This window comes from Paenibacillus pasadenensis DSM 19293, from assembly GCF_000422485.1.
Classification (GTDB): domain Bacteria; phylum Bacillota; class Bacilli; order Paenibacillales; family Paenibacillaceae; genus Paenibacillus_O; species Paenibacillus_O pasadenensis.
Genome location: NZ_KE383851.1, coordinates 27471 through 138837, shown reverse-complemented (window position 1 = coordinate 138837; position 111367 = coordinate 27471). Strand labels below are relative to the sequence as shown.

112 protein-coding genes, 2 tRNA genes and 1 other RNA gene (1 of these 115 running past the window's edge) are annotated in these 111367 nt (G+C 61.7%); 36 read left to right on the top strand and 79 right to left on the bottom strand.

The features are described 5' to 3' along the window. On the bottom strand, positions 1 to 331 hold the start of the coding sequence (locus H582_RS0117605; RefSeq protein ID WP_028599569.1) for a beta-galactosidase. Its footprint begins 1679 nt before the window's first position; 331 of the gene's 2010 nt are visible here — the first part of the coding sequence; it begins with the start codon at positions 329 to 331; its stop codon lies beyond the left edge, outside the window. Between the two features lie 291 nt (positions 332 to 622). On the opposite strand from H582_RS0117605, the gene H582_RS0117600 reads away from it, so the two are divergent. After that, positions 623 to 1537, top strand: a complete 915-nt coding sequence (locus H582_RS0117600; protein WP_028599568.1) for an AraC family transcriptional regulator — start codon at positions 623 to 625, stop codon at positions 1535 to 1537. Positions 1538 to 1646: 109 nt separating this feature from the next. Here the strand turns inward: H582_RS0117600 and H582_RS0117595 are convergent, their stop codons facing one another. Genes H582_RS0117595 through H582_RS0117585 form a run of 3 tightly spaced genes read right to left on the bottom strand, consistent with a single transcriptional unit; the run spans position 1647 to position 3842 of the window. Continuing rightward, positions 1647 to 2663 (bottom strand): Gfo/Idh/MocA family protein, encoded by a 1017-nt coding sequence (locus tag H582_RS0117595; protein ID WP_028599567.1) that lies wholly within the window; start codon positions 2661 to 2663, stop codon positions 1647 to 1649. A 6-nt stretch (positions 2664 to 2669) separates the two neighbouring features. Then, on the bottom strand, positions 2670 to 3431 hold the full coding sequence (locus H582_RS0117590; RefSeq protein WP_028599566.1) for a sugar phosphate isomerase/epimerase family protein: 762 nt from the start codon (positions 3429 to 3431) through the stop codon (positions 2670 to 2672). Positions 3432 to 3485: 54 nt separating this feature from the next. Then, a complete protein-coding gene (locus H582_RS0117585; RefSeq protein ID WP_028599565.1) occupies positions 3486 to 3842 on the bottom strand; it encodes a cupin domain-containing protein in 357 nt (118 codons plus the stop codon). 161 nt (positions 3843 to 4003) lie between these two features. On the opposite strand from H582_RS0117585, the gene H582_RS0117580 reads away from it, so the two are divergent. Then, positions 4004 to 4561: a helix-turn-helix domain-containing protein gene (locus H582_RS0117580; RefSeq protein WP_028599564.1), complete on the top strand. Its 558-nt coding sequence runs from the start codon at positions 4004 to 4006 to the stop codon at positions 4559 to 4561. A gap of 113 nt (positions 4562 to 4674) precedes the next feature. On the opposite strand, the gene H582_RS0117575 is transcribed toward H582_RS0117580, so the two are convergent. The 6 genes from H582_RS0117575 to H582_RS0117550 form a co-directional block, all read right to left on the bottom strand. After that, entirely contained in the window at positions 4675 to 5124 is a 450-nt protein-coding gene (locus H582_RS0117575; RefSeq protein WP_028599563.1) for a DUF1569 domain-containing protein, read from the bottom strand. A 113-nt stretch (positions 5125 to 5237) separates the two neighbouring features. Next, positions 5238 to 5324 (bottom strand) — tRNA-Leu (locus tag H582_RS0117570). Positions 5325 to 5374: 50 nt separating this feature from the next. After that, the gene (locus H582_RS0117565; protein WP_028599562.1) at positions 5375 to 6391 is read right to left on the bottom strand and encodes a zinc-binding alcohol dehydrogenase family protein; all 1017 of its coding nucleotides are present in this window, start codon (positions 6389 to 6391) and stop codon (positions 5375 to 5377) included. Between the two features lie 18 nt (positions 6392 to 6409). Further along, complete coding sequence (locus H582_RS0117560) at positions 6410 to 7354, bottom strand: aldo/keto reductase (protein ID WP_028599561.1); 945 nt, start codon at positions 7352 to 7354, stop codon at positions 6410 to 6412. 36 nt (positions 7355 to 7390) lie between these two features. After that, positions 7391 to 8887: a UxaA family hydrolase gene (locus tag H582_RS0117555; RefSeq protein ID WP_028599560.1), complete on the bottom strand. Its 1497-nt coding sequence runs from the start codon at positions 8885 to 8887 to the stop codon at positions 7391 to 7393. Then, a complete protein-coding gene (locus tag H582_RS0117550; protein WP_028599559.1) occupies positions 8884 to 10365 on the bottom strand; it encodes a tagaturonate reductase in 1482 nt (493 codons plus the stop codon). The genes H582_RS0117555 and H582_RS0117550 overlap by 4 nt, the downstream gene beginning before the upstream one ends. A 135-nt stretch (positions 10366 to 10500) precedes the next feature. Between H582_RS0117550 and H582_RS0117545 the strand changes: the two genes are divergently transcribed. Continuing rightward, positions 10501 to 11376, top strand: coding sequence for an AraC family transcriptional regulator (locus H582_RS0117545; RefSeq protein WP_028599558.1), 876 nt, complete (start codon positions 10501 to 10503; stop codon positions 11374 to 11376). 35 nt (positions 11377 to 11411) lie between these two features. Here the strand turns inward: H582_RS0117545 and H582_RS28270 are convergent, their stop codons facing one another. The 7 genes from H582_RS28270 to H582_RS0117510 form a co-directional block, all read right to left on the bottom strand. After that, positions 11412 to 13796, bottom strand: a complete 2385-nt coding sequence (locus tag H582_RS28270; protein WP_043111528.1) for a glycoside hydrolase family 95 protein — start codon at positions 13794 to 13796, stop codon at positions 11412 to 11414. 237 nt (positions 13797 to 14033) lie between these two features. Beyond that, positions 14034 to 15338 carry an ABC transporter substrate-binding protein gene (locus tag H582_RS28265; RefSeq protein WP_043111559.1) on the bottom strand — a complete coding sequence of 435 codons (1305 nt, stop codon included), beginning with the start codon at positions 15336 to 15338 and terminating at the stop codon, positions 14034 to 14036. Positions 15339 to 15422: 84 nt separating this feature from the next. After that, complete coding sequence (locus tag H582_RS0117530) at positions 15423 to 16253, bottom strand: carbohydrate ABC transporter permease (protein ID WP_028599557.1); 831 nt, start codon at positions 16251 to 16253, stop codon at positions 15423 to 15425. 10 nt (positions 16254 to 16263) lie between these two features. Beyond that, positions 16264 to 17178 carry a carbohydrate ABC transporter permease gene (locus H582_RS0117525; protein WP_028599556.1) on the bottom strand — a complete coding sequence of 305 codons (915 nt, stop codon included), beginning with the start codon at positions 17176 to 17178 and terminating at the stop codon, positions 16264 to 16266. Between the two features lie 77 nt (positions 17179 to 17255). Then, a complete protein-coding gene (locus tag H582_RS0117520) occupies positions 17256 to 18572 on the bottom strand; it encodes an ABC transporter substrate-binding protein (protein WP_028599555.1) in 1317 nt (438 codons plus the stop codon). 175 nt (positions 18573 to 18747) lie between these two features. Further along, positions 18748 to 20346: a response regulator gene (locus tag H582_RS0117515; protein ID WP_028599554.1), complete on the bottom strand. Its 1599-nt coding sequence runs from the start codon at positions 20344 to 20346 to the stop codon at positions 18748 to 18750. Continuing rightward, positions 20340 to 22151 (bottom strand): cache domain-containing sensor histidine kinase, encoded by a 1812-nt coding sequence (locus H582_RS0117510; RefSeq protein ID WP_028599553.1) that lies wholly within the window; start codon positions 22149 to 22151, stop codon positions 20340 to 20342. Before H582_RS0117510 ends, H582_RS0117515 begins: the two co-directional genes overlap by 7 nt. A gap of 133 nt (positions 22152 to 22284) precedes the next feature. On the opposite strand from H582_RS0117510, the gene H582_RS0117505 reads away from it, so the two are divergent. Next, positions 22285 to 23115, top strand: a complete 831-nt coding sequence (locus H582_RS0117505) for an AraC family transcriptional regulator (RefSeq protein WP_052333389.1) — start codon at positions 22285 to 22287, stop codon at positions 23113 to 23115. A 120-nt stretch (positions 23116 to 23235) separates the two neighbouring features. Then, on the top strand, positions 23236 to 24231 hold the full coding sequence (locus tag H582_RS0117500; RefSeq protein ID WP_101808948.1) for an aldo/keto reductase: 996 nt from the start codon (positions 23236 to 23238) through the stop codon (positions 24229 to 24231). A gap of 240 nt (positions 24232 to 24471) precedes the next feature. Here H582_RS0117500 and H582_RS28260 read toward each other — a convergent pair whose 3' ends face one another. The 9 genes from H582_RS28260 to H582_RS0117460 all read right to left on the bottom strand — a co-directional run bounded on the left by H582_RS28260 (position 24472) and on the right by H582_RS0117460 (position 31365). After that, complete coding sequence (locus H582_RS28260) at positions 24472 to 24789, bottom strand: DDE-type integrase/transposase/recombinase (RefSeq protein WP_127464338.1); 318 nt, start codon at positions 24787 to 24789, stop codon at positions 24472 to 24474. A gap of 202 nt (positions 24790 to 24991) precedes the next feature. After that, positions 24992 to 25147 (bottom strand): helix-turn-helix domain-containing protein, encoded by a 156-nt coding sequence (locus H582_RS32970; RefSeq protein ID WP_240479040.1) that lies wholly within the window; start codon positions 25145 to 25147, stop codon positions 24992 to 24994. Between the two features lie 181 nt (positions 25148 to 25328). Beyond that, positions 25329 to 28403, bottom strand: a complete 3075-nt coding sequence (locus H582_RS30280; RefSeq protein ID WP_052333388.1) for a DUF1565 domain-containing protein — start codon at positions 28401 to 28403, stop codon at positions 25329 to 25331. A 552-nt stretch (positions 28404 to 28955) separates the two neighbouring features. Further along, on the bottom strand, positions 28956 to 29186 hold the full coding sequence (locus tag H582_RS33370) for a helix-turn-helix transcriptional regulator (RefSeq protein ID WP_164820102.1): 231 nt from the start codon (positions 29184 to 29186) through the stop codon (positions 28956 to 28958). Positions 29187 to 29528: 342 nt separating this feature from the next. Then, positions 29529 to 29615: transfer RNA gene (locus H582_RS0117480), tRNA-Leu, on the bottom strand. A gap of 69 nt (positions 29616 to 29684) precedes the next feature. Further along, positions 29685 to 30062 carry a TFIIB-type zinc ribbon-containing protein gene (locus tag H582_RS0117475; RefSeq protein WP_127464339.1) on the bottom strand — a complete coding sequence of 126 codons (378 nt, stop codon included), beginning with the start codon at positions 30060 to 30062 and terminating at the stop codon, positions 29685 to 29687. 23 nt (positions 30063 to 30085) lie between these two features. Beyond that, on the bottom strand, positions 30086 to 30304 hold the full coding sequence (locus tag H582_RS0117470) for a hypothetical protein (protein WP_028599548.1): 219 nt from the start codon (positions 30302 to 30304) through the stop codon (positions 30086 to 30088). 75 nt (positions 30305 to 30379) lie between these two features. After that, positions 30380 to 30709: a hypothetical protein gene (locus H582_RS0117465; RefSeq protein WP_028599547.1), complete on the bottom strand. Its 330-nt coding sequence runs from the start codon at positions 30707 to 30709 to the stop codon at positions 30380 to 30382. A gap of 83 nt (positions 30710 to 30792) precedes the next feature. Next, positions 30793 to 31365 (bottom strand): xanthine phosphoribosyltransferase, encoded by a 573-nt coding sequence (locus H582_RS0117460; protein WP_028599546.1) that lies wholly within the window; start codon positions 31363 to 31365, stop codon positions 30793 to 30795. Between the two features lie 151 nt (positions 31366 to 31516). Here H582_RS0117460 and H582_RS0117455 point away from each other — a divergent pair, with 151 nt between their 5' ends. Next, complete coding sequence (locus tag H582_RS0117455) at positions 31517 to 32569, top strand: YkvI family membrane protein (RefSeq protein WP_028599545.1); 1053 nt, start codon at positions 31517 to 31519, stop codon at positions 32567 to 32569. On the opposite strand, the gene H582_RS0117450 is transcribed toward H582_RS0117455, so the two are convergent. Continuing rightward, positions 32566 to 33705, bottom strand: a complete 1140-nt coding sequence (locus H582_RS0117450) for a glycosyltransferase family 4 protein (protein ID WP_028599544.1) — start codon at positions 33703 to 33705, stop codon at positions 32566 to 32568. The genes H582_RS0117455 and H582_RS0117450 overlap by 4 nt on opposite strands. Positions 33706 to 33881: 176 nt before the next feature. On the opposite strand from H582_RS0117450, the gene H582_RS0117445 reads away from it, so the two are divergent. Next, positions 33882 to 35051, top strand: coding sequence for a GGDEF domain-containing protein (locus H582_RS0117445; protein ID WP_028599543.1), 1170 nt, complete (start codon positions 33882 to 33884; stop codon positions 35049 to 35051). 213 nt (positions 35052 to 35264) lie between these two features. On the opposite strand, the gene H582_RS28250 is transcribed toward H582_RS0117445, so the two are convergent. The 4 genes from H582_RS28250 to H582_RS0117425 form a co-directional block, all read right to left on the bottom strand. Then, on the bottom strand, positions 35265 to 35975 hold the full coding sequence (locus H582_RS28250; protein ID WP_052333387.1) for an HAD family hydrolase: 711 nt from the start codon (positions 35973 to 35975) through the stop codon (positions 35265 to 35267). Between the two features lie 25 nt (positions 35976 to 36000). Beyond that, positions 36001 to 36726 (bottom strand): metallophosphoesterase family protein, encoded by a 726-nt coding sequence (locus tag H582_RS0117435; RefSeq protein WP_028599542.1) that lies wholly within the window; start codon positions 36724 to 36726, stop codon positions 36001 to 36003. 106 nt (positions 36727 to 36832) lie between these two features. Next, positions 36833 to 37339, bottom strand: coding sequence for a DUF4178 domain-containing protein (locus H582_RS0117430; protein ID WP_028599541.1), 507 nt, complete (start codon positions 37337 to 37339; stop codon positions 36833 to 36835). Positions 37340 to 37351: 12 nt separating this feature from the next. Then, positions 37352 to 38023: a PspA/IM30 family protein gene (locus H582_RS0117425; protein WP_028599540.1), complete on the bottom strand. Its 672-nt coding sequence runs from the start codon at positions 38021 to 38023 to the stop codon at positions 37352 to 37354. 209 nt (positions 38024 to 38232) lie between these two features. Here H582_RS0117425 and H582_RS0117420 point away from each other — a divergent pair, with 209 nt between their 5' ends. Further along, positions 38233 to 39312: an AI-2E family transporter gene (locus H582_RS0117420; RefSeq protein ID WP_043111527.1), complete on the top strand. Its 1080-nt coding sequence runs from the start codon at positions 38233 to 38235 to the stop codon at positions 39310 to 39312. Positions 39313 to 39322: 10 nt separating this feature from the next. Here H582_RS0117420 and H582_RS0117415 read toward each other — a convergent pair whose 3' ends face one another. Genes H582_RS0117415 through H582_RS0117405 form a run of 3 tightly spaced genes read right to left on the bottom strand, consistent with a single transcriptional unit; the run spans position 39323 to position 41201 of the window. Next, positions 39323 to 40090, bottom strand: coding sequence for a DUF3891 family protein (locus tag H582_RS0117415; protein WP_028599538.1), 768 nt, complete (start codon positions 40088 to 40090; stop codon positions 39323 to 39325). After that, positions 40087 to 40404 (bottom strand): antibiotic biosynthesis monooxygenase family protein, encoded by a 318-nt coding sequence (locus H582_RS0117410; protein WP_028599537.1) that lies wholly within the window; start codon positions 40402 to 40404, stop codon positions 40087 to 40089. The genes H582_RS0117415 and H582_RS0117410 overlap by 4 nt, the downstream gene beginning before the upstream one ends. Before the next feature lie 23 nt (positions 40405 to 40427). After that, positions 40428 to 41201, bottom strand: a complete 774-nt coding sequence (locus tag H582_RS0117405) for a GNAT family N-acetyltransferase (RefSeq protein WP_127464340.1) — start codon at positions 41199 to 41201, stop codon at positions 40428 to 40430. A 351-nt stretch (positions 41202 to 41552) separates the two neighbouring features. Here H582_RS0117405 and H582_RS0117395 point away from each other — a divergent pair, with 351 nt between their 5' ends. The 7 genes from H582_RS0117395 (at position 41553) to H582_RS33260 (ending at position 48735) form a co-directional block, all read left to right on the top strand. Beyond that, positions 41553 to 42566, top strand: a complete 1014-nt coding sequence (locus tag H582_RS0117395; RefSeq protein ID WP_028599534.1) for a LacI family DNA-binding transcriptional regulator — start codon at positions 41553 to 41555, stop codon at positions 42564 to 42566. After that, positions 42563 to 43555 (top strand): N-acetylglucosamine kinase, encoded by a 993-nt coding sequence (locus H582_RS0117390; protein ID WP_028599533.1) that lies wholly within the window; start codon positions 42563 to 42565, stop codon positions 43553 to 43555. The genes H582_RS0117395 and H582_RS0117390 overlap by 4 nt, the downstream gene beginning before the upstream one ends. Before the next feature lie 18 nt (positions 43556 to 43573). Continuing rightward, on the top strand, positions 43574 to 44887 hold the full coding sequence (locus tag H582_RS0117385) for a 6-phospho-beta-glucosidase (protein ID WP_028599532.1): 1314 nt from the start codon (positions 43574 to 43576) through the stop codon (positions 44885 to 44887). A 322-nt stretch (positions 44888 to 45209) separates the two neighbouring features. After that, the gene (locus H582_RS0117375) at positions 45210 to 46865 is read left to right on the top strand and encodes an extracellular solute-binding protein (RefSeq protein ID WP_028599531.1); all 1656 of its coding nucleotides are present in this window, start codon (positions 45210 to 45212) and stop codon (positions 46863 to 46865) included. 76 nt (positions 46866 to 46941) lie between these two features. Continuing rightward, positions 46942 to 47832 carry an ABC transporter permease gene (locus H582_RS0117370; RefSeq protein ID WP_028599530.1) on the top strand — a complete coding sequence of 297 codons (891 nt, stop codon included), beginning with the start codon at positions 46942 to 46944 and terminating at the stop codon, positions 47830 to 47832. A gap of 12 nt (positions 47833 to 47844) precedes the next feature. Continuing rightward, positions 47845 to 48564, top strand: coding sequence for a carbohydrate ABC transporter permease (locus H582_RS28245; RefSeq protein ID WP_307719970.1), 720 nt, complete (start codon positions 47845 to 47847; stop codon positions 48562 to 48564). 6 nt (positions 48565 to 48570) lie between these two features. Further along, entirely contained in the window at positions 48571 to 48735 is a 165-nt protein-coding gene (locus tag H582_RS33260) for a hypothetical protein (protein ID WP_307719971.1), read from the top strand. Between the two features lie 51 nt (positions 48736 to 48786). Here H582_RS33260 and H582_RS0117360 read toward each other — a convergent pair whose 3' ends face one another. The 6 genes from H582_RS0117360 to H582_RS0117335 form a co-directional block, all read right to left on the bottom strand. Further along, positions 48787 to 50526, bottom strand: a complete 1740-nt coding sequence (locus tag H582_RS0117360; RefSeq protein ID WP_028599529.1) for a cache domain-containing sensor histidine kinase — start codon at positions 50524 to 50526, stop codon at positions 48787 to 48789. 23 nt (positions 50527 to 50549) lie between these two features. Next, positions 50550 to 52160, bottom strand: a complete 1611-nt coding sequence (locus H582_RS0117355; RefSeq protein WP_028599528.1) for a helix-turn-helix domain-containing protein — start codon at positions 52158 to 52160, stop codon at positions 50550 to 50552. After that, positions 52148 to 53164 carry an alpha/beta hydrolase gene (locus tag H582_RS28240; RefSeq protein ID WP_052333384.1) on the bottom strand — a complete coding sequence of 339 codons (1017 nt, stop codon included), beginning with the start codon at positions 53162 to 53164 and terminating at the stop codon, positions 52148 to 52150. Before H582_RS28240 ends, H582_RS0117355 begins: the two co-directional genes overlap by 13 nt. 176 nt (positions 53165 to 53340) lie before the next feature. Then, positions 53341 to 53946, bottom strand: a complete 606-nt coding sequence (locus H582_RS0117345) for a nitroreductase family protein (protein ID WP_028599527.1) — start codon at positions 53944 to 53946, stop codon at positions 53341 to 53343. 152 nt (positions 53947 to 54098) lie between these two features. After that, positions 54099 to 54410 carry a hypothetical protein gene (locus H582_RS0117340; protein WP_028599526.1) on the bottom strand — a complete coding sequence of 104 codons (312 nt, stop codon included), beginning with the start codon at positions 54408 to 54410 and terminating at the stop codon, positions 54099 to 54101. Positions 54411 to 54417: 7 nt separating this feature from the next. Next, entirely contained in the window at positions 54418 to 54627 is a 210-nt protein-coding gene (locus tag H582_RS0117335; protein ID WP_028599525.1) for a YwbE family protein, read from the bottom strand. A gap of 222 nt (positions 54628 to 54849) precedes the next feature. On the opposite strand from H582_RS0117335, the gene H582_RS0117330 reads away from it, so the two are divergent. Together H582_RS0117330 and H582_RS32065 are read left to right on the top strand one after the other, a co-directional pair. Next, on the top strand, positions 54850 to 56535 hold the full coding sequence (locus H582_RS0117330; RefSeq protein WP_028599524.1) for a DEAD/DEAH box helicase: 1686 nt from the start codon (positions 54850 to 54852) through the stop codon (positions 56533 to 56535). A 130-nt stretch (positions 56536 to 56665) separates the two neighbouring features. Next, entirely contained in the window at positions 56666 to 56764 is a 99-nt protein-coding gene (locus H582_RS32065; RefSeq protein ID WP_127464540.1) for a YjcZ family sporulation protein, read from the top strand. 112 nt (positions 56765 to 56876) lie between these two features. Here H582_RS32065 and H582_RS28235 read toward each other — a convergent pair whose 3' ends face one another. The 5 genes from H582_RS28235 to H582_RS0117305 form a co-directional block, all read right to left on the bottom strand. Then, a complete protein-coding gene (locus H582_RS28235; RefSeq protein WP_052333383.1) occupies positions 56877 to 57215 on the bottom strand; it encodes a CD3324 family protein in 339 nt (112 codons plus the stop codon). Continuing rightward, a complete protein-coding gene (locus H582_RS32060; protein ID WP_153783323.1) occupies positions 57178 to 57318 on the bottom strand; it encodes a hypothetical protein in 141 nt (46 codons plus the stop codon). Before H582_RS32060 ends, H582_RS28235 begins: the two co-directional genes overlap by 38 nt. Positions 57319 to 57608: 290 nt before the next feature. Further along, positions 57609 to 58409 carry a pseudouridine synthase gene (locus tag H582_RS0117315; protein ID WP_028599523.1) on the bottom strand — a complete coding sequence of 267 codons (801 nt, stop codon included), beginning with the start codon at positions 58407 to 58409 and terminating at the stop codon, positions 57609 to 57611. 99 nt (positions 58410 to 58508) lie between these two features. Continuing rightward, positions 58509 to 59327 (bottom strand): GTP diphosphokinase, encoded by an 819-nt coding sequence (gene yjbM, locus H582_RS0117310; RefSeq protein WP_028599522.1) that lies wholly within the window; start codon positions 59325 to 59327, stop codon positions 58509 to 58511. An 18-nt stretch (positions 59328 to 59345) separates the two neighbouring features. Next, positions 59346 to 60443 carry a quinone-dependent dihydroorotate dehydrogenase gene (locus H582_RS0117305; protein ID WP_028599521.1) on the bottom strand — a complete coding sequence of 366 codons (1098 nt, stop codon included), beginning with the start codon at positions 60441 to 60443 and terminating at the stop codon, positions 59346 to 59348. 206 nt (positions 60444 to 60649) lie between these two features. Here H582_RS0117305 and H582_RS32055 point away from each other — a divergent pair, with 206 nt between their 5' ends. After that, entirely contained in the window at positions 60650 to 60790 is a 141-nt protein-coding gene (locus H582_RS32055) for a hypothetical protein (RefSeq protein WP_153783321.1), read from the top strand. A 17-nt stretch (positions 60791 to 60807) separates the two neighbouring features. Here H582_RS32055 and H582_RS28230 read toward each other — a convergent pair whose 3' ends face one another. The 3 genes from H582_RS28230 to H582_RS0117285 all read right to left on the bottom strand — a co-directional run bounded on the left by H582_RS28230 (position 60808) and on the right by H582_RS0117285 (position 64032). Further along, positions 60808 to 62289 (bottom strand): L,D-transpeptidase, encoded by a 1482-nt coding sequence (locus H582_RS28230; RefSeq protein ID WP_052333382.1) that lies wholly within the window; start codon positions 62287 to 62289, stop codon positions 60808 to 60810. Positions 62290 to 62425: 136 nt separating this feature from the next. Beyond that, positions 62426 to 62662, bottom strand: a complete 237-nt coding sequence (locus H582_RS0117290) for a ferredoxin (protein WP_028599520.1) — start codon at positions 62660 to 62662, stop codon at positions 62426 to 62428. Positions 62663 to 62748: 86 nt separating this feature from the next. Beyond that, positions 62749 to 64032: a DNA polymerase IV gene (locus H582_RS0117285; RefSeq protein WP_028599519.1), complete on the bottom strand. Its 1284-nt coding sequence runs from the start codon at positions 64030 to 64032 to the stop codon at positions 62749 to 62751. Positions 64033 to 64226: 194 nt separating this feature from the next. On the opposite strand from H582_RS0117285, the gene cimA reads away from it, so the two are divergent. Then, complete coding sequence (cimA, locus tag H582_RS0117280; protein WP_028599518.1) at positions 64227 to 65846, top strand: citramalate synthase; 1620 nt, start codon at positions 64227 to 64229, stop codon at positions 65844 to 65846. A 286-nt stretch (positions 65847 to 66132) separates the two neighbouring features. Here cimA and H582_RS0117275 read toward each other — a convergent pair whose 3' ends face one another. Continuing rightward, positions 66133 to 66699, bottom strand: a complete 567-nt coding sequence (locus H582_RS0117275) for a TlpA family protein disulfide reductase (RefSeq protein ID WP_028599517.1) — start codon at positions 66697 to 66699, stop codon at positions 66133 to 66135. A 109-nt stretch (positions 66700 to 66808) separates the two neighbouring features. On the opposite strand from H582_RS0117275, the gene H582_RS28225 reads away from it, so the two are divergent. Then, positions 66809 to 67279 carry a M67 family metallopeptidase gene (locus H582_RS28225; protein WP_043111526.1) on the top strand — a complete coding sequence of 157 codons (471 nt, stop codon included), beginning with the start codon at positions 66809 to 66811 and terminating at the stop codon, positions 67277 to 67279. Here the strand turns inward: H582_RS28225 and H582_RS0117265 are convergent. Together H582_RS0117265 and H582_RS0117260 are read right to left on the bottom strand one after the other, a co-directional pair. Further along, entirely contained in the window at positions 67253 to 67987 is a 735-nt protein-coding gene (locus tag H582_RS0117265) for an exonuclease domain-containing protein (protein WP_028599516.1), read from the bottom strand. The genes H582_RS28225 and H582_RS0117265 overlap by 27 nt on opposite strands. A gap of 19 nt (positions 67988 to 68006) precedes the next feature. Next, positions 68007 to 68981 (bottom strand): DUF294 nucleotidyltransferase-like domain-containing protein, encoded by a 975-nt coding sequence (locus H582_RS0117260; protein ID WP_228551842.1) that lies wholly within the window; start codon positions 68979 to 68981, stop codon positions 68007 to 68009. Here H582_RS0117260 and H582_RS32965 point away from each other — a divergent pair. After that, positions 68883 to 69125, top strand: a complete 243-nt coding sequence (locus H582_RS32965) for a hypothetical protein (RefSeq protein ID WP_228551933.1) — start codon at positions 68883 to 68885, stop codon at positions 69123 to 69125. The genes H582_RS0117260 and H582_RS32965 overlap by 99 nt on opposite strands. A 9-nt stretch (positions 69126 to 69134) precedes the next feature. Here the strand turns inward: H582_RS32965 and H582_RS0117255 are convergent, their stop codons facing one another. After that, positions 69135 to 70469: an ammonium transporter gene (locus H582_RS0117255; protein WP_373864127.1), complete on the bottom strand. Its 1335-nt coding sequence runs from the start codon at positions 70467 to 70469 to the stop codon at positions 69135 to 69137. A 429-nt stretch (positions 70470 to 70898) separates the two neighbouring features. Here H582_RS0117255 and H582_RS0117250 point away from each other — a divergent pair, with 429 nt between their 5' ends. Together H582_RS0117250 and H582_RS0117245 are read left to right on the top strand one after the other, a co-directional pair. Then, positions 70899 to 71336: a MerR family transcriptional regulator gene (locus tag H582_RS0117250; RefSeq protein WP_028599513.1), complete on the top strand. Its 438-nt coding sequence runs from the start codon at positions 70899 to 70901 to the stop codon at positions 71334 to 71336. Positions 71337 to 71378: 42 nt separating this feature from the next. Beyond that, positions 71379 to 72044: a zinc metallopeptidase gene (locus H582_RS0117245; protein WP_043111552.1), complete on the top strand. Its 666-nt coding sequence runs from the start codon at positions 71379 to 71381 to the stop codon at positions 72042 to 72044. 155 nt (positions 72045 to 72199) lie between these two features. Here the strand turns inward: H582_RS0117245 and H582_RS0117240 are convergent, their stop codons facing one another. Beyond that, positions 72200 to 72832: a rhomboid family intramembrane serine protease gene (locus H582_RS0117240; RefSeq protein ID WP_028599511.1), complete on the bottom strand. Its 633-nt coding sequence runs from the start codon at positions 72830 to 72832 to the stop codon at positions 72200 to 72202. Between the two features lie 103 nt (positions 72833 to 72935). Here H582_RS0117240 and tpx point away from each other — a divergent pair, with 103 nt between their 5' ends. Then, on the top strand, positions 72936 to 73448 hold the full coding sequence (gene tpx, locus H582_RS28220) for a thiol peroxidase (protein WP_043111525.1): 513 nt from the start codon (positions 72936 to 72938) through the stop codon (positions 73446 to 73448). 55 nt (positions 73449 to 73503) lie between these two features. Here the strand turns inward: tpx and H582_RS0117225 are convergent, their stop codons facing one another. The 3 genes from H582_RS0117225 to H582_RS0117220 all read right to left on the bottom strand — a co-directional run bounded on the left by H582_RS0117225 (position 73504) and on the right by H582_RS0117220 (position 75018). Then, a complete protein-coding gene (locus H582_RS0117225) occupies positions 73504 to 73893 on the bottom strand; it encodes a DUF1499 domain-containing protein (protein ID WP_028599510.1) in 390 nt (129 codons plus the stop codon). Positions 73894 to 74008: 115 nt separating this feature from the next. Then, positions 74009 to 74194: non-coding RNA, 6S RNA (gene ssrS / locus H582_RS31150), on the bottom strand. Between the two features lie 44 nt (positions 74195 to 74238). Continuing rightward, on the bottom strand, positions 74239 to 75018 hold the full coding sequence (locus H582_RS0117220; protein WP_028599509.1) for a YesL family protein: 780 nt from the start codon (positions 75016 to 75018) through the stop codon (positions 74239 to 74241). A gap of 165 nt (positions 75019 to 75183) precedes the next feature. On the opposite strand from H582_RS0117220, the gene yjcZ reads away from it, so the two are divergent. Continuing rightward, complete coding sequence (gene yjcZ / locus H582_RS31145) at positions 75184 to 75294, top strand: sporulation protein YjcZ (RefSeq protein ID WP_084137398.1); 111 nt, start codon at positions 75184 to 75186, stop codon at positions 75292 to 75294. Positions 75295 to 75483: 189 nt separating this feature from the next. On the opposite strand, the gene cshA is transcribed toward yjcZ, so the two are convergent. Beyond that, positions 75484 to 77121 (bottom strand): degradosome RNA helicase CshA, encoded by a 1638-nt coding sequence (cshA, locus tag H582_RS0117210; protein WP_028599508.1) that lies wholly within the window; start codon positions 77119 to 77121, stop codon positions 75484 to 75486. Positions 77122 to 77291: 170 nt separating this feature from the next. Between cshA and H582_RS0117205 the strand changes: the two genes are divergently transcribed. From H582_RS0117205 to H582_RS0117195, 3 genes are all read left to right on the top strand, one after another. After that, entirely contained in the window at positions 77292 to 78122 is an 831-nt protein-coding gene (locus H582_RS0117205) for a YitT family protein (RefSeq protein ID WP_028599507.1), read from the top strand. A 142-nt stretch (positions 78123 to 78264) separates the two neighbouring features. Continuing rightward, positions 78265 to 78459 (top strand): hypothetical protein, encoded by a 195-nt coding sequence (locus tag H582_RS0117200; RefSeq protein ID WP_028599506.1) that lies wholly within the window; start codon positions 78265 to 78267, stop codon positions 78457 to 78459. Between the two features lie 127 nt (positions 78460 to 78586). Beyond that, the gene (locus H582_RS0117195; RefSeq protein ID WP_028599505.1) at positions 78587 to 79774 is read left to right on the top strand and encodes a putative glycoside hydrolase; all 1188 of its coding nucleotides are present in this window, start codon (positions 78587 to 78589) and stop codon (positions 79772 to 79774) included. A 140-nt stretch (positions 79775 to 79914) separates the two neighbouring features. Here the strand turns inward: H582_RS0117195 and H582_RS0117190 are convergent, their stop codons facing one another. The 6 genes from H582_RS0117190 to H582_RS0117165 form a co-directional block, all read right to left on the bottom strand. Next, positions 79915 to 80118 (bottom strand): DUF3906 family protein, encoded by a 204-nt coding sequence (locus H582_RS0117190; protein WP_028599504.1) that lies wholly within the window; start codon positions 80116 to 80118, stop codon positions 79915 to 79917. 22 nt (positions 80119 to 80140) lie between these two features. Then, positions 80141 to 81109: a 6-phosphofructokinase gene (gene pfkA / locus H582_RS0117185; RefSeq protein ID WP_028599503.1), complete on the bottom strand. Its 969-nt coding sequence runs from the start codon at positions 81107 to 81109 to the stop codon at positions 80141 to 80143. A 64-nt stretch (positions 81110 to 81173) separates the two neighbouring features. After that, positions 81174 to 82256 (bottom strand): tetraprenyl-beta-curcumene synthase family protein, encoded by a 1083-nt coding sequence (locus H582_RS0117180; protein ID WP_028599502.1) that lies wholly within the window; start codon positions 82254 to 82256, stop codon positions 81174 to 81176. 23 nt (positions 82257 to 82279) lie between these two features. Further along, on the bottom strand, positions 82280 to 82597 hold the full coding sequence (locus H582_RS0117175) for a hypothetical protein (protein WP_028599501.1): 318 nt from the start codon (positions 82595 to 82597) through the stop codon (positions 82280 to 82282). Between the two features lie 274 nt (positions 82598 to 82871). After that, positions 82872 to 83069, bottom strand: coding sequence for a cold shock domain-containing protein (locus H582_RS0117170; protein WP_028599500.1), 198 nt, complete (start codon positions 83067 to 83069; stop codon positions 82872 to 82874). 103 nt (positions 83070 to 83172) lie between these two features. Next, the gene (locus H582_RS0117165) at positions 83173 to 83925 is read right to left on the bottom strand and encodes a class I SAM-dependent methyltransferase (RefSeq protein WP_228551392.1); all 753 of its coding nucleotides are present in this window, start codon (positions 83923 to 83925) and stop codon (positions 83173 to 83175) included. Between the two features lie 178 nt (positions 83926 to 84103). Between H582_RS0117165 and H582_RS0117160 the strand changes: the two genes are divergently transcribed. From H582_RS0117160 to pepF, 3 genes are all read left to right on the top strand, one after another. After that, positions 84104 to 84337, top strand: a complete 234-nt coding sequence (locus H582_RS0117160) for a hypothetical protein (protein ID WP_028599498.1) — start codon at positions 84104 to 84106, stop codon at positions 84335 to 84337. Positions 84338 to 84425: 88 nt separating this feature from the next. Continuing rightward, entirely contained in the window at positions 84426 to 84605 is a 180-nt protein-coding gene (locus tag H582_RS0117155) for a hypothetical protein (protein WP_028599497.1), read from the top strand. Between the two features lie 211 nt (positions 84606 to 84816). Next, positions 84817 to 86619, top strand: a complete 1803-nt coding sequence (pepF, locus tag H582_RS0117150; RefSeq protein WP_028599496.1) for an oligoendopeptidase F — start codon at positions 84817 to 84819, stop codon at positions 86617 to 86619. 163 nt (positions 86620 to 86782) lie between these two features. On the opposite strand, the gene H582_RS0117145 is transcribed toward pepF, so the two are convergent. The 6 genes from H582_RS0117145 to hemE all read right to left on the bottom strand — a co-directional run bounded on the left by H582_RS0117145 (position 86783) and on the right by hemE (position 93460). Continuing rightward, positions 86783 to 87652: a DUF92 domain-containing protein gene (locus H582_RS0117145; protein WP_052333381.1), complete on the bottom strand. Its 870-nt coding sequence runs from the start codon at positions 87650 to 87652 to the stop codon at positions 86783 to 86785. A 38-nt stretch (positions 87653 to 87690) separates the two neighbouring features. Next, positions 87691 to 88446 (bottom strand): glycerophosphodiester phosphodiesterase, encoded by a 756-nt coding sequence (locus H582_RS0117140; protein WP_028599494.1) that lies wholly within the window; start codon positions 88444 to 88446, stop codon positions 87691 to 87693. Between the two features lie 55 nt (positions 88447 to 88501). Further along, entirely contained in the window at positions 88502 to 89875 is a 1374-nt protein-coding gene (locus tag H582_RS0117135) for a CapA family protein (protein ID WP_028599493.1), read from the bottom strand. A 120-nt stretch (positions 89876 to 89995) separates the two neighbouring features. Continuing rightward, a complete protein-coding gene (hemG, locus tag H582_RS0117130; RefSeq protein WP_028599492.1) occupies positions 89996 to 91444 on the bottom strand; it encodes a protoporphyrinogen oxidase in 1449 nt (482 codons plus the stop codon). Beyond that, complete coding sequence (gene hemH / locus H582_RS0117125; RefSeq protein ID WP_028599491.1) at positions 91441 to 92379, bottom strand: ferrochelatase; 939 nt, start codon at positions 92377 to 92379, stop codon at positions 91441 to 91443. The genes hemG and hemH overlap by 4 nt, the downstream gene beginning before the upstream one ends. Next, positions 92372 to 93460, bottom strand: coding sequence for a uroporphyrinogen decarboxylase (hemE, locus tag H582_RS0117120; protein ID WP_028599490.1), 1089 nt, complete (start codon positions 93458 to 93460; stop codon positions 92372 to 92374). The genes hemH and hemE overlap by 8 nt, the downstream gene beginning before the upstream one ends. A 245-nt stretch (positions 93461 to 93705) precedes the next feature. On the opposite strand from hemE, the gene H582_RS28215 reads away from it, so the two are divergent. Together H582_RS28215 and H582_RS0117110 are read left to right on the top strand one after the other, a co-directional pair. Then, positions 93706 to 97164, top strand: coding sequence for a PAS domain S-box protein (locus H582_RS28215; RefSeq protein WP_052333380.1), 3459 nt, complete (start codon positions 93706 to 93708; stop codon positions 97162 to 97164). A 100-nt stretch (positions 97165 to 97264) separates the two neighbouring features. Beyond that, positions 97265 to 97600 (top strand): helix-turn-helix domain-containing protein, encoded by a 336-nt coding sequence (locus H582_RS0117110; RefSeq protein WP_028599489.1) that lies wholly within the window; start codon positions 97265 to 97267, stop codon positions 97598 to 97600. Between the two features lie 147 nt (positions 97601 to 97747). Here H582_RS0117110 and H582_RS0117105 read toward each other — a convergent pair whose 3' ends face one another. Continuing rightward, the gene (locus H582_RS0117105) at positions 97748 to 100882 is read right to left on the bottom strand and encodes an alpha-amylase family protein (RefSeq protein WP_028599488.1); all 3135 of its coding nucleotides are present in this window, start codon (positions 100880 to 100882) and stop codon (positions 97748 to 97750) included. Between the two features lie 106 nt (positions 100883 to 100988). Between H582_RS0117105 and H582_RS0117100 the strand changes: the two genes are divergently transcribed. After that, positions 100989 to 102056: a LacI family DNA-binding transcriptional regulator gene (locus tag H582_RS0117100; RefSeq protein WP_028599487.1), complete on the top strand. Its 1068-nt coding sequence runs from the start codon at positions 100989 to 100991 to the stop codon at positions 102054 to 102056. A gap of 3 nt (positions 102057 to 102059) precedes the next feature. On the opposite strand, the gene H582_RS0117095 is transcribed toward H582_RS0117100, so the two are convergent. Further along, positions 102060 to 102713: an O-methyltransferase gene (locus H582_RS0117095; RefSeq protein WP_028599486.1), complete on the bottom strand. Its 654-nt coding sequence runs from the start codon at positions 102711 to 102713 to the stop codon at positions 102060 to 102062. A gap of 116 nt (positions 102714 to 102829) precedes the next feature. On the opposite strand from H582_RS0117095, the gene H582_RS0117090 reads away from it, so the two are divergent. Continuing rightward, entirely contained in the window at positions 102830 to 103966 is a 1137-nt protein-coding gene (locus tag H582_RS0117090) for a THUMP domain-containing class I SAM-dependent RNA methyltransferase (RefSeq protein ID WP_028599485.1), read from the top strand. 67 nt (positions 103967 to 104033) lie between these two features. On the opposite strand, the gene H582_RS0117085 is transcribed toward H582_RS0117090, so the two are convergent. The 8 genes from H582_RS0117085 to melA form a co-directional block, all read right to left on the bottom strand. After that, positions 104034 to 104306 carry a YuzB family protein gene (locus tag H582_RS0117085; protein WP_228551390.1) on the bottom strand — a complete coding sequence of 91 codons (273 nt, stop codon included), beginning with the start codon at positions 104304 to 104306 and terminating at the stop codon, positions 104034 to 104036. Beyond that, positions 104296 to 104598: an iron-sulfur cluster assembly accessory protein gene (locus H582_RS0117080; RefSeq protein ID WP_028599483.1), complete on the bottom strand. Its 303-nt coding sequence runs from the start codon at positions 104596 to 104598 to the stop codon at positions 104296 to 104298. Before H582_RS0117080 ends, H582_RS0117085 begins: the two co-directional genes overlap by 11 nt. A gap of 100 nt (positions 104599 to 104698) precedes the next feature. Beyond that, positions 104699 to 104938 (bottom strand): hypothetical protein, encoded by a 240-nt coding sequence (locus tag H582_RS0117075; RefSeq protein WP_028599482.1) that lies wholly within the window; start codon positions 104936 to 104938, stop codon positions 104699 to 104701. 183 nt (positions 104939 to 105121) lie between these two features. Further along, a complete protein-coding gene (locus H582_RS28210) occupies positions 105122 to 106027 on the bottom strand; it encodes a M14 family metallopeptidase (RefSeq protein ID WP_052333377.1) in 906 nt (301 codons plus the stop codon). Between the two features lie 88 nt (positions 106028 to 106115). Next, positions 106116 to 106925 carry a glutamate racemase gene (racE, locus tag H582_RS0117065; RefSeq protein WP_028599481.1) on the bottom strand — a complete coding sequence of 270 codons (810 nt, stop codon included), beginning with the start codon at positions 106923 to 106925 and terminating at the stop codon, positions 106116 to 106118. Between the two features lie 107 nt (positions 106926 to 107032). Then, complete coding sequence (locus H582_RS28205) at positions 107033 to 108208, bottom strand: sensor histidine kinase (protein WP_228551387.1); 1176 nt, start codon at positions 108206 to 108208, stop codon at positions 107033 to 107035. After that, complete coding sequence (locus H582_RS0117055; protein WP_028599480.1) at positions 108205 to 108879, bottom strand: response regulator transcription factor; 675 nt, start codon at positions 108877 to 108879, stop codon at positions 108205 to 108207. The genes H582_RS28205 and H582_RS0117055 overlap by 4 nt, the downstream gene beginning before the upstream one ends. Before the next feature lie 75 nt (positions 108880 to 108954). Beyond that, on the bottom strand, positions 108955 to 110259 hold the full coding sequence (melA, locus tag H582_RS0117050; RefSeq protein WP_043111524.1) for an alpha-glucosidase/alpha-galactosidase: 1305 nt from the start codon (positions 110257 to 110259) through the stop codon (positions 108955 to 108957). Between the two features lie 276 nt (positions 110260 to 110535). Between melA and H582_RS28200 the strand changes: the two genes are divergently transcribed. Then, positions 110536 to 111367: AraC family transcriptional regulator (locus H582_RS28200; RefSeq protein ID WP_084137397.1), on the top strand; the 832-nt coding region annotated here is incomplete at its 3' end.

Here is a 111367-nt window from a genome sequence, read left to right as displayed (position 1 = left end):
TCAGCGTTCCCGGCGTACGGTTCGTAAAAATGGTTCTATTGTCAAGCAAGTGAAGATCCAAGCAAATCCTGGTCTTGAAGCGCGGCAGCAGACCGAAACGCATAAAAATCCGTTCCTGGTCTTCTCCGGGCAAGAAGCAGCGAAACATCATCGCCACGGAATGATCCTCCAGCACTTCGATGTCGCCGACAAGATATCGTTTGCCCGCTTCTTTGACTTGTCCGATCGTAATCCCGCCACCGTCCGCGCCAAGGACAACCTCGCAGCCATCCGGGCTGCAAGCGGCCATCTTCGCCTCTCTGGCCACGGAATTCGTAAAATTAATTTTCATGGCTCGACCTCCGCATGAAGCATAGTTTGTACGCCTTAATTCTCGAATGAATAGGTATGGAATTCAATGCAAAATCCCAGCCTCTTTGTAAAATAGCGACTTTTTAACGAAAAAGATCCAGGCTCGTCCGTTTTCCCTGTCGAAAAAACAAAAACCGCTCTCTCGAGCGGTTCGCAATTGAAATGGCAGAAGGGATGGGCCATAATGAACCGAGATCGCTTTTACACCATAACGACTATGATGCGGATGCATCCCTAGCCGCATCAAGCGATGCCGGGAGTCGATACAAAAATGAAGACCCTGCTGCATTATCGAATGGACAGCAGCCAGCTGCCGCGAGTGCTCTTTATGGAGAAGGTATCCGTAGCTCCCCCGCATCTTCATATTCGGAGAAAAACCGAGGAATTCATTTTGTACTATGTGCTGGCCGGCGAGATGCATTTGAATGAGGAAGACCGCCGCTTCGTGCTCAAGCCGAATGACTTTCTGCTCCTCGATCCGCAGCGGGAGCATTGGGGGACGAAATCTGCCCCCTGCACCTATTTTTATATCCACTTCCGGCACGGCGACATGGAAGAGCGGACGGAAGCCGTGGATGGGCTCAAGCATGCCTTGATCGCCGATCGCTTGGCCGCGTTGAAAACGCATGAATGCGATGCCGACAAGCCCTCTTCATCGAAGCTCATCCTTCCAAAAACCTTCTCCTCCAAGCCGACCGGCACGGCCGTAAGCCTCCTCCATAAGCTGAGAGAGGTCCATCATAACCGTCTGGAGCATTTTCAGTCGATGTCCGGAATGGTTTTATTGGAGCTGCTGATCACATTGTCCCGGGAGCTGACGGCCAGCTTCCTTTTCAACGAGCATTCCATCGCGAAGACCCGCTCCACTCGAATGATCCATGATCTGCTGGCCTATTTTCAACAGGACTATTCCTTGCCCATCAGCGGAGCGAGCCTCGAGGAACGATACAAGTGCAACTTCGATCATTTGAACCGACTGTTCAAACGGACGACCGGCACGACGATTTTAGCGTATTTAAATGAAGTGCGAATTTCAAAAGCCAAGCAGATGCTTTATGACGGATCGGGCAGCATCACCGAAATAGCCGAAAAATGCGGGTTCAAGGACGTCTACTATTTCTCGAAGGTGTTCAAGAAATATACCGGGCTTGCTCCAGGCTTGTTTGCCCGGAATCGCAGCTGGTAGCGGAAACCTATCCCCATTTTCCTAAAACGGAAAAAGCTCCTGAGCTGCCGCTTGAACGGGTCCAGGAGCTCGTTATTCATAGAGACGGCCATCATGCGCAGGGCAGCCCTTAGCTTAAAAGTCCATCTTGGAAATGAACGATCCGTTTTTCACGGGCAGACAAATAGGCTCCTTCCAGCAATGAAACCGTATGCAAATTATCGTAAGCGCTGTTCGAGGCCTCTTCTCCGGTTTCAATCCATTCCAGCAATTGATTCAATCCATCAAACACCGCTTCTTCAATCGGCATGGCGTACTTCCAGGTTTGAACGGGGGTCGGGTTCCAATTGGGCTGACCGGAAGGATCGGGCTTGAGCAAGTGAATCTCATTCCCCGTAGGCCTTAATGCAGCTTCGCTTCCCAACACCACAAGGTCATCCCGGCAGAACGCGCTGGAAAAGCTTTGGGAGAAATTCGCATTCACGCCGTTGTCGAACACGATTTGCACCGTCGCATCGGTTTCGCCGATGCAATCAATCGCCTCCGAGCTATAGGACGTACAGTAGATGGAGCTTGCATCGGCATCGGCCATTCTTCGTATTCCGTCAAACCAATGAATCGACATCACGGACATCGCATGTCGTTCGGTATGGATTCTCCAGCCTGTATCTTGACGAAAGAATAAGGACGAAAAATGAATTCCCTCCAGCTTCCCTATCGCACCCTCTTTGATCAGTCCCCGGATAAACTCGAATTTGTGGTGCTTTCGGAAGTTTTGGTTGACGGACACGGGAACCTTCAACCGCTTGGCTTGTTCCGCGATCGACTTTGCTTCCTCAAGCGTGTCGGCGAACGGCTTTTCGACAAAAACCGGAATTCCTGCTTCAAGCAGCGGCGTGATGACGCTTTCACGGATCGTCGAAGGCGTGCAGACGACAGCAGCCTCGATGCCTGCTTCCTTGATCATCGTTTCCACATCCGTGTACCGGCCCGGAATGTTAAATTCATCGGCTCGTTCTTGAACATTCGACTCGCTCGGATCGCAAATGGCAACGACCTCAATCCGTTCCGGATGAGCGGAGTAGCCTTTCAAATGCATTCGCGTCACTGCTCCTGCGCCCACAAAACCTATCCTGAACTTCTTCACTCGGGCTCACGCTCCTAATCCAAGTTTCATGAACTTGAGGCATTCTTTCATTCCGGTCGCAATTTCCCCGCCGCTTTCCTCGTCTGCGGAGATCCAACCGGAGTAACGGATATCCTGAATGGCTTGAAACACGGGGGAGAAATCAATCTCTCCGTGCCCTAATATCTCAAAATGACCTTTGGCAAAATCTTTCATATGGAAATTCGTTATAAAGGGAGCAAACGTGCGAATGACCTCCGCGATATCGTCTACACCCGATTTGACTAGATGAGCGGTATCGATCGTCAATCCGACATGAGCGGGATTCTTGATCCTGTCAAAAAAGAGATCAAAGTCCTCCCGATGCATGAGCGGCTGGTCATAATGGTGGTGCAAGGAGAGCCGCAGGTCCTGTTGCTCCGCCTCTTTGCCCATTTCTTCAAAAACGGCGGCGAATGTCGCGATGTTCTCGTTCGTCACTTGCTGCCTCGGCACCGCATGGCAATAAACGATCATCTCTGAATCAACATGCGCAGCAAACTTATACACCTGGCGCAATTGCTCCCTGCTGTCATCGTTTAATAGAGTGCCCCCCGCGATGAGCGCAGCAGCGATGCCGGCGGGTTGTCCCCAACGGCTCCTGAATGATTCAGGCTCAAGCAAATAAGGAGTGTACTGACTCGGCTTCAGCTGCAGCCCGCTATAGCCGGCCTTTTGATAGCCGTGAACGAGCAGCTGTTCCTCCTCGGAGGTTGCCGTAGGCCTTGAAAAGGCAAAGTTGTACGTCATGCGTCCTTTCCTCCCTTCCTGATCGGCTTCATCGGCCTCACAGCCGTGTTCCGTTTACTCTCCGATCGTCTGCCTGTCTACCGACGAATAGGCGATGATCATTTTGCATGGCTCCCAGCTCGTTACTTTGGCGTGATGCGGCACGCCTTGCGGAATCCGAAGCGCCATGCCCGGCTTCAAATGAACGATTTCATCTCCCAACGAATGGTCGCATTCCCCGGACAATACATAAATGATTTCTTCGCAGTTCGGATGGATATGACGTCCATTCTCCTGCCCCGCTTCAATGTACACCACGCCGAACGTCATTTGACCGTCCGGATCAATTTCTTTGCCATACAACCAGGCGATTTTGCCCCATCCCATGTCGAGCACATGCTTCTCTTCGTTCAAATCCGATGGCTGGATCATTCGGCACTCTCCTCTTTTGCAGCTGGCAGGATGTGAAGTTGAATCTGTGTTTATGATAATTCAACATGGTTGAATTATCAACAACTTTATTGAATGAACTTCTCCGGAGTTTAGTTTATGATATGATGATGGAAGCGAACGTCGATAAGGAGAGAGAATCCATGAATATCGGAAGCCGAATCCGGTACATCCGACAGGAACAAAAACGAACTCAAGAGGAAATCGCCAAGTCATGCGGATTTACGAAAAGCCTTTTATCCAAAATTGAAAATGGACAATCCAATCCGCCTGTATCGACGCTGATCAAGATCGCTGCCTCGCTTGGAGTTCGAGTGTCCGATCTGCTGGAGGAACAAAGCGCTCAAACGACAGTATACAATAGCGTCAAGCAATACGAGGACCAGGAGAAATGGGTCGAGACGAATAAAGGCTATTCCTTTTTCGCTTTTGCCGGCGAAAGAAGGGACAAGCTGATTCAGCCCTATTTGATTACCGCCAAAAAAGGGAACGTCAAGCAGCATGGGTTTACGCATGAAGGAGAAGAGTTCATTTATATGATCAAGGGAGAAATGAACTATCAAGTCGGCGCTACTCAATACACCATGCTGCCTGGAGATTCGATCTATTTCAATTCGCTAGAGAAGCATCTGCTGATTCCGATTACCGACGAGGTCACCTATCTCGCGATTTTCACTCAAAAAACGGACGACAAGAAGTAGCCTTTCCTTTCCAAACGGATGGAATATGGGGAGCCTAACTAGGCCAAAAAAAGAGGGGCATTTCTCGGGGTTACGACGCCGCCGAGAAATGCCCCTGCTTCATGACTCTCTGACTAAACGCCAAATTGCCTTAAATGATGGTCCAGATGTTTATAAACCCCTATCCCCCATTGCTCGGGCGTGAATTTCCCAAAGAAAGGATGCGGATGAGAGGAACATTTCTCCGGACCATTCCTTTGGAAAACGACAATCATTTGCTTCAGCTTTTCCTTTTCCGTCTCAAAATCTCTCTCATCTGCAATCCGTATCGTTGGAATGGTCGACATATTGTGCGGTGCCGGCTTGTCATTATAAAAAATACGGTTTACGAACCTGCCAATCACTTTCCCCAGCCAGTATCTCGGGGGAAAGGAATTCCCCATCGGGATGTCTTGGAACGCCGAGCAGTGAGCCAGCATCTGAGCCGCATTCATCGTTCCCCACTGGGGCGCTGCATGCGGGCTTAACTTGTCGATCCGATTCAATATATTCGCTGAATGCACCGGGCTGTAGATGCTTTCCATGATTCCACCTCATTCATTTCTATAGGCTGGTTTACAGTATTTCACATTGTCCCGTATCTTGAAACAAAAAAATAAAAAAATCCCTTCCGAAAGGAAGGGGTCGATTGAAAGGATGGTGCGGTCAAGAGGACTTGAACCTCCACGTCATTGCTGACACTAGAACCTGAATCTAGCGCGTCTGCCAATTCCGCCATGACCGCGTAATCACAAGGAATAATATACCGCGGCCGTATCCTAAAGTCAACAAAAATCAGCGGATTTCCACCATCGCCTTGATGACCTGCGAGGCGGGATCCAGCCATCCCTCGAACCGGTCGACTGTCTCGTCGAAGGCTGCCCGGTGGGTGACGTAGGCGTCGATGTCGAGCGATCCGCCGCGCACGACATCCATCACATGGAGGAAATCCTCCTTGGTCGCGTTGCGGCTGCCCATCAGCGTCATCTCGCGCTTGTGGAATTCGGGATCGTTGAAGGCGATGTCCCCCTTCACCAAGCCCACATAGACGAGCCGGCCGCCATGCGCGACATAGCGGAAGGCGCTTGCCATCGAGCCGGCGTGGCCCGTCGCATCGAATACAGCCGTCGGATAGTCGCCGTCCGTGATGCTCGCCAGCTCGGCCGCGGCTTCCGGCGACGCCTTGACCGTATGATGGACCTTGGCCCACTGGCTGCAAAAAGCAAGCCGCTGCTCGCTCAAGTCCATCACGATGACGCGCGCGCCCCGCTGCTTGGCGAACGCCATCACGCCGAGGCCGATCGGCCCCGCGCCGATGACGAGCGCGGTCTCGCCCGCGCGCAGCTCCGAGCGGCGCACCGCATGGGCGCCGATGCTCAGCGGCTCGACCACGGCCGCCTCGTCGAGAGTGAGGCCGGACGCCTTCAGCAGATGGCTCGTCGGCACGGCGATGCGCTCGCGCATCCCGCCGTCCGCATGGACGCCGAGCACCTTCATCGCCGTGCAGCAGTTCGTCTTGCCGCTGCGGCAGGCGATGCAGCGGCCGCAGTGCAGGTAAGGGATGATGCTGACGGGATCGCCGGCTCGCAGGCCTGAGGCCGGATCGTCGACCCGCTCGATCACGCCGGACAGCTCATGCCCGAGGATGCGCGGATAGTCGAAGAACGGCTGGTTTCCTTTGTAGGCATGCAGGTCGGTGCCGCAGATGCCGATCCGCTTGACCGCCACGATCGCCTCGCCCGGCCCGCATGCCGGCTCCGGCAGCTCGACCAGCGCCAGCTTTTCCGCTTGCTCGCAACGGATTCCTTTCATCGTCCAAGCTCCTCTCGCTTACACATTCAAGCTCCGGTTGTATTCCGGCAGGCCGCTAGGCCAGGTCTGTCCTTGCACGGGCGCCAGGACGTCCAGCACTTCCTGCAGCAGCTCCGTGTCGAGCTCCTCTTCCGCCCAGCCGGCATTGCGGCGGATGTTGTCCGGGTTGGCCGTGCTTACGAGCGTAGTCGGGATGCTCTCGTTGGCGACGGAATACTGGATCGCCAGCTTTGCGATCTCCGTTCCTTTGGAGGCGCACAGCTCGGCGGCGCGCTTGCAGGCCGCCTTCAGCTCGCTGCCGGCCGGATGCCAGTCCGGCGCGCCGCGCGTGCCGAGCAGTCCCATCGAGAGCGGAGAAGCGTTCACCAGCCCGACCTGACGAGCCGAGAGCAGCGGCAGCAGCTCGAGCAGCGTGGAGTCGTTCAGCGAGTAATGGCAGTACGAGATGATCGCATCGACCTCGATCTGCGGCAGCATCTGGCGGAACAGCTCAAGCGGCAGGCCGCAGATGCCGGCATGGCGGATCTTGCCCTCCTGCTTCAGCCGCTGGAGCGTCGGCATCGCTTCTTCAAGGATGACGGCCGGCTCCACGAATTCGATGTCATGCAGGAAGAAGAGGTCCACATGGTCGGTATTCAGCCGCTGCAGGCTTTCCTCCAGGCTGGCGGCGATCCGCTTCGACGAGAAGTCGAATTCGTTCTCGCCGTAGCGGCCGGCTTTGGTCGACAAGTAGAAGCTGTCGCGAGGAACGTCGCGAATCGCTTTGCCGAGCACGGTCTCCGCCTTGGTCAAGCCGTAATAAGGCGATACGTCGATATAATTGATGCCGCAGTCCAGCGCTTCGCGGACGGTGCGGATGCTTTCGCTCTCGTCCGTAGTCCGGAATACCGAGCCCAGCGACGAGGCGCCGAAGCTCAGCACGGAGACGTCGAGTCCGGTGCTGCCGAGTTTCCTGTAGTTCACGTTCGGTTCGCTCCTTGAAAGAAGAGTGGGATGACGCTAGAGGATGACGCCGTCCTTGAAGATCGCGATCTCCCGGAAGTCGTTGCGCTCATTGTTCGTCTGCCGCTCGCCCGAGGCGAGCGCGATCACATAATTCCACAGCTCGTCGGCGAGCTGGTCCATCGTGGCATCCTCAAGCAGGCGGCCCGCATTGAAGTCGATCCAGTTTTTTTTGCGCGCGGCCAGCTCGCTGTTCGAGGAGAGCTTGACGGTCGGCACCGGTCCGCCGAACGGAGTCCCTCGGCCTGTCGTGAACAGGACGATATGGGCGCCGCTCGCCGACAGCGCCGTCACCGAGACGAGATCGTTGCCAGGCGCCTCCAGCAGGGCAAGCCCCGGCCGGCTCGCCCGGCCGCCGTACGGCAAGACGTCGGTGACGGCGACCTGGCCGCCCTTCTGCGTGCATCCGAGCGACTTCTCCTCCAGCGTGCTGATGCCGCCGGCTTTGTTGCCGGGAGAAGGATTCTCATAGACCTCCTGCCCATGCCGGATGAAGTAGTTCTTGAAGTCGTTGACGAGATGTACGATGCCTTGGAAAATCTGCTCGTCGGCCGCCCGGTTCATCAAAATCGTCTCGGCGCCGAACATCTCGGGCACCTCCGTCAGGATCGCCGTTCCGCCCTCCTGCGCCAGCCGATCGGCGACGGCTCCGACGAGCGGGTTGGCGGTAATTCCGGACAGCCCGTCCGACCCTCCGCATTTGAGGCCGAGCTTCAGCTTGGAGACCGGCACCGGCTCGCGCTTGAAGCGCTCGGCGTAGTCGGCCAGCTCGGAGAGCAAGGCCATGCCGGCCTCGAGCTCGTCTTCTTCGTCCTGCAGCTTCATGAATTTGATGCGGTCGGGATCATGCGGCCCGATCGCCTGCTTGAACGAATCGATCTGGTTGTTCTCGCAGCCGAGCCCGGCGACGAGCACGGCCGCCGCATTGGGATGGTTCACGAGCGCGGCCAGCAGCCTTTGCGTATGGACGAGGTCGTCGCCGAGCTGCGAGCAGCCGAACGGATGCGCGAAATGATGCACGCCGTCGATGCGGCCGCCAAAGGCCGCGGTCGCCCGCCGCGCGAGCGTCTCGCAGGTCCGGTTGATGCAGCCGACCGTATTGATGATCCAGATCTCGTTGCGGATGCCGACCTGCCCGTCGGAGCGCAGGTATCCCTGAAACATGCGGCCTGTCGGCCGCTCGGCCGGTGCGATGGCGGCCGCCGGCGCATAGCCGTAATCTTCCTTGATCCCTTGCAGCCCGGTGCGCAGATTATGCGTGTGCACCCACGAGCCCGGCGCGATGTCGCAGACGGCTTTGCCGATCGAATAGCCGTACTTGACGACGTCCTCGCCCGCGCGAGCCGCCCGCGTCAGAATCTTGTGCCCCTTGGGCACGTCGTCCAGCAGCGTCAATGCCGTTCCATCCTCCAAGATGATGGAGTCTCCGGCTTGGAACGGCTGCAGCGCTACGATGGCCGAATCCTTTTCGGCAAGCCTGATCCAGCTGTTCATGCTTCCTTCCGCTCCCATCCCGCCAGATGATCGGCGACGGCTTCCGCCAGGCCCTTCCAGGCCGACAGATCGATTCCCCATACCGTCTCGTCGGCCAGCAGCCGGCGAACCTTCTCCCGCTCCCCGCAGTCGGCCGACCACGCCTGCTCGATCCGGCCCAGCAGCTCGGCATCGTCGGCGACCCGATACGGCTCTCCGGCGAAGCTCCGGCCCTCATAGCCGTCGCCGATCCGTTCTACGCGGTAATACCGCAGCAGGGCGGCGAAGCCTAGGGCCAGTCCAGCCGGCACAGGCTCGCCCTTCTCGGCGTAATAAGCCATCGACGGCAGCAAGCGCGCCTTGGCCTTGCTGATGCTGTTCATGGCGATATCCGAGAGCCGGTGGCGGAGATGCGGATTCAAGTACCTCTCGTAAACTTCCGCCGCATAAGCCTTCATCGCCTCCGCCGGCTCCGGCAGCGACGGAATGATCTCCGCTTCGACCGTATTCCGGACGAAGCTCCCCAGCTCGGGATGCTCCATCAGCTCGCGCACATGCTCCACGCCATGCAGCAGGCCGAGCGGAGTCATGAGCGTATGGGCTCCGTTCAGGATCCGCACCTTGCGCTGCTGGAACGGCTTGAGATCGGGCGTCCAGTGGACGTTGAAGCCGGCCTGGCGCAGGGGAAGCTCCTCATCCAGCTCCGGCTCGGCCTCGATCGCCCACAGATGGTAAGGCTCGCCCGTCGTCAGCAGCTCGTCGCGATAGCCCCAGCGCTCGAACCAGCGCTCCGCCTCCTCGGCATCCGGATATCCGGTCACGATCCGATCGACGAGCGTGCTCAGGAAGCGGTTATGCCGCCGCACCCAGGCTTGAAAAGCCTCCGGCAGGCCCCATTCCTCGGCATGCCGCAGCACGCCTTCCCGCAAACGGTCGCCGTTGCGCTCGAGCAGCTCGCACGGCAGGAAGATCAGCCCCTTGTCCGGCGCCCCCGCGAACGTCTCGTAGCGGCGCAGCAACAGCAGCGTCATCTTGGCCGGGAACGACTCCGGCGGCTCGCCCGGAACCATCGGCTCGGAGCGGTAGGCGAGCCCCGCTTCGGTCGTATTGGATACGACGAACCGGAGCTCGGCGCCATCCGCCAGCGCAAGGAACGACGCCCACTCCTCGTAAGGATCCAGCACGTTGGAGAACACGGAGACGACGCTCCGGCGCTCGATCCGCTCGCCTCCCTCCAGGCCGCGGATGACGAGGGTGAACAGTCCGTCCTGCGCAGCCAGCTTCTCGATCTTGCGCTTTCCCGATCGGCGGGGCTGCACGACCGCGACGCTGCCGGGGAAAAGTCCTTGCTTGCGGCAGCCGTCGAGCATCCAGTCCACAAAACCGCGCAGGAAGTTGCCTTCTCCGACCTGCAGCACCCGCACCGGGTCGGAACCAGCGCTTGTAAAGCGGCCGTCTTCCGCTGCGGCCAACAGCGTTTCGGTAAGTAACGACGCCATCGCATAGCGCCTCCTTTTTGTTCGCTTGCCTTCATTTTATAAGATAAAATGGATTATAAACATAACCTGTAATTGCTTTAACATTCTCTATTTTGATATATTGAACGAACGATGAGGACATGGAGGAGGTTTCCCGTGCAGCCGTTTCGCAAGCCCTTTCAACTGGATCCTGTCTTTCCGTTCGAGCTCGTTCTTCAAGGCGTCCGCCGCTACGAGACCGAGCTTCCCGACCATCTGCACGATCTGTATGAGCTCGTCTATGTCCATGACGGCCAAGGCACCTTTTTCATCGACGGCTCCCTGTACGAAAAAAAAGCCGGGGACTTGTTCCTCATCCCCGGCAACACCGTCCATCGCGCGTTTCCTTCTTCCGGCGACCCGATCGTATCGACGGCTTTGTTTTTCGCTCCCTCCCTCGTCCATGCCGAATCGCTCGACGACGGCCATCATCCGCTCCGCTGCTTCGAACGGGCCCGCAAAAGCAAGCAGCACAAGGCCGAGCTGACGCAGCCGGCGCGGCTGGCCGTCGAAGCGGCCATCGAGGCGATCGCAGGCGAGCTCCAGACGGCAGCCGCCGGCTATCGCCATGCGGTCAAGCTTCATCTGCAGCAGCTTCTGCTTGCGCTCAGCCGGCTGCCGATGCATGAGGAAGCTCCCCGCAGCGATCTCCTGCCCGGTCCGAAATGGGTCCATGACGCGCTGCGGACCATCGACCGCGATCCGATCCGCTGCGGCGGCCTCAAGGAGCTGGCCTCTGCCGCCTGCGTCAGCGCGCCTCACTTTTCACGCGTGTTCAAGCAGATGACCGGCATGAACGTGACGGACTATGTCGGCGCCAAGCGGCTCGTCGCCGCCAAGGAACGGCTGCTCGCCACGGACGACAACGTAGAGGCGATCGCCAATGACTGCGGCTTCCTCGGTCTGCCGCATTTTTACCAGGCGTTCAAGAAGCTGACGGGCATGACCCCGCGCGGCTACCGCCTGCAGAGCCGGCTTGAGCCGAAGGAATGAACGAGCGGTCATCGCGGCTCGTCCCTCCTAGCCGATCATTCCTTAAAGACAAGCCGATAAACCGCTCCCGCCCGCGTCGAAAAGACAACCGCTCCGGCAGCATCCGTCTTCGCTTCGACCTTGCCGCCGTCCTCGTCCCGCACTTCGAACGGCTGGCAGCTGACGATCGCGCAAGCGCTGCCGGCGTCGGAGCGCAGCTCCGCCTCCGTCAAGCGGCCGGCACGCCAGGCCATGCCGACCTCGAAGCCGCCTCTCGCCCGCAAGCCGCGGACCGAGCCTTGCGGCCACGCCTGCGGCAATGCCGGCAGCAGCTCGATCCGTCCTTCATGAGACTGCAGCAGCAGCTCCGCGATGCCGGCCGTAGCCGCGAAATTGCCGTCGATCTGGAACGGCGGATGCGCGTCGAACAGATTCGCATACACGCCGCCGCCCTCGTATTCGGTCGGCTCGTTCGGACGCACCAGCCGCAGCAGGTTCGAGATGAGCCGAAACGCCCGGTCGCCGTCCTTGAACCTTGCCCACAGCCCGATTTTCCAGCCCAGGCTCCATCCTGTGCCGCCGTCGCCCCGGATGTCGAGCGACGTCCTTGCGGCCTCGAACTGCTCCGGAACGCTGCCCTTCGTCACGATCCTGCCCGGATAAACTCCAACGAGATGGGATACATGCCGATGATGCGGGTCCTCGTCCTTATAGTCGCGGCTCCATTCCTGCAAGCGGCCTCGGTCGCCGATCCGGATCGGATGCAGCTTTTTCCGGGCCTGCTCGAGGGTGTGCGCGAACTCCTCGTCCAGCCCCAGCTCCGCCGCCGCGAGCTGGCAATTTTCGAACAGCTCCGCGATCAGCATCAGATCCATCGTCGCCGATTCGGTGACGGCATGCTTTTGCCCCGCGAGCACGAATTTATGCTCCGGCGAGGTGGACGGCGAGGTGATGAGCTGGCCGTGCTCGTTTTCGACGAGCCAGTCGAGCGCGAACAGCGCCGCCTCCTTCATGATCGGGTAGGCGCGCTTCCTCAGGAATTCCGCATCCGAGCTGAAGGCGTAATGCTCCCACAGATGCTGGGTCAGCCACACGCCTCCCATCGGCCACATCGTCCAGACCGGGTCCCCTCGGCCATAGTCGCCGACGGGAGCCGTCTGCGCCCATAGATCCGAGTTGTGATGCGCCACCCAGCCTCGCGCTCCGTAATTGACCTCGGCCGTCTTGGCGCCATTGGCCGCCAGCCGGCCGATATAGTCGAGCAGCGGCTCGTGAAGCTCGGCCAGGTTGCAGCTTTCGGCAGCCCAGTAGTTCATCTCCGCGTTGATGTTGAGCGTGAAGTTGCAGCTCCACGGCGCCCGCGTCTCCTCGTTCCAGATGCCTTGCAGATTGGCCGGCTGGCTGCCCGGACGCGAGCTGGCGATCAGCAGATAGCGTCCATAATGGAACAGCAGCTCGACCAGTCCCGGATCGTCCGCCCCGTAGTCAGCGATCCGCCGATCCGTCGGCAGCGAGTCCGGCGCCTTGCTGCCGCCCAGATGGAGCGAGACGCGGTCGAACAGCCGCGAGTGGTCCTCCGCATGACGCTGCCGCAGCTCCTCGTAGCGGCGGACGCGCGCCTGCCGCAGCGTCTCCAGCGTAATCCGCTCCGGCCGGATCGCCTCGTCCCTCGCTCCCAGGCGCGGATGGAATGAAGTCGCCGCGCTGAACAGCAGCGTAGCCGATGTCGCATCCTGGACATGGAGCCCGTCACCGTCCGCCCGCAGCGTGCCGCCCTCCAGCTCGACCGCCAGGCGGCCGTGGAACGACAGCCCCTTGCTCTTGCCATCAGCGCCGTAGCGGACGGGCTGCTCGGTATCGTGATAGCTCGGCGAGACATGCTCCGGCGCGAAGCCGAACAAAGTGAAATCTCCCTCGTCCGCCGCCGTCGCATGGCGCAGCGGGCTGTCCAGGCGCGCCCGGAAGCTGAGCGCGCCTGCCCGATCGGCAGACAGGCGGACGACAATCGCCTGGTCGGGATGCGAGGCGAACACCTCGCGCTCGTACGTCACCCCTCCGATCGAATACCGCACCGTCGCCATGCCGCGGGCGAGGTCGAGCTTCCGCTCGTAGCTGCCATAGCTGATCTGCCCATGCTCCATGCTGAGCAGCAGATCGCCGAACGGCAAGTACGACTGCGTATACGGTCCCATCAAGCATTGCTGGGCGAGCCGATCCGCCTCCGCATGCCTTTCCTGAGCGATCAAGGCGCGGATTTCCGGCAAGGCTTCCTTCGCTCGCGGGTTGTTCCAGTCCGTCGGATAGCCGGACCAGAGCGTGTCCTCGTTGAGCGCGATCCGTTCCTTCTCGATGCCGCCGAATATCATGGCGCCCAGCCTTCCATTGCCGACGGGCAGCGCCTCGACCCAATGGACGGCGGGGGAATGGAATTGAATGTTCATCGTGGATAAACCCTCCCATGTCATGTCGATTTCGATTGGTGCATCCTCGCCGCGTGTTCAAGCCGATGGCAGGCTGCTCGTCCATCCCGGCGGCAACGCAGGGAACGAGCATGAGAACGCTTGCGGTCAGCAGGATTGCTCCCAGCATAAGGCATCGACCGGGAGATGAAAAGAAAAAAAGCCTGCCCGGGTCGGGAGGCTTGTTCCAGTCATCCAAGGCGAAGCTTCGGAAAAGCGCTACGGCAGCGAGCTTTTGCGCGCTTCGTCGATCGCTTTTTGAATATCATCCAGCGCCGTCTTCAACGGAGCGCCGGCCAAATAATGGTTGACTCCCTCCAGAATTTTGACCTGAAGCGATTCCGTCGAAATCGTATGCGGCCAGTACAGCGTCGCTTCCTTTTGAGTCACGGCAGCCGCGATCGAAGACGTGGATTCGTTCCAGCCCTGGGACGACGAGATTGTCGAGGGGATGGCGTTTGCTCCGCGGGCAAGCTTTTCCTGGCTGGCGCGTCCGTTCATGAACGCCACGAACAGCTTCGCTTCCTCGGGATGCTTCGTTTGCGAGTTGATGACCCGGTAGCTGCCTACATTGATGTTGGGAACGGTACGGGTGCTGCCCGGAATGACCATGAACCGGATATCCTGAGAAGGATCTCTCTCCTTGATCGTCAATAGGTCCCATGTCCCCGTAATCAACATGGCCGCGCTTCCGTTGCCGATCAAATCTTTCGCCTGCTCATGCTTGAGCGACGTCCAGTTTTTCGGAACGTAGCCGCGATCGATCAACAGCTTGTGCTTGCTGATCGCATCGACAAAGTAAGGATGGTCGATCTTGATCTGGCCGCTCTCCAGCTTTTTCGTCCACTCGGCATCCGCGCCATTGTTGGACATGATGGAGCCCCAGAAAAACTGGGCGTTGGACCATTCGCCGTCTGCCGCGATCGGGATGATCCCTTCTCGCTTCAGCGTTTCGCAAAGCTCCAGCAGCTCATCCCATGTTCGCGGCACTTGAAGCCCCAGACGGTCGAACATCGTTTGATTATAGATCAAGCCGTCGCTATGCATGACTTCCGGTACGCCATACACCTTGCCGTCCACCTCGACGGGCTTCAGGGAAGAAGGATAAAAATCGTCGAGGAACGGAGAGCCGCTCAAATCGAGATATACGTCCGGACGCAGCTTGCGGAACTCCTCGAACAAGCTCGGGGACCAGGTGTCGAACACATCCAGCGGCTCGCCTCCGAGCAGCCTGATCTTGATCCCGGCGGTATAGTTGTTGCTTTGAATGAAGTTGGCTTCGATCTTGATGTTCGGGTAGCGTTTCTCGAAATCCGCGATCGCCTCGTAATAAACCTTGCCGGCTTGAGCCGCATCCAGCAAAAAGCTGGAATAATGCAGGACGACCGGTTCCGGCGCCGGCTTCCCGTCCTCGGAGGAGCGGGGAATGCCGAACCGGCCAGCCAAGCCGCAGCCTGCGCAGCTGACGATCAGAGCGCAGAAGACAGCCAGCAGCGCCCATGCTGCGCGCTGGCCTCGCTTCATGCCGGGCATTCCCTTCCCTCCCTTTTATCCTTCCCGAGCTTGATTTTCCTCATCATGACATGACGGCTTTCGCTCGTCAATGACTCAGAGCTTGCCGCCGGACGTCGCGATGCCTTCGATGAACTGCTTTTGGAACAGCATGAACAGCGCGAGCATCGGCCAAATCGCCAGCACAGACGCGGCCATCAGCTCCGGATAGTGGACCGCGAACGCGCTCTGGATTTTGGCCAGCGCGGAAGAGAGCGTCGCCGCGCTGGAATCGGTGTTCACGATGAGCGGCCACATCAAGTCCTTGAACGAGAACAGCGCGGTGAAGATGGAAAGAGCGGCCAATCCGGAGCGGACAAGCGGAAGCATGACATAAAGGAACGTCTGTCCGATATTGCAGCCGTCGAGCTTCGCCGCTTCCTCCAGCTCCTTTGGCAGTCCCATGAAAAACTGCCGCAGCAAAAAGGTGCCGAAAGCGCTGACCAAGCCCGGGAACAGCAGGGCAAGTATAGTATTGCGCAATCCGAGCTGATCCACCATTAAATATTGCGGAATGATGAAAATTTGGGTCGGAACCATCATTTGGAACAGCACCAGGCTGAAAAAGAAGCTTCGTCCCGGGAATTTTAGCCTGGCGAAAGCATAGGCCGCCATCGCGCTGAACGTCACGCCGCATAAAACGCGCAGCGCCATCATCGCAAACGTATTCCAGTACAGGCGGAGGAAGTCGGTCTGCCGCCACACCTCCGAATAGTTTTCCCACATCACCCGGCTGGGGAAGAAATAGAACGGATTCATCGAGGTCGATTCCGTCACGGTCTTGAGCGAGGTCAGCACCATCCAAAGGAAGGGCAGAACCATGATGGCCGCTCCCAGCAGCAAGACCGCATGGACGAACAGCGTGGATACTCGATTTTTTTGCGTCATGCCGCACCTCCTATTGATAATGGACCCACCGCTTCTGCGCTTTCATCTGGAAGAAGGTGATGATCATGATCAGCGCCAGCAGCAGCATGACGATCGCCGATCCATACCCTCTGTCCATGTACTTGAAGGAGCTGTTGTAGAACAGATAGACGAGCGAGACGGTATGGTCGTACGCCGGATTCGTCACGTCGATCATCATGAAGATGACATCGAATACTTGCATGGCCTGAATGACCGACGTTACGACGACAAAAAACAGCGTCGGCGTCACGAGCGGCAGCGTAATGACGAAAAATTGCCTGATTCTGCCCGCCCCGTCGATATCGGAAGCCTCATAGTAGTCCTTCGGTATTTCCTGCAGGCCAGCAAGCAAAAGCACCATATTGTAGCCGACGACGCTCCAGATCCCGATGACGGCAATCGAGACGAGTGCAAGACGGGGATTGGAAATCCAGTCGACGGGCGGCAAGCCAAATTTGGACAGCACATAGTTGAATAATCCGAATTGCTGATTGTACATCCATCTCCATACCATCGTTACGGCGGCAGGCGCCGCGATCATCGGGATGAAATATATGGTCCGATAGGCGGATCGGCCCGCGATTTTCTGGTTCAGCAGCACGGCGATGAGCATCGCGAGGGCGATGCTGACCGGCACGACGATCGCGGCATAAAGCAGCGTGTTGGCGACAGCATGCCAGACCTGCGCATCCTGGACCAGCTTGCGGTAGTTGTCCAGACCGACATAAATATTGTTTCTCCCGAAGTCTCCGCTCTTGAAAAAGCTCAAGTAGGCCGACTGGGCCATCGGAATCAAGTTCAGAACGACAAGTCCGACAATGGTCGGGGCGATGAAAAACCAGCCCCAGGCCCATTCCTTCCATGCTTTCTTTCCGGATGTTCTCTTTACGGCTTGGCTCTGCATCCGATTTCCTCCTATCAAAATGCGGCAACCGCTCGGTTGCCGCATTCCTCATTTACCGTTCCGCCGACCCGTGGCGCTTACTTCTCCTGGGACAGGCTTTCATTCATGATCTTGGCGGCGTTTTTAGCTGCCTCCTCCACCGTCGCTTGACCGAGGAAAGCCGGCTTGAGCGCTTCGTACGCCTTGTCTTCCCAGACAAGCGTCGTATTGGAGTAAGGACGGACGACGCCGTATTGAACCATGTCGACAAACACTTGAGAATGGAACGTCGACGAGGATTCGACCCACTTCTGTGCCGTTCCTTTATAGGCCGGGATCGCCAGGCCAAGCTCCGCCTGCATCTCCTGGCCTTCCTTCGAGCTGAGGAACTCCACGAATTTCCAGGCCTCTTCCGGATGCTTCGTTTTCGCGTCGATCGCATGGCCCAGGCCGTTGTAGATGGAGGCTTGCTTTTCTTTTTTCGGCAGTACGGCGACGTCGAAGTTTTTCGCCATATACTCGTTCTCCGCAAAGCTGCTCAAGTTCCAGGAGCCGAAAATGCCCATCGCGACTTTTCCGTTTTTGATCAGTTCCGGACGCTCCGCGTCGACGACGGTCATCGGAGACAGCCCTTCGCGAGTGAAGCTGATGTAATAATCCAGCGCCTCGATCGTTTTCGGATCGTCATAACCGGATTTCTTGTCGTCGGTGATGATCGTGCCGCCGTTTTGATACACGAAGTTGTAGTAGCCTTCCTGGTTGTGCATCGGAGCGAGCAGGCCGTACACGCCGTCTTTCGTCAGCGTCTTCGCGGCGCTTTTCAGATCGTCCCACGTCCAGTTCTCGTCGGGATAGCTCAGGTTCGCCTTGTCGAACAGCGTTTTATTGTACCAAAGTCCGATCGTATCGAAGTCCCTCGGAACGGCATATTGCTTGCCGTCAAAGTTGTAGATCTGATTGAGCCCCTCGGGGTAGTTCTCCAGCTTGACCTCCGTGCTTTTGGCGATCTGATCGTTCAGATCGAGCAGCATGCCGTTGGAGGCATAGCGATAGATCTCGTTGGAGTGCATCCAGAACACATCCGGCAGCGATCCGCCGGTCGCTCCGGCTTCCAGCATCGTCCAGTAATCGGACCAGCCGGCCACTTCGATCTTGATCTTGATGTTCGGGTTTTTCGCCTCGAATGCGTCGGCAATCTTGCGCGCGCCTTTCTCCTGATTGGAATCCCATAACGCGTATCTCAGCGTTACGTTTCCGCCGCTTCCGCTGCCTGTCGAACCGTTCTCCGCCTTGGAAGGCTCCGAACCGGCATTGCCTGCAGCGCCATTGCCGCCATTGCCGCCATTTCCGCATGCAGCCAACATCGTCGCGGTCAGGCCGATGGATACTAAAGTCGTCCAGCGTTTGTGCGTCACTCGAGTTCCCCCTCTAATCGTGCTCAAGTTTCCCTTGCCTTTGCTCTCTTATCGTAAACAATGGCGCTTCAAGCCGGAATGGCGGTTTTTTACGCTCTATTCACCTTTTTTGACCAGACAAAAGACGACAAAAAAAGCGCTCCGCCGGAAGGAGCACTTTTTTTACTTTTCCTCTTTATTTTTTGCTTTCGCCGGCAGATCCGCGGAATTCCTCCGGCGTCATGCCGCAATGCTTCTTGAACAGCTTGCTGAAATAAGCGGTATTGGGATAGCCGACCCTTTCCGCCACCTCGTACACCTTCAGCCGGTTTTCCCGCAGCATTGCTTTTGCCTTTTCCATGCGCAGCCGAGTCAAATAGCCGACGAAGTTCACTCCCGTCTCGCGTTTGAAGATGCGGCTCAAATAAGAGGCGTTCACATTGATCTTCTCCGCCACGAATTGAAGCGAAATATCCTCCGTATACAGCTGCCGCATCATTTCGCATGCCTGCTCCGCATAACTGCGAGGAAGCTCTTTGTCGGTCAAAAGGGAGCGGCATGAGTTCAAATAGTCCACGACCGTGCGGTGGAGGCCCTCCAGCCGTTCTTCGCGCAGCAGCTTTTCGTATACGTTCAATCCGTCCTCGTCGGAATCGGGAAGCACCGGGAAGCAAGAGGAGATCAAGCCGAGCACCCGGATATAAGCCGAGCGGGCCGCTTGCTTCGTGTAGCCGCCTTCCCGCAGCTGCTCCTTCAGCTCCTCCAAAAACGCCAGCGCCGTCTCGCTGCCAAGCTCCGCGTCCTGGCGGAACGATCGCAAGGCCGCGCCTTTCCACACGAAGCGCTGGATGCAGCGCTCCTTTTTCCGTGGCCGGTCATAATAGACCAGTCCGTTTCCGGAGCTGAAAAACAGGTCGTCCAGCGCTTCATCCGCTTCCTGAAACGCTTTCCGAATGCCTTTGTAGCCGTCGGCCTTGCTCGCCCCGATCGACATCGTCAAATTGAGAAAGTCGTTCATCGCCTCCTGAATCTTGTCGACGAGCTTCTCGAATTCCTGCGGCGGCCCGTCATCGAGCCATTCCATCAGCAGGACGTATTCAGCCGAATTCATGACGATGATTTCCTTCTGCCGCTGCCGCGGTATGATCTCCTCCAGGATGTTCAGGACGGCGTACCGCAGCAGCTTCTCGTCCTGCTCGACATATTTGCGGCGCAAATATTCGAAGCGGTCGATCCTGAACTTCGCCAGCAGCATCGGTCCGTCCTGGACGCGGATGCGCAGCGATTCCCGGCTCGCCGCAATGTCGCGCTCTCCTTTGTAGCCGCTGATCACTTCCTTGAAGAGCGTCTCCTTCAAGTATTCGATGCTTTCCTTGACCGATCCGGGCGGCATGCCGTCCATCTCTTTGCGCGTCGTTTTCGCCGCTCTTTTTTTCACGACATCGAGCACCCGCAGCAGCTGCGAGGACTTCATGTCGCTCTTGATCAAATAATCGGCGGCTCCGAGCCGGATCGCCTCCTGCGCATAGTGGAATTCATCCAGGCAGCTTAAAATGACATACTGGCAGTCCGGACGGTCCCGCTGCACTTCGCGGATCAGCTCGAGGCCGTCCATGACCGGCATTTTGATGTCGGTCACGATCAGGTCGGGAGCCGCCGCCTCGGCCAGCTCCAGCGCTTCCTTGCCGTTCGCCGCCTCGCCCATGATGCGGAAGCCCTCCTCCTCCCAATTGATCAGCGATTTGAGGCCGATGCGCATCAAAAGCTCGTCATCCACGATGAGTACGTTCAGCATGGCCGCTTTCCTCCTTCATTAGGTCGATACGGGAAGATCAAGGTAAACTCGGCCCCTTCTCCCTCGGCGCTGCGGAAGGACACGCCGTACGGCTCGCCGAAAACCCTCCGGATGCGCTGATGCACGTTGCAGATTCCGATTCCGCCCTCCGCATCGCTGCCGGCCAGCCGTTCTCGAAGGCGGCTGGCCGCTTCGCCGCTCATCCCCGCTCCGTTGTCGCGCACCGTAATCCGCAGCTGCTCTTTTCCGATGCCCCTTACTTCCAGCGTCAGCACGCCGTCCTTCTGATTGGCGATTCCATGGAAGATGGCGTTCTCCACGAGCGGCTGGATGCTGAGCTTGGGAATTTCCTGATCCAGCAGCGAGTCGTCCTCGACCTCCACATGAACCTCGATCCGGTTGAAATAGCGGACCTTTTGGATGACGAGATAATGACGGATATGCTCCAGCTCTTCGCGGACGGGCACGAGTCCCTTGTCCGCTCTTGCGGTATACCGCAGCATGGAGATGAGCGCCTCCGTCATTTCCACGATTTTGTCCGAGCGCTGCATCGAGGCGATCCACTTGACCGAATTCAGCGTGTTGTACAAGAAATGCGGATTGATTTGCGCCTGCAAAGCCCGGATTTCCGCCTCCACCTTTTGCTCCTGCTCCTCGTAGATGCGCTCGACAAGCTGCTTCAGCTCGGCCGACATCTGTTCGAACCGGATCGCCATCAGCCCGATCTCGTCATTCGACTGGACGGGGTGCAGGCTGTCGAACTTGCCGTGCTCTACGAGCGCCATGTTCCTCATCAGCTGCTTGATCGGCCGCGTGATGAGGCTGGAGATATAGAGCGTGCTCACCAGCGCGAACAGCAGCAGCACGGTGATGATCATCCACAAGTTGCGCTTCAAAATCCCATCCTCGATCGTCAGATCGTCCATAGGCATCGAGAGATAGGTCTTCCATCGGTGGGACTCGAAGCCCGCCTGGATGAGCATGTGCTCGCTGCCCTTGACGCGGACGATCTGGCGGTCGAGCCCGCCGTCGACATGGCCGCCCATCGGGAAGATCGACTCGAACGGCTGGCCGATCGCGCCGTAGTCGTCCCTGAACATGATCCGGTCCTGCTCATCGACGATCGTCATGACAGACTGGCTGCCGACATTCATGCGCTTGTTGAGCTCATGGATGAACTCGATGTCGACGCTGATCACCATCACGCCGAGCAGCTTGCCGTTCTCCATGTCCAATATTTTCCGCAAATTGTAAATGGCCCAGTTGCCTTCTCCTTTGACCTGCCGGTCCTTTTGTGTCGGCAAATCCCGCGTAATGTCATCCGATTCCAAAAAATCGTTGAACCACGCTTCCTGGCGCGGCTCGTACGCGTAGTCGATCGGCTTGTTCGGGCTGATATAGAGATCGTTTCCAGGATTCATGTTATAGACATAGATGGAAATTTTTCTGTCTTTCATCGTGATGTAGTTCATCAATAATTGCGTCGCCTGCATTTCATTGGCGATGGATTGGTTGCGCAAATAATTTTGAACCGGATAATTATCCTGCGATACAGCCGAAATATAGCTGTTGATGCCATAGCTTGAAATAAGAGAAATTTGCCGGATATCCCGCAAATATTCCTCGATCCGGATATTGGACTGCCTGGCCACGTCCGCAAGCAGGATGCTGTACTTGCTCTCCAGCATCTGGCGCGAAGAAAAATAGGCGTTGACGACCATCACGGACAACGGGATGAGGATCGACAGCAAGAAAAAAACCATGATCTTGTTTTTCAGGCTGATGAAGCGGTATTTGCGACGCATCGCATCGTCCTCCGGTCTGAACGGGATAGAACCAATGTCCCCATGATAATCATAGAAGCATCGCCTTGTCACGTCAGGACGGTCTGCTATACTGGTAGCAGCACGGCACTTCACCTGAAAAGAGGTTGCTTCCATGGCTAGCTTCACCTTGCAGAGACAGCCGGACGGGGTTGCGGATCCGGAGCTGAGCTTGCTGTTCTGGGGCAGGGAGCAATGCTGTCCCGGCCATACCTACGGTCCCGGCATGCGCGACTTTTATAAAATCCATTTCATTCAGAGCGGATCCGGCACGTTGACCGCCGCGGGCGAGACCCATCGCATCGGCGCCGGCCAGGCGTTCCTCACTTATCCGCATATGCGGGTCACCTATTCGGCCAGCGAGGAGACGCCGTGGCTCTATTCCTGGATCGCCTTCAAAGGCAGCCGGGCGGAACAGCTGCTCGCCCGGACGGCATTGTCGGCAGCCAGCCCGATCTTTCCGCTGGACGACAAGCTGATGCCGACGCTGGATCAGACGATGAGCCGCGACGCCCTGGCCTCGGACGCCGCCGATCTGCTGCTGCTCGGACGGCTGTACGAATTTCTGGCCGCGCTGATCGCGATCGTGCCGCGCCGCGAGGCCGGCCGCGACGGCCGCGCGCGTCCCAACCCTCATGTCGCCGACTGCCTCCGCTATCTGCACGCCCATTACGACGAGGACATCTCGGTCGAACGCATGGCGCGGGAATTCCAGCTCGACCGCAAATATCTGTCGTCCCTCTTCAAGCGGGAGACCGGCATGCCTCCGCGTCAATACTTGCTGGATTACCGGATGTCGCGCGCGGCAGATCTGCTCGAACGGACCGACTGCACGATCAGCGAGATCGCGTTTTCGGTCGGCTATCGCGATCCGCTGCTGTTTTCCCGCATGTTCAAGCGGGTTCGAGGCTGCTCGCCTCGAAGCTATCGCGAGCGCAGATGCTGACATCATGACATGTTTTCCTTCCTTGCTGACATGTTTTCCACGCCGCTCCTTCGGCTACAATGGAGAAGTCAACTCGGCCAGGCAAGCCCTTTCAGGCTGTCGGGCCACATGGGAGGAATGATGATTTTGTACAAGGCTTCCGAATCGCGCTACGACACGATGAAGTATAACCGGAGCGGCCGCAGCGGCTTGCTGCTTCCGGCCATCTCGCTCGGTCTTTGGCACAACTTTGGCGGCATCAACTCGGTCGAGAGCGGCCGGAGCATGCTGACCCGCGCCTTCGATCTCGGCATCACGCACTTCGATCTCGCCAACAACTACGGTCCGCCTCCAGGCTCGGCCGAGGAGATGTTCGGCGAGATCCTGAAAAAAGACCTGCTTCCATACCGGGACGAGATCGTCGTCTCCACGAAAGCCGGTTATTATATGTATCCAGGCCCTTACGGCGAGTGGGGCTCCCGCAAATATCTCGTCGCCAGCCTGGACCAGAGCCTGAAGCGCATGGGCCTCGATTATGTCGATATTTATTATCACCATCGTCCGGACCCGAATACGCCGCTGGAAGAGACGATGAGCGCTCTCGACGCGATCGTCCGCCAAGGCAAGGCGCTCTATGTCGGCATCTCCAGCTACAGCCCGGAAGATACGCGCAAAGCTTCCCGCATCCTGCGCGAGCTCGGCACGCCATGCCTCATCCATCAGCCGAGCTACTCCATGTTCAACCGCTGGATCGAAGACGGGCTTCAGGACGCGCTGGATGAAGAAGGCATCGGATCGATCGTCTTCTCCCCGCTGCACGGCGGCATCCTGACCGACCGCTATCTCAATGGCGTCGCGGCGGATTCCCGCGCTGCCGGTCCAAGCGTCTTCCTGTCCGAGAACGACATCACCGAGGAACGGATCGCCAAGGTCCGCCGCCTGAACGAGATCGCCGCGGGCCGCGGCCAAAAAATGTCGCAGCTCGCCCTGAACTGGGTGCTGCGCGGCGGCCGAGTCACGTCGGCTCTGATCGGCGCCAGCAAAGTGTCGCAGATCGAGGATGCGGTCGACTCGCTCCGCTTCCCAGAGCTGACCGAGTCGGAAATCGCCGCGATCGAAGCCATTCTGAAGGGCTGATCGCCCGCCCGCGAGCGATGCAGCAAAACAAGCTCCTGAACCGTCGGATCGACGAGTTGAGGAGCTTGTTTGTTTCCTATGGTGCGGTCAAGAGGACTTGAACCTCCACGTCATTGCTGACACTAGAACCTGAAATTGGTGAGCCGCGAAGGAGGCGAACCAAGGAAGCTTACCTCTCAAAGTCCCTTATGGACAAGGATTTTCAGGTTTGTGTATTTTTCTTCCATCAACGAAACATGGTCAAGACCCCAAATCGTAGACAGTTGAAAAAGCCCTAGGAAACAGCATGTCGTGGTACGCATGGGACGTGTACTGGGATCCTTGATCGCTATGGACGATCAATCCCGTCACGTCCTTTTGCGTTTCAAAGGCTTGTCGGAACGTCTCCAGCACCAAGGGATTGTCATTCTTTCGGCTGATTTGATACGCGATAATTTCATTGTTCCACAGATCCTTGATCGCGGAGAGATAGATCTTCTGATCGAAGACGCGATATTGAGTCACATCGGTCACCCATTTCTGATTGGGACCGCTAGCAGAGAAGTCCTGCTTTAGCAAATTCTCCGCAACCCTTTCGTCCGATACGGCGGCTTGATAGCTCGATTGATGAACGTACTTGCGTCGTTTGCTGACCTCTTAATTCGTCTACAGCCTGGTACTTCTCTTGCTTCCCTCCCGATTCAAGATGTGCAACCACTTTTTTAGCACGTCTACCTCCAGCTGCAAGCGTTTGAGCTCGCGTTCCGACCCGGTTTCCTCTTTAAGAAGGATTTCCTCGACAATCCATAAGACCGTTAGACCCTTGCTCCCGATATTTCCTCACCCCAATTTTTACGCAGTCCTTGTCGTGAACGTCCAAATGCTCCGCGATTTGCTTGTGGCTCCATCCTTCTCGATTGAGCCGAATCGCCTCCATTTTCAACTCGAACGGATAGGGCTTGAACACTTGTCCTTTTGTCGCCATAAAAACATGCACCCCTAGAAATAGTCATCGGTTAACCCAAGGGTTTTTCCAATGTCCATTCCAAGGGGTGCACTTCACAGTAGGAATGCGGTTTTTATACTTTTTTCACAACTCGCCCAGTATTTGCAAAATTTCATCGAGCTGCTACGCTCAGCGTAGGGCTGTTGCTGCCCATGCTCACCGTTTGGTCCTGCGGCTGGCCGGTAATCGTCGGCGCCTCCGCATGGATCAGGGGGGCATCCGCCCAAACTTGAATCTCAAGTGTGCGCGGGTCTCCCGAACCGCTACCCTTCAGATAATTTATCTTGATTTTGTCGGTAACGACCGGGTCTTCCACCGAAAACCGCAGCCAAGCCAGGTTATTGGAACCGATTTCCCCGAAAAGCTTCCACTCCTCGCCGTCCAGCCACTCCACCTTGATATTTTGGAGCTGCAGGTTTGAGGTCGCCCCCATCGTCACGTCAACGTAGTCGTTACGAGAACCGTTTTCATTTATGTCCGGCAGCAAGCCGATTACGTCAACCACGCTGACAGCTTTCATTTCCTGGAGGGTAATGACGATATCGGCGGGCAGACTGCCGCTGCTGAACTGATAACGTCCGGCGTTGCTTGCGCCTCTTTGCCGATTCCCGTCGATTAAAACCTCCGGAACCGTGCTGTTAGGGCTGTTACCCGGCGCAGACGCTACAATCGAAGCTCCTTTCGATTTCAACGCCCAGTTTTCCAAGCCTCTGGTCAAGTCGGGGTGTCTTAGGCGGAAAATCACCGAATCTGCGATTTCCTTAGTTCCCGACCACAGGCTGACTCTTGCCGTTACCTTGTCGATGTCCAGCCCCTCCGGTACTACGACGTCAACCTTACCGCTCACATCTTTGGGAGGCGATGCAAGCGCAGGCAGAGTTATATTGGTGGTAGTCGTCGCGGTCTGGATAACGCTTCCCGAAGCGTTGAGAAATTCGATTTTGAGAGTCGCGGTCTTGCTTGATTTCGTCAGGTTGCGGATGGTGTACTCGACGAACGAATTGTCGTAATTGTCGGTTTTAACCAAAACCGCGTAGAAATCCGGGGATGTTTGTACAAAGGATACGTTCGCCACAGCCTTGACCTTTCTGTTTTGGGGGCTCGTGTAGTTTGAATCGCCCGTATTCGCAAGCTCCGGTTTGCGGTTGTCACGACCGTCGCCCGCCAAGATGCCGCTTACGGTGAACGAATCCAACGCGAGCATCTTTTCGCTGAAGTCGTCCCAGGTAACGTCGGAGACGCGTTTGGTACCATCGCTCATCGTGACTTCGAGGGTTTTCGGAAGCGTGGGCTTAACGCCGAATTTCGTGCTGATGTTAACGTCGTCTACCGAAACCATGGTCGGCAGTACGCTTTCATCCCGGACGACCCTTATCGTGTGAGTATTTTTAGGACCGACCTGCGCTCCCGAGGGGTGTTCGAGCCGGAAGGTAATAAGCTGGTCGTACTTCGCGGAAGCGTTGTCGACCATGCCGATGGTGATCGTCTTCTTCCTCTCGCCCGCAGCGAATTTAACCGTCTGTGCGCTGACTGATAAATCCTTACCGATTTGAGCGTCGCCGGCAACGGGAACCAAGTTTACGCTTACGGCAGAGGTGGGGGCTTTATTCAGGATAATCTCAACCGAAAGCGGCGTTCCCTTTTTCAGAGTGGAGATTATATACCTGAAACCGACCGTAACGCCTTCGAGCAGAGCCATGTTTTCGTCATAACCCACCGGGATTTTGGGATAGATGGCATAGGCTCCGATATCCAAGCCGGTATCGCTCGCTCCTATGGCAGGGCTGCCGTCTTTGAGGGTGAAATTGCCCGCCGCCGGGTCAGTGAAGAGCGGGTTTCCGTCAACTCCGCCGAGTTCGCTTACCGCCGCGCGGAACATTCCTACCGAAATCCTGTCGTTCTTGTACAAGATAGGAGTAGCGGCGTTATTCCCCTTGTCGGAACTCCACATATTGTTCAGGAAAACATGAGGGCCGCCGCCTCTGTAACCGCCTACGTTATTCTGGCTAGCCTTCATGTCTATTTCCCTAGGCTGGTCGCCCGAAGCCGTGAGCGTAAAACTAAGGTTGCTCTCCGTGTTGTTATAGGAGATGTTGTTGCGCAGCTCGTCGCGGAACGACTTGTCGATTTTAAATCCGGCTTTGCTGTTATAGACCACGTTGTTTATCCAGCGCGTGTCGAAAGTGGAACCGGTGTCGTACTGAGCCGTTTCAAATCCGGAGGAGGTCATACCGGAGGCTACGTTTTCCTGCACGAGGTTATCCGAGCTGCGGGACTCGTTGAAGAACAGAAGTTCGCCGCTGTACGCTTCGTTTCTCAGTATAATATTTCCGCTCGCACCCCTGTCGAACCAAATCTGCTTTTTAATATCCTTGGAGTAGTTGAAGCTGAAAATATTGTTAAGTGCGGGATAGGTTTCCTTAGGGTCCTCTCCGCCCATTGCGGACGAGAAGGAACCGGTGGGAGCCCATCCGCGCGGTTTACCTTTGAAGTTGAGGTATGAATTATCGGTCACGAGGTTGTTATTCGCGTTCGCCTTAGTACTTACCCCGTCTCCGTATATATCGTTGAAGTAATTGTTGCGGATAACGTTGTGACTGCCCTCCACATATACAACGGCGGTGGAGTTTCCGTTATTGACCCTGTTGTTGCCTAATCCTTCAAAACGGTTATTGATTACGACGTTTCCGGTGCCGTTAATCTTGACGCTCGCTTTGGCATAAGCATAGTTTTTAAAACTGAAGCCTTCGATTTGGATATAATTCCTTCCGCTCAAGTCAAAGACCGAGGTGGTCAGGTTCGCGTTGCTTGAGTCGTCCACAAACTGGGTTTCGGGGTGCCTTATCGTTACGGTCCCCTTCGTAACCGGTCTGAATACAATCATATTGTCCTCGGTACCCGAGGAGGACGGTATAATGGAGCGTTCCATGTAAGTACCGGGTTTCACGAGCACCGTATCGCCGGCTTTTACCTTATCAGCGGCTTTTTTGATCGTTTTGAACGGGGAGGACTGGCTGCCGGTATTCGAGTCGTTTCCGTTTTCGGCGACGTAGTACACGTTGCCCGCCGCGTGGACGGGGGGATTGAAGACGGGCAATGACGCGATTAGAAGGACCAATGTCAGCACGCAGAAAACGAATCTGCGAACCCCGCAGTAACGGGAGTTGTCTTCTAATTTTCTTAACAAAACATCATCTCCTTAAAAATAATAGGTTATTTTGCCTTGCCATTCTGAGCGCAGCTAGACCTGCGGGAAGAATCTTTAAGACCCTTCGCTGTTCCCCGCCGCGTGGACATTGCTCAAACGCTTTCAACCTAGAGTTGATGAATAACCCAAAGCCTCCTTACAATCGCATTTACAGCTGTTACGAACGACACGGTTTACTAATATTATCCACCAACACCTTCTCTGCTGTCATCGAGATATGAAATTCTGGCTTCCACAGTTTTCTGGTTTGCTTCCTAGAAAACCTGGACGACTTTCGCGCTTGTATTCCTATTCCTCCTTTTTCCAAATTATTATTTGTTATTCTACAATCATGCCCCAAGCTATTACTGATGGCTTGGAAGCGTTTGCAAAGAAAATCATATACAATAATACAAAAGCAAGGGAATAGAGCAACTGAACAAGATTTGTAATTTTTCAAGATAATTCTTACCTTATATAAAAGACTCCGGTCGATATGCACATTCTGCATTCCCGGAGCCGGAGATCATTTGTCCATTCTTGATGATAAACCTATATCCCGGTGTTCCCCCGAGTCAGACCCGTCGCCTGGCGAAATGCCCGTGCAACGTCTTGAGAAGATAGATATCCTACTTGTTCTGCTATATCCGCCACTTTGATGTCCGGAATCTTCAATAAATCCATTGCTGTTTTCATGCGAACCTCAAGGATAAAGTCTTTTAAGGTTTGACCGGTCTCCTCCTTAAACATTTTACGAAGATGGGAGGCGCTTACGTGAACCATTGTGCTTAATTTCTCGTGGGTAAGATCCTCATTTAGATGGCTTTGAATATATCTGCAGATGACCTCGGATAGCTCTCGATTCTTGGAGATGCGTTTTACTGACAAAAACTGGAGTATACTTCCATAAACCATGACACGAAAAGTAGAATATCATGGAATCCTGCTGCATATCAAACTTTTATTTCCCGCAATTCAAAGCGAGGCCAAAGCGCCTGCTCCGACCCCGACCAGGACGACGAGCCATGCCGGGAGCTTCCGCAGCCTCGCATCGATTCGTACCTGCAAACAAAAAGCTCCCGAACCGTCGCTAGTACGGGTTCGGGAGCTTGTTCATGGTAAAGGTGGTGCGGTCAAGAGGACTTGAACCTCCACGTCATTGCTGACACTAGAACCTGAATCTAGCGCGTCTGCCAATTCCGCCATGACCGCGTGACACTTTCAATAAAATATCACATGGACTGGATGCTTGTCAACCTTTATGTTGAAGGCTTGAAAAGCTCATCGCGCTGGCGGCATTCCGTAAGGCGGGAACGGCCTCTCCGGCCGCTCTTCGTCCGCAGGCACATAGCCGTAAGGTCCGCCGGCAAGCGTGAAGCTCCCTGCCTCCTCCTCCGGCGCTCCGTAAAGCGGAATGCCGTCGTCGCGCGCTCCTTCGGCTTCTACGGACGCCAGCTCACGGGCTCCGTAAGGCGCTTCGCTTAAATGGCGCTCCTCGACCGGACCGGAATAGTATGGCGTGACTTCCACGCCGCCATAAGCCAGCCGCTCGCCATCCGGGCCTGCGAGGCGGACATTGCCGCATACGGGGCAGCGGAACACCGTCACGCCGTCGACCTCGGCCTCATTCATCACCATATGATCGTTTGGACAAAACATCTCGCGCTCTCCTCCTTCGTCGATCAGGACGATGCGGAACGCGGAGCTGCTGCGGATTCGTACGTATAGCCCCGGCTGAGCTGGACGACACGCCGGTTCGCCTTGCGGATCATGACGCTGTCGTCATCCCAGGCGACGACGATTCCGAGCACGTCGTTCTGCTCCATTTCATCCCGGATGACCCGGACCTTCTCTCCGGTCAGCCGGAATCCGTTCAGCAGTTCGTCGCTGGCAAGATTCATCTTATTACCCTCCTCTCCTGCTGCTGAAACGCCGCCGCATCAAAAAGCCCCGGAAGCACCGGGGCTGAAGCCGCTCTATTCTGCGTTGCCGACATGCTCCTTGGTATCGTTCGTCTCGTACCACTCGTCCAGCACGCGCGAGCTCATGACCCGCTTGGAAATATAATCGGCCTGCTTGTCGGTGAACTGGCCCTTCCACTCCAGCCCGAGCTCCTCGCTCAGCTTGACGATCGTCAGCAGCTCGGACCAGGCGACGTACCGTTTGTACCAGAAAAATTGCGGATGCTCGATCATGTACGGATACAGATCGTCGAATTCGGTATGCTTGCAGTCGAGCGCGCGCTCGAAATGAATTTTGGCAGCGGACAGCTTGGCTTCAAAGAATCCGGGATCTACGTTTTCCATCGCCTTGTGCCTCCCCTTGGAAGAAATCTTCTTTACCCATTATAGGCGATATGCGGGGCAGGGAAAAGGGAAGATTTTGACGGCTATTCCTCGAAGACGATCGATCCGCCCTCGAGCGAGCGGATGCGGACGAGCGGCTCGACGCGGATGCCTTGCTCGCGCAGCGTGCTGGCGCCGGCCTGGAAGCACTTCTCGATGACGACGCCGAATCCGACGAGCTCGGCTCCCGAGCGCTCGATGATGCGCACGAGACCGCGCGCGGCGTCGCCGTTGGCGATGATGTCGTCGATGAACAGCAGCCTGTCCTCCGGCGACAGCAGCGACTTGGACACCATCAGATCGGTCACGATGCCCTTGGTGAACGAGGGCACCCGCTCCGAATAATGATCGGGATCGGCGATCAGCGTCTTCTTGCGCCGAGCGAACAGCAGCGGCACGTTCAGCTCCAACGCCGTGGCGAAGGCGACCGGGATTCCGGACGATTCGACGGTGATGACCTTGGTCGCCCCCGCTTCCCGGAACAGGCGGGCGAACTCGCGCCCCATCTCCATCGTCAGCGCCGGATCGACCTGATGGTTGAGGATGGCGTCCAGCTTGACCACGTCGGCAGACAGGATCGACGCGTCCTGGAGAATTCGATTTTTCAGCATTTCCATATCGGCTTGGTCCCTTCCTTGGGGAATTCTTTCCGTTAAATTATCATAGCCCGGACGTTCCTGCAACCTCGCCAAGCCGCTCCCTGTCATGCCTGTCCGCCGCCGAACATAGGATGTAAGGACAAACCATGCGAGGAACGGAGGCGAAGCCATGCGGGGACGCGTCTTGCGCGTGCTGCAGATCGGATTCACGTACATGGGCACCGTCGTCGGTGCCGGATTCGCCACGGGCCAGGAGATCCTCCAGTTCTTCACCCGCTACGGCCACTGGGCCGTGCTGACGATCGTGCTCGCGACTGCCATGTTCATCTGGCTCGGAGGCAAGATGATGCTGCTCGCCGGCGAGATCGGAGCCAAGTCTTACGAGGATCTCAACAAAGCGTTGTTCGGACCGGCCGTCGGCCAGCTCGTCAGCTATTTCATGCTCGTCGTCCTGCTCGGCGTGAACGCCGTCATGCTGGCGGGAGCGGGAACGATCTTTTATGAGAACTGGAACCTGCCCTACCAGATCGGACTCGTCGTGACGCTCGTCGCCTGCTATCTCATGCTGCGGCGCGGCATGAACGCCATCCTGACGATCAACAGCATCGTCGTGCCGTTCATGCTGCTGTTCACGGCGATCGTGCTCTACGACACGTTCACCTCGCCGAGCGGCGGCCGCTGGCTGCAGCTGACGACGGACGACTCGGCGCTGCGGGTGTGGACCGCCCCGCTGCTGTACACCGCGTTCAACCTCGCGATGGCTCAGGCGGTGCTCGTCCCGCTCGGCGCCGGGATCAAGGACCGCAAGGCGATCCGGCTCGGCTCGCTGTTCGGCGGCATCGGCATCGGCTTCATGCTGCTGGCCGGCCACATCGCGCTGTCGTCGCATATGCCCGGCGTCCAGCAGTACGAGATCCCGATGGGCGGCATCGCGCGCCAGCTCGGCTACGGCATCCAGTTCGTCTATATCCTGCTCATCTTCTCCGAGATCTTCACAACGCTCATCGCCGACATCTACGGCCTGGCGCTGCAGCTGCAGCAGCGCGTGGCGGTTTCCCCGAACGTGCTGCTGCTGATCATCCTCGTCCTCTGCTACCTGCTCAGCCAGATCGGCTTCGGCCCGCTCGTCAAGACGCTCTATCCGATCTTCGGCCTGTTCAGCCTCGGCTGGCTGGCGCTCATGATGCTCAAGAAGACGCGAAAGCGGCCGGAGAGCGATTAGCTCTCCGCCGCTCCCGGCGCCGCTTCCAGATAGACCTGCTTCAGCTGCGAGATGACCCTCGTCAGCGAGTAGGCTTTTTTGGCTTTGTCCCAGGCGGCGCGGGCGAGCTGATAGCGGAACGTCTGGTCCGTGATGAGCCGCTCCAGCGCCGCGGCCAGCGCCGCCGCATCGTCTGGCGGCACGAGCAGCCCGTTCACGCCCTCCTCGATCTGCTCGCCGATGCCGCCGACGTCGGTGCCGACGAGCGCGAGCCAGCAGAGCGCCGCCTCGGCGAACACGCTGCCGAACGCCTCCGCCCGCGATGGCAGCACGAACACGTCGAAGAACGGCATGAATTCCTCCGGATGCAGCATGTAGCCGTAGAAAATGATGTCGTCGTACAAGCCGAGCTCGGTCGCAAGCGTCTCGAGCTCCTTGCGGATCGGGCCGTCGCCGATGATGTGGAGGACGAACGGATGGCCCTTGTCCTTGAGCTCGGCGCAAGCCCGAAGCAGGATGTCGAGCCCTTTGGCGGGCACGAGCCGGCATACGGTGATGAGCTGCGTCACCTCGTTCTCATGGCTGATCGGCTTGAAGCGCCGCTCGTCGAAGCCGTTGGCGATGACGCCGATCGCCTCCGCATCGTCGACGTACGGAGCCATGTACCGGCGGAACGAATCCGATACGGTCAGCAGCCGGTCCGCGGCATGCTCGAGCTCGCGATAGATGGAGACGAGGAACCGGTGCTCCGGCCCGCCCTCCTCGATCTTGCCGTTCAGGATGAGCTCGCGCTCGTAGCTCGAGTGGATCGTGACGACGAGCGGCGTGTCGGGAAAGACCTGCTTCATGACAAGCGCGGCGACGGGATGATGCGCGTGGATCAGGTCGTAGTTGCGCTTGATGCGCATCTTGGTCCACCACAGGTAGTCGCTCAGCGTCTGAAGATACTTGGCCGCGATCGGATTGTCCCGATACGGCTCCGGATCGAACGTATGCAGCCGCACTTCCTCGGTTCCCTTGCCGCGGATCCGCTTCGGCAGGGAGAACAGGTCGGTCGGCCAGCCGACCTTGTTGAACCGATCCTGCATATAAGGAACCATGGAGGACACGCCTCCGGGCTGCTCGGGAGGAAAGAACAAAGCCTGCAAAATTTCCATCTGATCGCTCTCCTTCCAGCTTGGCCATGATAGAATGAAACAGACGTTCCCTCTAATGGTTGGACAGGGAACAGCCGATACCGTGAAAAGGCGGCAAGCGAATCGCTTCCGCTGCCCGGCCGCCGCTGCGAAACGCGGAGCCGGACCGATGCTGACAAAGGCGGAGTGCATGTTCCATGACCAATTGGCCTCAGGCTGCTTCGATTCAACTATTCGCATCCGCCTGCACGCTGACCGTGCTCGCGCTGATGATCTTCATGGGCGTGAAGCTGTATCGAAGCTATCGCCGCCATCACGTCTACCGGCTGCTGATCCTCATCCTGCCGCTGCTCATGATCCGGCAGGGGATGCTGCTCGCCGGGCTGGACCAGGGCGATGCCCTTCCCTTGCTCCAGCTGGCGACGCGCCTGCTCGGAATCTTTTCTTTCATCATTATAAACTTTGTCTTCATGAAATTATATAGCCATCCCGGCGCGAAGCTGCGCGGAGCTCCGTTCGTCGTCATGGCCGCCCTCGCCTTCGCGATCGCCGGAGCGGAGCTGGCCATGAATCCGGGCCTGCTCGACGCTGCCGACGGCCGTGCGGTGCCGCTCGTGCTGCTCGACTTCTACGGCATCATCATCAATTTCCTCATCCTGCTCGATACGCGGGGGGTCGAGCTGCGCACGAAGTATTCCGCCAGCTTGATCGTCTACTTTACGGCCGACCTGGCGCTCGTCACCGACCGCTACGTCTTCCAGGGCGGCATGCCGGTGCTGCTCGTGCTTTCGCGGATGCTGCCCGTCGTCTACTTCACGCTGCTGTTCCTGCTGCTGTTCGAATGGGTGCTCGAGCGGCTGCTCACGACCTACCGCTCCTCCATCACCGACGGGCTGACCGGACTGTACAACCGCCGCCATTTCCAGCAAAAGGCGGAGCTGCTGCTCCGCCGCGGCAAAGGAATCGCCGTCGTCTTTTGCGACATCGACAACTTCAAGAAGCTGAACGACACGCAAGGCCATCACCGGGCCGACGGCGTGCTCAAGCAGATCTCGGAGATGATGCGGGAGCTCGTGCAGGGCATCGGCTCGGCCGGACGCTACGGCGGCGAGGAGCTGCTGCTGGTCGTCGGCTCCAGGGAGAAGGCCGCCGAGCTCGCCGAGACGCTGCGCCGGCGGATCGAGCAAGAGACGATCGTCACCGTCAGCATAGGCGTCAGCTACTCCCGGCCCGGCATCAGCGTCGACCAGATCGTGCGCGAGGCCGACGAAGCGATGTACCGCTCCAAGACGACCGGCAAAAACCGCGTCACCGTCGTGAACGAGCCCGCTCGCGCCGCGAGGGGCAAAAAAGCATCCCCCGTTTAGGGCGTGTTTGCACCCCCGCTCAGTTGCGTCTATCACCGCCTTTTTGCCCCCTGCTTCGTCACGCAGGGATCAAAAATTCGGCAATATTCGGCTTCCTTCGAAGGATGCAACACGCCCTAGGACGGCGGATGCCTTTTCTTGACTGCCCTTTCTTGGCGCGACCGGCTCCAGGCGCATGGCGCGGGGCAGCTGCGGCCGCCCCGGCTGCCGGGGTCAGGCGCCGCTGCTGAGCCGCCAGTCGGCTGCGGCCGTCTGCCCCGACACGAGCCGGATCGCCGCCGGCAGCTGCGCGAGCTCGGAGATGACCGCGTCCGGCAGCGCCGCCGCCTCGTCCGGCCAGGCCTGGCTGCTCCGCAGCCAGACGGTCTTCATGCCGCTGAAGTAGGCGCCCTGGATGTCGTTGACGGGATGGTCGCCGACAAAAAGGGCCTGCTCGGGCTGTACGCCAAGCTCGCGCAGCCCCATGGCGAAGATCTCGCGCTGCGGCTTGCGGCAGCCGGCCGACTCGGAGACGAGGATCGATTCGAACCAGCGCGCGAGCCCGGTCCGCTCCAGCTTGCCGCGCTGAATCGCGTCCTTGCCGTTCGAGACGATGCCGAGGCGATAATACGGACGCAGCGACGCGAGCAGCTGCGCCGCGCCGCTCATCGCCCGCGCGGCGGCGACGTATTCCCGCTCATAAAAGGCCATGAGCTCCGCAGGGTCGGAGCATGTGCAAGGAAGAAGCTCCGGCAGCTCCCGAAACAGGTCGTGCTTCGGCTTGTAGCCGTCCTCGTCCAGCTCGATCAGCCGCCGCGTCCAGCCTGCGCGCCCGCTCTCCGGCACGGCGGCATACCGCTCGGCGAAGCGGCAGGCGAACTCGTGGAAGCCTGCCGTACGGTCGAGCAGCGTATTGTCCAGGTCGAACAGGATCGCTCGTATCATCGCTCTCCTCCTTTTTGCCGATCGCTCACGCTTGCAAGCCCCGATAGCGTCCCGTCACGAGCTCCCGACAATACGGCTCCAGCTGCGGCATGGCGAGCCGCTCGGCGCGGGCGACCGCCTCGCCGATATCGTAGGGCACCCGGATCAGCTGCAGCGCGAAAGGCGCCATGGCCGCCGCATCCGGCTCCCCTTCCACGATCGCGTAGGAGGCTTGCGGCAGATCGAGCGGGTTGCCGACGCTGCCGCAGTTGAACAGCAGCCTGCCGTCCACATATTGGGCATAGGCTTGGTGGATGTCTCCATAGCCCAGCGCATCGGGGCGGCCGCTGCAGCCGTCCGGCGGATCGAACATGGACGCCCTGTCCTCCGGGGAGTCCCAAGGCTGGACGCGGCGATACACGCTCTGCGGAGAAGCATGGACGAGGCGGATGAGCCGCCCGCCGAGGCGAAGCTCCGCGCAGAACGGCAGCTCCCGCAAATAGCGGAGCCGCTCCGGCCCGAGACGCTCCTGATGCCAACGGAGCGTCTCGTCGTCCGTCGGCAAGCCGAGGAATTCATCCCAGTTGCCGCGGATGACCGTCTCGCAGCTGCTTCGCACCTCATCGACGGCCTCCGCCGGCTCCGGTCCCTTTCCCGCCAGATCGCCCAGGCAGACGATCCGCGAGATGCCTCTGGCCCGGATGTCCGCGAGCACCGCCTCCAGCGCCGGCATATTGCCGTGTACATCAGATAGGATCGCGATCCGCTCCATGCAGTCCCTCCTTGAAAGCGGTTCATAGTAGCTTATGTACGGCAGGCCGGGAGGAATGATTCCTCCCGGCCGATTATTTGCGCAAGCGCGTTTGCCGCGGGATCGTTCAGCGGCCGCGCACCGTCTGGACATCCGCCGCCGGGATCCGTTCTCCCTCGTAGAGCATGAACCGCCCCTCCTGCCATTCGATGCGCAGCAGCCTGCGGTCGTCGGACTGGTATTGCCACACATGCAGCTCGCCCGCCGGATGATGGGGGGCCCTGCCGGACGACGTCACCGGAGAAGAATGCTGCTCTTCCAAATAGTAGTCCCGGCCGTCCAGCGCCATCGTCGACGGCACCTCCTCGATCGAGTCCAGCCGTCCGTCGATCGGCTCGTACAGGCTGTACTCGGTCTGCTCGCGGTCCTCGATATGGAGATAGCGGAGCCGGGTGCCGTCCTGCAGCGTCAGGAACGTTTCCTTGCGCCGGAAATTCTTCGTCTGGCCGATCACCTCATACGTCTCCAGCGAGATCTCGCAGATGTCGCCCGGGCCGAGCGTCAGCATGCTTTTCTCGGCCGGCGCCGGCTCCGGACGCCGCATGAGGTTCGCCACTCGTTTGAACAAGCTCATGCCTTCGCCGCCTTATTCCGGTTTTTTGTATTGGTTCAGCAGGGCAGCCAGCTCATCCTCGACTTTTTTGTCGCGGCCGAGCGCCTCGAACTCCTCGTCGAGCGACTTCGCCCGGTCGTTCAGGACGTTGCTCGCCTCCGCTTGCGATTCGAGGCCGAGCACCTTGTCTTCCATCCGCTTCAGTCCGGCCATCGCCGTATCGGAGCCGAAGCCGCTCATCGAACGGTTGATCTCGACCTGCGCTTTGGCTGCCTGGGCCCGGGCGACGAGCGACTCGCGCTTGCTCTTAAGCTCGCCGAGCTGCTTTTGCATCTGCGCGAGCTTGTCGCGGAGCAGATCCGCGGAAGCCTTGTTCGTCTCGAACGCGGCGCGGTATTCGTCCCGCTTGGCTTCGGCGCTCTGCTTCTCCGCAAGCGCGCGGCGAGCCAGATCGACATTGCCCGCCTCGGCGGCGGCATGGGCCTGCTGCAGGCGGCGTTGAAGAAGCTCCTCCTGCTCCTCGAGCAGCTTCTTGAACTTCTTCTCCAGGGCGATCTGGGCCGCGACCGCCTTTTCGGCTTCTTCCAGATCGCTCGCCATGTCGCGGATATATTGATCGGTCATCTTGACCGGATCCTCGGCTTTGTCGATCAGGGCATAAACGTTGGATAGAGTCAGATCGCGCAGGCGTTTGAACAGAGACATGGATAAATTCCTCCTTGGAAGGTCGATTAATCGGTACTGAAAAGTTTGCCAGTCAATTAGTTTCTTGCTTTCCCCTTATACGACGGCAGCCGCCGGAAGGTTTCCGAATCCGGACGGCAGCCGGGCCGGACGGTCCAAGGTTAATGCTTCCGGGGCAAGGGTATACAAGGAGTAAAGGAATCCAGTCGCCCGAACGGAGGTCGTCCCGCTTGAAAATCGGAAAGTTCTATCAAGCCTGCATCAGCATCATTCTCGTCCTCGTCATCCTCTACCTGCTCTCCCGGCTCGAGTTCCTTTACCGCCCGGTGCTGCTCGCGTTCAACATGCTGCTGCTTCCGTTCGTCGTCTCGTTTTTCTTCTATTACCTTTTCCGCCCGCTCGTCACGCAGCTGCACAAGTGGCGCATGCCGAAATGGCTTGCCGTGCTCGTGCTGTTCGTCGTCATGGCGGCCGTCGTGGCGATGCTCGTCGTGCTCGTCTGGCCGACGCTGCAGTCCCAGGCCGAGGGCTTCGTCGAGAACCTGCCCGCCCTCGCCAAGGAGGTGCAGGAGCAGATCAACTACTTGCAGACGCAGAGCTTCGGCGGATTCAGCCTCGCCGAGATCGACTTGTCGAGCAAGCTGACCGGCTACCTCGAGCAAGGCATCAACTATTTGTCGACCTACCTGCAGAACGCCGTCTCCGTCGTCGCGACGATCGCGCTCGTCGTCGGCACGGTGCCGGTGCTGCTCTACTACATGCTCAAGGAAGACCGCAAGGGCTATACGTCCTTCGTCCGCTTCTCGCCCGCCAAGTACCGCGCCGACGCGATCGAGATCTTCGGCAGCGTCGACAAGATGCTGAGCGAGTTCGTCATCGGCCGCGTCGTCTGCTGCCTCGCGCTCGGAGCGTTCGCCTATATCGGCTTCCTGATCGTCGACCTGCCTTATTCGCTGCTGCTCGCGCTGTTCGTCGGCGCGATGAACATGATCCCGTACATCGGGTCGATCATCGGCTCGATCCCGTGCATCCTCATCGCGTTCACGGACTCGTTCACGACGGCGATCTGGGTGCTCGCGATCATCCTCGTCGCCCAGCAGCTCGAGGGCAACCTGATCTCGCCGTTCGTCTACGGAAGGACGATGGACATCCATCCGCTGACGACGATCATCGTCGTCCTCATCGCCGGCGCGGTGAGCGGCATCGTCGGCATCATGATCTCGATCCCGGTTTACATGATCTTCAAAATCGTCATCCTGCAGATCGCCGAGCATTTCGAGCGCAAAGCACAGCCGGACAGCACCGCTTGACCCGTCCGGCCTAGGCCGGCGGAACGCTCCAGAGCAGCTCCGCCCGCTCCAGCGGGCTGACGCGATAAGCCTCGTCGAGGCCGTCCGCCGCGATGTGCGCCTTCGGTACCCGCTTCAGCCTCAGCTCGACCTTCGTCTCGCCTTGCAGCGCCCTCTCCGACAGGAGGAGGCGCTGCTTGTCCGTCCAGGACGCCCGCAGCCGGCGGCCGGACGGCAGCAGCCCGTCGGCCGCGGAAAAGCCTTCCCTGTACCAGGGATGCTCCTGCTCCCCCGCTGTGCCAGGCTCGTTGAGGCAGACATACAGCGACAGGCTGTCGAGCAGCTGCAGCCGCAGCAGATCGAGGCGGGTCCGCTCCGGATCGGCGCGCAGATTCATCGCGAGCCGGCGCTGGCGCACCTCCTCGGTCCGCTTGAACTCTTCGCATGCCTCTCCTTCCAGATGCTCGAAAAAGGCATGATAAAACAAGCTGCACAGCAGGCCGGCATAGGGGCTGACCGCTTCGACCTCGTCGATGCCGCGCCGGTAGAACGCGATCTTGGGCAGCAGCGGATAGTCCTCGAACGCGTAGGGGCGTCCGGCCGCATCGTTCCAGATCGGCGTCTCGTCGAGCCCGATCCAGCCGCGGTCATGATGCGCCGCCGCATAGACGACGCTGGCGCGAAGCTTGTCCGCCGGCAGCAGCTCGGGCGCGAGCGCCTGCGCGAGCTGCGCGGACACGGCCGCATGGTCGTGCTGGCGGATCAGCACGAAGCTGTCTCCGCTGTCCCGGATGATCATGGTCGGTCGGCCTCCTTTGCCGGCAGCGGCACTTCCGTGTAGTGCTCCACCGTAGGGAACGGATCATAGTAATGATGCAGCAGCGCCTTCCAGCGGCCATAGTCGGCGGATTCGCGGAAGCCGTGCGTATGGTCCTCCAGCGTCTCCCACTCGACGAGCAGCAGGTAGCGCGAAGGCTGCTCCAGGCAGCGGGACAGCGTATGGCGGACATAGCCGCGCATGGAGGAGATGATGGCGGAAGCCGTGCGGAAGTCCCGCTCGAAGTCGGCCTCCTTGCCGGGAATGACGGACAGCAGCGCATGCTCGAGAATCATGGTCGTCGCCTCTTTTCGATCCGTTATGGATGATGCGGCAGCATGAGATGGGGGCGGATGAACGCCAGCCTCATGCCGCAGCGCTGCATGTTGCGCATGCTGATGCTATAGGGCTCGCACTGGCTGACGGCGATCAAGCATCCTGCTGCCCGGGCCGCTTCAAGGCGGGCAAGCAGCAGCGCCTGCTGCAGCCCTCGCCCGCGCTCCTCCGGCAGCGTCGCTGCGAAGCTGAGGTTCGCCGCTCCGCCGCTTATGCGCATGACGCCGACTGCGGCCGGCTCTCCATCCCGCTCCGCGATCCAGAAGCTCCACCCGGGACGCTCCATCAGCACTTCGTTGTTCGCCCGCACCGACGGTATGCCGGATTCTCCGAGCCCCGTCGACAGGCAGTGGATGCGGGCATAGGCCTCAGCATCGGCAAGCCCCGCCTGCCGTATCGTCAGCCCGCTCCCCGACGACGGCTCGACTTCGATGCCGGCTTCTTTCGGAGCGAACAGCCGGTACAGGCCTGCATGGAGCGCCGCTGTCCTATAGCCTCGGCGGCCGAGCTCCTGCAGCAAGGCAGAGGTGATCCGCTGGGGACTAAGCTCCAGCCTGACAGGCCGCTCCCGCTCCCGATAATAGCGCTCCAAATCGTCCAACCTTTCCAGCACGCCCTCGTGAACGCCTTTGACCGTATTGAACTGCGGCCACGGCATCGAGCGGCTGAACAGGCGCAGCATGCCGTCCTGCTCCACGATCTCCACGCCTTCCGGATTTCCCGCTCGTTCCCGCACCGCTTGCATCCGGTCTTTCATGGACTCCGCTTCCGCAAGTTCGGCAGCCGAAGCGTGCATGGCAAGCAAAATGTCGTTTGCGTTCAATAGGCCGCCTCCGTTTCCTCGTTCATCCGGCTCTTCTTCCGGCTCCATGCTGAATATTCGTGATCGGCACCGCGATCTCCCGCTTGCTGGATGAAAACTCTCGGGCCATCGTTGCCAAACCGGCCTTGATCCGTTAAGATAATCGAGAGAAAGTTAAAGGGCTTTAATTTTGAAGCAGGCTGACGCCGCTTCCTTTTGCCAGCCTTCTCGACATCCGAAAAGAGCAAGCTCTCTTTTTTTTCATCAAAAGTTTAAGCGGTTTAACTTCACGAAGGGAGGCGCTTCATGAAACCAAGCATCTTCGACGTCGCCAAGCGCTCCGGCCTGTCCGTCGTCACCGTCTCGCGCGTGCTCAACGGCTCCGGCAACGTGCGGGAGAAGAACCGCCTCAAGGTGCAGCAGGCGATGAAGGAGCTCGGGTACCGGCCGAACTCGGCCGCGCAGTCGCTCGCCAAGGGCAAGACCGGCGTCGTCGGCCTGCTGCTGTCGACGCTTCAGGACTCGGTGTTCGACGCGATCGTCAAGAGCGTGCATGACGAGCTCGCCGGACACGGCTATTTTCTCGCGCTGTCCGTATCGCCGAGCTGCCGGGAGCCCGGAAGCAGCTTCCTGATGGAAAGGGACCGGGTCGACGGCATGATCATCCTGTCGCCGACCTGGGAGGACGAGCTGATTCCCGATCTCGAGCGCAAGGGCATTCCGTACTCGATCATCGACAACCAGAACCCCGCCTACGACTTGTCGGCCGTGCAGGTCGGCCATTACTCCGGCGGCTACGCGGCCGGCAAGCATCTGGTCGAGCTCGGCCATTCGTCGATCGCCCATCTGAGCGGCCCCAGCAACTACAAGAGCACGATCGACCGGCAGAACGGCTTCCTCAAGGCGCTGGCCGAGCACGGCCTGGAGCCGGTGTTCATCGAGGAAGGGACATATTCCATGGACACGGGCTATGAGGCGGCGAAGCGCTGGCTGGCGGAGGGCCGCCTGCCGGAGGCGCTGTTCTGCGGCGACGATTATATCGCCGTCGGCGTGCTCAACGCGCTGCAGGAGGCAGGCCTGGCCATCCCCCGCGACCTGTCGCTCGTCGGCTACGACGACCAGAACCTCGCGACGCTGCTGCATCCGAAGCTGACGACCGTGGCGCAGCCGGTGCTGGAGATCGCGCGCTCCGCGGTCGACGGCCTGCTCGCCCAGATGGAGGGGCGCGAGGCGCCGCCTCCTGTCGTGCTGAGACCGGAGCTCGTCGTGCGCGAGAGCACCGCTCCGCCATTATCCGCTTGGAAGGAGAATTCCGTATGAGCTTCTATCTCGGCGTCGATGCCGGCGGCACGAAGACGCATGCTCTCGTCTCCGATGCCGATGGACGCATCCTCGGCAAAGGCATGGCCGCAGGCGGCAACCATCAGAACGGCCGCGACTCCGCCCGGCGCAATCTCGACGCCGCCGTCTCCGAGGCGCTGCGGCAAGCAGGCGTCGAGCGCTCCGCGCTCGCCCACGCGTACTTCGGACTCGCCGGAGCCGACCGCCAGGCCGACCTCGACATTTTGCATCCGCTGCTCGGCAGCATCGGCTTCGCGGAGCGCTATACGGTCGTCTGCGACACGATCATCGGCCTCCGGGCCGGCACGGCCAGGCCGTACGGAGTCTCTGTCATCTGCGGCACCGGTGTCAACTGCGCCGGCGTGAGTCCGAGCGGCGACATGTACCAATGCGGCGGCTTCAGCTACATGTACGGGGACTTCGGCGGCGGCGGCGGGCTGAACGTCGAGGTTTTCCGCACCGTCATCCGCTCCTGGGACGGCCGCGAAGGCCCGACGAAGCTGACGCCGATGCTGCTGGAGATGCTCGGCTATCCGACGGTCGAAGCGATGTTCCACGACTATCTCGACCGCTCGCTCGGCGTGCCGACCGACGTCGTGCGGCTGCTGTTCCGCGCCGCCTCCGAGGGCGACGAAGCGGCGCTCCGCATCCTGACGCATCAGGGCGAGGAGCTCGCACTGTCCGTCAAGGCGGTCATCGAGCGGCTCGGCATGCGCAAGCTTCCGTTCGACGTCGTGCTTGCCGGCAGCCTGCTGACTCGCGGCGACCACGGCTGGATCAGCGGCCCGATCGCCGCGATGCTGCGGCAGACGGCTCCGGGAGCGTCGCTCGTCAAGCTCGATGTCGAGCCGGTCGTCGGCGCCCTCTGGGGCGCGCTGGAGGCGGACCGCATCGACATCACGCCGGAGATGTACCGATCGATGCGCCAGCACCGCGAGTTCGACGACATCCCGATCGCCCCACTTTAACGAAAAGAGGAATCGACCATGACCGAAACAAAAGGCCTCAAGATCGCCGTCATCGGCGGCGGATCGTCCTACACCCCCGAGCTCGTCGAAGGCTTCATCCGCTATTATGACTCGCTGCCCGTGCGCGAGCTGTGGCTCGTCGACATCGAGCCCGGCCTATGGAAGCTGAACATCGTCGGCGAGCTCGCCAAACGAATGGTCGACCGCTCCGGGCTGCCGATCGAAGTGCATCTGACGACGGACCGCCGAGCGGCGATCGCCGGAGCCGACTTCGTCAGCACGCAGATGCGCGTCGGCATGCTGGAAGCGCGCGGCCTGGACGAGGCGATTCCGCTCAAGCACGGCGTGATCGGCCAGGAGACGACCGGCCCCGGCGGCATGATGAAGGCGCTGCGCACGATTCCGGTGCTGCTCGACATCTGCCGCGACATCGAGGAGCTCGCTCCGGAAGCATGGCTGCTCAACTTCACCAACCCGGCCGGCATGGTCACCGAGGCGATCCGCAAGCACTCCAAGGTCAAAAGCATCGGCCTCTGCAACGCGCCGATCGGCCTGCTCAAATGGCTCGCCGGCAAGTACGGCACGACGACGGACCGCGTCTACGCCGAGTTCGTCGGCCTGAACCATCTGCACTGGGTCAGCCGCGTCACCGTCGACGGCGTCGACCGGCTGCCGGAGCTCGTGCGGGGCGAGGACAGCTTCTCCGCCAAAAACGTCTCCGGCTCCGACTGGGATCCGGCGTTCATCTCCGGCCTGAACGCGCTGCCCTCCTACTATCTCAAATACTTCTACATGACCGACACGATGCTCGCCGAGCAGAAAGCCGCGTTCGAGAAGGACGGCAACCGCGCCGAGGTCGTCAAGCGCGTCGAGAAGGAGCTGTTCGAGCTGTACCAGGATCCGGAGCTGAAGGAGAAGCCGAAGCAGCTGGAGCAGCGCGGCGGCGCCTACTATTCCGAGGCGGCAGTCAACCTGATGCGCTCGCTCTATGGCGGCACCGGAGACGTGCAGACGCTGAACGTGCCGAACAACGGCATCCTGCCTTTCCTCCCGGACGACGCCTGCATCGAGGTCAACTGCGTCGTCACGAGCGGCGGCCCGATCCCGCTGCAGCTGACGGCCGTGCCGGCCCCGTGCGTCGGCCTCATCCAGGCCGTCAAGACGTACGAGTCGCTCGCGATCGAAGCCGCCGTCAGCGGCGACCGCAGCATCGCGCTGCAGGCGCTGGCGCATCATCCGCTCGTGCCGTCGGTCCGCGTCGCCCAGGCGCTGCTGGGCGAGATGCTGGAGGCGAACCGGGCGTATTTGCCGAAGTTTTTCACGCAGGAATGAAAAAAAAGCGCGGCGGCTCCTTCATCGGCCTGCAGCCATGCTCGCCATGCTTGCCGCTGCGCTTCCCCCTTGCTTCTTTGCCGCCGCTTCGCCGCAAAGCCGCTCCCCGCAACCCGCAGCCTGCTTGCCCCCGGTTGGCTCGGACGAGCCGACAAAAAAAGCAACATCCGTCGACAAATTTTTCCTCCCCGGCCTTCACCCCCAGCCAAATACCGCAAAAAAGGAAATGCGATTGGACAATTATCTTCATAGGCTTGCGTTCTCCCCCGATTTACAATGAACTGGCGGATTGTTCCGTCAGACCAGTATGGGGGGAAATTGAATGTCAAAGAAGAAAATCGCTCTGTTGTTGTCTCTTTGCATGATGCTGGCTTTGCCGACGGCTTGCAGCAACGCTCCGAGCGCAAGCAACGGCGCCGGCAGCGCTTCGACCGGCAATGAGGCCGCGGACGCTCTGGAAGCAAATCCTTCCGACCCTGCCTTCAGCGCCTACAAGGAGCCGGTGACGATCCATACGGTCACTTCGGAATATCCTTCGGCCAAATATCCGCAGGGCGACGACATTACCAACAATGTATGGATCCGGCGCTACCAAGAAAAATACAACATCAAAGTCGTGACGGATTGGGTAAGCGATGAATACGACACCAAGCTGAACCTGGCGATCACCTCCAACGACCTTCCCGACGTGTTCAAGGTCAACGCCTCCCAGCTGCAGCAGCTCATTGAAGCCGACATGATCATGGACTTGACGGAGGTGTTCGACAAGTACGCTTCCAGCCGCTTGAAGGATTACATGAAAGCGGATACAGACAGCTATGAATCGGGGATGAAGGACGGCAAGCTGTACGGCATCCCGCAGCTGCACTGGGGATTGATCGATCAATCCGACTACATCTGGATCCGCAACGATTGGAAAGAAGAGCTGGGACTTAAAGATCCGCAAAGCCCGGAAGACATCAAGAACATCGCGCTTGCCTTCATGGAAAAGCACGGCGGCTACGGCATGGCCGTCGACCAGACGCTGGATTACCTCAATGTGCTTGCCGTCAGCTGGAACGCCCATCCCGACATGTGGATCAAGGACAGCAGCGGCTCCATCGTGTACGGCTCCATCCAGCCGGAAATGAAGGACGCGCTCCAGGCATGGGCGGAATGGTACAAGCAAGGCATCATCGATCCGGAGTTCGCCATCAAGGACTTCAGCGCGATGAACGCGGACGTCGTCGCCGGCAAAGTAGGCCTGCAGCCGTACTATCAATGGTGGGGCTACAATCCCGGCGTCGATACGATTACGAATCTGGGCAAGGAAGCCATCTTCTATCCTTACCTGCTGCGCACGGCGAACGGCGAGGAAGCGAAGCAATCCATCTCCTTTGCCAACGGCAGCTATATCGTCGCCAAAAAGTCGTTCAAGCATCCTGAAGCGGCCGTCAAGCTGCTCAACGATTACGCCTACATCGTCGATGAAGGATTGGAAAAAGAGTCGAAGGAAACGCTGTCCGGCCTGCTCGACAACGATATGGCGCATGTCGTAGGCGCCTTCCGGGTGCTCAATCCGACCTCCGACTACGAGCAGTACGAAGCCGTTTCGGCAGCGCTGGAATCCGGCGACTCCAGCGGCCTCACCTCCTCGGGCATGTGGCAGAAATATAAAAACAGCATTGAATTCAAAGAGAATGCGACTCCTAGCGCCGTGGGCGACTACCTGCAGCAAGGAGCGCCGAAGTCGGCGTTCAGCCTGGCCAAAAAAATCTATGACAGCGGCAACTATATCAAGACCGAGCTGTGGGGAGCGACTCCAGAGGCGCTTGCAGCGTACGGAACGACTCTCGATGATATTTTGACGGAAGGCTTCACCAAAATCATCATGGGCTCCGAAAGCATCGATTATTTCGATACGGTCGTGCAAAATTGGAAGACTGCAGGCGGAGATGCGGCTACTCAGGCCGTAAACGAAGCTTACGGAAACAAGTGACTCTTTCTGTAGAGGGGATGCGGATTTCCGCAGCCCCTTTTCCACCTATCCAAGTCAAGAAACGAGGCGACCATCCATGCTGACGAAATTAAAGCAGCAGCGCGCGCTGCATCTCATGCTGCTTCCGAGCCTCATCCTCGTCTTCATTTTCAGCTACATTCCTTTTTACGGCCTGGTCATTGCGTTTCAAAAGTATAATCCCGGACTCGGCTTCCAATCTCCGTGGGTCGGTTGGGACAACTTCAATCATGTCTTCCAGCAGCCTAACTTCGTCCGAACGATATGGAACACGCTCTATATGTCGGCCTTCAAAATCATCGGCGGCATCGTCGTCCCCGTCGTTTTCGCCCTGCTGCTGAACGAGGTGGCGCACGGACTCGTCAAACGGACGTTCCAGACGCTCGTTTATATTCCGAACTTCCTGTCGTGGGTCATCATGGCCGGCATCCTGCTCGACATCCTCAGCTCCGACGGCATCATCAACCATTTTCTGAGCTTGCTCGGAATTCCCGCCGTCAATTTCCTCGGCAATCCGTCCCTCTTCCCCTGGACGATGATCGTGAGCGATATATGGAAAGGCTTCGGCTTTGGGACGGTCGTTTATTTGGCGGCGTTGTCGGGCATCGATCCCGGCTTGTACGAGGCTGCCGTCATCGACGGCGCAAAACGCTGGAAGCAGACGATTTATATTACGCTGCCGCTGCTTATGCCGACGATCGTGCTGATGTCCGTGCTGTCGCTCGGAAACGTGCTGAACGCCGGCTTTGATCAGATCTACAATCTGTACTCGCCGGTCGTGTACCAGACGGGCGACATCATCGATACGTATGTCTACCGCCTCGGCATCCAGCAGGCCCAATATTCAATCAGCACGGCAGTCGGATTGTTCAAGTCGGTCATTTCCTGTATCCTCGTCGGCGTATCCTATGTGCTTGCCTATAAAGTCGCCAACTATAGAATCTTCTAAGGGGGGATCCGGATGATTCAGGACCGAAGCGTCGGGAGATATTTGTTTGTAGCCGCCAACTATGTCATCTTGATCGCCACATCGCTGCTTTGCATCTTGCCGTTCGTCAACCTGCTGGCCGTATCGTTCAGCGGCAGCGCCGCCGTGTCGGCAGGAGACGTCGTGTTCTGGCCGGTGGACTTCACGACCAAAGCGTACGAGTTCGCGATGACCGGCGGAAAGTTCCTCACTTCTTTATGGGTATCCGTGCAAAGGGTCGTCCTGGGGACGATCGTCAACCTCCTGCTCATCGTCTTGACGGCTTATCCGCTATCCAAGTCATCGGGCAAGCTTGCGGGCCGCAACTGGTACATGACCTTCTTCATCGTCACGATGCTGTTCAACGGAGGCTTGATTCCCACCTACCTCATCGTCGTCAAAACCGGCTTGATCGATTCGATCTGGTCGTTGATCCTGCCCGGGGCGCTCCCCGTATTCAGCATGATCATCCTCATGAACTTCATCCGCGGCTTGCCGGAAGAGATCGAAGAGTCCGCCATCATCGACGGGGCGAGTCCGATGCAGATCTTGATCCGAGTCCTGCTCCCCTTGCTGAAGCCCGCGCTGGCCACGGTCGGCCTGTTCAGCATCGTCGGCCATTGGAATTCATGGTTCGACGGCATCATCTATATGAAAAACCCGGCCAACTATCCTTTGCAGAGCTATTTGCAGACGTTATTGATGAGCTTCTAGCAGCTTATGCTCAAGTCGGGCTCCGATTACACGAAGCTGCTGTCGATGATGAATGCCAGGACAGGCCGCGCTGCCCAGATGTTCCTGGGCGCCATTCCGATTTTGCTCGTCTACCCTTTCCTGCAGAAATATTTCACGAAAGGCCTCGTTCTCGGCAGCGTAAAAGGCTGACCGCTGGGCAAAAACGGCGCTTCCGCATAGGAAGCGCCGTTTTTTGATCGTTCAGGAAATACCGGGAAGCAGGAACGTAAACGTCGTCCCTTCCCCGGGGCTGCTTGCCACTCCGATGCCGTAACGCTCGCCGAAATGAAGCTTGATGCGGCGCTGCACGTTGAACAGCCCGATCCCCCGCGCTTCGGCCTCCGTCCCGGTTCTCCAGCTCTCCAGCAAGCACCGCACCGTCTCCTCCTCCATCCCCGCTCCGTTGTCGTGAATCTCGATGGCGACATCGGCCTGGATCGAGTAGATGCGGATGGTGATGCAGCCTTCCTCCTCCAATTCCGCGAAGCCGTGAAAGATCGCATTTTCAATGATCGGCTGCAGGATCATTTTCGGAATCCGGTAATCCAGCAGAGGCTCTTCGATTTCCCGGCGGATCTGGATGGAATCATAATAGCGCACGTTTTGAATCGTAATGTAATTGTCCACATTGTCGAGCTCCTCGCGGATCGTCACGAGCGGGCTTTCGAGCCGCGAGGCATACCGGAGCATGGAGATCAGCGCTTCGGTCATGTCGACGATCTTGTCGGACTGCTGCATCGCCGCGATCCATTTCAACGAGCCGAGCGTATTGTACAAAAAATGGGGATTGATCTGAGAGTGAAGCGCCCGGATTTCCGTCTTCGCTTTTTCGATCTCATCCTGCTGGATTTTTCCGACGAGCCTTTTCAGCTCATCGGCCATCTTGTTGAACCGCTGGGAGAGCTGCCCGAACTCGTCCCGCGCGTTGATCTGCTGCACCCGTTCGAAATGCCCCTTCTCCACGAGCACGATGTTGTTCATCAGCTTTTTCATCGGCCGGGCAATGACGGAGGAAAGAAAGCTCGACACGATGGCCGCGAACAGCACCATGAGACCCGCCAGCAGGAGCAGATTGCGCCCCAGCAGCCTTCCTTCATTCGTCAGCTCGCCCTTCGGCATGTACAAATACGTCATCCAATCTTTTTGGCCCAGCCGATTGGTCACGACGATATTTCTCTTTTCGTCGGGACGGACGTTCGCCCGGAACAAGGTGCCGATCAGCGACTCGTTCCGGCTGTAGACGATTTTGTCCTCGCTGTCCACGATCATATAGTTGGAACGAAACGTATCTTGCAGATTGCGGTTCACATTTTCCACGAATTTAATGTCGATGCTTACGACGATGACTCCAAGAAGCGCTCCCGATGACGAATCGTATATTTTCCGGGCATGGGAGACGGCCAGCGGCTTCGTTTCGATCTGCTCGTCGACGCGAGTCGTCAGCGTGATCGTCCGCTCCTTGTCATGCATGAATTTTTTGTACCACAGCTCGGTCTCCACGTTGTACGCCTCATGGACCGGGCTGTTCGGGCTTACGATCAGATCCGGCCCGCCGTTCAAGTTGTACAGGTAGATCGAAAAAACGCGATCCTCCATCATGATGTAGGTCATCAGATTGTTGTAAGCGAGCGTCGTGTTCGGCTCGCCGCCCTCTCGCAAAAAATCCTGCACCGGATCGCTTCCGACTCCGGTCGCAGACTGGCTGCCGCTGAGCCCGGTGCTGGCCAGCAGCGATATTTTTTCGATCTTTTTCAAGAAGTCGTCGATGCGAATGCTCGTCTGATAGCCCAAGTCCTCCATGATCCGCTTATAATTCCGCTCCAGCAGCCGCTCGGAGGAGCGGTAGGAGCTGATCGTCATGACGGTGATCGGCAAGACGATGACGACCATGCAGATCAGGATGATTTTCGTTTTGATCGAGACAGGCCGGCTTCTCCGCATGCTGCACCTCTATCGGCTCGAATTCAATGGATTTGTTCCCGATATTCCTCCGGCGTGACGCCGACATGCTTTTTGAATATTTTGCTGAAATACGTGTAGTTCGGGTAGCCTACCATCTCGGCGACGGCGTATACCTTCAGCTTTCCGCTCCGCAAATAGATTTTCGCCTTCTCCAAGCGCACCTCGGTCAGGTAGGAGACGAAATTGACCCCTTTTTCCTGCTTGAAGATCCGGCTCAAATAGGAAGGGCTGACATTGATTTGGCTGGCTACGCTTTGAAGGGAGATCGCTTCCGCGAAATAGGTATGGATCAGGTCGACAGCCATCCCCGTATACGTGCTTTCCTCGACAACGCGGCCCTCCTGGTCGAAGCAGCAGGACACATAGTCCAGCAGTCCGTGATGGACGTCTTCCCAGCTGTCCCCTTTTAGAACGTTTTCATAAGGCGACAGCCCGTTGAAGGAGCTCAACGGTCTTTTGCCGGCCAGCGACAAATAGGCATTCATCTTCTCCAGCAGCAGGATGTAGAACAGCCGGATGCTGCTCTCGTCGAGCCGCTGCTGATCCAGCTTCGAGCGGAGGCCGGCAAAAAACCGACCGGCCTGCTCCTTGTCCGCGGAGCTCAGCATGGCGAAGAACAGCTGCTCTTCCTCCGAGCTGATTTTGGGGTTCGCTGCTTTGCGCGGCGGCTCCTCCGCCTTGTCGTCATAAAAGAAGGTCGCCGGTCCAGAGGCGAAAAAGCGAGCGCCGAGCGCTTGTTCCGCCTGCTTGTACGCCGATTTGACGGAGCTGAAGCCGCTCGCCGGCGCGCTCGCCCCGACCGACACGCTGAGGTTGGTGAAATCCTTCAGAGAAGCGATTATTTTCGCGCACAGCTTTTCGATGTCCGGACGTGCCGACGAGCTTCCCTCCAGCTTGTTGACGACGATCAAATATTCCGAGGAGCTCAGGACGACGATTTCTTTTTCCCATTTGGACGGGATGATTTCCTCTAGAATGTTCAAGATTGAAAATCGGAGCAGCTTTTCGTCTTTCTCGACGTATTTCCTTTTGATCGCTTCGAAATGATTCACTTTCAACGTCAGCGCGATCAGATCCGCCGGCTTGACGCGAATGTGCAGGTCCGCCGCCCGCGCATCGGCTTCGCTTTCGGTCATGAAGCCGCTGATGAGATCCTTGAAAAACTCGGCCTTCCTATGGCTGATGCTGCTGGAGCCGTCGTACGGATGGTCGGCGCTCGCCGGTTGTCCGGATTCAAGCTGAAGCTGCTCGCGGATGGAGGCGAGCAGCTCCATGAGCGCGGCAGAGGTAAGCTCGCTTTTGATCAAATAATCGGCCACATGCAGCTTGAGCGCTTCCTTGACGTATTGAAGCTCATCGAGATTGCTGAGCACGATGAACTGGCATTTCTTTCGCTGCTTCAATACTTCCCGGATGAATTGAAGACCGTCCATGACCGGCATTTTGATGTCGGTGATGATCAGATCCGGCGAGGCCGCCAAGGCGACCTCCAGCCCCTCCTTGCCGTTGGCGGCTTCGCCGACGATGCGAAAGCCGTGCTCTTCCCACTGGATCATGTTCCGGATGCCGATCCGCATCAGCAGCTCGTCATCGACGATCATCAGGTTGTACATAACAAGTCACCTCTGACGGGCTCCATGGCCGTAATCGACGAAAGCGGATCCGGAGCGAGCCACCGCTCCAGAAACGCCCGCACCGCCGCGTCGTACTGCACCGGCGCTTTTTGCCGCGCCGCGCCATGCTCTGCGCCCGGCACGACGAGCAGCTCCTTGGGCTGCGGGCAGGCCTCGTGCAGCTTGACGCCCATCCAGGTCGGAACGAACGTGTCGGCTCCCCCATGGATGAACAGCATCGGGACCTTGGCCTGCCGAACCTGCTTCAGCGCCGACGCCTCGCCGAACGAGTAGCCCGCCAGCAGCTTGGTCAGCGCGCTCGTCAGCGGCAGGAACGGGAACGGCGGCAGCTTGTACATGCGCTTCAGCTGGAACGTCAGCTCGTCCTTGACCGACGTGTACGGGCAGTCGGCGACGATTGCCTTCACCTGCGGCGGCAGCGCCTCGCCCGCCGTCATGCAGACGGTCGCTCCGCCCATCGAGATGCCGTGCAGCACGATCTCCGCGTCGCTGCCGGTGCGGGCGAGCGCCCAGTCGATCCATCCCAGGTAATCCTTGCGCTCCGGCCAGCCGAAACCGATGTAGCCGCCGCCGCTGCGGCCATGTCCGCGCGCGTCCGGCAGCAGCACGTTCCAGCCGAGCTGCTCGGCGTAAAAGCGGGCGAAGCCCGCCATCTGCTTGGCCTCGCCGGAATAGCCATGCGCGAGAATCGCCGTCCGCGCGCTTCCGCCCGGCGCCGGCAGCCAGTAAGCGCGCAGCTTCAGGCCGTCCGGCGAGAGCAGCTCGGCCTCCTCCGGCGCGCGCCCGCGCAGCCATGCCTGATGGTCGGCGGCGCTGCCTTCCCCGGCCTTCGGCTCCGGCAGCTGCGGCAGATCGGGGTCGCCCTCCAGATACGTCTTCGGCGAACGATGGATCGCCATGCGGTAGAAATAAATGCTGGCCGCGATCAGCAGCGCGGCGAGCGCGCCGGCAGCGGCGGCAATCCAGATGAAACCTTGCGTCATGTCCGGTTCAGTCCTCTTTCCTGAGTTTCTGGCTTGTCGTCGTTCTCGATGATCGCGCCGGACACGCTTCCGGCTACTATGTCCGTATTATACCAATCGGACGGCGCGGATGATACGAGCTGCGCAAAAAGGCCAGCCGCGCTCATGAGCGCGGCTGGCCGGGGTCGATCGGCTGCTTATTTGAATACTTTGACGCGCTCCTCGATCGGCGAGAACTGCTTTTCGCCGGCCGGAGCGACCGGCTTGCCGAACGGCATCTGGGCGATCAGCTTCCAGCTCTCCGGCACGTTGAACTCCTTTTGCACCTGCTCGTCGATGAGCGGGTTGTAGTGCTGCAGCGTCGCGCCGAGGCCTTCCGCCTCCAGCGCCGTCCAGATGACGAGCTGCAGCATGCCGTTGGAATGAGCGCTCCATTTCGGGAAGTTGTCCTGATAAGCGACGAACTGCTCCTGCAGGCTGCGCACGACATGCTCGTCCTCGAAGAACAGCACCGTGCCGTAGCCGGCCTTGAACGCGGCCATCTTCTCCTCGGTGGAGCTGAAGCCCTCGCCGCCGCCCGTCACGACGCGCAGCGTCTCGAGCGTGAAGTCCCAGAGCTTGTCCGATTGCTCGTCGAACAGGACGACGACGCGTGCGCTCTGCGAGTTGAACGCCGACGGCGTATGCTTGACGGCTTCCTCGATGATCGACTGCACCTTGTCGACCGGCACGACTTTCTCTTTGCTGATGGCGTACAGGGAACGGCGGTTTTTGATGGCGTCCAGGAATGCTTGCGAAGACATCGGAATCCCTCCATTGAGTTGAATTATCCACGAATTAAGTTACCTACTTTTCTATTGTAACTTAAAAGGGAAATCAAGGCAATCGTCAAGTTTCGCTCGCCCGCAAGTCCGATTCCGAGGCCGGTCCGGACGAGGTCGGCGACTGCACAAGTTTACCCCGAGCGGCCGATTTTGAACCGGCTCAGCTGCTCCGTCAAGCCCATTTCCGTCAAGATCCGCTCCTGATGGACGCCGAACAGGTCCAGATGCGGGTATTCGCTGCGGCGGTGGATGTAGCGCGGCTCGAAGCCGTGGCTCCGGCACCACCGCTCCAGCTTGCCGAGGTCGCTGCAGCCGACCTTGGTGACGCTGGTCATGCCCGGGAAGCGCTCGTCCATCCAGAAATGCGTCAGCAGCGCGATGTCGCCGCGGGCGACCGCCTGCTTCCAGGCGAGCAGCTCTCCTCTGCCGATGCCGAAGGCCATCCGCCCGCTACAGCTCCCCGGTGTAGGCCACGATGGCCTTGACGCGGCCGACCTGTCCGTCCTGCAGCCGGACCTTGATGCCGTGCGGATGCGTCGGCGAGTTCGTGAGGATGTCCTTGACGATGCCGCGCGTCAGCTTGCCGGATCGCTGATCCTGCTTGAGCACGATGTCGACGGTCAGTCCCGCGCGGATGTCGATTCGTTTTTGAATGGCCATATGCCTTCTTCTCTCCCTTGTCCTTGCCTAGTCGGTTCCCCGCCTTCCGGCCGGGTCTCATGCGACAAAGAGTATCACAGACGTCCTCCGCTTGGCAAAATCCGTCCGTTCGGCTCTTTTGCCATGTGCATCCCGCCGCGGCGGCGTGTTATACTGAAGGAATAAGCAGACGCCGGTTCTTCTGCCGCGCTGCACTTATCCAGAAATGAGGAATCTCAACTTATGTCATCCCCTTTTAACGCCCTCGGCATCCGGGAGGAGCTTGTCGGCCTTCTTCACCAGGAGGGCATCCTGGATCCGACTCCGGTCCAGGAGACGGCCATTCCCGTGCTTCTCAAGGGCAAGGACGCCATCGTGCAGGCGCAGACGGGCACCGGCAAGACGCTGGCGTTCGCGCTTCCGATCCTGGAGGGCATCCATTCCAATAAAAGCTATACCCAAGCGCTCATCCTGACGCCGACGCGCGAGCTGGCGATCCAGATCAGCGGCGAGCTGGCCAAGCTCGCGCCCGCGCTCGGCGTATCCGTGCTTGCCGCCTATGGCGGCCAGGATGTCGAGTCGCAGATCCGCAAGCTGAAAAATCCGCCTCATGTCGTCATCGCGACGCCCGGCCGCCTGCTCGACCATCTGCGCCGCGAGACCGTGACGCTGAGCTCGATCCGCATGCTCGTGCTGGACGAGGCCGATCAGATGCTGCATATGGGCTTCCTGCAGGAGGTTCAGGCGATCATCGACCAATGCTCGCTCAAGCGCCAGACGATGCTGTTCTCGGCCACGATGCCGGGTCCGGTCAAGCAGCTCGCCGCCCGCTACATGGACGACCCGGAAGACATCCGCATCCGCAGCGCGGCCGTCACGCTCGACGCGATCGAGCAGCGGGTCGTCGACACGACGGACCGGAACAAGCAGCCGCTGCTGCTGGCGCTGCTCGACGCGGAGAATCCTTACCTGGCCGTCGTCTTCTGCCGCACCAAGCTGCGCGCCAAGAAGCTGACCGAAGCGCTGCAGGAAGCCGGCGTCCCGGCGGACGAGCTGCACGGCGATCTGACGCAGGCCAAGCGCGAGACGGTCATGAAGCGGTTCCGCAACGCCAAGCTGCAGGTGCTCGTCGCGACCGACGTCGCCGCGCGCGGCCTCGACGTCGAGGGCGTCACGCATGTGTTCAACTATGACGCTCCGTCCGACGGCGATACGTATATCCACCGCATCGGCCGCACCGGCCGCGCCGGCGAGTCCGGCATCGCGATCACGTTCGCGACGCCGCGCGACCGCACGAGCCTCGAGACGATCGAGCAGAAGATCCGCGCCAAGCTGAAGCATGTGCCCGGCTCCAAATACGGCGTCGGCCAAGGCGCGGCGGCAGCTCAGGACGAGCCTGCGGAAGCCCGCCCGCGGCGGACGGGCGAGGCCTCGTCCCGCGGCGGCGCGCGTTCCGGCGGCTCCCGCCCTGCCGGCGCTGGCCGCAAAGGCGGCGCGGCCGGATTCGGCCGCGGCAGCTCCTCCCGCTCGAGCGGCTCCGCTCGCTCCGGCGGCTCCGACCGCCGCGACGAAGCTCGCGGCCCGGCGCGCAGCGCCTCCGCACGCGGCGGCGCTGCCGGCGCTAGGCCGGAAGCTCGCGTCGCGAGCTGGAGCGACGAGCCGCGCGGCGGCGCACGCAGCGGCGGCAGCGCCCGCGGCGCCTCCGCTGCCGCAGGACGCGGATCCTCCGCCCGCTCGGCTGGCGGCGCGCGCAGCGGCAAGCCCGCTCCAGGCGGCTCGCGTTCCGCTGGCTTCTCCCGCGCCTCCAAGCCCGCTTCCGGCGGCGGACGCTCCGCCTCGCCTCGTCCGGGCGCCAAGGCGGGCGGACGCAGCGGCAAGCCGTCTCCGGGAAGCCGCTCCGGCGGCGGTCAGGGACGGCGCGGACGGTAACGGCCCTTCCTCTGTGCCAAGCCTATTTTCCGGATATCCGGGCGCTTGCCCCGGACCAATCAGGCGGGCGGGCATAGACTGGAGTACAAAGCAGCTCGAAGGCTGCCGCTTGGCCAGAGGAGGGAATCACATGTCCGTCGCAGGCTTTGGTGGAGGCTACACCAGCACAGCCACGATCCTCGTGCTGTTCATTCTGCTCGTTATCGTTTCCCAAGTTTTCCTGCTGTAGGCTCGCATAGACGCAAAGAACCCGCCTTTCTCCGGGAAAGGCGGGTTCTTTGCGGTTAAGCTTGAGTTCGGTTCGGTGTGCTGCTCCGCGAGCCGCCGTGCCGGCGGGCGCATCAGGAGTGGACGCCGCTGCCTTCATGGCGGATGGCAGGCGCTCCGGCGGCTGTCTCCAGGCGGACGCCTGCAGCGCGCATTTTGACGACGATCTTGCGCAGACTTTCGATGGAGAGGTGGAACTTCTGCTCCAGATCAGCCAGCGACAATCCCTTCAGATAGCAGCGGTAGATGTCTTCGTTGCGGCGCTGGATGAGCTTGCGCGATCCGCTCAGCTCGCCCCATGCGGCGCGGCGCTCCTGCTGCTTCGGGATGTAGATCAATTCCCCGTTGATGTATTTCTGCAGCTCTTTCAGCAGGCTAGGGGGAAGCACGTCTTTTCCATTTTTGTAGTTCAAGGTTTCCTACCTCCTCGATTGCATGACCCTTTACGACCAGACGGCGGCTTTCGGCAACAATGCCTTTTGCGTTTGCAGCAACACGAACGATTTGATTGTTCATTTTGTGCTTCCTCCTTTCGAAATTTGCCCCTGCGATGGGGGGTGGCGATATCGCCATTCCAATTGTATTCGTTTGCGAACGACAGATTTCCTGCTGGACCGAAAAAAAAAACGAAGGGAGGCCATCGGCCTCCCTTCTGGCACGGGTCTCCGCCGTTAGGCGGAGACCACCTCGTATGCCTGATCCATTTCTATCAGCCTCCTTCCAGTAGAGGATGTGTCGGCCCGACATCTATATTAAGCCATACCTTGCCAGGCTTCGGCAAGAAACAACTTGGCTATAGCTGTTTTTTACCGCAGGTTCTCCCGATACGCCTTCAACGCGTCCGGCTGCAGCGAGGCGAGCTCCGCCTCGGTCAGCTCCCGGTACGTCCCGATCGGCAGCCGATCGTCGAGGACGAGCGGTCCCATCGAGACCCGCTTGAGATGGACGACCCGGCCCCCCGCGGCCTGGAACATGCGCTTCACCTGATGGAACTTGCCCTCGCGGATCGTCAGCCGGACGGACGACAGCGCGCCGCCGTCCGTCTCCTCTCCGGGATCGTCCGCGCCCGCTTCCTTGCAGCCGAGCGTCTCCAGCTCGGCCGGCATCGTCACATAGCCGTCGTCCAGCTCGATCCCGCTGCGAAACAGCTCCGCCTCGCGCTCTCCGACCGGCTCGGCCGACCGCACGAGCGCCTCGTACGTCTTGGGCACATGCTTGCGCGGGGCGAGCAGCTCATGAGCGAGCTGGCCGTCGTTCGTAAGCAGCAGCAGCCCGACCGTATCCTTGTCCAGACGGCCGACCGGGAACGGCTCCAGCACCCGATCCTCCGGCGCGAGCAGGTCGATCACCGTGCGCTCGCGCCCGTCCTCCGTCGCCGAGATGACGCCTGGCGGCTTGTGCAGCATCAGATAGATCTTGTCGCGGAACAGGACCGCCTGCCCGTCCAGCTCCACCTTCTCCTGCTCCGGATCGAGGACCCTGCCGCTGTCCTTCTCGGTCCGTCCGTCGACGGCGACCCGGCCGGCCTTGACGATCCGCTTGATCTCAGCCCGCGATCCATGCCCCATGCTCGACAGCAGCTTGTCCAGCCTGATTCTTCGGCTCATGGCGCTCCCTCCTTCTTCTCGTTTCCCGCCAAAAGAAAGCGGAGCCTCGTGCGGCTCCGCCAGCGATCTTTTTCTTGCAGGCCGCGCGATCGGCGCGGCTTATTCGAGCTCGTCGGCCTGCGGCGGGCTTTTGCGCGCCTTGTGCAGCGACGACTGGATCTCGCCCGACAGCTGCTTGAGGCCGAACGTGTCGCCCTGCTCCCACAGCTCGTTGAACTTGAGCTGGAACTGGACCGCCTCCCGCACCTTGCGGTAGAAATACAGGTCCTGGATGTCGCTCAGCACCTTGTTGACGATATTCGAGCCTTCCTCGAAGCCGATCTGCGCATCAAGAATCTCGCTGCGGATGCTCGACATCTCGTTGTCGAGGTTGAACGCCGCCTCCGCCGCCTTGCGCAGGCGCAGCTTCACGTCATCGGGCAGGCTCTCCTTGAACTTGTAATTGAGCGAGTGCTCGATCGTCGCCCAGAAATTCATCGCCAGCGTGCGGATCTGGATCTCCGCGAGCACCTTCTTGAATCCGAGCGCCGTCTGCACGGGATATTCCACGATCATATGATAGCTGCGGTAGCCGCTGTCCTTGTAGTTCGTCACGTAGTCCTTCTCGTAGACGAGCTTCAGATCCTGCCTCGAGCGGACGATCGCGGCGACCCGCGTGATGTCGTCGACGAACTGGCACATGATGCGGATGCCGGCGATGTCCTCGATGCCGGTCTCCAGCTGCTCCATCGGCACGTTCAGCCTGCGCGCCTTGTCGAGGATGCTGGAGATCTTCTTCACCCTGCCGGTGACGAATTCGATGGGAGCGTAGGACTCCCGGGCTTTCAATTCCGAACGGAGCGTTTTGAATTTGACCTTCATTTCCTCGACTGCCTGTTCATAAGGCTGCAAAAAAAGATTCCAATCCCGGCCGTCCATCCGTCCGCCTCCTGTCTGTCATTGATGATCGGCGCCGATAGCCTCCTTGATCGAGCGATAGCCGTCCCGGCGCAGCAGCGCGCCGAGTCCAGCCGCGATGTCCTTGACGATGCCAGGACCGCGATAGATCATGGAGGTGTAGATCTCCACGAGCGACGCTCCGGCCTTGATCTTGGCGTACGCATCCTCCGCCGTGAAGATGCCCCCCGAGCCGACGATCGGCAGCCTGCCGCCGGTCATCCGGTAGAGCTCGGAGACGACCTCCGTCGAGCGCTCCCGCAGCGGCTTGCCGCTGAGGCCGCCGGCCTCGCTCCGGCTCGCATGGCCGAGCCCGTCGCGGCTCAGCGTCGTATTGGTGGCGATGATGCCGCTGACGCCGCTCGCCGCGATCGTCTCCGCCGTCAGCGCGAGCTGGTCGCCGGTCATGTCCGGGGCGATCTTGACGAGCACCGGCTTCGGCCGCGAGCCGGATCGGGACGCCTGGGAGGCGATCTCCGACGTGACCGCCGCGAGCAGCGTGCGCAGCTCGTCGCCGTGCTGCAGCGCGCGCAGATCCGGCGTATTGGGCGAGCTGATGTTGACGACGAACAGGTCGGCATGCTCATGCAGCTTGCGGATGCAGGTTATGTAGTCTTCGTGGGCAAGCTCGTTCGGCGTCGTCTTGTTCTTGCCGATATTGACCCAGACGGGCACCGTGCGCCGCCCCAGCGCCGCGAGCCGTCCGGCCATCGCGTCCGCCCCGTCGTTGTTGAAGCCCATCCGGTTGATCAGCGCCTCGTCGGAGGGGAGCCGGAACAGCCTCGGCAGCTCGTTGCCCGGCTGGGCGAGCGGCGTCACCGTGCCTACCTCCATGAAGCCGAATCCGATGCTGGAAAATCCGGCGACGGACTTCGCGTTCTTGTCCAGTCCGGCGGCGAGGCCGACCGGATGGCGGAAGTCCAGGCCGAACAGCTCCATGCGCAGCTCGGGCTGATCAGGCACGCCGTACAAGCTCTCCAGCATCGCGGCCATGCCCGGCACGCGCGATGCTTGATGCAGCCCGTCGATGACCAGATGATGGGCTTTTTCCGGGTCCATGCGGAAGAACACCGGCTTCAGAAAAGATTGATACAGCAACCCCTTCACTCCCGTTCCTACAGAAAATGCTCTGCCCTTCAGTTTATCGCGTTCCGCCTCAAAAGGAAAGAGCGGCTGCGAAAGCGAGCGCTTGCAGCCGGCAACTTCCGCTATCTCGGACAGGGGCTATTGCCCGTCCGGCGCGCAAGCGATTACAATAGGAAGACAGACGGCGGTGCCGGCTGATCGGAAAGGGGATGAACACGATGAGCGCTGCAAAACGGAAGCCTCCGGCGATGAAGCAGGTTCAAAAGGAGCAGCCGAACCGCAAGGCGATCGCGGTCTTTTCGGCTGTATTCGGCGTCGTCGCGGTCGCGATGATCGTGCTGCTGATCGTATATTCCTAAGCGCTCGGACGACGGGCTTACAGCCAGTCGTACCGCTTGCCCGGATTCTCCTCGAGAGCCGCGGGTTCGACCCGGTAGCGGCTCTTTTTCGGCTGTCCGGATTCCGGCTGCAGCCGCTCCAAGCCGCCCTCCTGAATCGTGACCGGAGTGCCGATCGGCACCAGGTCGTACAGCTCCTCCACATCGTCCCGCCCGAGCCGCACGCAGCCGAGGGACTCGTCCTTGCCGATCGAGTCCGGCTCGTCGGTTCCGTGGATCGCATAGCGCGTGTCGGACAGCGTCATGCCGCGGCTGCCGAAGCTGCCGGTCGAGCTTCCATTCGGATTGCGGACCTTCTCGCTGATCTCGAAGCGGCCGAGCGGCGTCCGCTCGCCCCCAAGCCCGGCCGCATAGACGCGCACCGCGACAGGGCCGCTGAAGACGGCGAGCCGGCGGGCCTTCGTATCGACGACGATGCGGAAGCTTTCTGCCATCGCCGCAGCCAGACGCCCGCGGCCGGCCGAAGCTCCGCCCGTCGCCTGTCCGGCCGCCGCCCCGCCAGGCGCCCCTCCGGCCGCTCCGGTGGCAGCGGGCTCGGCCGGCTGCTTCGCTTCCTTCAGCCAGCCGTCGAACCGCTCCTCCATGCCGTCTGCGCGGCCGGCGAGGATATTGTCCGGGTAAGGACGCAGCAGGTCCTCCAGGCGGGCCGGCCATTTGCCGTATCGCCGCTCGAAGCTCCGGATGCCGCTCACGACGGACCAGCGCTGCTCCTGCAGCGCCTTCTCGGAGCGGACGGCTTCGTCGGCTTCCGCCGACAGTCCGCTCTCGCAGCCGCATTCTTCCTGGCCGGCCGGCTCCCGCACGAGGTAGTCCCCGCCAGACGCGCGGCTGGCCAGCGCCGCTCCCGCCGCTTCCGATCGCCAGCGATAATGCGAGCCCGCCTCCGGCAGCGTCGCTGCGACCGCCCGATCCTCTCCACCGGCTCGCGACAAGGCGTCGACGGCGGCAGCCGCGCCTTCCGGGAAGCTCCGACCGTCGACCCATACTATGCCAATGCCGATGCCGCTCCCGTCCCCGTCGCGCTGCGCCGGCTTGGAGACGGCAGCCGGCTGTCCGCCGGGCTTGTCCACCGTCGCCGGCAGCGCCGTTCCCGGCGCCCAGGACGCCGCCGGAAGCAGCGCCAGGCCGGCCGCGATCAAGATGGCAGCGCGCAGCGCCGTTCTGGCGACGCCCCCGCGCCGCGGCTCGTTCCAGCGGTCCAGCCAGTCCTCGGCGGCCAGATTTTCGAACGGATGAGGCTCGTTCTCATACGCCTCGTAGATCGGACCCGATCGCAGATAGCAGTAATTGGCCTTTCCTTCCTTGCCCAGCGAGGCGTAGGTCTTGCCCAGCAAAAACCAAGCCATCCGGTTCGATGGATTGGAGGCCAGATAGCGCTTGAGCTCCTCCAGCCGCTGCCGCGCGGCGGTCTCCCCTTCCTGCGGCCCGCCTCCGCTTCCGCCTTGTTCCTTTTCGTCCACCCGCATCCGCTCCTTCCGTGCGCCCTTCAAGGTGTACTATCGGCAATTCGGCGCGCCGTCTCCATGAGGCCGCGGTCCCGAACCGCGAAAAAGCCTGCCCGGGTATCCGGGCAGGCGGCATGAGAGCGTCGATGATTTACAGGTTGAACGGTTCGTCGGCGATCTTGATGGAGTCGGTCGGACAGCCGTCGCACGCGTCCTGCAGATCGTCGAACAGATCGTCCGGAATGATCTTCGTTCCCGTGTTGCCGTCGCCTTCGTAGATCGTCTCGGCGAGACCCTCGTCATCGTAATCGTAAATATCAGGGGCCGTCGCGCCGCATGCTCCGCATGCGATGCAGGTGTCTTTATCGACCCATGTATATTTGCCCATGGTGTTCCCTCCTCCAATAAATGAAGCCTGTGGCCCTTATAATCGGATAAGAGTATTCTTACCCGTTATCAGCCTGTCTGTACACATCAATTTATAACAAAATCCTCATCGATTTGCAAGGAGGTGCCGCGCAGCTTGCGGTTGCGGATGAGCGCCGACGGATCCTCTCCGAGCATGCCCGCCGTCAGCACGGCGCTCTCTCCGAACTTGTCGCGCAGCGCGTCCATCGCCTTGGTCAGCGCCTCCCGCCGAGGCTCCTGCTCGTATTCGAACAGATCGAGCTGCACCGCCGCGCTGTCCTTGGGCTGCAGGCTCTGGAGCGTAATGCCGAGCAGCCGCACCGGCTCCGGCCGCGGCCAATGCTCGTCGAACAGGCGGCAGGCTTCGCGATGGATGCTCGCCGCGTCCTCGAGCGGCTTGTCCAGCGTGCGGGAGCGCGTATAGGTCGTCATGTCCGGCAGCCGCACCGTAATCTGCACGCAGCCGGCGACGAAGCCCTTGCGGCGCATGCGGCGCGCTGTCTGGTCGGCGAGATTGAGCAGCACGCGGTGGATCTCCGGCCGGGCGGAGACGTTGGCGGGCAGCGTCGTCGTATGGCCGACCGACTTGCTCGCTTCCTTCGTCTCGCGCACAGGCGAGCGGTCGATGCCGTTCGCGGCCTCCTTCATATGCGGCCCGTACACGCCGAACTGCGACAGCAGCAGCGTCTCGTCCGCCGCCGCGAGCTGGCCGATCGTGCGGATGTTCAGCTTGCGCAGCTTGTCGGCCGTCTTGCGCCCGATGCCGAACAGCTGGTCGCACGGCTTGTCCCAGAGCAGCCGCGGCACGTCGCGGATGCGCAGCACCGTCAGGCCCGACGGCTTCTTCATGTCCGACGCCATCTTGGCGAGCAGCTTGTTCGGGCCGATGCCGACCGAGCACGGCAGCGACCACTCGAGCCGGATGCGGCGCTGGATCGTCTCCGCGATCTCGAGCGGGGACCCGAACAGCGACGAGCCGGTGATGTCCAGGTAGCATTCGTCGATCGACACCGTCTCCATGATCGGCGTATAGGAGGCGGCGATCTGCCGGAAGCCTTGGGAATAGCGCCGGTACAGGTCGAAGTCCGGCCGGATCAGCATCAGCTCGGGACAGAGCTGCAGTCCCTGGCGGACGGTCATGCCGGTGCGCACGCCTTTGGCGCGGGCCGGATACGAGCAGGTGACGATGATGCCTTTGCGCAGCTCCACGCTGCCCGCTACCGCCGTCGGCTTGCCGGCGTATTTTTCCGGCTCCTCGGCCTCGTGGACCGAGCAGTAGAAGGCGTTCATGTCCAGATGCAGGACGACCCGTCCCTTCCGCGCCTCCCGGCCCTCTTCCCGCTTCTCCATGAGAGCGCCTCCTTTTCCGCAGTCCTCGTCCTTGTACTAGAAGCATACCCCCGCCCTTCCCGAGGGTCAACCGCGAGGAAAAATTGCACTTTCTCTTCTATCCTGCGCAGCCGCGGTGTTATAATAAAGTAATCTTTCACCCAATACTTCTGCGCATGAATGCGGCAACACATCAAAGGGGGATTCGTTCGTCTATGAGCCAAGCCATCTCCATCTTCGACACGACCTTACGGGACGGCACCCAAGGCGAGGGCATCAGCCTCTCCGCCGACGACAAGCTCAAGATCGCCCTCAAGCTGGATGAGCTTGGGGTCCATTATATCGAAGGCGGCAACCCGGGCAGCAACAGCAAGGACATCGAGTTTTTCCAGCGCGTGCAGAAGCTAGGCCTGAACGCCAAGATCACCGCCTTCGGCAGCACGAGGCGCAAGCACAGCGTCGCCGAGCAGGACGCGAGCCTGCTGCGGATCGCGGAGTCCGGCGTGCAGGCGGCCACGCTCGTCGGCAAGTCCTGGGACTTCCACGTGCACACGGCGCTCGGCACGACGCTGGAGGAGAACCTGTCCATGATCTTCGACTCCATCGCCTTCCTCAAGCAGCGCGGCCTCGAGGCGATCTTTGACGCGGAGCATTTTTTCGACGGCTTCAAGCACAATCCCGACTATGCCCTCGCCGTCCTGCGGCGCGCGCGCGAGGCCGGCGCCGACTGGCTCGTCATGTGCGACACCAACGGCGGCACGATGCCCGGCGAGATCTCCGATATCGTGAGCCGCGTCCGCTCCGAGATCGACGCCCCGCTCGGCATCCATACGCATAACGACTGCGAGCTGGCCGTCGCCAACACGCTCGCGGCCGTCGCCGCCGGCGCGACCCAGGTGCAGGGCACGATCAACGGCTACGGCGAGCGCTGCGGCAACGCCAACCTGTGCTCGATCCTGCCGAGCCTCGAGCTCAAGCTCGGCTATTCGGCCATCGGCCGCGAGCGGCTGCGGCTGCTGACGCCTACGGCCCGCTACATCAGCGAGATCGCCAACGTCAGCATGCCGGTCGGCCAGCCGTATGTCGGCAACGCCGCCTTTGCCCACAAGGGCGGCATCCACGTCTCGGCCATCCTCAAGGATTCCAAGACGTACGAGCATATCGAGCCGGATCTCGTCGGCAACAAGCAGCGGATCCTCGTCTCCGAGCTAGCCGGCCAGAGCAACGTCATCTCCAAGGCGCAGGAGATGGGCCTCGACGTGACGAGCAACAACGACAATACGCGCGCGATCATGGAGCGGATCAAGGACCTCGAGCATCAGGGCTACCAGTTCGAGGCGGCCGACGCCAGCCTCGAGCTGCTGCTGCGCGACGCCTTCGGCGGCCTGGACGAGGTGTTCGCCGTCGAGTCGTTCAAGATCCTCCTCGAAAAGACCTCGCACGGCATGGTCACCGAAGCGATCGTCAAGCTGCGGGTCGGCCAGGAGTCCGTCTATACCGCCGCCGAGGGCAACGGCCCCGTCAACGCGCTCGACAACGCCTTGCGCAAGGCGCTGCTGCCGTTCTATCCGCGCATCAACGACATCCATCTCGCCGACTACAAGGTACGCGTGCTCGACGAGAAGGACGCGACGGCGGCCAAGGTGCGCGTGCTCATCGAGTCCAGCGACCTGTCCAGCAGCTGGAATACGGTCGGCGTATCCGGCAACGTCATCGAGGCGAGCTGGGAGGCTCTGCTCGACAGCATCCGCTATGCCTTGCTCGGCATGGCGCGCCTGGAGAGCGGCTCCGGCGACGATGCCCTGCGCATGCGGACCGGCGTCGTCAATCATTGATTCGATATGCCAAAAGGCAGCTCCCGACAAGGGGAGCTGCCTTTTTTGTGTCCGCGCCTGCGAGCCCCGAGGGGCCGTTCGATCGCACCGCCGCGCCGCCGAGCGGGAGCGTCTCGCCACGGTCCGATCCAGCGCCCGTTCCGACTGTCCGCCCGGCTGCCCGTCCGGCTGTCCCATTCGGCTGTCCGATTCGACTGTCCGTCCCGGCTGTCCAATCCGGCTGTCCAATCCGGCTGTCCAATCCGGCTGTCCGATTCACCCGTCCGTCCCGGCTGCCCGTCCGGCTTCAGGCGCCGGGCTGCCGCGGCTGCGCGAGCAGATCGTCCAGCTTCTGCTCCCACTGCTTTTTCGTGATGACGCCGGTAATGCGCTCCCTCACCTTGCCGTCCGTTCCGATCAGCAGCGAGGTCGGGAAGTTGCTGACCTTGTACGCCTTCGTAGCCACACCGTCCCGGTCCATCGGAATCGGGAACGTCAGCTTCTTCTCGTCGACGAAGGCGCGCGCGTCGCGCTCGCGGTCGTAGTCCGTCGAGTTGACGCCGTAAAAATCGATCCGGTCGCCGTACTTCTCGAACAGCTCCTGCAAATCCGGCGCTTCGGCGTCGCACGGGCCGCACCAGGAGGCCCAGAAATTGACCAGCACCGGCTTCTCGCGAGCGCCGCCGACCGCATAGGTCTTATCGTCCAGCCCGGGGAGAGAGAACGCGGGCGCATCGTAGCCTTCCTTGGGCTTGGCGTCTTGGCCGCCCGAGAACAATCCTGCGCCGAGCGGCATGTCCGCCCGGTCCATCCAGATCCAGCCTCCGGCCAGCACCGCGGCCAGCAGAATCAGCACGGTCATTCCCTTTTTCATGCTCTACCTTCCTTCGCTACTGCCGTCTTCCTGTCATCGACATGGTATCATGAATGAGGAGGCCGACTCAAGGCCGTCCCTTCCATGATCCCCCAAAGGAGCGCCCGCTATGAAAAATGCCGATTACCTGCTCTCGGCCTCGGCGTTCGGCCAGCTCGTCGCCCGCTGCCGTCAGGCAGCGCCGCAGGAGGCATGCGGCCTAGCCGCAGCTTCGGCCGACGACCCTTGCGGCATCGTCACCTGCATCTTGCCGCTCCGCAACTGCCATCCCGATCCGCTGCGCCACTACCGGCTCGATCCCGCCGAATGGATCGAAGCGCATTACCGCCTCGTCCGCTCCGGCCTCCGCCTGATCGCCGTTTATCACTCCCATCCTCGAGGACCTGCCGCCCCGTCGGAAGAAGACCGCCGCGCGGCGCTTTGGACCGGCTCCCCGCGCGCCGAAGAGCCCTTCGGACTCGCCGAAGGGCCTGGCATGTGGATCGTATCGCTGGAAAACGCCGCCGAACCGGAAATCGCCGCTTATGCCTCCGGACCGGAAGGCCTCCGGCGCTCAGTGCTGGCTCAAATAAGCGTATAGGTCGCCGAGCGTATGGATGTTGCGCGAGCGGATCCTCCCGAGGTACGTCCGCCATAGCCGCGACTGCATAAAGCAATCCTCCAGCGCGTGGTGGCGGCGCGTGATCGGGATGCGCTCCTCCGCCAGCAGCTCGTCGAGGCCGTATGATTCCCGTCCAGGCTGCAGCCATTTGGCGACCATCATCGTGTCGAGCACGCGATGGGTCAGATTGCATTTGTACGTCCTCCACAAGGCGGCGTTCAGGAACTGCTTGTCATGCCCGCTCCCATGCGCGATGAGCAGGCGCTTCCCGCAGAAGTCCATGAAATCATGCAGCACGTCGGCCAGCTCCGGCGCGTCCTCGCCCATTGCGCTCGTAATGCCGGTCAGCTCCGTGATATGGAGGGGAACTTTGCGCTTCGGGTTGACGAGGCTGTAGAACGTCTTGCCCTCGACCGGCTCCCCTCCCTTGAGCAGCACCGCGCCGAAGCTGATGATCTCGTCTCCGTTGTACGGATAGAAGCCCGTCGTCTCCAAGTCGAATACGACGGTCTCCAGATCGTCGAATGGCGTATCGAGCAGAGACTGCTTGCGCAGGTCGCGGTTGACCGAGCGCATAAAGGCCATCTGCTGCGCGTTCTGCGCTCCCAGCATGGACGCGAGGGCCGGCGTGACGCCTCCCATCTTGTACAGCTGCCACATTCGACTGACGCCTTTGCTTTCCTTCATGTTGACTCCTTTCCATCCGTCAGAGCCTGTTCATCGTATGCCGGTACACCCGCCGCTGCAGCTTCTTGCCGACCTTGAGGCCGCTTTTCAGCTCCTCCGCCATCTCCTTCGTCAGCTTGCGCGAGCTCAGCTTGCCGTTGGTCGTGAACCGGCCGTTCTCGATGCGCTCGGTCGTCATCATCCGCAGCCGCAGGAACAGGCGGAACGTCTGAATCCACTCCGCCGCCTCAGAGCGCTGCACGAGCCCCTGCTCCTCGAGCGCGCGGATTCTCTCCAGCGTGCCCGTCTCGCGCAGGTTGGCCTCGATCGCCAGCAGGCGGATGGCATTGACCATCGGGATGTAGGCGCCGTATTTGATGTCGAGGCTGCCCGCGTCTTCGCCGTACGGCTCCCGCAGGAGCTGGCCGAACACATTGAGCAGCACCTTGTGCTTCATCGTATTTTCCAGCATTCGCTTCACGATGACGGGCTGTTGGATGACGTCTCGATAAAAGTAGGCCATGAGCTCCTCGTGGAGCTCCGGAGCGCCGAACACGCAGCGGCTGTCCGCCACGATCAGCAAATAGCGCACCGGCTCCCACGCCGGCTCGTCGAACCAGCGCCCGAGCCGCTCCTGCCAGCTCGAAAGCGGGCGGCACCACTCCGAATTGCTGCTCAGCACATTGCCCTCGCAGAGCGGATAGCCCGCCCCGAGCAGCAGCTGGACGACCTGGTCCGACAGGGCGGCAAAATAGCGGCGGCTTTCTTCTCGGCCTTCGCCATCCGGCGAATCGCCATAAACGATGCCGCTGTCCTGATCGCTGAGCAATGTCTGTTCCCTGCGCCCGCCGCTCCCGAACAACAAATAGGCAAAAGGCGCGGGGGGAGTTCCCATCCCGAGCCGCGCCAATTCGCTTTGAGCGAGCTGAATGGCGCGACGAATCATAGCGTCGTGCGCGTCATTCAGCTCGGCATAGAATTGCTCTGTCTGTTGCTGAGGCAGCCGGGCGACCATCCGGTCGTGGACAAGCTCGCGAAGGCGATGCAGGCTGGCGGAATCTTCCGCGCGGGCGATTCCGTGAAGCAGCTGATGCCAACCCGGGTCTGTCATGCGGCGTCTCTCCCCTCTGGCCTGATCCAAGCTCTGGATGAAGTGTAGCAGATTTCGCTACGCTTGGATATTCTGGCCGGAAGGTTTTTTGAGCTGCTCCGGATAGCCGTAGTTGCCGTGCTCGCTCAGGTCGAGGCCGGCGATCTCCTGCTCCTCCGTGACGCGCAGGCCCATGATGGCCTTCATGATGCCGAGCAGGATGAAGCTCGCGGCGAGGACGAACACGCCGCAGATGACGACGCTCTCGAACTGGACCCACAGCTGATGCCAGCTGCCGGTATCGATCAAGCCGCCTTGGCCGACGCCGACTTTGGTGGCGAGCTCTTCCGTGGCGAAGATGCCGTTGGCGAGCGTGCCCCAGATGCCGGCCGCGCCGTGCACGGAGAGGGCGAAGATCGGATCGTCGATTTTCATTTTTTCGAAGAAGCGGACGCTGTAGAAAACGAGAATGCCGGCGACCAAGCCGATGACGACTGCCGCCCATGGATCGACGAACGCGCAGGAGGCTGTGATGGCGACGAGGCCGGCGAGCGCGCCGTTCAGCGTCGTGCCGATGTCCGCCTTGCCCAGCACCGCCCAGGAGATGAGCAGCGCCGCGACTGCGCCGCCGGCTGCGCCCAGCTGGGTGTTGAAGGCGACGAAGCCGAAGAAGCCGTCGCCGATCGCGACCGTGGAGCCGGCGTTGAAGCCGAACCAGCCTACCCACAGGATGAGGACCGACAGCGCCGTGAACACTTGGTTGTGGCCGAGGATCTCATTGGCGGAGCCGTCCTTGTTGAACTTGCCGATGCGCGGCTTGAGCAGGATCGTGCCGGCCAGAGCGGCCAGGGCGCCGGTCAAGTGGACGACGGTAGAGCCTGCGAAGTCTTGCGCGCCGTCTTGGGCAAGGAAGCCGCCGCCCCAGATCCAGTGCGCGACGACCGGATAGATGAGAGCCGTGAACAGAATCGTGAAGATCAAGTATACGGACAGCTTGGCGCGTTCCGCGAAGCCGCCCCATGCGATCGACAGCGATACCGCCGCGAAAGCGAGCTGGAACAGGAAGAAGACCGTAGTAGGAAGGCCGTTGTCGACCGACGTCTTGGCCGGATCGAAGAAGAAGTCTCCCCATCCGAAGAAGTCGTTGCCGGAGCCTCCGAAGGCGATGCCGTAGCCGAGCGCCCAGTAGACCAGCGAGCAAAGGCCGACCGTGAAGATCGTCTTGCCGGCGACGTGCCCGGCGTTCTTCATGCGGGTCGAGCCCGTCTCCAGCAGGATGAATCCTCCTTGCATGAGCAGGACCAGAATCGCCGCCAGCATGACCCACAGGGCATTTAGACCCATGTTGAGCGTCGCTCCCGAAGGATCCTCTGCGAACGCCATCGCCGGGAAAAGCACCAGCAATGCGCTCATGGAAATCAGCATCTTTTTGACCACTACGACCACTCCCTAATGTAATGTTCTCTAACGTGTGATGAAAGACTTAATGCCATTATAGTCAGAAGTACCTGCTTTGACAATAACCTATTTTTCAGAAACGAAAAGAATATCAAACGTTCCCCTTTCATATCGTAACGAATGTTAAGTTTTCCCCCCACATTCAGCGAGAACGGACGATCCTCCCAGGCTATCCTTCGGTTTTGCCGCGAAAGCAGGATGAAAAACCGATCCGTCAGAAGTCATGCGATGCATCCAGCCTTCATGTAAGCTTTCTCGACAATCCCGCTTTTCTCCCTCGCTGGACCGGCAACAGGAAACGGCTGGGTTTGACGGCATGAAGGCTTACCGATTATCATAGTTTTCATAGAGAAGCAAGGGTTTGATAAGGATGGTGGAGGAGAAATGGCTGAACAACTGCTCAAGATCGGTGAATTGTCCAAGCAGGCTGAGGTCAGCTCCAGAACGATCGACTACTACACGAAGCTAGGCTTGATCCAGCCCGAAGCCCGCAGCGAGGGCAATTATCGGCTCTATAGTCGTGAAACCTTGGAACGCCTCCAGCGTATAGAACAGTTGAAGAAAGAAAAATATACGTTGGACGAAATCAAGCAAGCCCTGGACAGCTGGACCAAGGTCTCATCCGTGTCCCAGGTCACGCAGCGGCTCAGCGATCTCGAGCTGCATCTGACGCAGCTCGAGCGCGAGGTCAAGGAGCTTGAGCCCGTCATTCAGAATCTCAAGCCGAAGCAGGCCAACCAAGCCGTCAAGCGCCTCATCCCGCAGACCGCGGCATGCATCGAGGCGCTGATGCTGATTCTGAACAAGGGCAATTTCATGTAGCCAACGAAGAAAGATGGAGGGATTGCCTTGTTTTTTCATCCGATGGACTTCCTGATCCTGATCGCCTTCGCTCTGTCGATCTGGGCGCAGTTCAGAGTCAAGGGCACGTTCAACCGCTGGTCCGAGGTGCAGGCGATGAGCGGCCTGACGGGCTACGAGGCCGCGCGCCGCTTGCTTGACGCGAACGGACTGTACGACGTGCCGATCGAGCCGGTTCCGGGCCGCCTGAGCGACCACTACGATCCGATCCACCGCGTCGTCCGCTTGTCGGAGCCGGTCTACTACGAGAGCTCCATATCGGCGATCTCGGTCGCCTGCCACGAGGTCGGCCACGCGATCCAGCATAAGGTGAGCTACCCGATGCTGACGCTGCGCCACCGGATCTTCCCGGTCGTCAACTTCGCCTCCGGCATCGCGCCGTTCCTGCTGCTCGGCGGCTTCCTGTTCCAGGCGACCGGCCTGATCGGCATCGGCATCATCTTCTTCTCGGTCGCCGTGGCCTTCCAGCTCATCACGCTGCCGGTCGAGTTCAACGCCAGCAGCCGCGCCCGCGAGCTGATGGTATCCGAGGGCTTCATCTCCAACGAGGAAGAGCGCGGCGTATCCAAAGTGCTCAACGCCGCCGCCTTGACCTACGTCGCGGCCGCCCTCATCTCTCTGCTGGAGCTGGTCAAGTACATCATGATCTTCTTCAGCAACCGCGAATAACACGCAAACGAAAAGCCCCTTCCGTCTCCAGACGGAAGGGGCTTTTCGTTTGGCGGAGCAGGACTCGCTGTTATGCGAGGCCAGCTCCTGCAACGCCCCACGCGGCTGATCAGCGCCGCATGGGGGGCATGGCTAGGGTTGCCGCAACCCCCGCCTCAACGCTGGCGGGCCCGGCGGTAGCGCTCCTTGTTGTCCATCGCGGCGTAGATCAGATAGCCGCCGATGAGGCCGCCCAGATGGGCATACCAGTTGATGTTGGAATAGAACAGCAGCGACACGACGCCCAGGATCAGAATCATGTAGACCGTCTTGACCGAGCTCTCGTCCATCATGCCCTTGCGGTGCAGCGCCATGAACAGATAGGCGCCGTAAACGCCGTAAATGGCGCCTGACGCGCCGAGAGACGACTGGACTCCGGTAATCGCGACCGCGGACAGCACGTTCCCGGCGATGCCGCTCAGCACGTACAGCAGCGTGTAGCGCCAGGCGCCGATAAGCCGCTCCAGCGGCGGAGCGAAAACGAGCAAGGCGAACAGGTTGAAGAACAGATGCTGCAGGCTGCCGTGCACGAAAATCGAGGTGATGTACCTCCACGGCTCCTGGAGGCCGAAGGCATTGTCGGCATAGCCGGGCTGATCCTGCCACTGGATGAACATCAGATCGTAGGTGAGGCGGTCGTTCGTCAGCAGCTGGCCGGCGAACAGGATCAAGTTCAGCGCGATCAGGATCGACGTGACGGGATACGACTTCAGGTATCCCCGAAAGCTTTCGTAGCGCAGGAAAATCATGAGGCTCTCCCCTTCTTTCCCGATTGGACAACCGGGTTGGCGAATGTTTATAATGAGAAGGCATTTCCTATTCCATTGTTGCAAATGAAGGAGGACATATCAGATGGCTCAAGAACGTCAAGCAAGCTTCAAGGGCAACCCGATCACGCTGGTCGGCCCGCAGCTTCAGGCAGGCGACAAAGCCCCTGCATTCACCCTCAACAAATCGCTCGTGGACACGGCCACGCTCGGCGATTATGCAGGCAAGATCAAGCTGATCAGCGTCGTGCCGAGCATCGACACCGGCGTATGCGACGCCCAGACCCGCCGCTTCAACGAGGAAGCCGCGAAGCTCGGCGACAACGTGGCCGTGCTGACGGTGAGCGCGGACTTGCCTTTCGCCCAGGCGCGCTGGTGCGGAGCGGCGGGCATCGACAAAGTCGTCCTTCTTTCCGACTACAAGGGCAATGAGTTCGGCCAAGCCTACGGCGTCTACATCAAGGAATTCGGCCTCGACATGCGTTCGATCTTCGTTCTCGACGCCGACGACACGATCCGTTATGTCGAGGTGCTCGGCGAGATGACCGAGCATCCGAATTACGAAGCCGCTGTCGAAGCGGTGCGCGCGCTGCTGTAGCGCCAGGAACAGAAAAGCGAGCAGGGACGATGTCCTTCGCTCGCTTTTTGCTTGTTCAGGAGGTCGTCTTGACGGCCGCCAGCTTTTTGTCCAGGGTGCGGTAAATATCGAGGATGACCCGGTAATTGGCGCCGAGATCCCCGAGGGAGCCCCGCGAGGCGGAGTAGATATCGACCGCGGATGTGACGGGTCCCGTACCGATGACCGAGACGGTGATGTCCATCGTCCGGCCCGTGACGGTCCGCTTCTCCAGTACGATCTCGCCGACCGACGGCACGTCATGCAGCACCTTGTAGCCCTGCATCTTCTTGAGCGTGCTTAGAACCTCGTCAAAAGCCTTGTCCTTGGAGAGCTTGTAGTAATGGGACTTGAGCAGCGGATCCTTCGCCTTGTCCCCCGACTGCTCGAAGCTGCGCAGCAAACCGAAAAGCGTCCGTTTCAGCAAGGATGATTCCCCCTCCGACCTCTATGTATAAGGGTGTGGCTCGTATGTCGGCATCAGGCATGCCGTTTCAAAAAAAAGGCTCTGACAGCTGTCAGAGTCGTCTTGAACTCTAGAATTAAGTCCCGCGATGCCGTCCGGCTTGCTTGTTTCTGAACCCGCTCTCGCAGGTGGGTGTCCGCAGATCTGCCTTTGAGATCCTCCATGAAATGAAGGCGTGTCAGCCGCACATCGATGTTGAACTCCCGGGAAACAGCCATTGGTTCAAAACAATTTAAAGCCGTAACGAGCATCGCAGGATGTATAGCTATTATAAGCCTTGCGGCCGCAAAAGTAAAATTCGCCGCTTTATTTTTTGGCGCCCTCTCCAAGCTCCGTATCCACGACGTCGGCTTCTTCCGCGGCGAGCCGATTCTTCTCCTCCAGCTGGGACTGCACCTTCTGGTAGACGAGGTAGAAGTTCCAGAATGCGAAGTAAGCGATCAAGCTGCCCATGAAAAACGGGATCAGGAACGTGATCTTCGTGAAGCTGATATACAGGATGAACCCGGCCACGATCGCCGTGGAGAACGAGCGCAGCGGCCGCCCGATCGTGATGAGGATCGCATTTTTGAGCAGCTGGAACGTCTTCATGTGATAATGCACGACCATCGAGAAGAAATTGAACACCGAGATCGACAGCAGCAGCATCAGGCCGATGAAGATGTACGAGACGAGCTGCAGGCTCGGATTGTTCATATATACCCGGTAATCGACGATCATGATGGCGAATAGAAGCGCATACAAGATGCCGCCGACCATGCTCTGCACATAGTTTTCCTTGTAGGTCCGGAAAAAGGTCTTGAACAGAGGCACGTCCAGGTCGCCCATGACCCACTTGCGCGCGACGCCGAACATCGCGGACGTCGCCGGGAACAGCGTGAACGGGGCGACGACGAGCGCGAGGAACATCCAGCTGAAAAAGCTTGCCGCAACGTCGACATCTTCGATCCCCGTGGAAAGGAATGCGGTCAGCACCAAAAACGCAAACGGAAAGGAGCAGACGACCCACAGCAGATTGATGACCGCAAGCCTCATGATCCATTCGGAAAGGCGGTAGAAGCCGCCCATAATGCCTCTCATTTCCATGTCGTACTCATTCCCCCCAGCTGACTATTGCTTCTATTATACCGCGTATCGCAGCAGAAGCCCAACTATATCGAGACCGGGCATTCGTCCTGTCCGTACAACTGTCCCCCGCATACACTGACATCAGCTTCACCCAAATCAATCCATTTCATAGGAGGTGTCGATATGGGCGCAGCTTACGGAGGATTCGGTGGCGGCTTCGGCGGATACAGCACGGGAGCCATTCTGGTCCTGTTCATTCTTCTGGTCATCATCACACGTGCATTCTGGTACTGATCCGACGGATGCCGACCGAGACCGGACTACGGGACTCCTGCCAGGCAGGATAAGCTCGGTCCGGAAGGCGACTCCGCTGGATCGGGGCTAGGCATGAAACGGCGATGCACCTTCTTCTTTGCAAACGAAAAGCCGGGATGGCCGCAAATGCGGTTGTCCCGGCTTTTCGTCTAGACGCATCGTGCAGGATTATTGGTTGACGAAGTCGTCCGAGGAGAACTTGGGACGACGGTCGCCGCCGCCGCTGCCGCTGTTGCCGCGGTTCTCTCCGCGGCTTTCGTAGCTGCGGCCGCCCTCGCCTCTCGGCTTGTAGCCGTCACGGCTGCCGCCGCGATTGCCGCCGTAGCTGCTGCTGCCGCTGCCGTATCCGCTGCGTCCACGAGGAGCGCTGCCGCTGCCTCCAGTACCGCCGCCAGTACCGCCGCCAGTGCCGCCGCGATTGCCGCCGTAGCCGCTGCCCGTAAAGCGGCGACCGCTCGAACGTACATCCGGACGGCGCTTTTTGGCGCGGATCGGATCTTCCGGCGTCAGCTCGATGCTGACGTCCTTCTTCTCGCCGGTGATCAGCTTGATCGCCGAAGCGAGCACATTGACGGAGTCGTACTGCTCCAGCAGCTGGATGGCGATGCCCTTGTACTCTTGGAAGCTGTCCGTCTGCACGATCTCGATGATGCGCTCCGCCGTGATGCGCTGCTTGCCCTCGATCGCCTCCGCGATGGACGGAACCGGCTTCTTGGAGATGCGCTGGCGCGTCACCTTCTCGATGAAGTGCAGGTGATCCGTCTCGCGCGGCGTCACGAAGCTCCATGCCGTGCCTTCCTTGCCGGCGCGGCCCGTACGGCCGATGCGGTGGACATAGCTCTCCGGATCTTGCGGGAGGTCGAAGTTGATGACATGCGTCACGCCGGATACGTCGAGGCCGCGAGCCGCGACGTCCGTCGCGACGAGCACGTCGATGCTGCCGTCGCGGAACTTGCGCATGACGTTGTCGCGTTGGTTCTGGCTCAGGTCGCCATGCAGGCCGTCCGCGGAGTAGCCGCGCTTTTGCAGCGCTTCGCTCAGCTCGTCGACGCGGCGCTTCGTGCGGCCGAAGATGATCGCCAGCTCTGGGCTTTCCATATCGAGCAAGCGGCTCAGGGCGTCGAACTTCTGACGCTCGTGCACTTCGATGTAGGCCTGGTCGATCGTCGGAGCGGTAACCTGTTTAGGGATGACCGAGACATGCTCGGGATTTTTGAGGAACTGCTGGGCGAGACGCTGGATGTTCGGAGGCATCGTCGCCGAGAAGAGCATCGTCTGGCGCTGCTCCGGCACGAGGCTCAGAATGGACGTGATGTCCTCCATGAAGCCCATGTCGAGCATTTCGTCCGCCTCGTCAAGCACGACGTGCTGGACGTCGTCAAGCTTGATCGTCTTGCGGTTGATGTGGTCGAGCAGACGGCCCGGGGTGCCGATGATGATCTGCGGACGCTTCTTGAGCGCGCGGATCTGGCGGCCGATCTCTTGTCCGCCGTAGATCGGAAGGGAACGGATGCCCTTGAAGCGGGAAAGCTTGCCGATCTCCTCGGCGACCTGGATGGCCAGCTCGCGGGTAGGCGTCATGATGAGCGCAACGATGCGATCCTCGGTCGTCGGAATGTTGTTGATGAGGGGGATGCCGAAGGCTGCGGTCTTGCCTGTGCCCGTCTGGGCCTGGCCGATGAGATCGGTGCCTGCGAGGGCGATCGGGATGGCCTTATCTTGAATTGCCGTGGATTCCTCGAATCCCAGCTCCGTAATTGCCTGCAACACCTTAGCGTCGAGGCCAAATTCAGCAAATGTTTTCAAATCTTATTCAAACTCCTTCTCTTTGCGAAGCTCGCTTCAAAAATATCCTGTTAAGTATAGCACAAAGAACCTGGTGAATACCAGTCGCAGGCAAACAGCCATACTACGGGCGTATGCAAAGGGAACGGCCGCCCAGGGGACAAGCCTCCGGCGGCGGAAACGGAGGAAGCATGAAGCCTTACCAAGCATTGGCCTCCTGGCTGGCCGTTACGGCCGGCTCGATGCTCATCGCGGCCGCCTTCAATATCCTCCTGATTCCGGAGCAGCTGCTGAGCGGGGGCATCTCCGGCATCTCCATGATGATCGGCTACCTGACCGGCAGCAACATCGGCTGGCTGTACCTGGCGCTCAACGTTCCGGTGCTCGCCTGGGGCTGGTTCACGCTCGGCCGCCGCTTCGTCTTCTGGAGCAGCTACTCCGTCGTCGCCGCCAGCGCCTTCATGCAGCTCATCCCTGTCCAGCCGGTCGCGCAGGACATCCTGCTCGCCTCGGTATTCGGCGGGTTGCTGCTCGGATTCGGGACCGGCCTCTGCCTGCGCGCCGGAGGCTCGTCCGGCGGCTTCGACATCATCGCGTCGATCGTCAGCCGCAGCCGCGACCTCCCCGTCGGCATGATGATCTTCATCCTCAACGGCCTCGTCATCGGCATCCTCGTCGTCTTCACCGGCAACTGGGACATCGCGCTCTACTCGCTGATCTCCATCTTCACCGCCGGGAAAGTCGTCGACCTCGTCCATATCCGCCACCTCAAGGTGACGGCCTTCATCGTGACGCAGAAGACGGAGGAGCTGCTGAAGCAGATGCTCTCCCGTCCGCGCGGCGTGACGATCGTCAAGACGAGAGGCGCCTTCTCCTCCGAGGAGCGCGACATGCTGATGACGGTGACGACCCGCTACGAGCTCGACGAGCTGAAGCGGATGGTCCGGCGCCTCGATCCGAAGGCGTTCGTGAATATCGTGGAGACGGTCGGCGTCATGGGCGATTTCCGGCGCAACGGCTGACCGGAGGAAGAGGCGGAAGCGGATTTGTGGCCCCTTCCCTTTCTTCCTCCTCCGCATTGGAGTATACTGGAGCTATCCCGTAGTTCATTGTTTCATGCCCAGCGTTCTGCCCTGTTATCTGAATGAGAAAGGGTGATGCAAGGTGGAAGTGGAAACGGTCAAACTTTCGAGGATTGTGGAAAAGCTGGCGCCTGAGCTTCATTCCTTCCTTACGGCGCATGAGCTTGATCTCAAGATTGTCCTCCGGGACGGACTGTCCGTGCTGGAGCCGTCTGACGCGATGGAGATCGTGCAGCACAGCATTTGCGAATACCAGAAGCTGACGCTTCTGCATTGACCCTTCTCGATCCGAGAAGGCCGAGGGCCCGCCGCCAGGCGGGCCTTTTTTAGCTGAAATTTCTTGTGTCAGCTTGTCGGATCTTGTTTTATAATTTCATGAGAAGAGTACATAGGGAGAGAACAGAATGGAAATGGTGTATTCAACGATGCTGCTGCTGATGCAGCTGATGTCGGGCGGGACCGGTCCGGAGTCGGACGCCTCTCATCAGATGATGGCGTCCTATGTGAACGCGGCCGCGGGCAAGCCGGTGATCGCGATGCCGGCCGCGGAGGTCAAGGCTCCGGACGCCGGCGGCGAGTTCGTCAAGAAGGATCCGCAGCCGGACGCGCCCGAGGTCAAAGGCATCTACGCGACGGCGCACAGCGCCGGCGGCGCGCGGCTGGAGAAGCTGCTCTCGCTGCTCGACCGGACGGAGCTCAACAGCATGGTCGTCGACATCAAGGACGACTACGGCTACATCACCTACCCGACCGACAATCCCGAGCTGCTGGAGATGGGCACGGCCAAGAAATACATCAAGGATCTCCCGGGCCTCATGAAGACGCTCGAGCAGCATAAAGTGTATCCGATCGCCCGTATCGTCGTCTTCAAGGATACGGTGCTCGCGGCGAAAAATCCGGAGCTGAGCTTCGTGCGCGGAGACGGCAGCGTCTGGAAGAACGGCAAGGGCGACAGCTTCGTCAACCCTTATTCCAAGGAAGTCTGGGACTACAACATCGCCGTCGCCAAGGAAGCGGTCAAGTTCGGCTTCAAGGAAATCCAGTTCGATTACGTGCGCTTTCCGGAAGGCTTCGAGAAAAAAGCCGACTCGCTCAAGTATGAGAAGACCGACATCAGCCGCGTCGACGCGGTCGCCGGATTCGTCAAGTACGCGCGGGAGCAGATGGCCGATCTCGGCGTCCGCGTCTCGGTCGACATCTTCGGCTACGCCGCCTCCGTCCCGGCTGCCGAGGGCATCGGCCAGGACTTCGTCAAAATCTCGAAATATGTCGACGTCATCAGTCCGATGGTCTACCCGAGCCACTATTCGACCGGCTGGTACGGCGCCAAGGCGCCGGATACGAAGCCGTACGACGTCATCAAGGGCTCGATGGTCGATACGCACAAGAAGCTCGATCCGATCGGCAGCTTCAAGCCGGTCATCCGCCCTTGGATTCAAGACTTCACGGCGAGCTGGCTCGGCAAGGGCAACTACATCAAGTACGGCAAGGCCGAGGTCGAGGCGCAGATCAAGGCGCTCCACGACACGGGCGTCAAGGAATACCTGCTCTGGAACGCGGGCAACAACTACACGGAAGCGAATTATAAGTAACGCCGGACTCATCCGCCTTTATTGCGAGCGGGAGGCGGCAGGGAAACCTGCCTCCTCCCGCTTTTTTTGCCGCGCCAAGCCAAAAAAAGCGGCCGCGGCGTCCATGGTGGACGCCGCGGCCGCTCGGCGCGCGAAGCGGATCAGCCTTCGATCAGATAGCCGCTGCCCGGCTCGGGCCGCTTCTTCTCGACGATGGCGATCGACTGAAGCTCGGGGGTATGCAGGAAATGGCGCTGCGCATGGCTTTCGACGTAGGAGAACGCCTTCTCGTCGCTCGCCGCGAGCACGATCAGATGCGCCTGCTTGCCTTCCGGCAGCTGCAGCTCGATTTTGTACAGGAACAAGGGGCTCGCCCTCCTCTGCGGCTTATTGGGACAGGCGAAGGGCCAGGTTGTACAGGTCCATGTTGAACGGCTTCTTGGTGTTGACGACCAGGTCGATGTCCGTCGCCGTCAGCTCGCCCTTGATGATGCCGCAGGACTTGGCCGACTCGCCCGCCATCAGCTGGCGCACGGCGAAGTCGCCGAGCTGGCTCGCCAGCACGCGGTCGTTGTGGGTCGGAGAGCCGCCGCGCTGGATGTGGCCCAGCACCGTGACGCGAGGGTCGATGCCGCAGCAGCTCGTGATATGGTCGGCGACGTCCTGGCCCTTGCCGGCGCCTTCAGCGACGATAATGATGCTGTGGCGCTTGCCGTGGCGGAAATTGTCCTGCATGCGGCGGGAGACTTCGTCCAGATCGTACGGCACCTCCGGCACGAGGATCGTCTCCGCTCCGCTCGCCAGGCCCGCGTACAGGGCGATGTCGCCGCAGTGGCGGCCCATGACCTCGACGATCGAGGAGCGCTCATGGGACGTCATCGTATCGCGCAGCTTGTTGATGGCGTCGACGACGATGCTCACCGCCGTGTCGAATCCGATCGTGAAGTCCGTGAACGGAATGTCGTTGTCGATCGTGCCCGGCAGGCCCATCGTCTTGATGCCGAGCTTGCTCAGCTTGTTGGCTCCTTGGTACGAGCCGTCGCCGCCGATGACGACGAGGCCGTCGATGCCGCGCTCGCGCAGCACCTCGGCGCCCTTTTGCTGGCCCTCGGGAGTCATGAACTCCTTGCAGCGGGCCGTCTGCAGGATCGTGCCGCCGCGCTGGATGATGTCGCCGACGCTGCGCAGGTCCATCGGACGCAGATCGTCGTTGATCAGTCCTTGATAGCCGCGCTGCACGCCGTATACGTCCAGGCCGTGATAAAGGGCGCTGCGCACGACAGCGCGCACCGCCGCGTTCATCCCCTGGGAATCTCCGCCGCTCGTAAGGACGGCAATGGATTTGACTGCTGACATAGTAGGTCCTCCAATGACGCATTAGTATAGGTGCAAAAAGAAAAGAAACCGGTTCGGAAGCGCGCTAGGCCCGGATCCGGCGGATCCAGACGCTGTTGAGCAGGAAGAACAGCCGGGCGAGCGGACTGCCCTTCATGAGCGCGCGGGACACCCGCTTCACGTCCTCCTGGCCGCCCACCTTGGGATCGGACAGATACAGAGCCAGCAGCCCCTCGACGATCAAGCGGTGGAAGCCGGGGTCGGGCAAGGCGAGCGCATCCGCTCGCGCCTGCTCGACGATGGCGCCGATGCGCGCCGCCGCCTCCTCGGTATCCCGATAATAGTTGCAGAAGTTGAGGTCCCCGCCGGCCAGGTCCTCCTCCTGATCGATCAAATAGTCGAGCAGAATGTGGAGGCCGCATATATGCGGGAAATAGCCGCCTCGCACGCGGGCGGCGCCCTCCGGCGTCAGGCCGGGATCCACGGCGGCCGTGAACAGCGCGAACATGCCGAGCGTCGAGCCCGTCGCGGCGGCGAACTCGTTCCAGCGAAGCTCGGGACTGAGCTGCCGATGCCGCTCCCGCCAGGCGAGCAGCTGCTCCTCGCGCAGGTCCTTGCGGATGTGCTTGTACACCTGCAGGTCGCCGTACAGCGAGACGAGCTGCGCGACCTCGGGCTGCGCGGCCGCATAGCCGGGCAGCCGGCGCACGGCTTGCTGGCAAGTCCGCACGAGATGATGCAGATAGCCGCCGTCATCCTGCTCGGCCCTCCGCGCGTAATAGTTCGTCAGCTCGGCGTCCGGGTCGATCGCGTCCAGCATCGAGCGATGCAGCAGGCGAAAGTCGTCCGGATCGAGCGAGGTGCTGCGGTCGCATAGATTGTCCAGGTAGTCGCTGATCGTCTGCAGCGCGACGATCAGCGGAATGAGCAGGCGGCGCTTGGACGGATCTAGGATCGCGTAGACGCAGCCGCCCTGGCAGTGGAACCGCTTGTCCCTCATGCTCGCGAGCGCCTGCGTCCGCAGCTCGGGATCGGGGATGAGCTCCGCCCGGCGGCGCAGGGCGGCCAGCTCTGCCGATACGCCGGGCAGCACATAGCGGTAGACGCGGTACATCAAGTTCATCGGCTTGGACGGAGCCTTGACGGCTCCGATCGTCCTGTCGTTCATTCGAGGCGCCCTCCTAGCGGTCGTCAGGAATGGCGCCGCGCTTCAATCTCCTGATTGACGCGGTACCAAATATGCAGGTCATTGATGCGGCTCGCCAGCTCGGCGATGTCGGAATTGAGGCGGCATGAGCGAGCGAAGTCCTCCTCCTCGTCCAGCTCCCGCTGCAGGAGGACGATCTGTCTCTCCAGAGCGAAAATGACGTCCGGAATGCGGCCGCGGATCAGCTCCCACTGCTCCACGATCCCCATCTGCTCCGCGGCGTCATATTGATCCCAATTCCGATCCAGGCGGGGCAAGTCGATGCCGAGCCTGGCGTCCGGTACGAAGAAACGGTCCCTCATGGTAAACCTCCATTGATACTTTACCATCCTGATGCCTTAAAATCCAGTGTCGAAGCGGAAAACGATCACCGCCGCGTGGGCCGCGAAAGGGGGATCGAGCCGGGATTCCGGTCCCGAGCGGGGAGACAAAACGCATAGACGAATCAAGCGCCAGCCGCCGGTCCGCTTGACGGATGCCGCCGCTGGCGGCCGGAGGCCGCTCGGCAAAAAAAATAAGGCCCCTCGAAAGGGGCCTTATCTTGCTCTATAATAAGCGAATCCGACGAAGCGGATCTTACAGCTTGACTACGTTCGCAGCTTGAGGACCGCGGTTGCCGTCCGTGATGTCGAATTCAACTTCTTGGCCTTCGTCGAGGGACTTGAAGCCTTCTGCTTGGATCGCAGAGAAGTGAACGAATACGTCTTCGCCGTTCTCAACCTGGATGAAGCCGTAGCCTTTTTCTGCGTTGAACCACTTAACTGTTCCTTTCAAATGAACAACCTCCTAAAATGACGCTGCTTGAAGCAGCGAATAAGCCCATTATACACTCGCCACTCCCTGATTGCAATGAGGTCGAGACGGCTATAGCCGTTCTTTACCGGACGATTTCGAGAAAATGGGTCGACTGCGGCAGAAAAGGCAGCCTCGAGGGCTTCAGATCCGGCCGTCCGCCGGCCGCGCGGATCTCGTCGAGCAGCCGCTCCAGCTCCGGATAAGGCTCGGCGGCCAGCGACAGCAGCGGGTAGATCCGCACCGTGCCGCCTGGCCGGCAGACGCGCATCAGCTCCAACGCCGCGTCGCGATGGAAGCGGTAGCCGAACTGCTCCGCATATAGAAATAGGAAATGGCTGCAGAAGACGAGGTCGAACTTCCCGTCCGGCGCAGGCAGAGTCGGCAGCATCGCCGCCAAATATCTTCCTTCCGCCTCCACCGAGGCTCGGTCGGCCAGACAGCGCTCCAGGGAAGCGATCCGCTCCGCATGATGGCGCTCCAGCGTGCCGTAGTAGCTCCAGTCGAATGTCTCCTTCAGCGCGTCCAGCTTGGCCGTGGACAGCTCGATCTCCTCCCGGGCCGACTGCGCCCAGCTGCCGAGCGGCTCGCCGAAGCGCGGATCGAAGGCATAAGCATCCGCTCCCGCCGCCCTCGCGCCGGCGCAGAACGAAGATGCTCCTGCGGCTACATCCGCGACGGCGATTCCATGGAACGCCTCCGGCTCGAGGCCGAACATCGCGGCGTACTCCGCGAAGCTTCGGCAGGTCATCGCCACGCCCGACTGCTCGTAGCGCTCCCGGCTGAACGATGGCGGATTTGATTCAGGCTCGCGGCCCCTGCTCATGAATGGGTTCATGCGTTCATCTCTCCTCTTCTCGTCTTCCCCGCCGCTCTCGCGGCGACGGCGGAGCATCCCTTTTTCGAAAAGGAGGGATGCATTTCCATGCTAATCCACCTCTTGTTTGCTTTGCAACGATTTTTAGCGCTATGATGAAGGGATAGCAAGTCCGACACATGAAGGGGGATTTATCGTCATGATCAAAAAACATCTGATCTACAAGACCGACAAATACAATATGCTGAACGTCGAGGTCCACGGCAAGACGATCATCGCAAGGGAGATTTCCGACCAATGGGGCGAGGAATGCCATACGTTCCTGAGCCGTCCGGAGCTGATGCATTGGGCGGAGAGCCGCTTCCGTCCGGAGAAGTTCGAAGGCCGCGAGGAAGAGCTGCAGACGATTCTGCAAAATTTGCGCGAGGTCTAAGAGCCGGCGGCAGGATTACTCCCCGCCCTTCGCGAAGGTTACACGCATCCCCGGATCAATTCCCATAAAATGGAGGAGCCTTGCCCGGATGGACACCACCAATGCCGTCATCTTCATCATCGCCAGCTTCTGCCTGGCCGCGATCGTCCTCATGAACCGGTCGTCGCTGCCGGATCGAGTGCGCAAGCCGCTCGCGATCAGCGCGATCGCGCTCGTCTCGATCGCGTTCGTGCTCCTCGTCGCCTCCTTGTTCCGCATGGGAACATAAGGCAAGCCCCAGGCAGGCATACTAAAGGGTATTCTTGTTCCCGATGGAGGCCTGCCGAATGAAATGGTTGCCCGTGCTGCTGTCGCTGACCCTGCTGGGCGGAGCTCCGCCGCGCATCGCCGCCGGCGCGCCGCCCGCCGCCGCGCCCGCCCATCCCGCTTCCGGGAGCGCGGACGCGGCTCCACTACCGAACCTTCCAAGGAGGGCTATCATGAGCCAAGTACCGAAACGTTCCGAAACCGCACCGGAGTACCGTTGGAAGCTGGAAGACATCTTTGCCGACCAGGCCGCCTGGGACAAGGAATACGGCAAGGCGAAGGAGCTCATCCGCTCCGCCGCCGCGTTCCAGGGCACGCTCTCCGAAGCGTCCCGCCTCAAGGCTTGCTTCGAGCTTGAGGACGACATCGGCTACCATGTGGAGCGCCTGTACGTATTCGCCAACATGAAGCATCACGAGGATACGGCGGAGCCGCAATACCAGGCGCTGTCCGAGAAGTCCCAAAAGCTCAGCGTCGAGGCCGGCGAGGCGCTCAGCTTCCTGACGCCCGAGGTGCTCGCGCTGCCGGAAGAAAAGCTCGAGGCGTTCATCGCCGACCCGCAGCTCGCTCCGTACAAGCATACGCTCGAGGAGATGAAGCGGCAGAAAGCCCATGTGCTCTCCAAAAACGAGGAGTCGCTGCTCGCCCAGGTCGGCAACATCAGCAGCGCGCCGAACACGATCTTCAGCATGCTCAACAACGCCGACCTCAAGTTCCCGAAGGTCCGCAACGAGCAAGGCGAGGAGGTCGAGCTGTCGCACGGCCGCTATATCGAGTTCCTGGAGAGCCGGGACCAGAACGTTCGCCGCGAGGCGTTCAAGGCGATGTACGATACATACGGCAAGCTCAAAAATACGCTCGCCTCGACGCTGAGCGCGAACGTCACCAAAAACGTCTTTTACGCCAAAGCCCGCAAATATCCGTCCGTGCTGGAGATGTCGCTCTACGGCGACAACATTCCGAAGACCGTGTACACGAATCTGATCGACACGGTGCACGGCTCGCTGCCGCTCATGTACCGCTACATGGAGCTGCGCAAAAAGCTGCTCGGCGTCGACGAGCTGCATATGTACGACCTGTTCGCGCCGCTCGTGGACGAATTCGACATGAAGATCACGTTCGACGAAGCGAAGAAAATTACGGCCGAAAGCTTGAAGCCGCTCGGCGAGGACTACGGCAAGGCGCTGCAGCAAGGCTACTCGGACAGCTGGATCGACGTCTACGAGAACGAAGGCAAGCGCAGCGGCGCCTATAGCTGGGGAGCCTACGGCACGCATCCGTACGTGCTGCTCAACCATAAGGACAACCTCAACAGCATGTTCACGCTGACGCATGAGATGGGGCACGCGCTGCACTCGTTCTATTCCGACGGCAACCAGAAGTACCGCGACGCGCAGTACACGATCTTCCTCGCGGAGGTGGCCAGCACGCTCAACGAGGCGCTGCTCATGGACCATCTGCTCAAGAAGTCGACCGACCGCAAGGAAAAGATGTACCTGCTCACCTACTATGCCGATCAGTTCCGCACGACCGTGTTCCGCCAGACGATGTTCGCGGAGTTCGAGAAGATCATCCACGAGAAGGCGGAGGCGGGCGAGTCGCTGACGCCGCAGGAGCTGTCCAAGATCTACTACGGCCTCAACGAGCTGTACTACGGCAAGGGCATGACGGTCGACAAGGACATCGAGATGGAATGGGCGCGCATTCCGCATTTCTACAACAGCTTCTATGTGTACAAATACGCGACCGGCTTCTCGGCGGCGACGAGCTTCGCCAAGCAGATCCTCGACGAGGGCCAGCCTGCGGTCGACCGCTACCTCGGCTTCCTGAAGAGCGGCGGCAGCGACTTCTCGATCAACATCCTGCGCAAGGCCGGCGTCGACATGAGCTCGCCGGAGCCGATCGAGCAGGCGATGAGCGTGTTCGAGGACGTCATCCGCCAGCTCGAGGAGCTGGTCGATTCTCCGTCCGAATAGTCCGCATCGCATCGCCAAAGCCAGAAAAAGCCTTTCCCGGGCAGCTGCTGCCGGGAAAGGCTTTTTGGCATGGCATGGAGGCGGTGCGTGAGGCGGCGGGCGCGAGCGTCCGGAACGCTCCGCCGGAAAGCGCGGGAGCGTCGATCCCCGCCCTCTCCGGCGGTTATCCCAGCAGCGCCATCGCCGCGGCGAGCGCGCCGGCGAGCAGCGACGAGACGAGGTTGACCGCGTCGTTGGTCATCCAGGCGAAGCCGCGCACTCGCTCGGCGGGACGCCCGCAATGCTCGGCGCGCTCCGTCTCGCTGCCGCAGGCGGAGCAGCGGTACATGACCTGGAACGTCGCGCCGAGCCACGAGTCGGCGAGCGCGCCGGCCAGTCCGGCGAGCGCGCCGGCAGCCAGCAGCGCGCCAAGCGGCGGCGCGGGGACGGCCGCGGCGGCGCCCCAGGCGAGCGGCGCGGCCGCAGCCAGCAGCGCGGCGGCGGCCCCGATGAAGGCGCCGCCGAGCAGCGCCGCACCGGTGCCGAGCGGCGTGACGCCGCCGCTCGTGCCGGCCGGCACGCGGCGGAGCGTGCGCACCGACCGCGGCAGGCGGCGGCTCAGGGCGCCGATCTCCGTCGCCCAGGTGTCGGCGTTGACGCTCGCCATGACGCCGACAAAAGCGAGCGCCAGCCAAGGCTGCGGCCAGATGGCGTAGGCGGCGCAAAGGAGCAGCCCCGCCCCGCCGTTGGCCAGCACCTGTCCGGCGTCGCGGCGGCTGCCCTTGGCATAGCCGCGCTCCGCGCCGGCCTTGGCGCGGTGATGCTTTTTCCACTTCGACCAGAGCGTCGAGCTGACGAAAAACGCCAGCAGCAGGCCGAACCAGAACGGTCCGCCCAGCGCGACATAACCGGTGCCGACCATTGCGGCCGCAAGCGCTCCCGAGCCGGACAGCGCGCGCAAGCGCCAAGCCGCGCCCGCGATCGCGGCCGCTCCGGCGGCCGCGGCGGCCAGCCTCAGCAGCGGCTGGCCGTCGAGCAAGCCCCACGCGTCCATCGTCTTCCCCCTTTCGACGCCAACGCGCCTCGCTGTTGTCAGTCCCAGGTCCGGTGCGGCTGCGGCAGGCTGCGCATCGCCTCGCGCCAGCACGCCGGATCGTTCGTGCAAATCATCAGCCGGTCATCCATCAGAGCATGCTGACGGATGAGCCGGTAATCGTCGATCGTCCACGCCATGACGCGCAGGCCCGCCTCGCGAAGCCGCCGCAGCCGCTCCCGGTTCAAAGCGCGGTAGTCGATCGACAGCAGGCCGCAGCCCAGCTCCCGCAGCTCCTCCGGCAGGCGGCCGTTCCAGCTGTCGGCGATCAGGCCGGTCGGCACGGCGCCTCCGAGCTCGCGCAGCCGAAGCAGCGAACCGCGGCTGAACGAGGTCAGCACGCAGCGCTGCTCCATGCCGGCGTCGCGCACCGCTGCGAGCACCCGCTCCTCCAGGCCGTCCGCCCCGCCGTGGCGCTTGAGCTCGATGTTGAAGCGCAGCCGCCCGCCGAATTCGCGCAGCGCCTCGGCCAGCGTCGGCACCGGCTCGCCCCGATAGGCGGCCGAGAACCAGCTGCCCGCGTCGAGCCGGCCCAGCTGCTCGGCCGTCAGATCGGCCGCTTCGCGGCGCCCTCCGGTCGTCGTCCGCCTGAGCGTGCGGTCATGGAGCAGCACAGGCGTCCCGTCGCCCGCCAGCTGCACGTCGATCTCCGCCCAGCCGATGTCGGGCGCCTCCGCGGCCAGCCGGAGCGCCGAGAGCGTGTTCTCCGGAGCGAGGCTCGACCAGCCGCGATGCGCGACGCACGGATTCCTCAACGCGGCTCACCTCCCCGCGGACTTCTCAACGCGGCCTCGCCGTCTCGCGGACTTCTCAACGCGGCTTCACCGTCCCGTCCGCTCCGATGGTGGCGGCCTTGCTGATGCCGTTCAGCCGCTTCAGCTGAGCCGCAAGCTGCTCGCCCGAGACGGGCGCAGGGCGCGACTGAGCGATCTTCATCGGGTGGAACTGGAGGCCGCAGCGGCCGTCCTTGGCGCAGACGGCGTCGAGCACGCCGGTCTCGCTCGTGTTCGAGTTCGCATTGGAGGTGAAAATGAAGTTGCCGAGGCTGTACGCGATCCATTTGCCCTTGTACAGCTCGAAGCCCTGCAGCACATGCGGATGCGCGCCGATGATGAGATCGGCTCCGGCGTCGATGAACGCCCGCGCGAGCGAGCGCTGGTGGTCGACCGGCTGATCGGCGCGCTCGCGGCCCCAATGGACCATGACGACGACGAGATCCGCCTGCTTGCGAGCGGCGCGGATCGCCTCCTCCGCGCGCGCCGGATCATAGGCTTCGGCGACGCCGGCACGGGTCGGGCCGGCTTTCCACTCGACAACCGGCAGCACGCGGCTGACGCCGAGATAGGCGACCTTGACGCCGCCGCTCTCCAGCACGACCGGCGCGTACGCTTCCTTGTCGGTGCGGCCGCCGCCGACATGCGGCAGTCCGGCGTCGTCCAGATGGCCGATCGTATCGAGCAGCCCCTCGACGCCCTGGTCGAGCGTATGGTTGTTGGCGAGCGTGACGACGTCGAAGCCGGCGTCCTTGAGCGGCTTCACGTATGCCGGCTTGCCCTTGAAGACGAACTGCTTGCCCGTGGCAGGATTGCCGCGTGACGTGATCGGCGTCTCCAGATTGCCGGCGGTCAGATCGGGCTTGGACAGCCGCTCGGCCGCGCCGGTGAACGGGTAGTCCAGCCCCTCGCTCTCCATCAGGCCGGCTACCTTGGCGGCCAGCAGGATGTCGCCGGTAAAGGCGAGGCGGATCGTCGGCGCGTCCTTGGGCACGAGGCCCGACCAGCCGGACGGCGAAGCCGTCGGCCGCGCCCCTGCTCCCGAGCCGCTCGGCGGCGTGGAAGGCTCGGACGGCGAAGCGCTCGGCGCAGCAGATGGAGCTGCCGACGGAGAAGCCGACGGCTCGGGCGACGGAGTCGCGGAGGGCGTCGGCGATGCGGACGGCGACGCCGTCGGCGATGCGGAAGGCGGCGCCGTCGCCGGGGCAGGCTCGGACGGCGCGGCCGTCGCCTCGGCCAGCGGAGCTCCGCCGGAATCCGGCCGATTGTCGCGGCTCAGGCCGAAGACCAGCACGGCGCCGGCTCCGAGCAGCAGGGCGAGCAGAATGACATTCAAGACGAGCAGGCGGCGGACCGCGCGCTTGCGGCGCTGGCGCTGCTGCTGTCTGGCTTGGCTGCGGTTGCGGTACAAAAAGACAGCTCCTCTCGCGAAGGCAGGAATGAATGGATGAGGCGAACCGGATTCCGCCAGATGGACGGACCTTACGCCATTATACCATTCTATCCCCGCTCGGAAAGGAGCCGGTTCTTCTTAGCTTAAAGACGCCCAGATTTGCCGCGCCGCCTCGCGGCCTTGGCGGATGCAGTCCGGCAGCCCGACGCCGTCGAACGCGGCGCCGGTCGCATAGACGCCCGGGCAGTCGCGGCGCATCGCGGCGCGCAGCCCCGCGATCGCCTCGACGTGGCCGACCGGATACTGCGGCATCGAGCGGTGCAGGCGCGTGATCTCCGTGAACAGCGGCTCCGCCTCGATGCCCATCGTGTCGCGCACGTCGCGGCGCACGGCGGCGATCAGCTCGCCGTCCGGCAGCAGCGCGCCCTCCTCCGCTCCCGCGCGGCCGACGTAGCAGCGCAGCAGCACGCGGCCGTCCGGGCTGCTGTGCAGCCATTTGGACGACGTCCATGTGCAGGCGGTGATCGTACGCCCTTCGGAGCGCGGCACGAGGAAGCCGGAGCCGTCGAACGCCATGTCGGCGATATCCTCCTCGCGGAACGCCATGACGACGTTGGCGACGGAGACATACTCGACGGCGCGCAGCGCGGCCGTGTCCGTCAGCGGCTCCAGCAGCGCGGCGGCCGCCTGGCTCGGCACGGTCACGACGACCGCGTCCGCGGCCAGCGTCTCCCCGCCCGCCAGCTCCAGCTCATACGCCGGAGCCGCCTCGCCGGAGGAGCGGCGGATCGCCTCGATGCGCGTCTCCATCCGCCGCTCGATGCCGCCCAGCGCCTCGTCCAGCCCGTCGACGAGCGTGCGCAGCCCGCGCCGGTACGTCATGAACACGCCGCCGCGAGCCGCCGCCGGCACATAGTCGGGCGCGGCCGGAGCGCCGCCGGCCTTGGGCGCTCGCATGCCGCGGATGAGGCTGCCATGCTCAAGCTCGGCCTGGCGGAACTGCGGAAACGTCGCCGCGAGGCTGAGCTTGTACAGATCGCCGGCGTAGATGCCCGCGAGCAGCGGCTCGCTGATGCGCTCCACCATCGCCCGCCCGAAGCGCCGCTCCAGCAGGCTGCCGACCGACTCGTCGCGTCCGTCGTCCGGGCGCGGAGCCGTCAGGAAGTCCTGCGAGGCGCGGAACTTCTCCTGCGGGTCCATCAGCTCCGTCTTGAGGAAGCTGGCCATGTCCGCCGGCACGCCGAGCGCGAGCCGCGCCGGCATCGGATGCAGGCGGCCTCCTTGGTAGATGTACGTCTTGGCCGCCTTCGGATTGGTCGTGACGAGCTCGTCCAGCAGGCCGAGCTCCTGCGTCAGCTCCAGGATCGCCGTCTTGCGGCCGAGGAACGAATCCGGGCCTTTTTCGATCGTGAAGCCGTCCTTGCGCAGCGTCTCGATGCGGCCGCCGAGGCGGCCGCTCGCCTCCGCCAGCACGATCCGCGCCTCCCGCCCCTCCTGCCGCGCCTGCAGCTGCAGGTAGAACGCCGCGCTGAGGCCGGTCAGTCCGGCTCCGGCGACGACGATGACCGGCGTCCGTCCGGACGTCATGACGGCAGCTTCGCCGCCGCTTCGCGGATGCTGTCGGCGAGCGTCTCCATGTACAGCGGATCGGAATTCAGCATGCGGATGCGGCCGAACGCCACGCCGAGCTTGTCCGCATGGGCCATCGCCTCGATGTCGAGGTCGTAGAGCACCTCCAGATGGTCGGAGACGAAGCCGACCGGCGCGGCGAGCAGCGCCCGCTCCCCTTCTCCCGCCAGCTTGTCCATCGTCTCGAGGATGTCCGGACCGAGCCAAGGCTCCGCCGTGCGTCCCGCGCTCTGCCAGGTGAACTGCCAGCGCGGCGCTCCGGCCGCCTCGGCGACCGCGCGCGACGTCTCCAGCAGCTGCTCCTCGTACGGATCGCCCGCCTCGCGGATGCGCTCCGGCAGGCTGTGCGCGCTGAACAGCACCTTGACGTCCGCTCCGCCGGCTTTGGCCGACACGGCCTCGACGCCTTCGCGCACGCGCTCCGCGAGCGCCTCGATCAGGCTCGGATGCAGATGGTAGGATTCCACGCAGGCCAGCTCGATGCCGTGCTTCTGCGCCTCGGCGAGCGCCCGCTTGTTGTAGCTGGCGATGCTCATCGTCGAGTAATGCGGCGCCAGCACGATGCCGACCGCGCGCTTCACGCCGTCCGCGGCCATCGCCGCGACGCCGTCCTCGATGTAGGGACGGGCATGCTTGAGGCCCTGGTAGCAGCGGAAGCGGCCCGGCTCGGCCGTATCCAGCTTGTCCTGCAGGCTGGATACTTGGCGGTCCGTGTTCTCGCGCAGCGGAAAGACGCCGCCCGCGATCGCCTCGTAGCGGTCGGTCAGCTCCTTGAGCTGCTCGGCCGACGGCGCATGGCCGCGGCGGATGTGGGTGTAGTACTCCTCGACGGAGTCGAGGCTTTCCGGCGTCCCGTACGACATCACGAGCACGCCGATCGCAGCGTTAGACATGAGGCAGCTCCTCTCCCGTATGGACGGCTGCCGGCTGCGCGCCGGACAGCGCCTTGGACGAATAGTCATGCACGAAGGCCGTCAGCTCGCGCAGCTTGTCGAGCGAGGCTTCGGGGAACAGGCCGTGGCCGAGGTTGAACACATAGCCCGGCTCCTGGATGCCCTGGTCGATGATCGCGGCGGCGTGGCGCTCGATGACGTCCATCGGCGCGGTGAGCACGACCGGATCGAGGTTGCCCTGGATCGCATAGCCGCCGCCGAGGCGCCGGCGCGCCTCGGGAATGCTGACGCGCCAGTCGATGCCGATGCCGCTCGCCTGCAGGTCCCGCAGCTCCGGCAGCAGCTCGCCCGAGCTGACGCCCGGGAAGTAGATGCCCGGCTGCTCCAGATCGGACAGCTCCGCGAAGATGCGGCGGATCGTCGGCAGCACGTACCGGCGGAAATCGGCCGGAGCCAGCGAGCCGACCCAGCTGTCGAACAGCTGGTACGCCTTGCCTCCGCTGGCCGCGTGGGCCCGCAGGTAGGCGATGACCATATCGCCGAGCTTGTCCATGAGCAGGAACCAGGTGTCGGGATCGCCGTACATCATCGCCTTGGTCTTGAGGTAGCTGCGCGACGGCTTGCCCTCGATCAGATAGCTGGCGATCGTGAACGGCGCGCCGGCGAACGTGATCAGCGGCACCGTCAGCTCGCGGTCGAGAATGCGGATTGTCTCCAGCACATGGCCGAGGTCGCCCTCGACGTCGATCGGCTTCAGCCGCCGGACGTCCTCCGCGCTGCGGATCGGATTGTGGATGACCGGTCCCGTGCCGGCCACGATATCGAAATCGATCCCGATCGAGGCGACCGGGTTCATGATGTCGGAATAAAGGATGGCTGCGTCCACGCCGAGCTTGCGCACCGGCATGAGCGTCACTTCCGCGGCCAGCTCGGGCCGGCGGCAGATCTCGAGCAGGCTGTACGATTCCTTGATCTTGCGGTAATCCGGATCGTAGCGCCCCGCCTGCCTCATGTACCAGACCGGAACATGGCCGGTCGTTTCCCTCCGGAGAGCCCGGAGGAAGGAGTCGTTGTTGATCATGTGCGCGCCCCTTCGCTCTCTATGAATTTCCCATCGTTTCCATTATGCCCGTTTTCAAAAACGCTAACAACCTTCGCCCCGCGGAGGCTATGACAATCCTATGACAAACGAGTTTCAACCCCCGATCAAAAAGATTATACTAGGGTAATGAGCAAAAGGCGCCTTACGGCCTGGGCAAATGCTCCGTCAGGGCGGGTTTGCAGCTGCGCCCTAGGCCGTCAATACGCGAAGGAGACCGCTGAACTATGACTCTATATCCCGTTCGCCACGATCTGGCCGCCTCGGCGCTGGAGCAGTCGCCGTTTGCCGTCGCTCTGCTCGATCCGCATGCGATGGAATGGGCCGGCATGAATGCCGCATTCCTTCGGCTGGCCGGATACGGACAAGAGCCGAACCGCCCGGCTCCGCCCGGCCCCGAGCAGCTGCTGAAGCTGGAGACCGGCACGCTCCGAGACGTCGCCGAGGGCGTCCTTGGCGGGGCGTCCGGCGAGCGCCGCGCGATGCTGCTGACGGCGCGCTCCGGCTCCCTTCCGGTCCGGGCCGCCTTCGCGGACGCTTCCGCAGGGGGAAGTCCCTGCATCGGCGTCTATATCCTGGAATCAAGCCCGGCCGCGGACGAGCCGCTCGTCGAGGACAACATCGCCGAGCTGATCGCCGACCATACGCTCGATCTCATCACCTGCAGCACGCCCGAGGGGACGATCCTTTATTGCGCGCCCTCCATCAAGGAGATTCTCGGCTACGACGTGAGCGAGATGATCGGGCGCAACCGGCGAGAGTTCTACCATGAGCAGGAGGCGCGCGAGATGACTCCGGAGCGGATGTACGACACCGGCCGGAACTTCGTGCGCCGCGTCCGCCACAAGGACGGACGCTTCATCTGGATGGAGACCTATTCCCGAGAGATCCGGCTCCAGAACGGCCGCAAGCGGGTGCTTACGTTCGGACGCGACGTCACCGGCATGAAAAAATACGAGGACATGCTCGCCGCCGTCCATCGCATCGCCAAGATCGGCGCCTGGGAGTGGGACATCGAGCGCGGCCTCATCACCTTCTCCGAGGATGCCCGGCGCATGTTCGCCTATCTGCTGCCTGCAGAAGCGGCGCCCGTGGACGCCCTCGTCGACTCGCTGAACCTCGACGACGGGCCGGTCGACCGCAGCATGAAGGAGTTCCTCCGCCTCGGCAAGGACAACCCTCCCGGCGAAAAGGTGTGGGAGTACGCGCTCGACCTTCCCGACGGCTCGTCCAAGACGATCCAGGTCCGCTGCGAGCCGCGGCTGAACGAGCAGGGCAAGCCCTACCGGTTCACCGGCATCGTGCGCGACGTCACCGAGCAGCGCCAGCTGCAGCGCCAGCTGCTCGAGAGCGAGCGCAACTACCGCCTGATTACGGAAACCTCGCCCGATCTGATCACGCGCCACAAAGGCGATCGGCAGGTCGAGTTCACCTTTCTCTCCCCTTCGGTCGAGAAGCTGCTCGGCTACAAGGCCGAGGAGCTGCTCGGGCGGACCGTCCTTCCGTACGTGCATCCGGACGACCTGCAGCGGGTGCAGGGCTATATCGAGCAGCAGCTGCAGGCCGACAGCTCGCAGACGGTCGAATACCGCTTTCTCCGCAAGGACGGCTCCTACGTCTGGCTCGAGGTCACCTGCAGCTGCATCCGCGACGGCAAAGGCCGGCCGCTCGAGATCGTCGCCGTCTCGCGGGACATCTCCGAGCGCATCCTCGCCAGCCACAAGCTGCAGGAGAGCGAGCAGCGCTACAAGTCGCTGTTCGAGCATAGCCCGCAGGCGGTCTACTCGATGAACCTGCAGGGCGACTATTTGACGGCCAACGAGCATCTCGAGCGGCTGACGGGATACAAGCTCGACGAGCTGATCGGCATGTACTGGGGACCGATCGTGACCGAGGAATATACCGAGAAGACGCTTCATCATTTCCAGCTCGCCTGCCAGGGCCATCCGCAGTCGTACGATCTCAAGATCCGCCACAAGCAAGGCCACGAGCTGCTGATCAATACGATCAACATCCCGATCATCGTGGACGACGAGGTCGTCGGCGTATACGGCATCTCCAGCGACATCTCGGAGCGGGCGCGCTACGTCGAGCAGATCGAAAAGCTCGGCTATCAGTACACCCTCATCCTCAACGCCGTGTCCGAGGGCATCCTCGGGCTGGACAACGAAGGGCGGGCGATGTTCGTCAACCCGGCGGCGATGGCGATGCTCGGCCTGACGGCCGCCGAGTCGAGCGGCGGCTCCTATCTGGACATGATCGAGCAGACGCGGGCCGACGGAACGCCCTACAAGCGCCACGAGTCGCCGATCCATCAGGCGCTGCGCGAGGGCCGCTCCTACCATAGCCCGGAGGCGGTGCTCTGGCGCAAGGACGGCTCCAGCTTCCTCGCGGAGTTCCGCGTCACGCCGATCTTCGACCGGGGCGAGCATCGCGGCGCCGTGCTCGTCTTCCAGGACATGACCAACGAGAAGGAGATCATCCGCGCCAAGGAATCCGCCGAAGAGGCGGACCGCGCCAAGTCGGAGTTCCTCGCCATCATGAGCCATGAGCTGCGCACGCCGATGAACGGCATCCTCGGCATGGCCGACCTGCTCGCGGGGACGGAGCTCGACGAGGAGCAGCAGAGCTACGCCGACATGATCATCCAGAGCGGCGAGTCGCTGCTGCGCCTGCTCAACGAGATTCTCGACTTCAGCAAGATCGAGGCCGGCAAGATGGTGCTCGAAAAGGAGCGCTTCTCCATGCCGAAGCTGGCCGCAGAGGTGGCGGATCTGTTCCGCGCCGTCGCCTCGGAAAAGCAGCTCCGGCTGGAGCTGCGGCTGGACGATTCGATCCCGGCCGCGCTGCTTGGCGATGCGGGGCGCATCCGGCAGGTGCTGGTCAACCTTGTCGGCAATGCCGTCAAGTTCACCGAAGAGGGGCGGGTGTGCCTGTCCGCGCGGCTGCTCGGCCGCGACCGCAGCGCCGCCCTGCTGGAGCTGGCGGTGCAGGATACCGGCATCGGCATCCCGCTGGACAAGCAGAACCTGCTGTTCCAATCGTTCTCGCAGCTGCATCCCGGCCTCAACCGCAAGTATGGAGGCACCGGGCTCGGCCTCGCCATCAGCCGTCGCCTCGTCGAGCTGATGGACGGCTCGATCGCCGTGGAGAGCATGCCGGGCGAAGGCTCGACCTTCCGCGTGCTGATCCGCCTGGAGGTCGAGGAGGACGAGGGGCTCCGGCAGTCCCGGCCTTCCCACGAGGGCCGGCTCGATGCGGTCGAGCCGGCGGCCTCCGCCCGCTTCAGCGGCGTCCGGGCGCTCGTCGTCGACGACAATCAGGTCAACCGCATGCTGCTGAACGCCCTGCTCGGCAAGATGGGCTGCTCGACCGACAGCGCCGAGAGCGGCCAGGAAGCCGTCCACGCGCTGGAGCGGGGGCGCTACGACATCGTCTTCATGGACCTGCAGATGCCGGTCATGGACGGACTGGAGGCGACCCGGGCGATCCATGCCCGCATCCCGGCGGAGCTTCAGCCGGCGATCGTGGCGGTGACGGCGTTCGTCCGCCAGGCCGACCGCGACAAATGCCTTGAGTCCGGCATGAAGGACTTCATCGGCAAGCCGGTGTTCGCTTCGGAGGTCGCCCGCGTGCTCGGCACGCTCGTCTCCGGCGGCTACGGCGCGGAGCGCGCGCGGAGCTGAGCTCGGCTCGCAAGAATGGAACGATAGGTTCAATTGGAATCCCGATCCATGTAAGGCGGCGTTCAACGTTGCTATAGTTTGGATTAGGGTGATCGAAGACATGGCTTATGACTACTCCGTAATCGGCAAGCGGATCCGCAGGGCTCGCGAGGAAAAGGGCTTGACCCAGGAAGCGCTGGCCGAGCAGCTCGACGTGTCCAACGCCTACATCAGCAAGATCGAGCGAGGCCGGACGCCGATCAATCTCGACCGGCTGTCCGAGCTGTGCGTCGTCCTCGAGGAGACGCCGGAATACTTGCTGAGCGGCGCGAACCGCTCCTCCCAGGACTTCTTGCGAGGCGAGATCATGGAGATGCTGGAGGGCTGCTCGCCCGAGAAGATCCGGCTCATCTCCCAGGTGATCCGCCCGATCGTGGATTTCAAGGAAAAAGAGTAATCAAAAGGGGGCAGCCCCGCGGTCCGATTCGGACCGCGGGGCTGCCCCCTTTTTGATGCCGGCTGCGCACGCCGGCGGGCTGCCCCGCCCAACGAACGCCGCCGCTCCCCTAGCCCCTGGCAGAGGCCCTCATCTGCGAGAGACGCCTCAGCCCCGGGAAACCGCGGCGCGCGCCTGCACCTGCACCTCGTCCGGACGGTAGACGCTCACGAGCGAGCCGTCCTTGGCGGCGGCGAACAGCACGGAGCGCTCGGCTTCGAGGGTGAACGCATACGACGTGCCGGTCGCCGGATCGACGACGCGGATGTCCGCGTCCAGCGCGTATTCGGAGACGAAGATGAAGACGGCTCCGTCCTTGAACTGCAGCTTGCGGCCGTAGACGCCGGCCAGCTCGCCGCCCTGCTCCCAGAGCAGCTCCTGCTCCACGCCGGCTGCCTCCAGCGCGATGTCGTATACCGCCTCGAGCGGCATCCAGCTCTCGGCCAGCTCGAGCGGCAGCGGGCACCAGAGCAGGCGGCCCTGGCCAAGCGCGATGTCATGCAGCTTGGCCGCGGCGGCCGGACGGCCGTCCTCGCCGAGCGGCGACTCCTTGCTCAGCCGCGCGATGCCCTCCCCGCCAAAGCCGACCGGCAGCAGCTCGCCGTCCAGCTCGAGCGCCTCCTCGCGGCGGACGTTGCCGACAGCCGTCGCTCCGATCAGTCCGCGCGCGCGGGCCGTCGGGCGCCAGTACGCGTCCAGCGACAGCGGGCCGGTGACGAGCAGCGTGCCGCCGGTCCGCTCCGCCCAGTCCGTCAGCGCCGCGAACGCCTCGTCGCTCAGCGCATGCGCGGACGGCAGCAGGATCAGCTTCGGCGATTCGTACGACGGATGGCTCAAAATGTCGAGCCCGTACTCGCCGAGCGAGCGGAACGGCACGTTCATCCGATGCGCAAGCGAGCGCGCCAGGCGGGACGTGCTTTCCTCGACGCTGGAGCGGTTCGAGAAATCGCTGCTGTACGGATAGACGACGGCGACCTCCTCCAGCTTGCGGTCCTCGAACAGATGCCCGCATTCGCGGATGAAGCGTCCGAAGTCGTACGAGACGTCCGCCTCCGGCTTCTCCGTGCCGTCGGCGCGCAGCGCCCCGATATGGGACTCGTTCACGTTGTGCATATAGAAGTTGATGTTCCAGATCCACTGCACCGCGCCCGCTCCGCCCGTCGAGAACGCGTAGGCGTACTTGCGCTCGAGGATCGCGTGCAGCTCCTCCTCCGTGCGCTTGGCGAAGCCGTCCGGCGTCTCGACGTACATGATGCCCGTCTCCTGGATGACATTCGGCTTGTTCGGCGTCTTGGCGAAGACGCCGTCCAGCACGAGCTGGTCGTTCTTCCACCAGGAGTGGACCGTCGTGTAGTCGACCGCCTGCTCGTAGAACAGCGGGGACGGACGCTGCGCCTGCAGGCCCTCGTCCTGGCCGACCGTCACGAGCTGCTTCGGCTGCACCGCCTGGATCGCCGCCCGCAGCTCCGACGCCCAGCGGTTGTGCATATCCTGCGAGAACAGCAGGTAGTCGAGCCACTGGCCGCTGCGCTTCTCGACCAGCTCCGTCGTGGAGAAGCCGATGTCCTGCGGCAGCGGAGGCAGGATGCTCTCGAACGACGGCAGGTCGAGCGGCGACATGTTCCAGCGCTCCTGCAGCGTCCCGATGTCGCCGTGCCGCTCCTGCAGCCACTGCCGGTACGCGGCGACCTCGAAGCGGTCGCGCAGCGTGCTCGCCGCGTTCCACAGCTTCGCCGGGTTGAACATCGTCGGCTCGTTGATGAGGTCCCAGTGCACATGCGCGCTGTCCTTGTGCCGGGAGACGATCGCCGTCAGGAAGCGCTTCTGCGCCTCGACGCTGCGCGGGTCGAGGTACGGGTTCTCCCCTTCCCACAGCTCCGGCGTGAACGCGAAGAAATTGAACACGAGCTCGAGGCCGTGGCGCTTCGCCGTCAGGATGAGCGCGTCGACCGCGCGCAGCATCTCCTCGCTCACATGGCCGTCGACGAACGCCATCTTGCGCAGCGCCGTCCAGAGGCCGGTGCGGATCAGGTTGATGCCCGCCCGCGCCATCTGCTCCATGTCGCGGTCCCAGACGGCCGCGTTCGGCAGATGCAGGTACTTGCGCGCGACGTCGCTCGTCATGTACGTCATGCCGACGATCGGCAGCGGGCGTCCTTCCTTGACGAAATAATCGCGGCCCGCCTGGAGCATCCCGCCCTCGCGCAGCAGCGTCTCGTCGCGGCCCCAGAAGCCTTGCACGAGGCGGCGCTTCTCGCCGCTGCCCGCCGCCGTCAGCTCGGCGTCGATCCGGTAGTAGCCCGGCTCCGCCGCGATCGGCAGCGCGACGCGCTCATAGTCGGCCAGCGCGCCCGAGGCAAGCTCGAGCTCGCCTCCAGCCACGACCTCGCGCGCGCCGCCGCGCTCGCGGCTCACCTCGTAGCGGACGCGCCACGCGCCGTCGGCGCGCTCGTTCAGGCGCTGGCGCTGGAACGTCAGCACCGGCTTCTCGCCCGGCTCGTAGCAGGCGTAGTTGGGCTTGAGCCACCACTCCGTCACGCCGCGCGCGGCATAGTCGCCCCAGGCGGCAAGCGCCTCGGCGCCCCTTCCCTCCGCCCAGAACCTTGCCCCGGCCTCGCGGCAGGCGAAGATCCAGCGGCCGCCGGCAAAGTCGCCCTTCGTATTTTCCAGCAGCACGACCGGCGCGCAGCGCTCGCGGCCGTCCTTGTCCTCGCCCGTTAGCAGCGGGTAGATGTGGGCGTCCATCGGGCCTCCCGAGCCGTTCTCGCCCGGATGGTCATGCGAGCGCGTCACATGCAGCGCCAGGCCGTAGGTCGGCGCCCCGTCGAACAGCTCCTCCGCGCCGTCCAGCAGCGGAATCGCGGAAGACGCCTTCCAGCGGACGACCTTGGAGACGTCTGCGCGCAGCGCTTCGTGGATGCCGATCGCCTGATGGTAGTTCGTCTGCTCCAGCTCTTCCTTCCAGCCGCTATCCGTCGCCGCGACCGGAACGCGCAGCGGAATGCCGCCGATCGTCACGAGGCCGCCGCCGCGCTGCAGATGGCCCAGAATCGCCGGCCACGCCGCCTTGGGGAAATAAGGCCCGTGCAGCAGCAGCAGCGCCTCCGGGCGCTCCGTCTCGAGCCGCGCCGCCAGCTCCTCCGCCGTCGCGACGGAACCGCTCAGCGCCGCGAGCTGCTCCGGCTCGGGGCGAACCCCGGGGAATGGAAAGCCTCCATCGTAAAATGCCAGCCATGTCGCCATGAACCAACTTCCTCTCTATGCAAAAGTTTGGCTTGCTTGAAATCGTTAGGTTTGTTAGGCTAAAAGCATCCGAATTTCAACCAAACTTTAGAGGGTGCATGATGCGATGTCAAGAGGAGGAAAAGTGACGATGCAGCAGATCGCCGATCGGCTGCATGTATCCAAATATACGGTCTCCCAGGCGCTCGCCGGCAAAGGCGGCGTCAGCGAGGCGACCCGCCAGCGGGTCATGGAGACGGCCCGCGCGATGGGCTACGAGGCGCCTTCGTCCCGCCCCCCGCTCGGGGCCGCCGTCTACGACTCGGCTCTCGCCCGGCCGTCGGCCGCCGGCGATGCCGACGGCCGCTACATCGTCGTCTGGATGTCCCGCATCCATCAGGAGGAGCCGATGTACTGGCAGCGCGTGCTCGGCGGCATCCAGGAGGCATGCCGCCTGCACGGGTGGGGCGCCGTCGTGCTCGCTCCCTTTGACGACGGGCATGTCTCCGACATCCTGCCGCCTTACCTCGACCGGACGCGCTGCGTAGGCGGCCTCGCGGTCGGCTCGTTTCCGCTGAAGCAGCTCGCCGCCATGAAGCGCACGGCCCTCCCGGTCGTGCTCGTCGACCATCAGGAGCCGTTCTCCGGACTCGACAGCGTCGCCAACGACAACATCGCGGCGGCGCGCATGATCAGCGGCCTGCTGCTCGACCGCGGCTGCCGCAGCTTCGTCTTCGTCGGGAGCGACCGGTTTTCCGTCAGCTTCCGCGAGCGCTGGCTCGGGTGCCGTTCGGCGCTGGAGCAGACGTTCGCCCAGCGCAAAGACGGCGAGCTGCGCCGCTGGACGATCCCTTATTCGCGCGAATGGATCGACACGCTGCAGGCGCGGCTCTCGCGGACACGCCCGGACGAGCTGCCCGACGCGTTCGTCTGCGCCAACGACGACATCGCCGCCGAGCTGCTCAAGCTGCTGCTGCAGCGCGGCGTCGACGTCCCCGGCCGCTGCCGCGTCGCCGGCATCGACAACATCGAAGGCTCGGCCTGGACGCGTCCGCCGCTGACGACGATGGACCTCGGCAAGGAGCAGCTCGGCCAGCGCGCCGTCGAGGCGCTCGAGCGCCGCATCGCGCGACCGTCCGCGCCGGTCGAGCGCGTCGGGCTCGTGCCGGAGCTCGTCCTGCGCGCGAGCACCTGACCGTCAGCCTTTCACGCGCATAACGGCCAGCCCGTCATAGGCGGGCAGCAGCGTGCCCGCTAGCCGCGGGTCCTCCGCGAGGCGGCGGTTGAACTCCCGCATTGCGAGCACGGACGGGCCGGTGCGCGCCGGATCGGCGACGCGGCCGCGCAGCAGCGTGTTGTCGGCCACGATGACCGCGCCCGGCTCCGCCAGCTCGATCGCGGCGTCCAGATAGCGCGGGTAGCCGCCTTTGTCCGCATCGATGAAAAAGAAGCCGAAGCGCCGGCCCTCCGCCTTCAGCGCCTCGAGGCTGTCTCCCGCGTCGCCGACCCGGTATTCCGTCCGGCCGCCGAAGCCGGCCGCCTCCAGATGCGCTGCCGCCAGCTCCGCATATTCCGAGAGCAGCTCCAGCGAGGTCAGCCTGCCGTCCGGAGCGAGCCCGCGCGCCAGGCAGATGCCGCTGTAGCCGCCGAGGGCGCCGATCTCCAGCACCTGGCTCGCTCCGCTCATCGCTACGAGCAGCGTCAGCAGCCGGCCATAGCCGGTCGGCACGGAGATCTCCGGCATGCCGCGCTCGCGGATGCCCTCCAGCACCCGGCGCAGATCGGGATCGGGGGGGAACAGCTCCTCGATGTAGCGCTCCATCTCTTCGGGTCCAAGCAAACGTTCTTTCATGGTTCGTTCCTGCCTTCCTCGTTGTGCTGGATCGGTACGATCGCCTATACTTGATTGTATGATGACAGGCCGGGAGACACAAACGCCCCGGCCGGATATGGAGTGAACGCAAACCGATGCAACAGCTTGAACTGATCGCAACCTCTCCCATGGGCCTCGAGGCGGTCGTCGCCCGGGAGCTCAAGGACCTCGGCTACAGCGAGGCGAAGACCGAAAACGGACGCGTCACCTTCAAAGGCGGCCTGGAGGACATCGCGCGCGCGAACCTGTGGCTGCGCACGTCCGACCGCGTCCTCGTCAAGATGGCCGAGTTCCCCGCCCTCACCTTCGAGGAGCTGTTCGAGGGCGTGCGCGCCATCGACTGGCCGGACTGGATTCCGGAGAACGGAGAATTCCCGGTGAACGGCCGCTCCCAAAAATCGCAGCTGTCGAGCGTGCCCGCCTGCCAGTCGATCGTCAAAAAGGCGGTCGTCGAGCGCATGAAGGACAGCTACGGAACCGAGTGGTTCTCCGAGGACGGCGACCGCTACGTCATCGAGGTGAGCCTGCTGAACGACGTCGCGCTCATCACGCTCGACACGACCGGAGCGAGCCTGCACAAGCGCGGCTACCGCAAGCTCGTGACCGAGGCTCCGCTCAAGGAGACGATGGCCGCGGCGATGGTGCTGCTCAGCCGCTGGAATCCGTCGCGGCCGCTGTACGATCCGTTCTGCGGCTCCGGCACGATCCTGATCGAGGCGGCGATGATCGGCTGGAACGTCGCCCCCGGCCTGCGCCGCGAGTTCAACAGCAGCAGCTGGGACATCATGGGCCAGCGCCGCTGGGAGCTCGCCCGCGAGGAGGCGATGGACGCCGTCCGCGACGACGTCCCGCTCGAGATCGCCGGCTCCGACATCGACCCGGAGGCGATCGAGGTCGCCGAGGCGGCCGTGCGCAAGGCCGGCTTCGCCCGCGACATCAAGCTGCAGACGCTGCCGATCGCGCGCGTGCAGCCGGCCGGCAAGTACGGGTGCATCATTACGAACCCGCCTTACGGCGAGCGGCTCGGCACCGAGAAGGAAGCGGACAAGGTCATCCGGCAGCTCGGCTTCATCGACGCCGTCAAGAAGGACTGGTCCGTCTTCGCCCTCAGCCCGTCCAAGACGTTCGAGCAGAGCTACGGCCGCTCGGCGGACAAGAAGCGCAAGCTGTTCAACGGCCGCATCGAATGCCAGCTGTACCAGTACCTCGGCCCGCTGCCTCCGCGCGGCTAGACCCCGATCCCCAAAAAAACCGGCTCCCGCCGGCAGGACCTGAAGCGTCCCGCCGGCGGCGCCGGTTTTATTTTTTGATATGAGGCTTGACCTTCTCCAGCACCTCGTCCTCGGTCGGGGCGGTCACGTAGCGGCCGTTGACAAAGACGAACGCCCGCTTGCCGCAAGGGCCGCAGTACGACTTGCAGCCGACCTTGATGTCCGCCTCCGGGTCCAGCTTCTGCAGCTTGGGCAGCAGCGTCTTGACGCGGGTGAACTTGCATTTGTCGCAGATGCGGATGTCGTTCAGCGAGGTCGGCTCTTCCGTCCCGAGAGGAGCTTCCAGCGTCTCAGTGGTCACCGTGATTGCCCTTGGCAGGGTTCGTCACGACGAAGCCCTCCTCCGGAGAATACAGGTAGTCGACCTTCACGCCGTCGAGCAGGTCGACGCCTTTTTCGAGCAGCACGTCGATCTCCTTGTCGGTGGAGACGAGCTCGTCCTTGTCGCTGCGCTCGTCGATGCCGAGGCCGTAATGCGCGTGGTCGCCGTGCGCATGCGTAATGTAGACGCGCAGGAACTTTCCTTCGTGCTCGGGCTTGTCCAGCTCCGCCTTGAGGATCTTGGCGGCGTTGCGGGTGATCTTGCAGTTCATCGGGATATCCTCCTTGGGTCTATGTCATCCATCCGCCTGCCGGGCGGGGGAATCTCGTCGATTTTCGTCTCTATCATTTTATAGAAAGCCCGTCGAAACTTCAACCCGCCGGATACTTGCCCTCCATCCAGCGGGTGAAGCCCTCGGCGGCCAGCATCGTGACGGCGATGTCGTCGATCGGCATGAACGGCATGACGTCGGGCAGCACCCAGTACAGCGCGACCGGCACCAGGAACAGCAGCTTGTGGACGGGCTTCACGTCCCGCGAGCGCAGGATCCGGAAGATCCGGGCGAATACATGCTTCCAATGGCGAAGCGAGAGCAGCTTGCGCATCGTCATTCCTCCTCGGTTCAGCTTCGCCGGCGCAGCAGGCTTTTAAACCGGCCTTCCCTTATACGAATAGAGATTCCCCGAGGTTGCGAAAGGAAAAAAGAGAGCCCGCAGGCTCTCCCGTTCCGCGGCGGAAGCCGACATCCAGCCGTCCGGCATGCCGCTATCCACCGCCCGGCGATCCTTTCTCCGCTACCGCGCCGGTCCATCCTCCTCGCGGGCCAGCCGCAGCAGCTCCTCCAGCAGAGGACGCAGACGCGCCACAATGTCGTCCTGCTGCTCCAGCGGCAGCGGGTTCGCGCCGCAGCCGAGCTCGATCGTGAAGCCCGGCCGGCGGAAGCGCTGGATGAACCAGTCCTTGTAGCCGGCGTCGCTGCCCTCCAGCTCGACGGCCGCATAGCCCGAAGCGCGGGCGAGCCGCTCGGCCATGCCCCTCGCGCAGGCCGGCTCCAGCCCCCTGTAGTTCCAGTAGATCTCCTCGCCCTGCGTATGCAAGGCGGCGACGACGTCGAACGACTCCCGCTCCGTCAGCGCCGCCGCCGCGCGCGCCTCGGGCTCGCTGAGCGGGCTTTCGCCCGGGTAGTCGCGCGGTCCCGGTCCCTCCATGCCCCGCCGCCTGCGCTCTTCGTCCCAGTGGGCCGGGAACTGGTCGTTCAGGTCGACGCCGCGGATGTTGGCCTTCCAGCCGCTGAAGTCGGCGCTGCCTCTATTCCACTCCAGCAGCTGGCGCCCGTACGGATGCCCTTCCGGCACGCCGCGCAGCGCAAGCTCCACGCCGTCCGGGTTGACCATCGGCAGCAGCCAGAGCGACAGCCCGTCTGCCGGGTCGACGCCGGCGGCGCGCCGCTCGAGCAGCTCCTCGGTCCACCTCATGAGCGCCAGGCTGGTGATCCATTCGTTTGCATGGAACGAAGCGTTCAGATGCACATGCCGGCTCCCGCGGCCGATCCGCAGCAGCTCCAGCCGCTTGCCCATGACGCTCGCGCCCGCCGGCTGGCGCTGCAGCTCCGGATAGCGCAGCTGCAGCGCCGCCAGATCCTCGTCCAGCTCCGCCGGGCCGTACGGCCGCGCCTGCACGATCTTGCCGGTCCTTGCCATGCCGCTCCCCTCCTCCGAATCCGATTAGAGATGTATATGCGGCCGCAAACGCAGCTATCCCCGTCCGCTGCGCGGACGGGGATAGCTCTCAGCCGATCTGCGGGATCTGCCAGACGACCGGCGTCAGCTCGATCTGCTCGCCGAGCCACTGCTGGGCGATGCGCTTGAACAGGCGGGGATCGCCGCTGCAAAAGAACTGATGCACCGGCAGCTCCGGCTGGGAGGCGAGCTTGCCGGTCTCCTGCAGGATCGCGCTCATCTCCCGCGCCGTCTCGCTGTCGGAGCTGATCAGCTTCACGCCCGGCCCCATCACCTCGCCGATCGTGTCGGCGAGGAACGGGTAGTGGGTGCAGCCGAGGATGAGCGTGTCGAGCGGGATCTCCTTGAGCGGCTCCAGCGAGCTGCGGATCGTCTCGAACGTCTGCTCGGAGCGGAAATTGCCCTGCTCCACGAGCGGAACGAACTGCGGGCAGGCGAGGCTGGCCACATGGATGTTCGGGTTGAGGCGCTTGAGCGCTTCCTCGTACGCCTGGCTGCGAACCGTGCCGATCGTGCCGATGATGCCGACGATGCCGGACTTCGTGCTCTTGATCGCGGCCCGCGAGCCGGGATTGATGACGCCGATGACCGGGACGTCGACGCGGCTGCGGATGTGCTCCAGCGCGACGGCCGTCGCCGTGTTGCAGGCGATGATGATCATTTTAGGCTTGAACTGCATCAGATAGGTTACGAGTTCATCCGTGAACCGGACCACTTCCTCCGCTGGCCTCGGTCCGTACGGCGTCCGTGCGGTATCTCCGAAGTAGATGACCTTCTCGCGGGGCAGCTGCCGCATCACCTCGCGCACGACAGTCAGGCCTCCCACTCCGGAATCTAGGATGGCTATCGGTCTTTGCACGTACACACCGCTTTCCTTGAACGAATTGACGTCAGCTATTCGCTAAGACAGCATATGAATCCGGGCTGCCGAACGTACCTTCATCTTAGCGGATTGCTAGAGTCGGTTCAAGCAGGCGGACGCCCATCCGGCGCGGAGGAGCCGTCCCGCGGCGGCAGCCGGACCGGCAGCCGCACGGTCAGCGCCGTGCCGCCCTCCTCGTCGCTGCCGGCCGCGATCGAGCCGCCGTGCAGCTCCACGATCTTGCGGCTGATCGCGAGCCCGAGGCCGCTGCCTCCGCCCTCGCGGGTGCGCGACTTGTCGACCTTGTAGAAGCGCTCGAACAAATGCGGCAGGCTCTCGGGCGGGATCGGCGCGCCCGTGTTGGACACCGTCGCCACCGCTTCGTCGCCTTCGCGGACGAGCGAGATCGAGATGCGCTCCCGCTCCGGCGAGAACTTGACCGCGTTGTGGATGAGATTCGTCCATACCTGGCGCAGCAGGTCCTCGTCCGCCTCGATCTCGAGCGCTCCGGCCTGGACTTCCAGCTCCTGCTCCTTGGCGCTCCAGAGCGGCTCGAGCGACAGCGCGGCCGTGCGCAGCTGGGCGTCGAGGCGAAGCCGCGCCGGGCGGAACGGATGATGCTCGGAGTCGAGCGAGGCCAGGCGCAGCATGTTGTCCGACAGGCGCGAGAGGCGCTCGCTTTCCTCCTCGATGATCGCCAGATAGCGCCGCCGCTGCTCCTGCGGCAGCTGCTCGTCCTGCAGCGCGCGGGCGAAGCCGCGGATCGAGGTGAGCGGCGACTGGATCTCATGCGAGACGTTGGAGATGAAGTCCTGCCGCATCGTCTCCATCCGGCCAAGATCGGCCGCCATGTCGTTGATCCCTTGGACGAGCCGGCTGAACTCGTCGCCGCTGTCATGCGGACGGGGAAGGATGACCTGGACGGTGAAGTCGCCGCGGGCGATGCGGCTCAAGGCGTCGAAGATCGCCTTGAACAGCTCCATGTTGCGCTCGTGCATGAAGCGGCCGACGATCGCCATCGACAATCCGAACAGCAGGAATCCTCCCGCTGTCGCGGACAGATGGGCGATCAGCGGCGGCGGCGTCCAGCCGGAGAGGTCGATGGCATAAAACGAGGCGGTCCAGCAAAGGGCGATCCAGGCCAGCACAGCCGCGACGAGAGCGGCCCGCTTGATCCGCATGCCCCAGCTTGCCGGCTGCCTGGCAGGCGAGCCCCGCCTGGCCATGCCGGATGCAGCGCCTCCGCCGCGCGCCGGGGCGCCGCGCTCCCGTCCGCTCACGGCCGCTCCTCCAGCCGGTAGCCGAGGCCGCGGATCGTGCGGATCTCGACGCCCGAGCCGTCCGCCAGCCGGTCGCGCAGCCGCTTGATATGCGTGTCGAGCGTGCGCTCGTCGCCCTCGTAGTCGTAGCCCCATATCTGCTCGAGCAGCTGCTCGCGAGGCAGCGTGCGTCCCGGATAGCTGGCGAGCCGGAACAGCAGCTCGAACTCCTTGCGCGGCAGCGTGTCCTCGCGGCCGCCGATCCGGCAGGTGTACGTCTCGCGGTCGAGCGTGACGGCTCCCGCCTTGACCTGCCTGGAGGAGGCGATCCGGCTGCGCTTGAGCAGCGCCTTGACGCGGGCGACGAGCTCCGGCGGATCGAACGGCTTGACGACATAGTCGTCGGTGCCGAGCTCGAAGCCTTTGACCTTATGCATCGTCTCGCCCTTGGCGGTCAGCATGAGCAGCGGCAGCTCCCGGCTGTCCTCGCGCAGCCGCCGGCACAGCTCCCAGCCGTCCATGCCCGGCATCATCAGATCGAGGATGACGAGATCGGCCGGACGATCCTCCAGCCGCGCCAGCGCCTCCGACCCGCTGGCCGCCTCCGTCGTGTCGAAGCCTTCCTTAGCCATGAAATGGACGACCAGCTCGCGGATATGGCGGTCGTCGTCGACGATGAGCAGATGGGGCATGCAGCATTCTCCTTTTTATCTCGCTGATGCCCCTAGTCTACCCCGCCAATGTGAACGGAAGTTGGACTCGCGGAATCAGCGGTACTCCGGCAGCCAGTCTCCGTGCGCCTCGATCAGATCATCGCACAGCGAGACGATGTCGTCCATCGACAGCTCCGCCGACGTATGCGGATCGAGCATCGCCGCGTGGTAGATATGCTCGCGCTTGCGCGTGACGGCCGCTTCAAGCGTCAGCAGCTGCGTGTTGATGTTCGTCCGGTTGAGCGCGGCCAGCTGCGGCGGGAGCGCTTCGACCTGCAACGGCTGGATGCCGCCGCGGTCGACGAGGCAAGGCACCTCGACGCACGCTTCCCGCGGCAGGTTCGGGATGAGTCCGTGCGTATTCATGACGTTGCCGCCGATCTTGAACGTCACGTCCGTCTCGATCGCTTCCATGATGTAGGAGGCGTATTCATGCGAGCGCTCATGCTCGAGCCCCGCGCTTCCGAGCAGCTCGTCGCGCTGGCGGTTCCAGTTCGCGATCTGCTCCACGCAGCGGCGCGGGTATTCGTCGAGCGGAATGTTGAATGTTTCGACGAGCTCGGGATAGCGGCTCTTGATGAAGTAAGGATGGTATTCCGCATTGTGCTCCGACGATTCGGTCACGTAGTGCCCGAATTTCAGCATCAGCTCGTAGCGGACCATGTCGTGGTGCTTCTCTTTCTGCTTCTCGGCCGCGCGGCGCTTGATCTCCGGGTACAGATCCTCGCCGTCCCTTGTCGCCTCCAGCAGCCACGCCATATGGTTGATGCCCGCGATCCGCGTCTTGACGCCGGCCGGATCGAGGCCGAGGTCGCGGAACAGATGCGGCACGCACACCTGCACGCTGTGGCAGAGCCCGACCGTCCGCACGTTGCCGTACGTATTCAGGTAGTTCGTCAGGACGGCCATCGGGTTCGTATAGTTGAGGAAGAGCGCGTCCGGACACACCTCGCGGATGTCGGCCGCGAAGCCCTCCAGCACCGGAATCGTGCGCAGGCTGCGGAAAATGCCGCCGATGCCGATCGTATCGGCGATCGTCTGGCGCAGGCCGTACTTTTTCGGAATCTCGAAGTCGGTCACCGTGCAAGGCTCGTATCCGCCCACCTGGATCGCGTTGATAACGTACTTCGCGCCGCGCAGCGCTTCCTTGCGGTCCGCGTACACCTTGATCTCGCAGGTGCTGCCGCTCGACCGCTTGATCGCGCCGAGCAGCTGCTCCGACTCCTTCACCCGCTGCGCGTCGATGTCGAACAGCGCCAGCTCGAACTCCTGCAGCGCCGGCGTCAGCATCGCATCGCCCAGCACGTTGCGGACGAATACCGTGCTGCCCGCTCCTAGAAACGTGATTTTCCCTTTCATGATCCAGCCTCCCTGACCTTCATGATTGTCTTGCTGCGGCTTCGCGGCCGGCGCCTGCGGGCACCGCGATGCCCGCTTCGGGCCGAGCCCGGATTTGCGCTTCGTGAAAGCGCGTTCCAGGGCAAGCGCATCCGCTTTGCCGCTCCACTCGATCTTACGGAATCGCCGGGGCGGAGCATAGGGCCGGATGAAGGGAAGCCATGGACAGATGTCTTCTTTTCGGCTACGGTAGAGGAAACTAGGCTCGGCCGGGAGGCCGGATTCGGAGGGACAAAGATGGAGACGCCGGCACAGCCCGACCATTACTCGTTCCAAGTGTGGGACAATCCAAGCGAGGCCTCGGCTGGGGAGCTCTACGTGCTGTTCAGCGGCCAGGGCAGTCCGCTGCCAGGCCACCGGAACGGTCCCGGCATCCACGATTACGCGCTTGTCCATACGGTCGCCAGCGGGCGCGGACTGTTCCGCTGGCGGGATGCGGAGCATCGGCTGGAAGCGGGCGATACGTTCGTCATCTTTCCGGGCGAGCTGTTCTTTTACGAAGCGGACGGGCAGGAGCCGTGGACGTACGAGTGGGTCGCTTTCCGCGGCTATGCGGTCTTGCCGATGCTGGCGGCGGCGGGATTGGATCCGTCGAGCCCGGTGCTGGCCGGGCGCGGCTGCGGCGACGCCTCCCGGCTGTACGGGCGGCTGCGCGAGGCGCTCGCCGGCGGCAGCAGCGCCGCCTTGTCCGATCTGGAGGCAGGCGGCTGGCTGCGGCTGCTGCTCTGCGAGCTGGCTCGGCTCCAGCCGGAGCGCGCGCGGCCTCAGGCACGCTCCTCCGACGCGGCGCGCCGCCAAGTCGACCAGGCGGTGCGCTGGCTGCAGACGCATTATGCGGAGCCCGTCTCGATCCAGGATCTGGCGCGCCGCCTCGGCTACCACCGCACCCATCTGTCCAAGCTGTTCCGCGCGTTCACCGGCCTGTCGCCGATGCAGTATCTGGGCCAGCTGCGGATGAGCCGGGCCAAGGACCTGCTCGCCACCGACTTGTCGGTCGAGCAGATCGCTTCTTCGTGCGGCTATGCGGACCCGCTCTATTTTTCCCGCCATTTCCGCCGCAGCTTCGGCT

What these genes read in the sequence shown, in the direction of transcription:
- H582_RS0117600 (WP_028599568.1), top strand. Translation starts at nt 623, where the DNA reads ATGAAGACCCTGCTGCATTATCGAATGGACAGCAGCCAGCTGCCGCGA.
- H582_RS0117590 (WP_028599566.1), bottom strand. Translation starts at nt 3,431, where the DNA reads ATGACGTACAACTTTGCCTTTTCAAGGCCTACGGCAACCTCCGAGGAG.
- H582_RS0117585 (WP_028599565.1), bottom strand. Translation starts at nt 3,842, where the DNA reads ATGATCCAGCCATCGGATTTGAACGAAGAGAAGCATGTGCTCGACATG.
- H582_RS0117580 (WP_028599564.1), top strand. Translation starts at nt 4,004, where the DNA reads ATGAATATCGGAAGCCGAATCCGGTACATCCGACAGGAACAAAAACGA.
- H582_RS0117575 (WP_028599563.1), bottom strand. Translation starts at nt 5,124, where the DNA reads ATGGAAAGCATCTACAGCCCGGTGCATTCAGCGAATATATTGAATCGG.
- H582_RS0117565 (WP_028599562.1), bottom strand. Translation starts at nt 6,391, where the DNA reads ATGAAAGGAATCCGTTGCGAGCAAGCGGAAAAGCTGGCGCTGGTCGAG.
- H582_RS0117555 (WP_028599560.1), bottom strand. Translation starts at nt 8,887, where the DNA reads ATGAACAGCTGGATCAGGCTTGCCGAAAAGGATTCGGCCATCGTAGCG.
- H582_RS0117550 (WP_028599559.1), bottom strand. Translation starts at nt 10,365, where the DNA reads ATGGCGTCGTTACTTACCGAAACGCTGTTGGCCGCAGCGGAAGACGGC.
- H582_RS28270 (WP_043111528.1), bottom strand. Translation starts at nt 13,796, where the DNA reads ATGAACATTCAATTCCATTCCCCCGCCGTCCATTGGGTCGAGGCGCTG.
- H582_RS28265 (WP_043111559.1), bottom strand. Translation starts at nt 15,338, where the DNA reads ATGAAGCGAGGCCAGCGCGCAGCATGGGCGCTGCTGGCTGTCTTCTGC.
- H582_RS0117530 (WP_028599557.1), bottom strand. Translation starts at nt 16,253, where the DNA reads ATGACGCAAAAAAATCGAGTATCCACGCTGTTCGTCCATGCGGTCTTG.
- H582_RS0117525 (WP_028599556.1), bottom strand. Translation starts at nt 17,178, where the DNA reads ATGCAGAGCCAAGCCGTAAAGAGAACATCCGGAAAGAAAGCATGGAAG.
- H582_RS0117515 (WP_028599554.1), bottom strand. Translation starts at nt 20,346, where the DNA reads ATGCTGAACGTACTCATCGTGGATGACGAGCTTTTGATGCGCATCGGC.
- H582_RS0117510 (WP_028599553.1), bottom strand. Translation starts at nt 22,151, where the DNA reads ATGCGTCGCAAATACCGCTTCATCAGCCTGAAAAACAAGATCATGGTT.
- H582_RS0117505 (WP_052333389.1), top strand. Translation starts at nt 22,285, where the DNA reads ATGGCTAGCTTCACCTTGCAGAGACAGCCGGACGGGGTTGCGGATCCG.
- H582_RS0117500 (WP_101808948.1), top strand. Translation starts at nt 23,236, where the DNA reads ATGATTTTGTACAAGGCTTCCGAATCGCGCTACGACACGATGAAGTAT.
- H582_RS32970 (WP_240479040.1), bottom strand. Translation starts at nt 25,147, where the DNA reads ATGGAGGCGATTCGGCTCAATCGAGAAGGATGGAGCCACAAGCAAATC.
- H582_RS33370 (WP_164820102.1), bottom strand. Translation starts at nt 29,186, where the DNA reads ATGGTTCACGTAAGCGCCTCCCATCTTCGTAAAATGTTTAAGGAGGAG.
- H582_RS0117475 (WP_127464339.1), bottom strand. Translation starts at nt 30,062, where the DNA reads ATGTTTTGTCCAAACGATCATATGGTGATGAATGAGGCCGAGGTCGAC.
- H582_RS0117470 (WP_028599548.1), bottom strand. Translation starts at nt 30,304, where the DNA reads ATGAATCTTGCCAGCGACGAACTGCTGAACGGATTCCGGCTGACCGGA.
- H582_RS0117465 (WP_028599547.1), bottom strand. Translation starts at nt 30,709, where the DNA reads ATGGAAAACGTAGATCCCGGATTCTTTGAAGCCAAGCTGTCCGCTGCC.
- H582_RS0117460 (WP_028599546.1), bottom strand. Translation starts at nt 31,365, where the DNA reads ATGGAAATGCTGAAAAATCGAATTCTCCAGGACGCGTCGATCCTGTCT.
- H582_RS0117455 (WP_028599545.1), top strand. Translation starts at nt 31,517, where the DNA reads ATGCGGGGACGCGTCTTGCGCGTGCTGCAGATCGGATTCACGTACATG.
- H582_RS0117450 (WP_028599544.1), bottom strand. Translation starts at nt 33,705, where the DNA reads ATGGAAATTTTGCAGGCTTTGTTCTTTCCTCCCGAGCAGCCCGGAGGC.
- H582_RS0117445 (WP_028599543.1), top strand. Translation starts at nt 33,882, where the DNA reads ATGACCAATTGGCCTCAGGCTGCTTCGATTCAACTATTCGCATCCGCC.
- H582_RS28250 (WP_052333387.1), bottom strand. Translation starts at nt 35,975, where the DNA reads ATGATACGAGCGATCCTGTTCGACCTGGACAATACGCTGCTCGACCGT.
- H582_RS0117435 (WP_028599542.1), bottom strand. Translation starts at nt 36,726, where the DNA reads ATGGAGCGGATCGCGATCCTATCTGATGTACACGGCAATATGCCGGCG.
- H582_RS0117430 (WP_028599541.1), bottom strand. Translation starts at nt 37,339, where the DNA reads ATGAGCTTGTTCAAACGAGTGGCGAACCTCATGCGGCGTCCGGAGCCG.
- H582_RS0117425 (WP_028599540.1), bottom strand. Translation starts at nt 38,023, where the DNA reads ATGTCTCTGTTCAAACGCCTGCGCGATCTGACTCTATCCAACGTTTAT.
- H582_RS0117415 (WP_028599538.1), bottom strand. Translation starts at nt 40,090, where the DNA reads ATGATCATCCGGGACAGCGGAGACAGCTTCGTGCTGATCCGCCAGCAC.
- H582_RS0117410 (WP_028599537.1), bottom strand. Translation starts at nt 40,404, where the DNA reads ATGATTCTCGAGCATGCGCTGCTGTCCGTCATTCCCGGCAAGGAGGCC.
- H582_RS0117405 (WP_127464340.1), bottom strand. Translation starts at nt 41,201, where the DNA reads ATGAAAGACCGGATGCAAGCGGTGCGGGAACGAGCGGGAAATCCGGAA.
- H582_RS0117395 (WP_028599534.1), top strand. Translation starts at nt 41,553, where the DNA reads ATGAAACCAAGCATCTTCGACGTCGCCAAGCGCTCCGGCCTGTCCGTC.
- H582_RS0117390 (WP_028599533.1), top strand. Translation starts at nt 42,563, where the DNA reads ATGAGCTTCTATCTCGGCGTCGATGCCGGCGGCACGAAGACGCATGCT.
- H582_RS0117385 (WP_028599532.1), top strand. Translation starts at nt 43,574, where the DNA reads ATGACCGAAACAAAAGGCCTCAAGATCGCCGTCATCGGCGGCGGATCG.
- H582_RS0117375 (WP_028599531.1), top strand. Translation starts at nt 45,210, where the DNA reads ATGTCAAAGAAGAAAATCGCTCTGTTGTTGTCTCTTTGCATGATGCTG.
- H582_RS0117370 (WP_028599530.1), top strand. Translation starts at nt 46,942, where the DNA reads ATGCTGACGAAATTAAAGCAGCAGCGCGCGCTGCATCTCATGCTGCTT.
- H582_RS28245 (WP_307719970.1), top strand. Translation starts at nt 47,845, where the DNA reads ATGATTCAGGACCGAAGCGTCGGGAGATATTTGTTTGTAGCCGCCAAC.
- H582_RS33260 (WP_307719971.1), top strand. Translation starts at nt 48,571, where the DNA reads ATGCTCAAGTCGGGCTCCGATTACACGAAGCTGCTGTCGATGATGAAT.
- H582_RS0117360 (WP_028599529.1), bottom strand. Translation starts at nt 50,526, where the DNA reads ATGCGGAGAAGCCGGCCTGTCTCGATCAAAACGAAAATCATCCTGATC.
- H582_RS0117355 (WP_028599528.1), bottom strand. Translation starts at nt 52,160, where the DNA reads ATGTACAACCTGATGATCGTCGATGACGAGCTGCTGATGCGGATCGGC.
- H582_RS28240 (WP_052333384.1), bottom strand. Translation starts at nt 53,164, where the DNA reads ATGACGCAAGGTTTCATCTGGATTGCCGCCGCTGCCGGCGCGCTCGCC.
- H582_RS0117345 (WP_028599527.1), bottom strand. Translation starts at nt 53,946, where the DNA reads ATGTCTTCGCAAGCATTCCTGGACGCCATCAAAAACCGCCGTTCCCTG.
- H582_RS0117340 (WP_028599526.1), bottom strand. Translation starts at nt 54,410, where the DNA reads ATGGCCTTCGGCATCGGCAGAGGAGAGCTGCTCGCCTGGAAGCAGGCG.
- H582_RS0117335 (WP_028599525.1), bottom strand. Translation starts at nt 54,627, where the DNA reads ATGGCCATTCAAAAACGAATCGACATCCGCGCGGGACTGACCGTCGAC.
- H582_RS0117330 (WP_028599524.1), top strand. Translation starts at nt 54,850, where the DNA reads ATGTCATCCCCTTTTAACGCCCTCGGCATCCGGGAGGAGCTTGTCGGC.
- H582_RS32065 (WP_127464540.1), top strand. Translation starts at nt 56,666, where the DNA reads ATGTCCGTCGCAGGCTTTGGTGGAGGCTACACCAGCACAGCCACGATC.
- H582_RS32060 (WP_153783323.1), bottom strand. Translation starts at nt 57,318, where the DNA reads ATGAACAATCAAATCGTTCGTGTTGCTGCAAACGCAAAAGGCATTGTT.
- H582_RS0117315 (WP_028599523.1), bottom strand. Translation starts at nt 58,409, where the DNA reads ATGAGCCGAAGAATCAGGCTGGACAAGCTGCTGTCGAGCATGGGGCAT.
- yjbM (WP_028599522.1), bottom strand. Translation starts at nt 59,327, where the DNA reads ATGGACGGCCGGGATTGGAATCTTTTTTTGCAGCCTTATGAACAGGCA.
- H582_RS32055 (WP_153783321.1), top strand. Translation starts at nt 60,650, where the DNA reads ATGAGCGCTGCAAAACGGAAGCCTCCGGCGATGAAGCAGGTTCAAAAG.
- H582_RS0117290 (WP_028599520.1), bottom strand. Translation starts at nt 62,662, where the DNA reads ATGGGCAAATATACATGGGTCGATAAAGACACCTGCATCGCATGCGGA.
- H582_RS0117285 (WP_028599519.1), bottom strand. Translation starts at nt 64,032, where the DNA reads ATGGAGAAGCGGGAAGAGGGCCGGGAGGCGCGGAAGGGACGGGTCGTC.
- cimA (WP_028599518.1), top strand. Translation starts at nt 64,227, where the DNA reads ATGAGCCAAGCCATCTCCATCTTCGACACGACCTTACGGGACGGCACC.
- H582_RS0117275 (WP_028599517.1), bottom strand. Translation starts at nt 66,699, where the DNA reads ATGAAAAAGGGAATGACCGTGCTGATTCTGCTGGCCGCGGTGCTGGCC.
- H582_RS28225 (WP_043111526.1), top strand. Translation starts at nt 66,809, where the DNA reads ATGAAAAATGCCGATTACCTGCTCTCGGCCTCGGCGTTCGGCCAGCTC.
- H582_RS0117265 (WP_028599516.1), bottom strand. Translation starts at nt 67,987, where the DNA reads ATGAAGGAAAGCAAAGGCGTCAGTCGAATGTGGCAGCTGTACAAGATG.
- H582_RS0117260 (WP_228551842.1), bottom strand. Translation starts at nt 68,981, where the DNA reads ATGGTCGCCCGGCTGCCTCAGCAACAGACAGAGCAATTCTATGCCGAG.
- H582_RS0117255 (WP_373864127.1), bottom strand. Translation starts at nt 70,469, where the DNA reads ATGAGCGCATTGCTGGTGCTTTTCCCGGCGATGGCGTTCGCAGAGGAT.
- H582_RS0117250 (WP_028599513.1), top strand. Translation starts at nt 70,899, where the DNA reads ATGGCTGAACAACTGCTCAAGATCGGTGAATTGTCCAAGCAGGCTGAG.
- H582_RS0117245 (WP_043111552.1), top strand. Translation starts at nt 71,379, where the DNA reads ATGGACTTCCTGATCCTGATCGCCTTCGCTCTGTCGATCTGGGCGCAG.
- H582_RS0117240 (WP_028599511.1), bottom strand. Translation starts at nt 72,832, where the DNA reads ATGATTTTCCTGCGCTACGAAAGCTTTCGGGGATACCTGAAGTCGTAT.
- tpx (WP_043111525.1), top strand. Translation starts at nt 72,936, where the DNA reads ATGGCTCAAGAACGTCAAGCAAGCTTCAAGGGCAACCCGATCACGCTG.
- H582_RS0117220 (WP_028599509.1), bottom strand. Translation starts at nt 75,018, where the DNA reads ATGGAAATGAGAGGCATTATGGGCGGCTTCTACCGCCTTTCCGAATGG.
- yjcZ (WP_084137398.1), top strand. Translation starts at nt 75,184, where the DNA reads ATGGGCGCAGCTTACGGAGGATTCGGTGGCGGCTTCGGCGGATACAGC.
- H582_RS0117205 (WP_028599507.1), top strand. Translation starts at nt 77,292, where the DNA reads ATGAAGCCTTACCAAGCATTGGCCTCCTGGCTGGCCGTTACGGCCGGC.
- H582_RS0117195 (WP_028599505.1), top strand. Translation starts at nt 78,587, where the DNA reads ATGGAAATGGTGTATTCAACGATGCTGCTGCTGATGCAGCTGATGTCG.
- pfkA (WP_028599503.1), bottom strand. Translation starts at nt 81,109, where the DNA reads ATGTCAGCAGTCAAATCCATTGCCGTCCTTACGAGCGGCGGAGATTCC.
- H582_RS0117180 (WP_028599502.1), bottom strand. Translation starts at nt 82,256, where the DNA reads ATGAACGACAGGACGATCGGAGCCGTCAAGGCTCCGTCCAAGCCGATG.
- H582_RS0117175 (WP_028599501.1), bottom strand. Translation starts at nt 82,597, where the DNA reads ATGAGGGACCGTTTCTTCGTACCGGACGCCAGGCTCGGCATCGACTTG.
- H582_RS0117165 (WP_228551392.1), bottom strand. Translation starts at nt 83,925, where the DNA reads ATGAACCCATTCATGAGCAGGGGCCGCGAGCCTGAATCAAATCCGCCA.
- H582_RS0117160 (WP_028599498.1), top strand. Translation starts at nt 84,104, where the DNA reads ATGATCAAAAAACATCTGATCTACAAGACCGACAAATACAATATGCTG.
- H582_RS0117155 (WP_028599497.1), top strand. Translation starts at nt 84,426, where the DNA reads ATGGACACCACCAATGCCGTCATCTTCATCATCGCCAGCTTCTGCCTG.
- pepF (WP_028599496.1), top strand. Translation starts at nt 84,817, where the DNA reads ATGAGCCAAGTACCGAAACGTTCCGAAACCGCACCGGAGTACCGTTGG.
- H582_RS0117145 (WP_052333381.1), bottom strand. Translation starts at nt 87,652, where the DNA reads ATGGACGCGTGGGGCTTGCTCGACGGCCAGCCGCTGCTGAGGCTGGCC.
- hemG (WP_028599492.1), bottom strand. Translation starts at nt 91,444, where the DNA reads ATGACGTCCGGACGGACGCCGGTCATCGTCGTCGCCGGAGCCGGACTG.
- hemH (WP_028599491.1), bottom strand. Translation starts at nt 92,379, where the DNA reads ATGTCTAACGCTGCGATCGGCGTGCTCGTGATGTCGTACGGGACGCCG.
- hemE (WP_028599490.1), bottom strand. Translation starts at nt 93,460, where the DNA reads ATGATCAACAACGACTCCTTCCTCCGGGCTCTCCGGAGGGAAACGACC.
- H582_RS28215 (WP_052333380.1), top strand. Translation starts at nt 93,706, where the DNA reads ATGACTCTATATCCCGTTCGCCACGATCTGGCCGCCTCGGCGCTGGAG.
- H582_RS0117110 (WP_028599489.1), top strand. Translation starts at nt 97,265, where the DNA reads ATGGCTTATGACTACTCCGTAATCGGCAAGCGGATCCGCAGGGCTCGC.
- H582_RS0117105 (WP_028599488.1), bottom strand. Translation starts at nt 100,882, where the DNA reads ATGGCGACATGGCTGGCATTTTACGATGGAGGCTTTCCATTCCCCGGG.
- H582_RS0117100 (WP_028599487.1), top strand. Translation starts at nt 100,989, where the DNA reads ATGTCAAGAGGAGGAAAAGTGACGATGCAGCAGATCGCCGATCGGCTG.
- H582_RS0117095 (WP_028599486.1), bottom strand. Translation starts at nt 102,713, where the DNA reads ATGAAAGAACGTTTGCTTGGACCCGAAGAGATGGAGCGCTACATCGAG.
- H582_RS0117090 (WP_028599485.1), top strand. Translation starts at nt 102,830, where the DNA reads ATGCAACAGCTTGAACTGATCGCAACCTCTCCCATGGGCCTCGAGGCG.
- H582_RS0117080 (WP_028599483.1), bottom strand. Translation starts at nt 104,598, where the DNA reads ATGAACTGCAAGATCACCCGCAACGCCGCCAAGATCCTCAAGGCGGAG.
- H582_RS0117075 (WP_028599482.1), bottom strand. Translation starts at nt 104,938, where the DNA reads ATGACGATGCGCAAGCTGCTCTCGCTTCGCCATTGGAAGCATGTATTC.
- H582_RS28210 (WP_052333377.1), bottom strand. Translation starts at nt 106,027, where the DNA reads ATGGCAAGGACCGGCAAGATCGTGCAGGCGCGGCCGTACGGCCCGGCG.
- H582_RS0117055 (WP_028599480.1), bottom strand. Translation starts at nt 108,879, where the DNA reads ATGCCCCATCTGCTCATCGTCGACGACGACCGCCATATCCGCGAGCTG.
- melA (WP_043111524.1), bottom strand. Translation starts at nt 110,259, where the DNA reads ATGAAAGGGAAAATCACGTTTCTAGGAGCGGGCAGCACGGTATTCGTC.